Here is a 115343-nt window from a genome sequence, read left to right on the forward strand (position 1 = left end):
CGCAGCCTCAAAGAGTTTCACCTTGCTTTAATCGGTATCGCTAACGAACCTCAGACATCGTATTGAGGGGATAATCAAGAAAAGTAAAACCTAACGAATCTCAGTAACGTTATTGCTTCAAAAATACGGCTTCTGGTCTCGAAAATCGACCTATTGGACGAAATAAGGTCTCTCTGATTCGTTAGGCATTTAACCCAGGTATAATGAAGCGAATAAGGTGTGCTGGGTTCGTTAGGATATGAGGTATAAGATACAGAAGAGGCTGTCCTTGGTCGTAAATATGACCTGGAGGACAGCCTCTTTGAAGTTATTTTCCCTTGTTAGCTGTATTTATCTCAGGCCTCAGCTGGCTGTTTAACCTCAAGTTGCATCAGGGAGAATCCGTATGCTTCCAGATCGAGGGTCAGTTTGTTTTGCCGAGCTTCCACGGTGTTTGATGTGAACAGATTTCGCCAGATGTTACGATCTCCCAAGGGGAGTTCAAGGGTGCATGGTTCATCACCCGCATTAAGAACAAGAAGCATGCGCTCTCCCGTATGCGAATCCAATCGTTCGATGGCAAGACAAGGGTCTCCGGCTTTTGCATATACAATCTTCAGTTCCGTGCTGCGCAGGGCAGGGTGCTGTTTGCGAAGGGAAATCGTACGGGTGAAGAATTCCAGAAGCTCGCGATTCTGCTTGCTCTCATCCCACTCCATACACTTGCGGCAACCCGGATCATATACCCCATCAAGTCCCACTTCGTCTCCATAATAGATACATGGGACACCTGGATACGTAAGCAGCAACGTAACGGCAAGTTTCATCTTGCGTTCGTCTCCATCACACAAGGTCAGCAGTCTGGGTGTATCATGACTTCCGAGCAGATTGAAGGCCGCTTCGGTCACAGGTTGTGAATAGGCTGCGAGCAGTTTGCCGATCTCATTTGCGAATCCAAGTCCATCGAGCTTGCCATGCACCGTATAGTCCAATACCGAGTTGGTAAACGGATAATTCATCACGGCATCGAACTGGTCTCCCTGAAGCCACATGAGCGAATCATGCCAGATCTCACCGAGCAGATAGGCGTCAGGTTTAATGGCTTTTACCGTCTGACGGAATTCGCGCCAGAACTGATGATCCACCTCGTTGGCTACATCAAGCCTCCATCCGTCAATGTCCATCTCCTCAATCCAGAAACGTCCTACCTCTAATAGGTATGCCTTCACTTCAGGGTGTTCCGTGTTCAGTTTCGGCATGAGCGGTTCAAAGGCAAAGGTGTCATAAGTCGGTATGCCATCCTCCACACGCGGTGGCCAGTCCTTGATATAGAACCAATCTGCGTAGGGGGAAGAGGGACCATTCTTCATGACATCGACAAAAGGAGGGAACTCTCTGCCGGAATGATTGAATACCGCATCCAGAACAACGCGTATGCCGCGCTGATGACAGGCGTCCACGAACGCCTTGAACTGTTCATTGGTTCCAAAGTGAGGATCAACCTTCATGTAATCGCCTGTATTGTATTTGTGATTCGTCGTGGCTTCGAACAGCGGACAGAAGTAAATGGCATTGATGCCAAGCTGACTTATATGATCCAGATGATCCAGCACACCTTGGAGATCGCCGCCAAAGAAGTTCACTGGTGTAGGCTCTCCTCCCCAGGGTTCAGCATTTTTGGGACTGAGGGATGGATCGCCATTGGCATAACGTTCAGGGAAAATCTGATAAAACACAGCGTCCTTAACCCAGGCAGGCGGTTCAAAAATGTCGACCGGATTCATAAATGGAAAATCAAAGAATTCGAGTGGATGATCAGGCAGCGCCTGCTCGAATCCGCGCTCCGTCATCCAGACCGATTCCTCTCCTTGAATCAGTTGGAAACCATACCGTAATCGGCGATAGGGAGGTGAAGTCTCAGCTTCCCAATAATCGAACATTTCATCCCGGGCAAAGATTTGCATAGGGATGTGTGTGATCGTCCGATCCCAGGCATATTTGTCTCCCGTAATCGCAATCACCGCATCCAGGTCCCCACGTTTGGACCGAAGTCGGAGGTGCATGGTCGAGCGGTCATACGCATAGGACCAATTGAGTTTGGGGCGATGGTAAACGGCTTCAAGAATCATGTAAATCACTCCTCGTCAGATGATGAAATTCAGATAAAAGTGGCCATTAAACGCAAAAAAAGGCACAACCTCAATTGTTCACGAGGTTGTACCTTTCGGCAGCATAGCCTTTTGATTATAGTGCTATTATACGAACTAACGCAGCAAAAGAAAACACTTTTTTTCCTTAAATTTCAAATTGTTTTATTCGAAATGTAGGACGCATATCTGCAATTACTGTTTTTTATAAATCAAATCCAAGTTTATTGGCGTATGCAGAGAATTCTTTGTGAAATTTCTCGATATTTTTCTTGCCGGTAGCAATTTTGGCATTGGCTTGTTTCAGGACAGCGCTGTTTACCGTTGTTTTGGAGACAGATTTTTTAGCGAGTTGGAATCCTTCCAGCTGTGTATAGCTACCTTTGATCAAGTTGGCATGGATTTTTTGCAATTCCGCATTTTGCGGTTTGATCATCTTCAGCTTGGATACATATTTGGTGTAGTTAGGAATCGCTGTATTGGTCAGTTTCAGGAAAACGGACTTGCGATTGGATGATGTGATGTAAAATCCACCTCCCAAAGCATTGAAGGCTCTCTCCTCATATACCGATGCCATATCCAACTGATCAAGGTAGCCCAGGAAATCTTCTTCTTCGACTGTAGGGATCGGTTCTTGTTCTGACGTGTCAATTTCTTCATAGTATTCGTCTTCCGAATATGTAGTGGTTGAGTCATCCGCAGCAGCGGCATAGGACCCTACAGGTGCGAACACCCCGCCGAGCAAGACAAAACTCATAATGATTGATAGTACCCATGATTTCTTCACGTGTTAATATCCCCTATCTATAGATGTGATTTTATTCCAATGGATAATCTAACATAGTACAACAAGAAATTACAGGAATTGTTTTACAGTAAATTCATCAGTCAAACGCATATGAATGAATAATGAGTCACTAGCAAAAAGGACATGTATTAGATGAAACTAAAAGTAAAAAGAGAGATTTGTATATTTCGTAGGTAAGAAAAAAATTACATATATGGTTTGTGTGGAGGCGTATTGTATCGATATATATTGTATTGGTTTAGTTAATTTATCTTTATTTAATGTTGTTTTATGAAGTTACAGAGTTCGACAGGAAGTGAGAAGTTTTTCCAAATAAAATGCTTGTATAATGATTTCATCTCCATTACAATACAATTGATAATGAGATTCAATATCAATTAGATAAAAAAGGGGAGACGGATTTCATGTATAAAGTAAAGAAAAAGCTATACATTTATGCAGCACTTATTCTGATGATTTCATTACTTGCTGGTTGTGCTTCGGGTGGAAGTGCCGAGACAACGAATACGTCCAGCCAAGCTGCAAGCAGCAATGAGAGCAATAATGAAAGTGATACAACTGCCAGTGCGACTGAAGATCAGACCCGAGTGATCAAACATGCCATGGGCGAAACCACTATCAAGGGAACCCCGCAAAAGATCGTGACACTGTTCCAGGGTGCGAATGATGTCGTTGTTGCACTTGGCGTGAAACCGACAGGCGTGGTGGAATCCTGGGTTCAGCAGCCAGTCTATGAATATCTGAGAGCAGATCTGGACGGAGTTCCACAAGTAGGACAGGAATCGCAACCCAATCTGGAAGAGATCAACAAGTTGAAACCCGACTTGATTATTGCTACGAAGATCAGACATGAAGAGATCTATGAGCAACTGTCGCAGATCGCACCAACGGTAGTGACGGAGACGCTTTTTGACTGGAAAGAAACGGTGAAAACTGTTGGGGAAGCGATGAATAGGGTTGAGCAATCGGATAAATTGTTGTCTGATTGGGATGGCCGTGTAGCTGATTTTAAAGAGAAAATGGGGGATCGTCTGCCAATTGAAGCAACCATCACGAACTTTAGAGCTGATCAAGTTCGTATTTTCTACATGGGATATGCAGGTAAGATTCTGAATGAACTTGGGTTCACCAGACCTGCCGGACATGACGCAGACACATGGGGAGTTGAATTGACTTCCAAAGAAAACATTCCAGATATGAATGCAGACATGATCTTCAACTTCAATTCAGGCACAGAAACAGATGCCATTCAGAAAAATTATGATGATTGGACCAGCAGTCCACTGTGGAAAAACCTTGATGCAGTCAAGAACAACCAACTGGTTCAGGTCGATGAAGTGGCCTGGAACATGGCAGGTGGATACACATCGGCCAACATGATGCTGGACGATCTATATAAGCAGTTCAACCTGAACTAACTAACAGGAGCAGGACCTGCCATGCACCAGAACATTCGTTAACGAAGTGTATGGGCTGGCAGGTCTTTTATCATTTTACAGATGAAAGAGTGAGAGTATGTTTCCCCTTTTTACAAAGGCAAGCGCCAAGATCTATGGACTGGTTGGTTTATTCATATTACTTCTACTTGCTTGCCTAGCCAGTATGATTCTGGGACGTACGCATATCACGTTTCAGATGGCATGGGAAGCACTGCAATTCTATGACGAGAGTTCTGTGGAACATGTGGTTCTGCTGACGGAACGGTTGCCACGTACAGTTATTGCTGCTGTTGTAGGAGCAAGTTTGGCCGTGGCGGGTGGGCTGATGCAGGCATTGACACGTAACCCGCTGGCATCACCGAGTGTGTTCGGAATTAATTCTGGTGCGATCTTTTTTATTGTTATTGCCATTGTTGTATTGTCCGTATCTTCGCTCACCACCATGATGTGGTTTGGTTTTGCAGGGGCTGCTGTAGCCGCGGCAATTGTATATGGGCTAGGTTCCCTCGGTCGTGATGGCCTGACACCGATCAAGATTGTACTGGCGGGGACGGCAATCTCCGCGTTATTTGCCTCGTTCACACAGGCCATTCTGGTGCTGGATGGAACCGGATTGCAGGATGTACTGTTCTGGCTTGCCGGTTCAGTAAGTGGTCGGACATTGGATATGTTATATCCTGTTCTGCCGTACATGACAGCCGCAGCTATTGTCTCTTTGTTCATGGGCAGAGCCATCAATCTGCTGTTGACGGGTGACGATATCGCCAAAGGCATGGGACAGAATGTACTTCTAGTTAAGGTGCTCATGGGAATTGTTACGGTATTGCTGGCGGGTGGTTCGGTTGCCGTAGCCGGTTCGATCGGTCTTGTCGGACTGGTTGTCCCGCATATCATGCGTGCACTGGTGGGAAATGATTACCGCTGGCTCGTTCCTTACTCTATTGTAGGGGGAGCGATTCTGCTGCTGTCCGCGGATGTGGTGGCAAGGTTGGTGATCATGCCGCAGGAAGTTCCACTCGGTGTCATGACTGCACTGATTGGCGGACCCTTCTTCGTGTATATTGCCCGCAAGGGGGTGACGAAGATATGAGGAAGGTGTTGACTTTTCGCAACAAAAAAGACACTGTCTCAGTGCAAATGGAACGCAAATCATTACTTGTCATCGGTATATGTATCCTCTTGTTCCTGATGGCAGGAGTGGTCGGTACCAGTGTAGGCAGTGACTTTATTTCTCCGCTGGATGTGCTCAGAACGATATTTGGTCTGAATGCAGGAGAGCATGACTTCGTCGTGCTGACCTTAAGACTGCCACGGGTGTTATTATCTCTGCTCGTAGGAGCAGCCCTCGGTATGTCAGGCGCACTTCTGCAAGGCATTATCCGTAATCCGCTGGCCTCACCGGATGTCATCGGCATCACCGGCGGCGCGGCCGTTGCAGCTGTAGGTTTTGTTACATTGCTGGGCGGAGCGGTGAGCATCAAGTTGTTACCACTGTTCGCCATTGTCGGTGCGCTTTTGACGGCGTTGATAATCTACGTGCTTGCCTGGAAAAAGGGAGTCAGTCCGATCCGTCTGGTGCTGATCGGGATTGGAGTGTCAGCCATTACCGGAGCTGGAACGACCTTTATGCTGATCCTGAGTCCGTTCTACACGGCAGGTCAAGCCTATATCTGGCTGACAGGAAGTATATACGGAGCATCGTGGACCGATGTCCAAACGATTTTGCCAGTTATCGTAATTGTTATACCGCTGGCGATCTGGTTCGCCCGTAGCCTGAATGCACAGGAGTTCGGGGATGATCTGGCCACAGGGCTGGGTGTAACTGTACAGCGACATCGTTCAGCGTTGTTGTTATGCAGTGTACTGCTGGCGGGAATCGCCGTTGCGGTTGCCGGAACCATTGGTTTTGTAGGCCTGATCGCTCCACATATTGCCCGAAAGCTGGTTGGACGGATGTTTGGCAGTATGCTGATTGTGTCTGGACTGGTTGGTGCTCTGCTTGTATTTGCGGCAGATCTGATTGCCCGAACTGCCTTTCTACCGCTGGATGTTCCCGCAGGGGTATTCACCGCAGGCGTAGGCGCACCGTTTTTCCTGTATCTATTGTTCAAGAATAGAAATCAGTTTTGAGGAGGAGAGAGCTGTGAGTATTCTGGAAGCCAAGGAGCTTACGATCTCCTATGGAGCAGATCCCATTATTGAAAATTTGAACCTGACCATTCCCAAGGGACAGATTACCGTCCTGATTGGCAGCAACGGCTGTGGTAAATCTACGCTGCTGCGTACGATGGCCCGGTTGCTGAAATCCAGCTCCGGTTCGGTGCTTCTGGATGGCGAAGAGATTGCAAAGCTGCCAACCAAGGAAATTTCAAGACGCATGTCCATCCTGCCACAGGGCCCGACCGCTCCGGAAGGCTTGACGGTGAAACAACTGGTTAAGCAAGGACGTTATCCACATCAAACATGGCTGAAGCAATGGTCTCGTGAGGATGAGCGTATGGTCAAGCTGGCACTGGAATCCACACATCTGACAGAACTCGCGGATCGACCTGTGGATGCATTGTCCGGTGGACAGCGTCAGCGTGCCTGGATTGCGATGACACTTGCGCAGGGTACCGAAACGCTGCTATTGGATGAACCTACAACCTATCTGGATATGACACATCAGATTGATATCCTCGATCTGTTGTTTGAGTTGAACGAACGGGAAGGACGCACGATTGTTATGGTACTTCATGATCTGAATCTGGCATGTCGGTATGCGCATCACATTGTGGCTGTTCACAACAAGTCGATCTACGCAGAAGGTAAACCGGAAGATATTGTTACACAGGAGTTGGTCCGTAAAGTCTTCCAGATGGAGTGTGAGATTGTGGTTGATCCACTGTTTGGCACACCAACCTGTATCCCACATGGACGGGGAAGGAAGCTGAATGGAGAACAGCGTTATACACAACTGGCTTGAGGATCAAAAAGTCCGTTTTTGATTCGTTTAATAGTTATTCAAAACTCCACATCAACTCCATTGTATGATCATGCAGATGACAAATTAGGCAAGCCGTTGGTAAAACCATGTCCCAGGCTTGCCCGGTTTGTTGTGCCTATTATTCGATAAAAGCATACCTGCATAGACTCAAACCTACACTGAATTAAATCTTATTTTTCCTTAAAAGTTTATTATTGACAATATAACTCGAATTGCCATAAAATAGATTTTATATGATATTGATAATCATTATCAATATTGAATTACAATAAAAATTGATGAAGGTATGAGCAATATAAGTTGAATTCAAATTTCACACGTTAACGGAGGGGGTAGAACAGATCTGAAGAAGCGGAGCTACAAGCTTTCTGCAAGAAAGCTGCTTCGTAAGCATAAGCTTCGCCTTTATCACCGGATTTCCCCTTTGTAAAGGGATTCAAAAAAATCTGGGGATAACAGCGATCGGAAGATGGTTCTGACCGCGCAGTGATTTCGTGTAAAAACAGTATTCAACTTATATAGGAGCGAGTACCTTCATTCGATCGAGGAGGATTTTCAGTGTTTCCGAAAGGGATTCATAATCTGCAAAACCGACTCATTATAAGCAAAGCGAGAGAAATGGGCATCACCTGTGAGCCACTTCTTGAGGGATGCGAAGATTTCCTGAAGCTGTCTGTAGGGGACCAAGAGATCATCATTAACAAAACCAGATCTCATCGTCTGCCGTTAATCGCTGGACTGCTCGCGAAGAACAAGCAGGCATGTAATATGTTGTTGCATGAACAGGGCATGCCTGTACCATCATTTATCGTGATCCCGGAGATGGGAAGTGAAGCAGTAGCTTTTCTGAATAGATACGGCTCTATTGTAGTGAAACCGCTGGATGCGAGCAGCAGCATGGGCGTGACGCTGGATGTGCGTACTGAAGAAGAACTGGAGACAGCCATTCATCTTGCGAGTGTCCACGGCAGCAGCATTATGTTGCAGCAATATGTGACCGGGATCGATTACAGAGTGCTGATCATTAACGGTGAAGTGGCGGCTGTGAACCAGTATCGGCCTGTCTATGTTGAGGGAGACGGAACTTCAACCGTTCGGGCGTTAATTGAGCAGTTGAATCAGGAACGAATCGAGATGACACCCATTGGCGAGTATGAAGCGTTTCCCGAGGTTAATGCAGAAACGGAACGACTGCTGGAGGTATTACATGCACAAGGGACAACACTGGATGAAGTTCCTGCCGCGGGAAAAGAAATCGAGTTATACAATCTCCGCAATTCTGCCGCCGGAAAAATCAGTGAATTCTACAAGGATTGTACCGAAATCATTCATCCCGAAAATGCCCGGATGATTATTCAGGCGGCAAAGACTCTTCAGATCGATGTAGCAGGAGTCGATGTTCGTTGTCGTGATATCCGCACCCCGATCTCCAGAGATCTGGGAGGCATCCTGGAAGTGAACGCCTTGCCAGATCTGACACACCACGTCTTTCCCCATGGTGGAACAACTCGTGATGTGGTTCGGTTATACCTGGAATACCTGTGTCAGGAGCAACCTGAATATAAATAAATATAGCCTATAACAACGTATAGATGACAATATATGACGGATAACGGATACCATCATTTAATTCGGACCTCACCATGATTTTGAACCAATACCAGGTCATATGCAAAATGTAGAACAAGAATCACAGGCAGCAGGTTCAGCCTGAATCGATTATAAGGAGCGTTAGAGGGCTATGTCAGTAGAGGTGCAGACGGAATATCTGAAGATGCAAAATGAGAAGGAATCCAATGCAAGATCGTACCCGAGACATTTCCCGCTTGTCATTAACAAGGCCCATGGGGTGAAGATTACCGATACGGAAGGCCGCGTATTCTACGACTGCCTGGCTGGGGCAGGAACATTGGCGCTGGGGCATAACCATGACACGGTGGTCAACGCCATTCGCGATGTTCTCGATCAGCAGATTCCACTTCATACACTGGATCTGGCAACACCGCTGAAGCTTTCATATATGCAAGAACTATTCTCCATTCTTCCGGCAGAGATGCGAGACAAAGCCAAAATCCAGTTCTGTGGTCCAACCGGAGCGGATGCGGTAGAAGCAGCCATTAAGCTGGTCAAACATGCAACAGGTGGCAAGTCTATTCTTGCCTTTCAGGGAGGTTATCACGGTTCGACCCAAGCGACAATGTCGATGAGTGGCAACCTGAGCAAGAAACAACATCTGCAAAGCCTGCTGCCCGATGTTCATTTCCTGCCGTTTCCTTATGAATACCGTTGCCCATTTGGTGTTGGTGAAGGCATGACGGCCCGGTTAAGCGCACAGTATATCGAGAACCTGCTCGATGATTGCGAGAGCGGTATTGCGGCACCGTGTGGGGTCATTGTGGAGACGGTGCAGGGTGAAGGCGGGGCGATTCCGGCAGACATTGAATGGCTGAGGGAGCTGCGTCGAATCACAGCAGAGCGAAATATTCCGCTCATCATCGACGAAGTGCAGACAGGCATTGGACGGACAGGCCGGATGTTTTCATTTGAACATGCCGGAATCATACCCGATGTAATTGTCTGCTCCAAAGCAGTTGGCGGAAGTTTGCCGATGTCTGTTGTCATCTACAAAGAAGAGCTGGACCAATGGCAGCCTGGTGCACACACAGGCACGTTCCGTGGCAATCAGTTGGCCATGGCTGCGGGACTTGCTACACTTCGATATATTCGGGAACAGGATGTTTTACACAATGTACATCTGCGCAGTGATCAGTTCATGAATCAACTGAATGCAATGAAAGAGCGGTATGCAGAGATTGGTGACGTGCGAGGCAGAGGACTGATGATTGGTGTTGAGGTGGTTGATCCAATGGGACGCAAGGATCGTCTGGGACATTATCTGCCTAATGGTGCGCTGGCTGAGTCTATTCAGCGTGAATGTTTCAAGAATGGATTAATTGTGGAACTGGGCGGGCGTCATTCAGCTGTTGTTCGTTTTCTGCCGCCGCTGAATATTACGGAGCAAGAAACGAGTGCAATCCTTGCGATCTTTGAGAAATCGGTAGCTGAAGCGATTGCCTTAGCAACGGCCGCATGCTGAAGCTTTCTCTGATGAAGAGGCATGCAGTATTATTCGCGATTCTGATCGGTGCTTTTTCGCTGGTGCTGACCAACAGTGCATTTAACCTGCTGCTGCCTTATTTTGTGCAATACTATCAGATCTCTACGACAGCAGGCGGGTGGATTATCGCGCTGTACATGCTGGCTATGACGTTAACGATGCCGCTGGCTTCCCTGATTGTGGACCGACTGGGGCGTAAGCAGACGTATATGTTGGGGATCAGTATCTATGGACTGTTCTCGGTAGCAGGTGCGTTGTTTTATCACTCTATTGAGGTACTGTTGCTGGTTCGTTTCATGCATGGCGTTGCCGCGGGGCTGATGATTCCGTTATCACTTGTGTTGCTGTTTGATGTATACGGACCGGAGGTACGAGGGCGAATTACCGGAGCGTGGGGCTTGCTGCTTATGTTGGCTCCGGCTGCCGGGCCTACGCTGGGTGGATTCATCATTCAGTATGGACGGCTTGAAATGCTGTTCTGGCTCAATGTGCCACTGGCTATATTCTCGTTGATTGGCTGCGGTCGAGTCATTCAGACCTATATCCCTGCCCGCAGGAAAAAATGGCATCCAACCAGTGTCATGCTGCTCATCTGCGCGGTAGGTGCCCTTAGTCTGGGGGTACAGTTGTACGCAAGTCCTGTCGTGGCAGTATGGGTACCTTGGATGCTGATTGCGCTCGGTGTGGTGCTGCTCATTCGTTTTGTCCAGACAGAGAACGGTCGCAAGGAACCGCTGATCCGGTACCAGTTGCTGCGGCGTAATGCCGTCTTTCCGCTGACCGTGCTGATCTCGACCATTCAGGATTGTGTCATGTTTGGCGTGATCTTTACATTGCCACTATTGTTCCAGGACGTCTTCCACCTGTCACCGGCCCTGTCCGGTGCACTGTTCATTCCCTTATCGATCTGTACAAGTCTGTTCATGTGGATTGGCGGCAGCTTGCTGGATCGCGGTCGGTCCATACATTTTATCGCATGGGGGACGTTGCTGGTGTCGATATCGATCTTGTCGTTTGCGGTTCTGCCCCTGGGAGCATCGATCTGGATCATAGGGATGCTCATGGCATGCCGGGGAATTGGCGTTGGCCTGTCAGGTATGAGCATCTCTGCGATTGGTCTGCAAGCATTAGCAGACGAAGACATGCACGAAGGGTCGGTGTTATCAACCACGATTGAGCGTCTGGCTTCTTCGTTTGCGGTGATGGGCTTGACCCTGTATTACGATATGCGTTGGCAATGGCTTGCCGGGGCAGGAACGTCCATGGAGATGGCAAAATGGGGAGCACTCAAAGAGATCTGTATCGGACTTGGCTGCGCCATACTGCTTACACTTCCCCTGGTCTTACTTATAACCCGAAAGAAGGTTGGCATCATTGTTCGAGATGGAAAACAAGCTCCGGTCTGAGGCTGAGCAGCAGGCCCATGAACATTCGTGCAAACTGCTGTTGAACTGTTACATCCGTGAGCTTGCGCTAGAGAAGGAAAGCGATATTCGGATCAATCCGAACACGCTGTCGTACACTGTTACTTTTCAAGCTAGTAGGGTGAAGGTGACAGGACGCTTGTCTTATTACTCTGCCATGGGGGAGCATGAATACCTCAGCATGGAATCTGGCGGGGAAACCGTTCATTATCGCGACCTGGTTCGCTGGATCACATCTGAGCTAAGCGGGAATGGGGAACAGGGAGCGAGTTCGGATCAACATGGAATGATGAAAAGTGTGATGGAAATGAAGCGTTCACTTGAGCTGGAGAATGTACATCCATTGGGTGAGAATATGAATCGTGTAGAGCTGGCGTATGCCAGAGATTTTGCACAAAAGGTTGATAACAGTGTGGGCAACCTTACGTTGTATATCGAACAAGCAGCCGGTCTCGACATCCACGATTATCGCACATCGGAACAGTCACTGTTGTATGGTCATCCGTTCCATCCGTTTCCGAAGAACTCCAAAGGCTTCAGCGAGCAGGATGTGCAGAAGTACAGTCCGGAGTTACGGACATCATTTCAACTCTGTTATATCGCCGTGAGGCAGGATGTCTACGTGCAGGAATGGGTCGATGACGAGGCGGCAATGGATTTGCAAGACTTACTGTGGAGCCATGTGGAGCCTATTTTAAAAGAAAAGAGTGAAATGTATGGGCTGCTGCCTGTCCATCCATGGCAATACGCGTACATATCACGATTGTCCGGGGTACAGTCCTATTTTCGAGATGAAAAATTAATTCTACTCGGTAGTGCGGGGCCTATCGTCTATCCAACTTCTTCGGTCCGTACAGTTTATGTTCCCGAATGGAACTGCAATATCAAGCTGTCACTGAACATGCAGATCACCAACATGATTCGCACTAACAGTGCTGAGCAGATGCGCAGAACACTGGATGCCTCCAAGTACGTCAGGCAGCATGACTGCTTCGGTGCTGAACCGAACACACATATTGCGTATGAGACAGGCGTAGCGACTTGTGCTTTTGAAGATGAAGAGTTAACCAGTCTGTTTACGATAGCTTATCGGCCCATTGAGTTTGATGTCGAGAATACGTATGTCTTATCCAGTCTGGTTGAAGCGCCGCTTCCTGGGATGCGGTCGAGACTGATGACGATGCTGGGTGGTGGACGTGACATTGCCGAGCGTTGGCTGGAACGTTATCTGAAATGTTCTCTGCTACCGATTGTACAGGCGGCGGGAGAGAAAGGCATTCATTTTGAAGCCCATTTGCAGAATACCCTTGTGACCTTAAAGGATGGGTTGCCTGTTGAGTTTATCGTCCGCGATCTGGAAGGGGTCAGTGTGGATGAGGAACTTATAAGTGAGCAGGATCGTGCAACGTCCGATTTATTATTTTATTCGCGAGAGAAAGCTTGGGCGCGGACATCGTACTATTTTATCGTCAATCATCTGGGGTCTCTGATTCATGCCATGGCGCGAGATGTGAACGTCCCGGAGGAGCATTTCTGGAAACAGGTACGTGAGGTCCTTGTGGAGGAACTGGAACGAACGGGCAATGCATATGTGCAATATCTGCTGACAACGGATGCATTTCTGGCCAAACAAAATTTGGTGAGTTGTCTAAGGGGGATCAGCCAGACCCCGGCCTACGTGCCGGTGAGCAATGTAATGAAACGAATGGGGAGTGAAGTGCGTGGGAGTCGTGGGATACAGGGCTGAAGCAGGCGGCAGGACAGAAGCAGTATACGTGGGTGTACAGGAACGGATCATGCGGCAGACACTGGAGGCAATGTGGTTCGAAGGCATTCTGGACAGTCATGTAAGTGGGAGCGAATGGCGAACCGAGGGACTTACATCTTCCGGCGATTCTGTGGCGTACACGTGTGAAGCCGAACGGAAGTTTTCATTTGGCCGGGTGAAGGTGAAGAAGGGTTCGATTCAAAGGGAAGGTGTACCCTGCACCGATCTGGATCTGTTTCTGGAGGAAATTGTGCTGAACGCGTTGAAGGGTGCAAATGTGACGGCTTTTATCCAGGAACTACTCGAAACGATGGCAAAGGACAGCCAGTGCCAAGCTATATTGCTCTTGAACATTCCGAATGAAGATCGGCATTATGATGCGCTTGAAAGTCACATGACCGACGGTCATCTGTACCATCCGAGTTATAAGTCGAGGTTGGGATTTTCTTTGAAAGACAATCTGGCCTATGGCCCTGAATTTAACTCGGAGGTTTCATTAGTCTGGGTTGCTGTGAAAAAAGATTTGGCTCAGACCGCTGTATCCGCAGGATATAGCTCTGAAGAACTGGTAGGGCAACATCTGACCGCAGAGGATATGCAGCGATTTCAACAGATCCTGCAACAACAAGTTCGAACGGACATGGGCGAGAACGTCAACGTATATGCGGCGAGTGTAGATCAGCTTGGGAGCAGTGCCGAGGTTGGTGAAATAACAGCTGTTCAAGATAGCTTAATAGGCTCTAGCGTTGGTAGCAATGACAGCAAGGTTGATGGGAAAATAGGTTCTAAGTCGGGTGATCGATATGTATTCATTCCGGTTCATCCATGGCAGTGGGAGCATCAGTTGGAGTCGGTATATGCCCGTCAGCTGATGGATGGGGACATCGTGTACCTCGGCCCATCGTCTTCGCCTTATCGCGCGCAGCAGTCGATTCGTTCACTCTCGAACCGGATGAATCCAGAAGCCCCTTACATCAAACTGGCCCTCAGCATCACCAATACGTCGAGCACACGTATTCTGGCACAGCATACGACCCAGAACGCACCGCTGATCAGCGATTGGCTGGATGAACTTGTTCGTGAAGATGAGCTGTTGCAGCGGGTGCAGTTTGGCATTTTAAAAGAAATCATGGGACTGTCGTTCCGTTATGAGCAGTTGCCTGCAACGCAGTATGGACGGGCCTACGGTACACTCGGAGCCATCTGGCGAGAGAATGTATCGGTTCATCTGAAGCAAGGTGAGACGGCGTGGCCGCTGAATGCGCTGATGTTGGTGCAGCCGGATGGTGTTCCATTTATCCAAGATGCTGTAGAGCGACATGGTGTGGAAAAGTGGAGTGAGGCCCTTGTTCGCACAGTTACATTGCCGATTATCCATCTGCTCTATGCACACGGGATTGCGCTGGAATCTCATGCCCAGAATATCATTTTGGTACTGGAAGATGATCTGCCCAAACGAATCATTATCAAGGATCTGCATGATGGTGTCCGCTACGTACCGGATCAACTGATGTATCCGGAACGGGCACCGAAGCTGAACCCCGAGCCTGAAACCCATCGCAAGTTCAATCGGTATTCCTTCATCTATGCGGGAGATGTGTCGGAAGTTCGTGACTATACGTATGACGCATTCTTTTTTATCTGTATGACAGATATTGCGCTGGCTTTGGAGAAGTTTGGTCTGTCGGAGGAAGCGCTCTGGCAGCTGTGCGCAGGTGTAATTGTGGATTATCAGCGAGAGCACCCGGAGTACACGGATCGATTCGCTGCATTTGACCTTTTTGCCGAAGATGCACTGATCGAAGAGATGACCAAGCGCCGTCTGTATGGGGATGGAGAGTTATATTTCCGCAAGGCGAGCAATCCGCTCAAGATATCAAGGGATGCACTTGAATCACAGGGAACACCCGAATTAAAAGGAATCGCCAAATGAGAATTAACACGCTGAAGGAAAAAATTGCACGTAAACAGCCGGTTTATGGCCTTTTTGTATCGATTCCTCACCCGGTTATCATCGAGATGATCGGACATGCGGAATATGATTTTGTCATTATTGATTTGGAACATGCCGCAACATCGATGGAATCGGTGGAAGAGTTGATCAGGGCGGCGGAACTGGTCGGCCTAACCCCGTTGGTACGTATCTCGAAGGTGGAGCGAGCGGAGATTCTTAAAGTGCTGGACTGTGGCGCACAAGGCATCGTCATTCCGCATGTCGAGCAACTGGAGCAGGTGGAGGAAGCGGTTCGTTACGCCTACTATCATCCGGTTGGTATGCGGAGCTTGAATAGCGGTCGTCCCGGTGTGTTTGGGAAATATCCGCTCACTGGATACATTGAGGAAGCGAACGAACAAGTGATGGTTGTACCCATGATCGAAAGTGTGGAGGGCGTGCGGCAAAGTACACAGATTCTGTCTCACCCTCAGGTGAGTTTTGTATTGGAAGGGGCAGCGGATCTGTCGCAATCCCTCGGTGTGCCATGGCAGACAGAGCACCCGGATGTGAGACGTGCACTGGATGAATTGCATACTACCGCTCGGCAGTGCGAAGTACCTTATGCAACGGTCACCAGAGGTGTGGAGGATATGTCGCTCTGGACTGAGCGGGGAGTACATATATACGTGCTTGGTGATGATCGGAATACGGCGTTTCGGGCGTATGCCCAAAAACGGAATGACTACAGGAATGCGGGTGGGCAGATATGAAACCTGGTGTATGGCATGCAATAGATGAACTGCAACGAGGGATGGAAGAACCGGTATGTGCGTATGTATACGATCTGGCTGGCATTCAGGAACAGATACGTCAGATGTTGGACAGCATGCCTGGAAACACAGAATTGTTCTACGCCATCAAGGCGAATCCTGATCCGCGAATCATTGAGGCATTGCTTCCATTGGTGAAGGGTTTTGAAGTGGCTTCAATTGGAGAGCTGCTGAAGGTTAGAGCGGTAAGTCTCGAGGTTCCAATTCTGTTTGGAGGTCCGGGTAAAAAGGAGAGCGAACTGAGGCTGGCGATCGAGCAGGGCGTGAGCTACATCCATGTGGAGAGTCTGTTGGAACTTCGGCGCATCATTGCGATTGCGAAAGAGAGGGCGATGGAGCAGGAGCAGGAGAGCAGGCAGAAGCAAGAATGGGAGCAGTACCCGGAGCAGAGATATACGCAAGCATACGGCGAGGAACTGATGCAAGGCCTGAATCAAGAACATGAGCCGAAACACAAACAACAACAGGGTCAAGCGCAGGAGGTTCGCATTCTGCTCCGAATCAATCTGCGAAGCAGTACGTTACCCCGGACGAAGATTGTCATGGGCGGTGGGCCTAGTCCATTTGGAATCGATGAAGAGGCGGTGGAAGAAGCCATTGAGCTCATTCGTGTGGAAGGCGCGGGTGTGGTTCGGTTAAGCGGGTTCCATTTTCACTCCTTGTCCAACAATATGGATGCAAGGCTGCACGCCGAGATGATCGAGCTGTATTTGCAAAAGGTGGAGCAGTGGCAGCAGCAGTATGATCTTCCTGTGGAAGTGGTGAATGCAGGAGGCGGGTTCGGCGTGACTTACGACGGCAGCCCCGGATTCGACTGGCCATTGTTCACTTCCCTGCTGGAGCAAAGTGAAGCCAGACAGCGCCTTATTTCACACGGAGGTCAGCTGTATTTTGAATCGGGTCGACTACTGGTGGCAGACCACGGGTATTACGCTGCAGAGGTTACGGACATCAAAACCTCTCATGATCAGTATTTTGCCGTGTTAAGGGGAGGTACGCACCACAATCGTCTGCCTGCTTCATGGGGGCATAACCACCCGTTCCAGATTATGGCGACGGACCGTTGGAAACACTCGTTTGTCCGTCCAGAGGTAAGAGGTCGTCGAGTCCATATCGTAGGTGAGCTATGCACACCCAAGGATCGCATGCATTCCGATGCGGAGGTAGCGCTGCTACGGGTAGGAGATATTGTTTTGTTTGAAAAGTCTGGGGCTTATTGCTGGACCATCTCGCATCATGATTTTCTGGGGCATCCGCACCCGGCATTCCATTATCTAACGGAGGACAATAATCATGTCAACACTGATGAAACGTTCCAGTCTGCAAGCCGCTGAACGCCGGATTATGGCGGATCTGATGAATTCATTTTTGTCGGAGCAATTATTCCCACTGGAGGATCACCCATTCATTGATTTTGCCGAAGCACCTGCACCGTTCCGTCGATTGTACAAGGGATATGACAGCGAAGAGCATAATCAGAATGTAGCTTCTCGCTATAGATTGCACACTCAAGGTATACTCTGTCTGGTTGAAACAGGAGTAAGACAGGGGACTCAGTGGGTTCAGGGTTCACCGATCTACGAGGAGAAAACTGATGGAAGCTGGGTTCTCCTTGATACTCCGGCAGAAGTTGGACGTGCGGTGTTACAGAGGGCTTTGTCGGATAAGGCCTATGCGCAGCCTGGGGTGGCGGAATTCCTGGTTAGTCTGGACATTGCTGTGGAGCAGTATGCTCTGGGCTGGGAACAAGTCCAGTATCTGTCGGCCAACGTCCCGGCGTCTGCTTATGAATGGTTTATCAAAGGTGAGCGGGTTGCTGCATTGCGGGATCGTCCATTTCACCCATCGTCCAAAGCCAAGGTGGGATTCAGCGCAGAAGATGTAACACGGTATGCAGCAGAATTCGGGAAGGCGATTTCGCTGCGCTGGGTGGCTATACGGCTGGATGCCGTGCAGCAAGGGTGTGGAGAGGGATTGTCCATTTTGGATGTGTTAGATGATGTTCAGCGCGGAGTGATGGAAGCCGAGTTTGCTCGAAAAGGGATTACGTTGTACGAATATCTGCCGATGCCTGTTCATCCATGGCAATTGCAGCATGTGATTCTGCCTCGCTTCACGGGAGAGATCGAAGAAGGCAGCATTGTCGTATTGGACGTAGAAGTGGGCGACGTACAGGCAACATCCTCTCTACGCTCGATGGCTCCATCAACTGAATCCACCTTAATGCTCAAGCTACCGGTTAGCGTCCTGTCTCTGGGGGCTGCTCGCTATCTTCCGGTGGTCAAGCTTCTGAATGGTCTTGCTGGTGAACGGATGCTACGACAGGCCGTTGCTTGTGACGAGACGTTGAAGGACAAGGTGTATATGTGTGAAGAGCAGAACTGGTGGGGCTTTATGCCAGAATCCATGGGACTGTTCGATGATCATCCCCGCCATCTGGCTGCACAGATTCGTGTGTATCCCACTGAGTTGTTGGGTGATGCTTACAAAGTAATCCCAATGGCCACACTGGGTGTGAATCTGGAAGGGCATCATCTATTAACGGAGATTCTGGGGGATAACCTGAGTAGCACGGATGTCCTCTACTTTTATACCAGCATAGTTACAACGTTTTATGATATCGTGATGCGCCTGTTCAAGGTGGGTGTTGTACCTGAGATTCATGGTCAGAACTGCTGTCTGGTGTTACGGGATAATGAGGTAAAAGGTCTCTTGTTCCGCGATCATGATTCGGTGCGTTTGCATCAGCCTTATCTGGACAAACATGGCATTGCAGACCCTGCCTACCATATTCGACCTGGCTACTCGAACAGCCTGTATAACGAGACGATCCAGAAGCTGATCTTTTATGTGCAGTCTTTGGGGACGCAGGTGAATCTGGCTGCGATCATGGAGGCACTTAGCGAGGTGTATCACATCCCGGAAACGAAGTTATGGGAGATCACGGAGCAGGCTTGGAAGGAAGCGCTGCAACATGTGCAGCTTCCCGAATCCGACCGGGCCGCGCTTGCTCATGCGATATTCGAGAGCAAGGAGTGGCCCGTGAAGTTAGTTGTCCGTCCGCTGCTTGAAGCGGAGGGGGTGCCTGGCGCGATGCCATCGGGCAAAGGCATAGGGTGGAACCCTTTTTACAAGGGATAGAGGTTAAGTATTGTTGGTGCAGGAGTGTATAGAGAAGAAGTAGCTTACTAAAGGACAGAACAGAGAAGGTGACTCGGCTGACGGGTTGCCTTTTTGGTATGTTGACATCGAAAGTTACAATGCTTGGAGGGAGTAAAACGTTCATCATTATGGCTAAAAAATCTTATGAAAAGGAGTTACAGGAAAGAGACTGATGGTATAATCGGGTTATGTGTTATAGTCATACTTGTGTATTACCGAAAAGGTTTTCGGAAAAAGAGACATCTACTGTTGTAACCGCAATCATAATTTACTTCAAGAAAGTGAGAAACTAACATGAATCAGAAGAGACTATTTAATGATGGATGGCAATTTGCGAAAAGTAAGCTGGATGTTACGGAACCTGAGGGTCTGGTGTATGAACCTGTGGAGCTTCCCCATGATTGGCTGATATATAATACGCTTGAACTGTATGAGGACAGCATTGGATGGTACCGCAAGACGTTCCATTACACGAAGGATGAGCAGCAACTTTTGCTTTGTTTTGATGGCGTATACATGGACTCTTCGGTGTATGTGAACGGGCAGCTGGTTGGGGAGTGGAAGTATGGATATTCTGCTTTTGAACATGAGATCACGAATGCAATGGTGGAAGGCGACAATGAGATTGTGGTCAAAGTAGTGCATCAGAGTCCGAACAGCAGATGGTATTCCGGGGCCGGAATCTATCGCCATGTGTGGCTGAAGACGAGAGACCGCAACCATATTGTTACGGATGGGATCTATGTATCCATTAATCAGCAGCCGAATGGCTGGCAGGTGGAAGTAGATACGGAGCTGAACCTGGAACAGAATCAGCAAGCAGAGCTGGTGCATACGATCCGGTATGAAGGTCAGATGGTGGCATCGACGAAGGCGAATGTTACGGCTTCTTTGGGTGAGAATGCGGTCGCATCGGCAGATAGCCAACAGATCATTGTGGAGAATCCAAACCTGTGGAGCCCGGATGCACCGCATCTGTATGAACTGGTGACAGAGCTGCGATTGACCTCAGATGATCAGGAACAACGGACAGTTGAATCGGTGTCACAGCGCATTGGATTCCGGGATATCAAGCTGGATGCCAATGAAGGGTTCCACCTGAATGGAGTCAAGATGAAGCTGAACGGTGTGTGTGAACACCATGATCTTGGGGCGCTGGGAGCGGCGTTTAACCTGACGGCACTGCGCAGAAGATTCGTTTTGCTCAAAGAAATGGGCGTTAACGCCATCCGTACCGCGCATAATATGCCTGCCAAAGAGTTCATGGAACTCGCGGATGAGACGGGTATGCTGGTTGTGTCTGAAGCCTTTGATATGTGGGAACGTGCCAAAACGCCATACGATTATGCGAGATTTTTCCCGGAGTGGGTGCATACCGATGTGAAGAGTTGGGTGAAGCGTGACCGTAACCATGCCAGTCTGATCATGTGGAGTATCGGGAACGAAATCTATGATACCCATGCGGATGAGCGTGGACAGGAAGTAACTCGGATGCTGATGGATTATGTGCTGGAATTTGATCCAAAAGGTAATGCTGGCGTGACGATTGGTTCGAACTACATGCCTTGGGAAAATGCACAAAAATGCGCGGATATCGTGAAGCTGGCAGGCTACAACTACGCGGAAAAATATTACGACAAACATCATGAAGAGCATCCGGACTGGATTATCTATGGTAGTGAAACGTCTTCTGTGGTGCAGAGTCGGGGCATTTATCACTTCCCGTTCGAACAGCCGATTCTGGCAGATGATGACGAGCAGTGCTCGGCTTTGGGTAACAGTACGACGAGCTGGGGCGCGAAGTCGGCAGAATACTGCATCTTGGCAGAGCGGGATACACCGTATTCGCTGGGTCAGTTCCTGTGGACCGGATTCGATTATATCGGAGAGCCGACACCATACCATACGAAGAATTCGTATTTTGGACAGCTGGATACAGCAACGTTCCCGAAAGACTCTTATTACATCTACCAAGCGGCTTGGACGGATTATAAGAAAAGTCCGATGGTTCACCTGTTCCCGTATTGGGATTTCAGCCCGGGTCAGATCATTGATGTACGCGTGTGCAGCAACGCACCGAAGATTGAGCTGCAACTCAACGACAAAACCATTGGCACGTACGATATCGATCATGCCAATGGAACACAGCTGTCAGGCTGGTGGAAAGTGCCGTACGAAGAGGGCGAGCTGAAAGCGATAGCTTACGATGAGAACGGTCAGATCATTGCAACTGATGTGCAAAGATCCTATACGGATGCGAAGAAGATTCGTCTGCAAGCGGATCGGGAGCAGTTGCAAGCCAGTGGCACAGACCTGATTTTTGTAGAAATTGATGTTGAAGATGAAGCGGGTAATCCGGTTCACAATGCAAACAACCGTGTGCAAGTTCAGGTGAGTGGTGCAGGACGATTGCTGGGTCTGGATAACGGGGACAGCACGGACTACGATCCATACAAAGGGTTGAGCAGAAGACTGTTCAGTGGCAAACTGATGGCCATCATCGGAGCGACAAATGAACCTGGAACGGTGCGGATTGAAGTTTCTTCTGAAGGGTTGGATGGAGCTACAGCTGAATTTGAATCTCTAATTGTGGCAGCTGAACTTAATGATGAGAAACAAGTGCAATCTGTCTTCATGAACAATGAAGAACGTCCGGTGCTAACGGGGAATGCTCAGGAGATTCCTTTGCGGAAGATTGAGATCATCAGTACTGCAGGACAGTTGCTCGATCCGTCCAACCCAGAGCTTACTGTAACCGCCAAGCTGTATCCAGAGAACACCTCCTACCGCGACATAGAGTGGGCTGTTGTGAACGATGCAGGAATTGAATCCAACATTGCCAAAGTGGAAGCTGTTCAAGCAGAAACGGGCGATAACGGTGGGCATCAACATGCGGTGAAGGTATCGGCTATAGGTGACGGGGAGTTCAGACTTCGTGCAACCAGTACCAACGGTACGGATAAAACGAAACTCATCTCTCAGCTGGAGTTTAAGGCGGACGGTCTCGGCACAGCCTACAAAGATCCATACGGTTTCATCACGGGCGGACTGTACGATTACACCAAAGGTGAGGTAGGTAACGGCAATGAGCGCGGGGTAGCGACAAGTCGGGATGGAGAGACGCACGTAGGTTTCCGTAATATTGACTTCGGACCGTACGGCTCTGATACCATAACGATTCCTATTTTCACGCTATCCACTGAGGATTACTTCATTCAGATCTGGGAAGGTATGCCGGATGAAGAAGGAAGTACGATGATCGCAGATGTGGTGTATGACAAAGAGTCCATCTGGAATGTATACCAGGAGGAGACGTATCAATTGTCCAAACGCCTTAGCGGGATTACGTCGATCTGTTTTGTACTGAAACAGAAGATTCATATTAAAGGATTTTCTTTCGAACGTCAGAGTCGGGCCTTCGAGCAGAATGCGGCTGCATCCTGTGACCATCTCTATGGAGATACGTTTAAAATTGAGGGTGACCGTGTTGAAGGTATCGGGAACAACGTGTCGCTGGAGTTTGAAAATATGGACTTTACGGCAGAAGGCACGTCCAAGCTCGTGATCTACGGCCATTCACCGATTGATAAGAATACGATTCATATTCGCTTCGCAGGTGCGGACGGACAGAGCAACCAGCTGGTTGAGTTCACACAGTCGAGTGGATATGAGGAGCGGGTGTTTGAGCTTGAGCAAGTGACAGGTGTGCAGAAAGTAAGCTTTATTTTCCTGCCAGGCAGTCAGTTTGACTTTGGCTGGTTCCGATTCGAGAAATAAATGTGATCGAAATATAAAACCCCTTCAAGCAGGCATCGGTTCATGGGAACGTGGATCTGAATCGCTTGCGTGAAGGGTTTTTCTTGTATGTAGGTGTGAGAGAAAACATCAATGAAACTGCTCTGCTTCAACTGAGAGATCTAAGTGATGACCTATTCTGCTATAAATGTACAACTTAATATCCGTGTCTTGTAATGCAAGCAGATTGATCGTTTTATCACTATTTCCGTTGATAGATGTTTCCATAGGTTCACTTACTTCATCTACATACATCTTCACATATACCATGTGGTTGCTGTTGTTTTCAATCGATATGTTGGCATGTGTCCCATTCGAAGCAACCATTGTGAAGCTGCCGTTGTATGCGGAACGACCTTCATGTTGAGTTGGGGCAATGAGTAGAACAGGTGTAGATGTTGGAAAGGATTGCTCCATTTCATGGGCAAAACCGGTTGACTGCCGTTCGTTTATTAAAGCTAGAGTAGCTGTATTGGCCGAATGGGTGGATATGAGTACAGATAGAGCCAGTGCTACACCGAGCATTGTTTTTAACGTCATTAAATTAACCCCCCTGCTGAATGATAAAATACTAAAATTTCCGTTGTTGTTAACTATACATTTCTATGATTCTAAACGTTTAGGACAACGAGGGAGTTACAGATAAATTACAAATTAAGCATAATCATGCAACAAAGGATAGTATTGAACCGTTTCATACATGAGGTGATGGAATGAGAAAAAGTATGCTTATCCTATCGTTAGCTTTAATGCTGTTAACTGCCTGTGAAGCAAATGATCCAACAACGAATGCTTCCGGAATTACGCAAGCTTTTCCAGAAATTATCGAGCCCCATAATCCAGAGCAAGCGGAGCAAAGCGGGGATGTGGTTGTGCTTCATGGAGGCATACGGAACGAAGATAAGTGGAACACTTTTATGAAGAATGTGGAGAAAAAACAGCAGGATCAGGTTCGTGTAACGATGTATACCATTGAAGGTGGGCCCATTATTCAGGAATTGATCTATGATGGTACAGCTATTCAATCGACTTACGATAACTCAAGGGATGCCTATGGCTCCAAACAGGGAATGAAGACTGACACCTGCAAAGGGATCGGGACAATGAAGAGTGAGCAGGGACATATTTTTTACGTGTTAACCGGGTGTGAGAAGGAAGAGAACCCCTTTTGGATGCCTAAGTTGTAAATGAGATGTATCCACATGCAAATTCTTAATAAAAACTGTGAAGCCGAGGCTGGTATGCAGGTTTTTGTTTCTATTTGAAAGGTGAAAAATCGAAATTTTATCTGTACAAAGCATTTACTGTCCATCGCCCTGAATCTCATAATCCAACTGCACTTCATGATCTGTATAGGTTGCATTATGCATTGTGATGGTAAGCTCATCTACTGTTTTGGTTTGAAATGGGATGTTTGAATCGGGAAGTTCGGATTCTTCTTTATTAGTTACAGAAAAATAAAGCACAAGTTGAAGTATCAATATGATAAGAGCAATAATGATAAAGATGATGATATTCCTTTTGCTCAATGTGCATCTTCCTTTCAGCGAATAGATTTTTAATGAAGTGAATTTAGTGATTAATAACCAATTATATCATATTTTGGGTGGTGATATAAATGAAGAGGCTTTGGGTGTTATGTATTTTGATACTTTTAGTGACAGGGTGTGGTCAGAACAATAGAGAGAAAGCCATTGATTATCTAACGCAAAATCAAAGAAATGATGCATCACTCATTGTATTTACCGACCGACCTTCGGAGCGACTATTTATTGTTGAGTTACAGACGCAATTAAATGAAGTGAATAACGAGAATTTGAGGGCAGAAGGCCCAATAACTAACGTAACCTTTTATAATGTCCGTGATGAAAATAAGTTTAATTATGAGAAGATTTTTGGTCTGAAATCATATCCGTACATGATCCTGTTCGAGAAAGGCGAGATTACACTGGAGACGCATGAACCGGAAGAGATCGTTCAGCATTTTAAGAAGAGGTGAGAGTCTACTAAAAAGAAGTTTGATCCCGATGGATCGTCTGAGTTAAACATACAGTGAGGTCCTACTGGGGAAACAATGAAGCCATGCTGGCAAAACAAAGGACAACTATAGCAGGACTCTTGTCTTTTTTATTGGGCTTCCCTCATAGTTATTCGCACACTCTCCGAATGTGCTAAGGACATAGTATAGGGCATATATACTGTGTGCCTTGGCCTAAGGAGATGACCATTTTGAAGTATCCGAACAAGAGGACAGCCACCCTCAACAAATTAAGGCCCAGTCGTTCTACGTCGAAATGCAGAAACAAACACTTGGGAAAGCGAAAGAGATGCCATATTATCCGTAGGTCTTATCGGAGAAAGCGCTGCTCACCGAAGCGTCCATTAAGATCACAGAAAATGGCCCGTGACAAAAAAGTCATTGCATTACCGAGAGGGGGAGGCAGCAACCCGGTATGTTGTGAGCCCGGCCCTCTGCTCGCTCCGTTGAGACAACATGAATTGGAGACTGTGAGTCTCCCTGGAACGCAAGGTGTGGCAGGTGCCCAAGGCCCCGCAGGCCCTCACGGCGGGCCGGGTCAACAAGGGGTTCCCGGAGCGCAGGGTCCCGCAGGCCCTCACGGCGGACCGGGTCAACAAGGGGTTCCCGGAGCGCAGGGTCCTGTTGGTCCTCACGGCGGGCTGGGTCAACCGGGAGTTCCCGGAGCGCAGGGTCCGGCAGGTCCTCAGGGTGAATCGGGTCAACGGGGAGTTCCCGGAGCGCAAGGCCCCGCAGGCCCTCAAGGTGAATCGGGTCAACCCGGAGTTCCCGGGCAAGGTCCCGCAGGGCCTCAAGGTGAACCGGGTCAAGCAGGACTTCCCGGAGCGCAGGGTCCGGCAGGTCCTCAGGGTGAGCCAGGTCAACCGGGAACTCCCGGAGTCCAAGGACCAACGGGTCCCCCAGGTGAGCAAGGTCCGCCGGGCACCGTACCCGGAATTGAAATCATTCCTACGGCAAACCGCTACTTCTATTTTCCGGACACCGATCTGGATTTGTCGGCATCGGTTGTAATTCCTGCCACAGAATTCACAAATGACGATGGCGACAGCATAACCGAATTTGCCGGGGGTGGACTTACTAGTTTCAACAATCTTTATATAAACGGGATTGTCCAACCAGGAAACTCATACAGTGTAAGTGCGGAGAGGTTGTTTTTTTCGTCACAAAACGGTGTGATCTTTGCAGGGACACCTATCACTATCGAGATAATTATAATAACAGTCAATATCACAAATGGTTAAAATTGGTTTTAGTTGCTGGTTCCTTTGCCTTCACTACTCCCAAACCTACCACATATACTATGTTAGGTAGGAGGTGAGAAACATGCCACTTGTGACACCCTTTCAGAACAGTTTAAGATTTGTTGCAACCATTGGTGATGGGACCGGCACTGGGGCAACGTTTGCTATTGCTGCGACTGCTTTTACAAACGACGCTGGTGTAGCTGCAACCGCATTTCCAGGCACCTACAACTACTACAATCTTTATATTAATGGCCTTATGCAAACAGCAGATACCTCCTCGGCTACGACGACTACAATTACAATTCCCGGTGGAGATGCATTAAATGATGGAACTCCAATTGTTGTACAATTTGTAGTGTCTTAAAGAAGGTTTAATCCTACTGTATCGTTATCTTGTGCGACTTCTATCTGTGATAGAAGTCGTTCTTTTTGTACAAGATACCCAGTCGACTCAACGGCATTCATCTATGCATTAATGTGCAAATATATTTACCCAAGGATGTTGCCCAACTACCGGATAACCTCTGAGGAAATGATCCTTCCGTTTGATTCCAATCTTCCTTCTTACTTGTTAAAATTTAGGTACATAAACTATGGTCAGGTTGGCGGTGAAGATAGGATGCAACGTATTCAGGTACATCCCGATGTGTTAGACGATAAAACTCGATTGGTCCAGCAGAAGAAACAGGAACTGGAGCGAATGGTCTGGGAACTAGAGAAATCCATCTATATGTTGCAATCCGATTGGTCGGGTGTGACCGGAGAGCGTTTCTTCTGGGATTTTATGCAGGCAAAAGAAGTGTTCCCGACTACACTCGGGCTGTTGGACGAAATCCAGAAAGAGTTTACGTTTATCGCAAAGAACTTTAGAACAACGGACGGCTCAGGCGAGGTGGCGTTGTACATCCCAGAAGAGCTGAAGCGCAATTTCGCTGTAGGGCTGCTTGATAAATCAGTAGGAGAAACAATAACGGGAATGGGGCAGACGGCAGAAGCTTTCTTCGATAACCCGTTCAGTACAATAGGCAGTGTGGCATATGCCATGACAGTGGGCAAAGTTGTAGACGTTGGGCGTGGTATTCAATTTGCATGGGATACCGCTTGGGGTACAGGAACAGCGAGGTCAGATATAGAGCAATTTGTAGAAGAGCAGAAGAAACAGATCGATGAGAGTGGTGCAGGGTATTACGGTGGAGCGATGACTGGGCAGGCTTTGGCGTATGTTTTGTTTGGCAAAGCTTTACGTTCGAAGGACGACATTGGGTCGGGCGGAGGAAAGCCGGAGTCGGAGAAGGGGAAAGGCGGGACAGGTAATAGAGATATGACTGAGCCTACCCTACCCTCGGGAAGCAAACCAACGGGAAATTATGGAGTAGGTGATTCTCATGGGATAAAGAAACAAAATGAAACTGCTGACTTCTTAGCTGAACAAGGTTATGAAATCAAAATGTTAGACGAAATAAATGGCGGAAATGGCTATGGAATCAAGGCAACTTCTAATCCTGACTTTTTAATTCACGGTAAGGTTTTTGACTGTTACTCGCCTAAGGAAGATGCAAACGTAGATAATATTCTTCGAAACATAGCAACGAAAACTAAAACGCAAGCGGAAAGAATCGTTGTTAACCTAGATGAATTTCCCACTGAAAAAGTTAGTGAACTTAGTCAAGGAATTATCAGAAAAGCAAATCCAACCGGAGATTTGAAAAATCTGAAAGAGATTTTATTCGTTAAGGATGGTAACATAACACGGGTGTTTGGGGAGGATTAATAGATGGACTATGAAATATTTTTACAAAGTAAGCTCGATCGTAATTCTTTGGGGAAACTGATCGAGCAATATGTCACTGAATCGGTTGTTGAGAAAGCTTCATTCCAAAGTAATGCAGAGGAAATAGTAATTGGCAGTAGATTTTTTACGTTGCATCTTGAAATTGAGGATATTTCTGATATCACTTTTGTTCGACAGCATTATAACTTAGATGTGAATGTATGCATTAGAACTCAATTGTTTGGCAGTACTTTTTCTGAAGGTATAGAGCATATTTTCAGCATTATTAGTAAGCTAATAAAACATACTGAGGGAAATCTTTTATTCCTAGAAGATGGTTCTACTCAACTACTTAGAATGGAGAATGGTCTGTTGGTGGTTAATAATCGGTTGGATGAATATCAAACTAAATACCTAACTCCAAGCCTTCTTCTTTTACTTGACCGTCCTTATATTGAAAAGGAATTATCAAGTTAAAAAAAGCAGCAGGTAATGAAATAATGATACTACTCAAAGGCACTTCTACCAGGCAAACGTAGAGGTGCTTCTTACTATAAAATCCTAGGAGAACGGTTCGCTATGATACTAAAAAAACGAACTTTAATAATCGGATGCTGCATTGGCTTTGTATTTTTACTTGTTCTAACCTATAGCTTTTATAAAGAAAAAAGAATGTATGAACAGTATCTAACGATGAATGTACGACAAGATATGGTTGATATGAAAAGTGCGATTATAAATAATGATATTTTATTTGACCAAATACTTAAGAATGAGAAAATAACAAACGAGATGGTTGAGGATGGAGAACAAGCAAGCCAGCTCTATCACAACTTTACAAATATGACGCAGATTATAGATAAGTATAACTTGATGAATCTAAATTTCAGTGAAGAAGCTAACTGGCTGGTAAAACCCGCATCTTTTTTCACAAACGATCTAGGTCAAGAGGATGTAATGCCACCTACACTTTACCGCATGCAAAAGACGTTCGAGAGACTGGACTTAACCAGTTATCCTGTAACAGCTGAACTTAAAGCCAAGGTCGAGGAGTATCAGCAGTTAAATCATCGATGGCTCAACATTGTTGGGGATTTTGAATCCAAGGAAACTAACGAGAAGGATTGGCCCCAAATCTTGAATGATTTGGAGTTAAAGACCCGAAATTATTTTCAAGAGATTAATGTGGATTTTGTTGGTGATGACGTTTGGAGAGACGCATTAAATCCAAGGTACCAATGATAATTATGAGTGTGATTGATGTCTAATAAATTTAAGAGGTTCTTTGGTATGAAAGGAGATGAGGAGCATAGCCATCCTAGAAATATTTAATGAATTAGCAGTGGTTCTTTTACTCATTGGTACCTTCTTTTACTTTCTAGAGTTACGTAAAATCAAAAGGCAAAGGAAACTAACGGTTATAGAATACATCATGTACGTCACGATTCAAGTTGGGTACTTACTTTGGGCAGGAAGCCGATTGATCATGTTAATTTCATAATAGCTCTATTAAAAGTGGAGTACTCCCGCCGTTCAGAGGCAATAGAGAGTGCTCCTTTCTCTTATATTCGAACAACTAATGAAAATATCCCCATACTGGACGATAATAGATTAGAGAACATTCTACCTATTCCAAATCATTAGCTGAATCCCTTACATATCCACAACCATCCTACACCCACAAGAGGTATATTCATGAAACAAGGTATATATGAACAGCTTATCAACACCATCACCAGACAGGAGATTTCGGCGCTGGACCCGGATGTGTATAACATTGGGACCGAGAAGTTGGATGCAGAGGAAGCGCGCAAGCTAATGTCCACATATTTGGCGGCGGTGACGCGGCGAGCGCTCAAGATTGTGCGGGAACAGACGGAAGATAAGACGGCAGTGTTGGCGCAGATCCGAACGTGTAATGAGATTATTGCTACCCTGAAAGGCACACTGGGGGAAGAAGAATACAACGAATTGCAACTGGATGAGCAGGGGGAAGTCTTGACTCATGTGTATTCCAAACTGAACAGCATTCGTGCGGTCCGGGATACCAAAATCGTTCGTCCAGATACGCCGATCTCCCAAAGCTCTTTGTTCACAGGTGCCAAGTCCGAGCCGAGTATGTTATTGGAGTTGCAAAAGGAGATCGTGACAGCCGATCGGATCGATTGGCTGGTATCGTTTATCAAATTCAGCGGGCTTCGCCTACTTCTGGAACAGCTTCAACAATTCACGGCGAGCGGTGGCAAGCTGCGTATCATCACAACTACATACATGGAAGCAACCGACCTGAAGGCCATTACTGAACTCAGCAAATTACCTAACACAGAAATCCAGATTTCGTATGATACCAAAGTGACACGGCTGCACGCCAAAACGTACATTTTCCACCGTGATACTGGATTCACCACAGCCTATGTCGGCTCCTCTAACCTATCCAACCCAGCGCTGACCAGTGGTATGGAGTGGAACCTCAAGGTGACGGAGAAGGATTCACTCGACGTGCTGCGCAAGATTGAAGCGACCTTCGAGAGTTACTGGAATGACCGTGAATTCACGCGATATGTAGCTGAGGATGAAGGGCATGAGGCACAGTTGAAGGCGGCTCTGAATCGTAAAAAAGATCAGTCCAACCACTTTCACCTCGACATCCAGCCTTACGATTATCAAAAGGAAGTGCTGGAACAGCTGGACGCCGAGCGTACGCTGTATGGACGAACCCGCAACCTGATCGTCGCCGCCACAGGCGTTGGCAAAACAGTCATCTCTGCCTTCGACTACAAGCGATTCCGGGCAAGCCATGCGGGAGCTAAGCTTCTTTTTGTCGCCCATCGGGAAGAAATCTTGAAGCAAAGTCGGGACACGTTCCGGTATATCCTGAAGGATATGAACTTTGGTGAGCTGCATGTCGGGAATTACCGAGCAGAGACGCTGGATCACTTGTTTGTTAGTATTCAGAGTCTTAACTCCATGAAGCTGACGGAGATCACCAGCCCAGACTATTACGATTACATCATTGTGGATGAATTCCATCATGCGGCTGCACCTTCATACCAGAAGCTGTTGTCCCATTACGAACCGAAGATTTTGCTGGGACTCACCGCGACGCCTGAACGGATGGATGGCAAAGACATTACCGCCTACTTCGATCATACGATTGCCGCCGAGATCCGTCTGACCGATGCGATTGATCGGAAGTTATTGAGTCCTTTTCAATATTTTGGCGTCACCGATACTGTCGATCTATCTCAGGTGAAGTGGTCGCGTAAAGGCTACGATCTGAACGAGCTGGAAAAGCTCTACACTCATAACAAAATCCGTGCCAACCAGATCATCCAAAGTCTGAACAAATACGTAACCGATCTGGACGAGGTGAAGGGACTTGGTTTCTGCGTAGGGGTGGATCATGCGATGTATATGGCAAAAATATTTAACGAAGTCGGCATTCCATCCATAGCCCTGCATGGCGGGTCGAGCGAACAGGAACGTCATTCTGCGAAAGGACAGCTGGTGAACGGGGAACTGCGCATGATCTTTGTCGTGGATCTGTACAATGAGGGCGTGGATATCCCTGAGGTGAACACCATTCTGTTCCTGCGTCCTACCGAAAGTCTGACCGTATTCCTGCAACAGTTGGGACGTGGACTACGGATGGCGGAAGGCAAAGAGTGCCTGACCGTGCTCGACTTCATCGGGCAAGCGCACCAGGAGTACAGGTTCCAGGATAAATTCCGCGCCCTGATCGGCGCTACCAAACATTCCATCTCGTACTACGTCGAGAATGGCTTCTCGAACCTACCTCGTGGGACGTTCATTCAATTGGAAAAACAAGCGAAGGAATACGTCATGCGCAACCTCAAGCAGATGAGTCGTAATCGCAGAGCGTTGATCCAGAAGCTTCAAACCTTCCAACAAGACACTGGACTGCCACTGACCTTGGCTCATTTTGTAGAGCATCACGGGATGACACTATATGAATTGTATGGTGGACGCACGGGCAAAAGGTATTTCCGTGGCATGTTGGCCGAAGCCGGATTAACAGCACCTATAGAAGATGAACACGAAGAGTACATCCGCAGATTGCCATCTGTGTTAACGATCAACTCCCGAAGCTGGCTGACGTTCCTGATCGACTTTGTTGAAAAAGGCAAAGAAGCAACCACCGCCGATGAACGGCGAATGTTGATCATGTTCTATTACACCTTCCATCGGGCTGCGCCCGAGAAGCTAGGACTGAGCAGCATCGAAGAGGGTGTGCAGCGTGTGCTTTCTTCTGAGGCATTCCGAGCAGAGCTTGTGGATATTTTCAAATATAATCTGGCTCATCTACGATTTGTGGATAAAAGAAATTCGTTTCCGTACACTTGTCCACTGGATATCCACTGTATGTACTCAATAGACCAAGTGCTTGCCGCCTTTGGCTACTGGAACGCTGAGCAATCACCCGCCTTCCGTGAAGGCGTGAAGTATTTTGCCAATGAGCAGACTGATATTTTCTTCATTACGTTGAACAAATCGGACAAAGACTTCTCACCCTCCACACTGTACGAGGACTATGCGATTAACGAGCGCTTATTCCACTGGCAGACTCAGAGCCGGGTGTCAGAGCATACGGCTACCGCGCAGCGGTATATTCATCATCGAGAGACAGGTAACCGGATCGTGCTGTTCGTGAGGGAATATAAAGAGGAACATAACTATACGTCTCCATTTGTATTTCTGGGTGAAGCCGATTATGTGAGTCATGAAGGGAACAAACCTATGAGCTTTGTATGGCGACTGCGGGAAGAGATGCCTGCGAAAATGATAGCGGTAGCAAATAAGTGTATTGTTTGAAATATGGGTATCTGCAGCAAAATATTTTTTGCTTTTATTAAAATTCCAAAGACAATATAATGTAAGAGAACTGGTATATTATATTGTCATAAAATTACTAAATTATATGTTAGTGATAAATAGTTCTTTTCCTTTATTATCTTTTTTTTTCGAATTTACAGTATAGTACCAAGTTTCTGGAATAATATTAGCCCAACTGTAAAGTTCTCGTACTTCAGGACAATCATCTATAGTTAGGAAAAATTTATGCTCAGTATTTTGGAGCAGATATGCTAAATAGCTATGTTCTTCAGGTGTCATACTAACAGGGTATAACTTACTCCCCTTAACGTAGTATGGGGGATCTAGCATTAATAGGACATTATTTCCTGGAGCCGTAATAACTTCGCTGTAATCAATTGATGTAATCAAAGTTTTTTGAAGTCTGTTTGAGCATTCTATAATTCTTTTGCAAAGCATCTCCTTGCTCCATCTACAATCAATTTTCCAAGCAGAAAGTTGTTTAAGTCCTCCAATAGGATTTGCATTGTAAATACCTGAATAGTTTGTCCTGTTAAAAAACAAAAACCTAAATGCTCTTATTAACCTACTTTCGCTAAGTTCTTGAGATCGATAATAGTGCCATAATTCAAGAGTAGGCTGAATATTCCATATCATTTCACACAGTTGAATTGGATTATCTCTAACAGAAAGTAAAAAACTTTCAATATTTATGTCTTTATCGTTGAGCCAACTGTTCTCCACCAATTGTTTCTTTCCAAAAAAAATAGCCCCTCCTCCAACAAAGGGCTCACGATACTCGCTGTGTTCAATGTTAAGGTAAGTTTCAAACTTTTTTAATACTTTACTTTTAGACCCTGGGAATCTTAAAGGTGATTTTGTAGGCTTAGAATATCCACTTGATTGCATTGATTCTCACATCCTCACAGCAATTTTATCACATATAAATTATTTTGGCCATAAAAATTAGGAGTCGGTGATTATTATGAATAGTTCAAATCTGAATATAAAGAAAATTGCAGAATTACTTCTTAATAAAAAAAATAGAACTGGGACTGGTATTGTTTTTGTACTTGGCGCTGGTTTTTCAATGAGAGATAAAGATGACCCTAGCTCCAAAGGATTAGGAAGTGGTTGGGAATTATCTAAATATTTAGGAGATGAACTTTGTATGAGTGAGCTAGAAACATTGCAAAGAACATCTGAATATTATGAAGTGGTTAATGGAAAGGCGGAACTTATAGATTCGGTTAAAAGGTATATAAAATCTAACCTTGTAGTACAAGATAGCCATAGACACATGGCAAGATTGATAAATGAAGTAGGAGAATTGAATGAACTGATTTTTACTGTTAACTATGACAATTTATTAGAGTCTTGCTACAGAGATGAATTTGGAACAGATCTAGAAGTTTGGAAGAGAGGAGAGCCATATAATTCTAAAAAAAATCTTTATAAAATTCATGGTTGTATCTCCTCGGAGAGTCAATTTGTGCTCACTTCAGAGGACTATTATAATGTGAAATCTGATGAAAATTTAATGAAGACTTTATATACAGTTTTTCGCTCACATAGTTGTGTATTTATAGGTTTTAGTATGGAAGATCAAGATTTAATAGATATATTATTTAATATAAGAAAATTAAATGATGATAATACTTTTTTAAAACATTATTTAGTTATACCAGAAGAAGGATTAAATGAATGGCGTATTGAATACTTGAGCAAAAAAATAAATATACAGCATATTGCTTTGAAAAGTAGTGTTTTTTTAGAGGAGTTAGTAGATGAATTTAAAAAAAAAAACAAAGATGACCAAATAAATGGATATTTGCAAGATTCAATAAATAACTTGCTAGGTAAAAACAAAGAATATCCTAATGAATTAGTAACAATACAAATGATTGAAAGATCTAATTTGATACAATATGACGTTGAACGATATAGTTATCTTATATTATTCTCTCAATTTCATCATAAAAACTATTGGTATATTTTTAATAATATTTCTTTCGTACAAGGAGTTGAGTTATGTAGATATTATGAGCAAGTTTTTATGCCTAATAGAGATTTTAAAAAAAGTATAACCAATAATATAATTTCAATATTTATGAAGGGAATAATTGAGAGAGAAAAAGAAATATCGATTGAAAAAGTTGATATTTTAATTAATTTGTTAATTGAGACTGAATTGCCCATTGAAGATTCGAAAGATGCAATACATAGGTTATTTGATTTTGCGAATGATTACCAAAAACTAAGAATGTTCAGTTTGATTTTACAGCATGATGTAATTGATATGGAGTTTTTTGAATCGAATTTTTTTACTATATATGTAAATAAAGATGCTGAGGATTTTGAATATTATATAACAAAATCTATTGTAAGCTGTTCTAACAAAAACAAACTTGCTACTCTATCAAAATTCTTCGAAACAGGCTTTATAAGAGACATTTTAAATCTAAAGATATGTATATTAACATTTGATGTGAATAATATGGATCTACTTGACTCCAAATTATTTAAACCAGAGTTAAGTCATTTTATCGAACAAATAAATCAAGAAGCAATAATTATTAAAGATAAAATGGCATCATTGTGGACAAGCCCTCTGTATGATGGTTCTAATTCTGTTAACAGCATATATCCTTTAAGCGAAGAAGTTAGCACTCCAGAGATACTTAATAAAGGAGATTATATTAACTCAAGGCTGATAATAGGAAAGGAATATGGATGTATTCTATCAGCAGACAGAAAACTCATGACTATCAATTTAGAAAGTGGATCGCCAAAAATTATTGATAGTGTTAACAATGTAAATATGGGCCCCATTATAGCAACAGATCACGTAGGTTGTGCAACAAATGATGAAATTTGCTTGTATGATCTGAAAGGTGAGTTATTACAAACTGAATTTTTAATTGGTGAGAGAGTTGTATCTATGAAAACAGATACTAATGAAATATGGGGTTTAACAAATTTGGGTAATTTTATAACTTTAAATGAGAAGTACTCTTTTTGTTCTGAGATACCCTCTACTAGGAAGCATCAGTATAAAGATTTTTTAATATTTGATTCATATTTTGTTTTTGTGACAGAACAAAGTCTAATAATTTTCAAAAAACTTGACAATCAAATGGGAGATTTCATAGAAGAAATTGATACTACTGATATTTTAAAAGTTATAGGAATAAATAATATATGTTATATAATCACATCTCGCTCTATATCGAGATTGGATTTAACAAAAGGGAGCAACTATGTTGTTACCTACGATTTAACAGATAATATTAAGAGTAAACCCATTGTAGTTGAGTCAGTCAACACTCTTATATTTGCATCTAATGAAAGAATGTTAAGAGTCATATTTAATGATTCTGCAGCATTTCATAGAGTTGTATACCAAGGTGAGTCAGATGAGTCTATTGAAGAATTAATAAGCTGTAATGGTCTTTTGGCGATGATAACAAAAAATAATAAATTTGTTATATTGAAGAGTTTTGGTGAACAGTTTAAGGCCACTACTGAAATAAATCTAGATTATAATTCTGAAGGATATAATTTGAGTTGCGGCTACGGTGCCCTTTATATTACATCAAATGATGTAATTTATGTGATAAAGAATAGAGAGGCGGTAATAAACGATGAGCACGTGGCATGATGAGAACGTCATACTAAATAAAGAATTGATTGAGGAGATAAAAAATCACTTTACAGTTTCTAGTATTTCCAACGAATATACCATGAAAATATTTCAGGAAAATGACCAGCAGAGGTTCAAATATATAAACAAACTTTCCCTTGTTAACTTAAGTATTAATAACATTGAGAATAGGGAAGGAATAACTCTAACAACCGATTCCAAAGGAAAAGTATTCGAGGTCACTGGAACTAATCAAAGATTTAAAACAACTTCATTAATATTAGTTGCTCTGATGCTAGGGTATAATTTTATTGATGCAACGGACGTAATATCATCTAATCAAATTCAGACTCAGGTTGGTAAACTTACGTCCACTCTTTTCAGTAAAAATGAAACAAAAGTGCTGTTTGAGATTAATAATGAAGAGAATCATTATGTTTTCGAAAAAACTGAAAGTGAGATAAACATAAGGTTTAATGAATGGGTTACTACAATCAGTCTACATGAAACCGAATTTGATAGTGCCTATAAAACGTTCATATCGTTTATTTCTCCAATGAATATAGCTGAACCTCAGTTTATTTCAAAGGGAAGAAATTTTGTAGGGAATGTCCACAAAGAGATAAGGGAAGAATTTTTAAATACTTTAAAATCAATTGAGAGCAGACTATCTGAGGTTGTCATAAAAGCTCTAAATACTACAAGCGAGAAAAATAGAATAAAAACTGAGGCTGAGGTTACCAGTCATTTAGTATATGTAAAAAAAGCTGTGCAAATTCTAAATAAAATATACATTCCACTTAATGTTATTTATTTTATGCAACATCAGATTATTCCTGAAATGTATAATAATTTTACAGTAGGTTTCTTGAGAAAGAGTATTATAAAAAATGAAATTAGTTTAGTTGATCTTAGAGAGAAATATAAAAAATACGAAATTTCAAAATTAGATGCTAGTGAAAAGATTGTGTCAATAATTGAAATAATTAATAAATCCGCCGAAGATCTCCCAATGAAATTTTCTATTAATGGTATAAAGCAACAAATACAATTATTTGAAGTAGAATGGGATGAGCTAACTCCAGAATCGAACTTGGGGCTTTCTAACGTATACCCTGGTGATTTTCAAGGTAGAATAGTTCCGTTTAATGTATCTAGTACCTTTTTTTCTAATATAAGCGTTACAACAGTGCAGAATTATATTAATACAATGGAAATTTTATCTTCAATTCATAGTAAAATTATTGATTTGAAAAGAGTAATTATGTTCTATAAAGAAGAGCTGTTCGCTAATGTTGAATATTTGAATATCAATGGAAAGTATATTTCTACAACTTTAAATGAGATTAAAGAAATAGAAAAAGATAAAAAAGATCAAGAAAAAATATTAGCTCTTTTGGATTATGTAGATATAAGTTCTGAAGAAGAGTTATTAAAAGATATATTTGAGAAGTTTTATAAACATGAACAATTTATTTTATCCCAACATTTATTTAAATGCTTAAGCAAGATTGATCTAGATTATGAAAATAGTGACAAAGAAAATCTTATGAAAGATATAATAATGTATGAACAGGAATTGATTAAGTCTAAGCAAATGGGGAAAAATGTACTTCTTTTTCCAAAGAAATTTCAAGATACCAAGGAAATGTCTAAGATTTTACAAGATTTAAGAGCAGTATATAATTATCTATCATTAGATTCTTTAATAGAAAAAAAAGAGAAAGTATCTGTTGTGAAAGCTTCGAAAGAAACTGGATTGCATGCATCCGTTATAAAATTATTCAACAATTATATGGCTAAACGATGTAAATATTACTTTGAAGTGATTACTCAGAACAATATAAGAAAAATTCCTCTAATAGATTATGACTACGAGGAAAAAGAGTTTGATATTGGAACAACAAAAGTAAGTACCAGAGAGGGCATTAGTGGAGGTACGGATTCGGCTATGACAGTAGTCAGCTTTGCATCGAAAAGTAGTTTATCTAAATTTGGAATAATTCTATTAGTTGATGAATGGGGGGATGTTGGGGAGGGTCTTGCCAAAAAAACATATGAAACTTTAGAAGAAGTAGATTGTTTTGGAATGGGCATATTTGTTAAAGTGGATCATGAGAAAGATAAAATAAGTATCAATTCCATAATGTAAATGAGGGGATCAAATGGGAACTATACTAGATACATTAGAAGAAATTTATAGTGTGAACAGTACTTATATTGGGAAAATAAAGCCTAGTACTTTTGATAATTTGGAAAATTTCGGAAATTGGATGAGTGCGTTTGTTGTTAGACGAGTTAAAAAAGATATGTTTAATGATGATATGAAAATTATTAACATTATCCAAAAAAGTTCTTCTTACGATGCTAATAGAGATATCGAACAATTAAAAGAGAAAAAGCTAGTTCTGGATTCTCAGAGTTTCTTGATCGTTACAGAATTAGGGATAATTGTACACCACTTATCTTTAAGGGACAAAGGGTATTTCAAAGATATAAATAATTACATTTTAGAAGCATATTCTTTTATTGGTCAAGGTAACTTGAGAGTAGCTCAAAATAAGATAGATAAACTTTTTCCCCATGGGTTGTCGACTAAAGAAATGACTTTTGTAATTTTTTTATTACTCAATGGAGCGTATTCAAAGGAAACTGCATTTGTTGTTATGGAAAATACAAGTGGCTTCGAATATCAAATTAATTCTATAGTTGGTTCCCTTCATTATATAGGAGTTAAGTTTTTTGATGAATCATTTGATTTTACAATGGAAGACAAGGAATTCTCAAATTTCCTGAGACGAAACACTGCAAATGGTACCATAGGGAGAATATTCAATAATTATTTCTTTTCACAATACGAAAAATTAGAAAATAAAAGAACAATCTATTTTGACTTGGTTCCTAGTAGTGAACTTCTATATGATGAAGACCAATTAAATAATTCAATAGATGATATCGTTAGTACCCTCCTTGAATCCACCTCAAGTATCATTGAAAATGAGATGCTATTATACAAATTTAGAGAGATAGTCGTTGAATATTTAATAAAAAATAGATTTGATGCGCATCAGCTTTTGATTTTTTTCAATAATGTAAATTACAGAGATTCGTTATACTCACTGCTGACAGTCATTGATAAGCGAGTTTCCCAATTGAAAAAAGGAGTTCATACAGATGAATAAAATAGAATTAATGTCTTTTTTTGAAGAATCTAAAATAGAATATGAAGTACTTAATGGTATCAGTTCAAGTGTAGTTAAGCTCACAGGAATTATTAATATAGTAGTATACGTTAAAGAATCAAACAATTTGAAAGAGCCTTTTTGGGGAATTACAGAGAATGTACTAAAAAATTTGGAAGAAGAGGTATTACCTTGGTACGTTGTTTTTATAGACACATCCAAAAATCAAACATTCGTGTTAACTGAAAAAATGATAAGAAGTATAACAAGAGAAAAAAAAATATATTCGGGTGATTATAAAATACATGAAATTGATGTGAGTAACTATAAAGTTAACCTCAATACTATTCTTGAATATTTAAAATAATAAAAGAAGAATGATTTTAATTTAGTTGAGAAAACATCAGGTTCTCCTGATGTTTTTTATCTTTGTGCGTTATATTTAATTATCTCCTGCAGTATGTTCTTATACATGGAGATTTCATTCTCTTCCGATTCTCTCAGCATACATAGGACTTCATGTATAATAACTTCTTTATTTATAAACTCTGGGGCCTTATTAACATAAGTAAACAACTGCGATATATTAACTTCCAAGGCCTCAGCAATCTTAGCGAGATTAACCAAAGACACATTCTTCTCTCCACGTTCAACTTGTCCAATGTATGTAAAATGAAATCCACCTTTTTCTCCAAGTGCCTCCTGGGATAGTCCTTTCTCTTTCCTTAAAACCTTGATTCGAGCGCCGACTAAATTTAAAATTTCTCTGTCTTCCACTTTATGCACCCCCTCTATGTAAAAGTGTAGACAAGATTCTGGGGGCTAAACATGACTATTTAAATCGTATAATAACAAATGAATTATATCTTTAAGTATGTATTTGCTGTATAATACTGGTATTACTCTTTGGAGGGATGACAATGGCAAGAAATTGGTCCATAATCGAAGCACATTGTAATCACCAAGTAGAACTTACCCCACGTTTGCAAGACCATGATATCTCCACACAACCTAGGTCCAAACACACTCCTGCTTATCATATGCTACGTACCACAATAATGGCCTATCACCAACATGCTAAATATCATCTCAAACTTGCCGCCATCATGTGTAATCACAATCAGTTCAAAACCTGCCTGATTCTCTGCGATTGGGCTCTAGCCTCCATGATTAAGGCGCTTTATATCCATAAGTATCATTCAGTTCATCCACCCAAGGAACTCACCATGAACGAAATCTTGCCTTTAGTGCATACGGACACTGAACCCGGATTGGATATCGCTTTGTTCATCGGCACGATGCAACATATGTCATCTTTAGAGGAACGCCAAGAGGATCAATATTTAGACCTTGATAACATCGAAAAGCTTCTTCAACGAACGGAAGACATTTTGGAGGAGTTAGCCCCTCGAATGAATGATAATTCATCAAAATTTTTCTGATATAAGGCATGCCATGATGATCTGGAGGTTCCTTTCACAGGAATGGGACTGGAGGATTATAAGTACTGAAAGGTACTCATTTGAAGAAAGGGGAAATCAGGATAATAGGTGGATGTATTTGCAACAAACTTCTGCTAACATTGTAAAATCCTAATTCTAACGGCGGAGAATGATATGAGTACAATTAAAGTAACACCAGAGCAACTGTTGCATGTATCTAAACAGATTGAGCAGGGCAGGCAGCAGTTGGAAGGTATACGTAATGACCTGACTGCTAGGATCGGATTCATCCATTCTCAGTGGGCGGGAGCAACGCAGGAACGATTTTTTTATGATTTTCAGCAGTCACGTTTTATACTGGATCGAGCACTGGAAAGTATGGTGAAGTCCTCTCAGGATCTAATGTCGATTGCCGAGAGATTCGAACAAGCGGATCAGGAACAGGTGAGCTTGGGGGCCATTGCCGGGCAGGTTGCTGCCCATAAAATGATGAACCACAATACAGGTAACATAGAGAACGAAATACGAATGGTATACAATCCTTTGTTTAGAGTTAACATGCCTGCCAGTGAAGCGGAGGATGGGATGCCAGGGCAAAAAGAGTTTGTTAAGTATTGGGAAAATGGTGGCAGTTATGAAGAAATGAGAGCTGGACCGAAGCAACCTGTGTCAAGTGGTGGGGATATATATGATGAACAGATCAGCGCATTTAAGGAAGGTCATCATCCCGTAACTGGAGAATCCATACCAGCATGGCAAGCAGCAGTTTCTATAGGAGGTCTACAGACTGCTAAGCTCGTATTGGCTTTTACTGGAATGTATAATAGGGGTTATAAGGTTCCGAAAGAAGGATTAGGATTCCCAAAAGGTATGATCGGTGGAAGAATTACAGTAAGTAATGAGAGAATTCACCATGCTTCACTTGGAGATTTTAATTCTAAAAATAGATTGATCAATGGTGGTCACGGTCAAGATAATATTAATTACTTACTTAAAAATAAGATCGCATTTAACATTACTAAAGAATATGAAAACGGTGTACGAGTTGGTAATATACCTAATCACAAAAATAAAGCAAAGCGAAGTGGAGAGGGCCAAGCATGGTTCCCTAAGGAATGGACATCGGAAGATATCAAAAAGTCAGGTGAGCATGTAGCAAATCTGCCTGAGAATAGAGTTAAGGGTGACGGTGAATGGATGTTTGGAAACTATAATAACGTTAGAGTAGGAGTGATCAAGAACGATGGACAGATCGGAACGATTACTCCAGATAACTCAAGACAACCGTGAGGAGAGTAAAACTTGGTAGACTACAGTGAAAAAGTTATCTCATTAGTAAAGAAGAGAAAAGATTTACACCCCGACGATCCAGCTATTCAAACGATATGGAATGAGATGGTAGACATTCTAAAAGAGAATGAGCAGAGCGCCATATCATTTCTAAATCAATGCGGAGAAGAAAATTTATATTGGCTGAGTGAGATATTTGAAGATCTATCTTCTGAATTCCAAAGTCCAGCATTTATAGATTGTCTCATTCAACTGCAAAAGAAGTATCCTGATCTGGATATGGAGCAGGATATAGAATATGCGATTCAATCCATTGAAGAATAATGTTAAAAACATAAGCCTATTTCAACTCCTATACGGAGTAGTCATGGGCTATTTTTATCTCCTCAATCCAATCGACTACTTTACAAAATCACCCCATCCCTTCAGTTGAAAGTATCCAAGCCCAAGAAGCTTAGGGCAGACGAAGATGATTTGTATTGGATCATAGATATAGATGGTGACTTTAACATAATTGGAGTGAGATGATGAGAGTTCAGCTTAAAGATACATTAGCATTACAAACCAATTTATCATTTGATCAAAAATATATCGTATTTGAAATAGAGTCTGCTCCTTCAGGAGATACGTATTACAGGATTGAAAATGATGCTATGCGGGTTGTTCCTTATGATTCGTCACTATTTAATGTAGTTTCAGATAAGTTAAATGGTGACTGGACTATCTTAGATAAGCCTAATCAATCATCAGCCAGATTGCCAAGAGAGATTGCATACATGACATTTTGGGAAGAGTTTTACAATGATGAACCCAAGGCTCTACGGGCGTTTAATCAATCTAAGGCTAGATTATATCTTGAAGAGTTAGATGATACCGAAATCAAAGATATTCTGGAGAGTAACAAAGAGGAAGAGATTTACTTTGTCTTAAATACGTTAATCAGGACGAAGTGTGACACGTTTACGAACGACATGATCCAGGTTGCCAAAAAGAGGCTGGAAGAAAATCGTTACTCACAGGACGACATGTTATTGGCTGCATTTCAATATTTGAGTTTGTTTCAAGAAGAACATATCAATGAATTCTTTATATACTACTTGACCAACATCGAGCTTGGAAATGATGAATTAACAGAGATCGTGAGTAATTACTTTGCCTCATAACAGATATGGTGAGTGGATATGGGGCAGACCTTAAAGAATATCATCTTTGTTTTTAAGAAGAAACTTTTTGAGATGGTTACTTTTTCAGATGTAACAGGAATTTTTTTTATTGTTAATCATGATGGAGAATAAAAATGTGCTGGCAGGTAAGCAAGAATAAGATCATTGAAAGTAATCAGGAAAACATAGTTTTCAACAAATGAATAAATGGACTCTCAAGTGGGTGGCATGATGTCAAAAAGTATTTATATGAAGAACAAAGAAGAGGTGCTTGCACCGGAACTTATGGCTTATACCTTGGCCAAATTAGGTTCGTATGAATGGAATAGAACAGAGATGTATAATCCGAATAGGATCTATGAGAATCCTGCAGGTTTTTATTTTAGATTCCACAACTCTGATCAGCTTTACGAGCAATTAAAGCCTTGTATTCAGCACTTTAAGGGCAACCTTGAGTGGATGATCCATGTTAGTCCGTCAACCAATAACCAAAATTACGTTATTGAGCCGGCGGATGTACACTATGCTAAACAAACTGAGGCATATCAGGTGAATTTGGAACTTGAAGAAGTGCTTCAAGATTCATATAAAGAAATCTGTGAGCAAGCCATCCAGGACATTCCATTGTTATATAATCATATTGAGCAATGGTTCGACTTGAAACATAAACAACAATATCAACCTACAATACCGAATTAAAAACATTAGGATAGAATGAAAGAATTATATGATGTAAGAAGGTTTGGCTATGGAAAGTTTAGAAATTATTTTAATTGATTTTAACAAAAACAATCTAGATCGATTCATTAAAAATGATTTGAACATTCAGGTGGATCGGATCAAAAGTTCTCACTTTTATGATAACCGTAGTGAAAACGATATTGAATTTCAGCAAATAGAGAGCCTTGAAGAGATTCTTTCTCCTAAGGGAACGGGGAATATATTATTTTCTCAGCTTAACCTAGGTCATACCTATAACGACGTGATGATTGTATTTTCATTCGATGAGGAATTTGGAGATATCGTTATGAATTTTCCTGAAGAGGAGTTGTTCAGCGGAGAAAATTCAGAGACAACGTTAAATGCTCAGAAGTTAATAGAGTATATTCTTGATATTAAGAAGAAGTATGCAATTGAAAAAGTTAGAATCGGTTATGAACCAGCTATGGATGATGACACTTGCTTGGTCGAGATTGATAAAGAAATGATGGATACGAATGTTATTGTCTCGAAACTGTTGGCTTAAAACCCTTCTGAACCAGAGTTTGATGCAGAAAAATAGACATTAATAATGGCAGAAAGCCCATTTCAATCCAATTGCTTTGTAAAATCAACCCATCCCTCCCAATAGCAAGTGGTATGATGGCAAAAAGGGAGATTCTGGCGCGAGGCTCGAAGGCTCTCACAGCAGAAAGGATGTTATGCCACATGCCTACATATAACAAATTGGTACGGGACAAGATTCCGCATATTATCACATCCAGCGGTAAGGAATGCCGCACACGCATTCTGGACCCGGAGGAGTATAAGCAAGAGTTAAGAACGAAGCTGCAAGAAGAATCGGATGAGTATGTAAAAGCAGCAAGCGATCAGGAAGCGCTGGAAGAATTGGCAGACATGCTCGAAGTGATTCGGGCGCTGGCGGAGGTGCATGGTGCGAATGCGGGGCAGCTGGATAAGCTACGGGCAGACAAAGCCGAGGCGCGCGGTGGATTCCAGGAACGGGTGTATCTGATCGATGTCGACGAAGCTTAACGTTAAACTCATTATAGATAACTTGGCAGACGAACTGATTGCCCGGATGCAGCATGCATCCGGGATCTATATTATGACGTCCTTTATCATGCAGTCCGGGGTGCGGATGCTCGCGGGAGATTATTTGTATATCACTCAGCCGGAAGGACTACGGGCGCTCTGTGAGGTTGATCCACGAATTGAGACACGTTTGTGGCGAAGTATGGGTACTTCTTTTCACCCGAAAGCTTATCTGTTCGATGCCGATTGTATAAAAACCATAATCGCTTGATACAAAAACCTCAAAAAATTCTCATCGCCAAACTGATCGAAATAACCCGCATAGCGACGATCCGTCGTATAGGCTTCCGCAATACATCTCAAAATCTCAGCATCACAACTCATAAATTGCTCCAGACAACTCTTCCATTCACGCAATAGCGCCTGCACCTCACCAGAAGCAGGAGATAGATCCTGATGTTTCGCCAACTCCCGAAATACCTGCTCCATATTGACCGAGAACTGCTGGTAGGCTTGTTCTTGCTCTTCCGCAGACAGCTCGCTCACATTAGCTTCGAATTCCTGATATTTCTCGGTATTTCCGTAGATGAACTTTGCCTCGGATTCATATTGCTCTTGAATGGACAGAATGGGGGAATCGTCAAACAGATGAAGATGAGAGATATCCGTCCCATCTACATACTCGTCCAACTGGTCGATGATGGTTTCAAGCTTTTGTTTGCGTTGAACGAGTGTACTGCGGTGCTCTCTTAGGATATCTTTTTGTTCTTCTTTGGAAAGTTGCATCATGGCTGCAATGTCTTTTAATGAGAAATTCATTTCTTTGAACAACAGAATTATTTGCAGATTCCCCAGTGCCTCTTGATCATAATACCGATAGCCGTTGTCCTCGACTTTGCTCGGTTTCAATAGATCCGTTTTATCATAATAATGTAATGCGCGTTTGGTGATGCCTGTAATCTGAATGATATCTTTAACGGTGAAATAGGGTGTCTTCATTCCAAAAGTCCTTTGTTTCAGCAAGAATGACACTTGCCGGAGTGATGGTTGCTTGGGTAATCGGTGTACCTGTTTTGTTCAGATAATATTGGATTAAGTGATAACCGCAAGAATAGCCAGCCGCATAGGGCATACCTACGGGCGTGAAGTTTTGCATGATGGCAAGTTCATCGCCGTATAGATACGGATTAATTTGGTCAAAACCGGTGACATGCAACTGGTCTTTTATCTTTGGTTTAATTACTTTATTCAAAGTCTCCATATCCGTTTTAGCTACCCAGGGGCCTAACAATTCTTCTCCATACAGGGATGTGGCAAAGCTCTCGGCCAACCCCTCGCTAACAACCATCTCGCCAAGCGTAATCTGTGGATTCCACTGGATATATTGATATCTCACATTATGATTGCATTCATGGGCTAACACGGATTGGATACGAGGTAGAGTATATCTACTCGGGATCAGGTTCGCAATAATATAACCGGGGATTCCACCATCTCCGCTGATACCTTCGTTCATGGTGAGTGAAGGGCTATTCTTATCGCCTAGTAAAATCGTATATAGATATTCGGAGACCGATAGCTCAATTCCGTGCTCTATAAAGGTGGATAGACTTGTACAAACAGCTTCATGACACTGTTGCCAAAATGCTTCAGACGAGATCGCTGCTAACGATTCGTTAATCTCAGGTGTGATATCTGCGGGAGCGATATTCATAAAGTTATTCATCATAATCACATCGAAGCCGTGAGGCTCATGAGAACGAAACGGGATCTGTTGAATGTTCCATTTGTTCATAAAAGGACCCATCATTCGCTCGCGGTATAACTCTAATTTCTCATCGGGTCCAGCCTGGATGATCTCCTCATAGATTTGATCTGAGCGTAAAGCGGTAATTTTCATCCTTAATCTCTCCTTCATGTAAGCTTGAGATCATTATCAAGTATGACCTAACGTAACAGTCAAGCGTTGATGTCACGCTGCTGGCTCTCTGAATGATTCTGCATCTTCATTGCGAATATCAGAGCAGACAGGATATAGATCAGGCTTAACAAGAGATAAGGGAGTTGAAGCGAGAATACGCGATCGAAAGTCGTTTCACTAACCCGCACCAATAATCCGCCGAGAAGCGTACCGATGGCACTAATTCCAAAGGACAAAAAGCGAAACACACTTCCGACCCGGCCGAGCATCTCATTAGGAACGGAACGTTGCAGGATGGAGGAACGGGTAACATTGTAGAAAATAATGAAAAATGCAGCACAGAAGTACAGTCCACCTACCATATAAGCATTCGTGGTTAACCCCACCACACCGTAGATGATTCCCATGCACAAAATGGAGGAGATAATCAATTGTTTTGTACTCCATCTCTTACGCATATAAGCCACAGCCTGGCTCCCTACAATGCTGCCGATTGTTGCAATGGAGATGAGAATACCGAATGCAAAAGCATCCAACTGAAGCACATCGCGTACAAAAAAGATCTGAGTAGCCAGAATGATCGAATACATCAGCGTAATGGTGACAGACAGAATGGCTAGTCCGCGGAGAAAACGATCACGATAGACATATTGAATACCGGACCACATCTCGCGTTTCCAATTCTTCATCGGGCGAACTTCCTTCTTGGTTGTTTCCGTATCCCCCGGGTAGAAGTTTCCCTTTAAACTAATTAAAAAAAGCAGAGCTATAACAGCTGTTACAGCGTCTATGGCAAAAGGAAAAACGATATGCAGGGTTATGATGAACCCTCCCAGAGCAACGCCCAGAATATCACTCGTGATTAACTGTCCTGCGGTAAACTGCCCGTTGGCTTTTTCCAATTTACTTTCATCTACCAGTTGAGGGATGACCGTCTGCACTGTACTGTCGAATACAACTCGGCTCAGGCCAATCCCAAACATGAACAGAGCCAGAATCGGAATGCTCACCCATCCACCCCAGATACATAACGTTAGGACAAGCAGAAGGATCATTCGCGTAAAGCCTGCCCCAATCAGCATATGTTTGCGTGAGTAACGGTCGATGAGGACACCTACTGGCAGACTGAATAGTAGCCAGGGTAAACGAAGTGCCGTCATGGTGACGGAGGCATACAACGTATCGCTCGTTAGTGTTGATATGAGCCAAGGAACCGCAGCAAGTGTAAGTCCATCACCCAAAAATGTAAGCGAAAATGCGCCAAATAACTTGGTATAATTCGACTTGATTTTCATCGTTCCCTCCACCAATAAGATGTTAAGCATAGCAACTTTGAGGTTGGAAAATAATGTGTTTTCACTTAAACCAAATTTAAGTTATTCTAAAATAGTTTTCAATGCTATTTTTACATTAAATAACTTCACAAAACGCTTACAAACTTTCAATTCTACCCTACCTTTTCCGCTACGAAGCTGAGATAATGGGAGAGGAATAAGGCATGAAACAGACACAACAACCATGTTCACCAACAGTCTAAAAATAAAAGCTGCATATCCATAGGAGGATTATTAATGACGACACAACCATTGAATCTGATCCAATCCACGGAGGGCCAAGCGTTGCTTGCCCAAATGTATGGACAATCACAAGTAGAGGAACAGACTGCACGTTACACAAAGCTGAACGCAACGTTTGAAGAGTACTTCGGCCCGCAAGAGGGAAGCAAGTTGTTCAGCGCAGCAGGACGCAGCGAGATTGGCGGCAATCATACGGATCATAACCATGGTAAAGTGCTGGCGGGCAGCATTACGCTGGATACACTTGCGGTGGCTGCGCCAACGGCAGAATCGGTTATTACCTTTTATTCAGAAGGTTATGACAAGAAATATGTAATCGATCTCACGGATCTCACGCCAAATACGGAAGACGATGGCACAATAGCATTGATTCGCGGTATGGCTGCGGGATTCGGAGAGTTTGGACACCAGGTTGGCGGCTTCCAAGCGTACATCTCCAGTAACGTATTCTCGGCATCAGGACTCAGTTCATCGGCGTCATTTGAGATGCTGATCTGTACGATTTTGAATCACTTCTATAATGATGGAGCACTGGATGTTGTGACCTTGGCCAAAATAGGTCAGTATGCGGAGAATCACTATTGGAACAAACCTTCCGGTCTGCTGGATCAGATGGCTTGTGCGTACGGCGGACTGATTGCCATTGATTTTGAGAATCCTGCACAGCCGGTTATCGAGCCTGTTCAATGGGATTTCCAACAGAACGGTTACTCATTGGTCATTGTGAATACAGGTGGTAACCACGCCGATCTGACGGAAGATTACGCTGCTGTGCCATATGAGATGAGAGCGGTTGCTCAGGCGCTGGGTAGTGAGTATGTTCGGGAAATTACAGCTGACGCAATCTACGCCAACCTCAAGAAGGTTCGTGAAGCTGCTGGGGATCGTGCCGTGCTGCGTGCGCTTCATTTCCTGGAGGAAAACAATCGTGTCGATGGTCAGGTTCAGGCGTTGCGTGATGGACGTTTTGCTGATTTCTTGAAACTGATTACGGCGTCCGGTAACTCATCATGGAAGTGGCTGCAGAATGTATATCAGAGTGGTGCTGTGAAGGAACAGGAGATTGGCATCGCGCTGGCACTGACCGAGAATTATCTGCAAAACCTGGGTGATGGCGCTTGTCGTATTCATGGTGGTGGATTCGCAGGGGTTATTCTGACGATCCTTCCGAACGAAAAAGTAGAAGAGTATATGTCCTGGATGCACGACATGCTGGAAACGCCGATTATTGTCGTTAATGTGCGCGCACAGGGTGCAGTATGCCTGAATACATTGATTGCTAACGCGAGCTAAAAATCACTTAAATAAATAGTTCTAGCATAATTCAACGAAGTCCGGGCTATGCCCGGGCTTTTGGGGTTGTCCATTTTTTTAAAAAACTTCAAACCTTGAAGGTCTGTAATGTGTTATTTAAGTAGTGGTTAGTTAGGTTGGTAGTGACTAGAATACAGGCGTATTAATGATGGTTCGATTAGGTGAGAGGCTGTATCTCAATAATGTTCTCATGGGAGGAAGGATCAGATGATTACACCTACAGTGGCTGGGCAGGAAGAGGCTCAATTATACGAGGAGTTGCGGCGTGCGATCGATGAATTCGAAGAGGGCGAGCAGCGGCAAATAGTTCTGAGTCGGATGATCAAACAGCTCAGGTTCGCCAAGTGGCGCAAAGATCGGATGCGCAAGGTTGATGCATACTGCCAAAGGATCAAGCCCGCGACACTTTGGATCATATTAGCCACAGGCGCACTGGCACCAGTTTTGTTATTTAGCATGTTCATCTGGGTATCGTTGTGGGTGGAATGAAGCTGTAGTAGAGGGATAACAATATGAAGTTAATAAAAAGAACCGTTAACCATCGGATTTTCGTATTCCGACTGTAACGATTCTCTGAACTATCTTTAGGGTTAGTGGGACATTTGTGTAGACTTACCGTCTAAAGATTGCACTTGTCCCTGGATATACTGGTGGTAATCGCGGAAGCTGCTGATGTGATGCAAAGAATCAGAATTCTCGGACTGGATCTTAATTTTACCGTCCTGAGGCAGATTTTTCATCTCAGCAATGACGGATTTGGAACCTTGGATATCGCCGGACATGTCCTGGATTCGTTGTAATAATGCCGGATGTCCTTCATGTTGGAGCATTTCGGCGAGCGGTCGCATTTCCTCCAACTTTTGGCTCGACCGTTCAAGTGTGGTCATCACTTTGTCTCCATCTGTACTTGCGCTAAGCGAGACCATTCGGTGAATATGGTCTTTCTCCATACGTTCAAGCGCCTCAAGATGGGAAGCTTCCAGTCGTTTGGGATCGCTCCAACTCTCCGATCGAACGGTGTTATTCTTTTGCTGTGATGCATTATTCGCAGTGCCATTGCCACAGCCCCATAACAGAGATGAGCAGGTTAACACGGCTCCAACGGCGATGATACTTTTTAACCTCATGCTGTCACTCCTTCGATAATTTCCTGAAGGTAGTATGAGCAATAATATCCAAAATCATGCTTCTTCTTTTCATTTCATTCCCAGTATGTAGTTGAATAACCTTTTAAAATCGAGAGTACATATCTTCGCAAATTTTTGTAGCCTGTATTTTCACGTGAAATTGCAACGGTACGTAGCGAGGTGGAAAATAATGAATCTGTATACTAATAACATATGGCGCTGGACCATCAATCTTCTATATCCTGCCATTATCTTTGTCTTCCAGAGCTGGGGACCGATATTGGATTCTTGGACAGGTCCTATTTTGTTCGTCGCGGTGTTCTGCTTTCTGTGGAGCGATGTGAAAGACTTGTTCCTCTCGACAGGATTGACATGGATTATTGCCATCCCGTGTTGGTGGTATTGGATTGAACGTCCGAAACCATCGTTCGGTGCAGAACATTTTGCGGCACATCTATGGTTAATTGTACTTATGTATATTGTCTTTGTGCTCATTCCTCAGACCTTAATCCTGACTACTCGGTTGCGGGTGATGCATTATTATAAGAAGTGAAAGTTAGTAGAGAATAGGCGGCCGTTGGCCGTTTTTTTAAAATAAAATGAACGCATGGGAGAGAGTTCAATTGTTGAGCAAAGATATAACAAGAAGTAAAGAAAGAAGTTTTTTATATATCATGATTTTCACCTTAATATATGGTCTGACATTACTGATCTGGCCGTTGATCGCATTTGCCATGGGAATGTCGCTCGCTGCACCCACTCCTTCTGAGTATCAGGTGGCAAGTCGTTTGGAGGGCAATATACTGATGTCATACCCACTCTGTGTTATTGCGGCCTTGGTTTCGGGATGGGTTTCTTACCATGAGAAAAGATACATCTTTCCTTACTGGATCATGCAGTTGCCATTGTTATGGATCGCTGCATGGATGCTGGTAAATTACTTCGGGGCAGCACTATCTGCCATACCATTTCTACGATAATTAATTGTTTATAGAGATTCAATTTTAAGGAGAGGTTAATCTATGCCCAAGACAAGCAACCGTAAACGCGTAGCGTACGTGTTGTTCTTTGTATTGGTCGCTCTGTTTTTGATCCGCTCTTGTGGTCCTCAGGACATCGATTCAGTGCTCAGCCAAAATGGTATTGATTCCGAACAGGTGAAGCTAATTACAACTATTGAACCGCGAACACAATTGGTTTTATATCAAGATCTCACTACGAATAACCTGACTCCTGCTTTGATCCAGCAAAAGATGTGGTTCCCCGAACTGGCCAGAATAGGCGGTGGTCTGCAAGATAATGCGGTCGAGCCGCTTTCTTCTCATATATCAGGATACGAGGAGTCTAAAGGCAAAATGATCTATATTATATACGGGTATCTCCATGATGCTGACATTACCCAGGTACATATTCGTTACGAACCAAATCTGGCATCTTCGCGGTTGGAAGCGGAAATCGTGAAATCATCTTCCGATCAATCCAGCGGCAGGTTGTGGTATGCGGTAATCCAGCAGCCGATTCACGAGATGATATGGGACATAAAAGGACTGAACGACGAAGGTCACGTCATCTACTCATCTCTCGATAGTGAGGATTAGGAAGCAGGCTGGCTAATGGAATGGAAACTTCGCAGTAACAGATCCGCATGATTCGAATTGCAAACGAACGACATCATAAATTTAACACCCTTTATCCGGCTCCAGACGGACAAGGGGTGTTTTACGCGTTTCCTACACTTTCCGTTTATATTTCCCTGTATACGGAATCGTGAGATGGATTTTCAGATCCTGAATCGAGTCTTCGGTAAGCATCATCTTGCTGCCATTGTTTGATAACTTACGCCAGAGCTTTGGATTTTTGCGATACAGCTTCTCCTGAAGGCCGTAAATATCGACACCACGCTCAAGGCCATGACGATAGGTCTGCATGATCTGCTCACGTAACTTCACTTCACTGATCTGGATCATCTCTTCATAAGAGGTGGGCACCAGGTATTCGTACAGGGCAGTGAGGTAGTGGGCGTCAATGTTGAACGTAACGTCTTCACCCTGAATGACAGGTTTAATTTTGATCTTTGGTAATCCTACACTGAGCGCCCCGTAGATCGTTCCATCCTTCTGCACAAGCAAGGGAGCACGCCGCATGTCCTTGATTAGCCAGTGATAACCGGGAAGCTGACTGCGTGGAAAGTATTCAAAGTCATAGCCAGTCTTTTCAAAAAAGGCCCCTTCCACCAGAAACAAATCATGTTTCTTCTCATTCTCAGCCCACTGAGTATCGTTCAATGCAATACTTGGCAGATACGTCGTGGTAGCGGGATCATTATGTGTTGCAATGAGCTTAAAGCTAAGCACAGGCGGGTACAACGATTCTTCCATGTACGTGGGAAGTGGATTGTGAAGAATGCTGTCCAGTGGCGACATATTATAGATGGACGTTGCACTTAGAATTTTCTCCAGAGGCTCTCGTGTTCCATACACCCAGGTTGTATAACGGGATTCTGGAAATCGTCCCAGCATGTCGAACACTTCTTTGATATGTTTGCTAGTCAGCACACCTTCGGCCATAACGATGGCTGTCACATGCCCCCAAGCCATGTGTAATTGAGCCGTGCGGAACAGCTCGTTCAGCGCCAGACTCATGGTTTTCCCTTCGGCATGTCCGACCCATACAGGCGGTGTATCTGCACTTTTGGTCGAACTTTCACTTTTGGCGACACTGGCAAAATCCAGCGTTTGTACATACAGGTGGTACATGCCGTCCTTATAATCAATCCCAAAGGCTTTGGCGTAGTCCACCTGTTGAATCTCAAAGGCACTCCAGCATCCACTTGTCATCACGCACATGGATAGGCTTAACAGACCCAGCAAACATCGCTGTAACAAGTGTTTCATCGTCCGTTTCCTTTCTTACGCGGTTCTTGAGTCTCAAGATAGACGGGTCTTCGTTTACCTAACCCCTTTGGCAGTTTGAATAATGAAGCTATCGCTTGTTTGAAATGAAGCGGTGTTAACGGCGTGAGATACGGAATGCCAAATGATTTGAGATCGGTCAGGTAGATGAGGAACAGAATCAACGACAGGATGAACCCATAGATGCCGAGGGATGCCCCCAGGACAAAACAAAGGAACCGCAGGATCAGCACAGAACTGGTCATGACCTGATTCACAATGGTTGCACCAGCTACGACGGTAACTGCAATGATGACAATCATGAGGGGAGAGACCATGCCGGCTCGAATGGCGGAATCCCCGATGATCAAACCGCCAACGACCGTTAATGTCTGGCCGATGGCACTTGGTAAACGTACCCCCGCCTCTCGGAACAGCTCCATTAGCAGCATAATGAGAAACATCTCCACTCCCGATTCCATTGGAAGTCCCATGCGTCCAACCGAGATCGTCGCGACTAGAGGAAAGGGGATCTGATCCATATGAAAGGATGTCAGCGCAATATAAAAGCCAGGCAGGAACACGGTGATCATCAGGCCAAGAAAGCGCAGCATCCGTCCTACGTTCACAGGCAAGAAGGGAAAGCTGGCATCCTCCGGTGATTTGAGCAAAAGAAACAGATTGACTGGCCCAATAATGGCGCTGGGATTACCGTCTACAATGAGGATAAAACGTCCATTCAGGAGACATTCTGCAGCAAAGTCAGGCCTGCCCGTATAATGGGTGACGGGAAACAAAGTGATTTTCGAAGGCGACAGCAATTCTTCCAGTTCATTGGCGGTCAAGATGCGTTCCGTCTCAATCTTACGCAACCGATCCTGGACGTCTTCGATCAGCTCCGGATTGGCGATATTTTTGATATACATCAATGCCACCTTGGTTGCAGAACGTGTACCGATCAGTTCGATATTGCAGGCCAGTTGGTTCGTACGCAGACGGGTGCGTATCAAGGCAACATTGACGGCAAGTGGTTCAATGAACCCATCTCTTGCCCCGCGGATCGAAACTTCGGTGGTCGATTCCTCCGGTGTTCGAGTAGGGATGTTAGATATATCAATACTCCACATGGTTTGCAGGGAAGGAATACAGATCAACATATGGCCTTCAAAAACACGGAGAGACATCAGTTCAGTTCCAAATGCAGGATCTTGCAGATCCATTAGGGTCCAATCCAGGCTGATGCACTTTTCAATGTCGGATGTACGGATAAAGTGTGTATTTTCATATGTTCGTTTGAGTTCCGGGAGAATAATATCGTAGATCGCTTCACTATCTACCATACCGCTGCAATAGGTCATAAGGAGTTGCATCGGAGGTTCTCCGATCATATGACTATTGATGATGACATCATCAGATCCGGCAAAAAAGGTGTTCAGGTTATGCTCGTTCATTCGGAACGGTTCAACGTCAGGATTATTCTTGGGTTGGGTTGAGATCGGCACGTTTGGGAGCCTCCTTGTCCTTTTTGTGGATTAATGCGGCAATGGTCAATATTACGGTAACGATGGATACATAAGCGAGCATGACCGGGAACTGAATATGGTCCACATAATAATCCACGTAATCAATGCGCCACCATTGCATCGCCATGAAGCTCATGATGACGGTAATGGTAAGGATGGCGATATATCGTTTCTTCGGTCTGCGGAAATTCAGCAGATCTACGATGAGATACATGGATATGGCCACCCTTGCAAAGGAACCACTAAGCCACTGATAGATGGACAAAAAATCAACGTGCTGCAGCAGCTTGCCGATATTCACAAGTTTCCATTGCTCATAGGGACTGTTTCGTTGTTTGGCTGCTTCTTCGGGACCAAACTCCACGATGGCTCCGATCGTGGGACCGATCGCCATACTGAGCATAAACACGCCAAGGATCAGAACATGCCACCAACGAATTTTGCCTTTGACTTCATGTTGGAACAACATAAGAATCCAAATTTCCATAAGCCCGGCAAGAGAGTAGATCATGCCCCGCCACACGGGACCCATGCCGTTCTCCATAATCGGGAACAATAGACTGTAGTCTTTGTATTTCATATTGGCGGACATTACAAAATAACCAAGCAAAATGACAAAGGGCAGCAGCAGACTGGAAGTCATCGCAATGGAGCGTATGCCTTTAGCCGCTGCCCACGCAGCAACCAGTGCTCCGCCACCTGCCAGAACATAAGGAGGTGTGAATTGAAGATACGTGGATACGGTCCAGTTGGTTGTCTCATACAGCGTATGCGTGCCAAGCGTGAATAGCAGAATGGAAGCGGAGATCCGGAAGATCCAGGAAGGTACCGCCCCGAATTCTCGGGTAATCCAATCTGTTAATCGTTGTCCACGTACACGGCGAATAATGATGTACATCATACATAGAAACAACATGAAAAAAGGGCCAGCCGCCACGACAGACAACCATCCGTCTCTGCCGCCAGCTTCGAGAATTGCTGGGATGGACAAGACATGGCAGACCAGTCCGGCACTTAATAAAATGATGGAAAAGGATAACCAGATGGTAATTTGACCTTTTTCACGACTCATGCGAATCCTCCTTTCCAATGAAGGAAGTTTCCGTTAGGTTGTACAGCATACAGGAAGTTGATTCCTTTTTCAGATTTTTTCACAGAAAGAGGCAAACGAGATGGACGAGCCAGACAGAAAGCTTTAACATACAGATATAGCATGTCGAAGACAAGCACTGAGCGAAGCATAGAGAAATAGGGAGGAAACCTGCGATGACAAATACAACGAAGGCACCTGGAGAGACAAAAGTTGGCTTTATTGGTACAGGCGTGATGGGTAAAAGCATGGCTGGGCACATCCAGCAAGCGGGATATCCGCTGCATGTGTACACGCGAACTGCTGCCAAAGCAGAAGCATTGGTGAAGGAAGGTGCCATATGGCATGACACACCAGGCAAACTGGCTGCTGCGTGTGATGTCATCATCACAATGGTGGGGTATCCGAAGGATGTGGAGGAGATTTATCTCGGTGAGGATGGGCTTGTAGCCAATGCGAAACCGGGTTCATATCTGATTGATATGACGACCTCAAGTCCGTTACTGGCTGCACGAATCTTTGAAGCTGCGGAAGCTAAAGGACTGCATGCACTGGACGCGCCTGTGTCGGGCGGTGATATCGGAGCGCAGAACGCGAAGCTGTCCATTATGGTTGGTGGTAGTTCGGAGGCCTTTGAAGCCGTGCGTCCGCTCTTTGAGCAGATGGGCAGCAACATTGTGCTGCAAGGCAAGGCGGGAGCCGGACAGCATACCAAAATGTGCAACCAAATTGCCATTGCCTCTGGCATGATGGGCGTATGCGAAGCACTAGCCTATGCCAAGACGTCTGGTCTGGACGCGGAGACCGTGCTGAAGAGCATTGCTACCGGTGCAGCCGGAAGCTGGTCACTCAGCAATCTCGGTCCGCGCATGATCGCAGGCGATTATGAGCCTGGATTCTATGTGAAACATTTTATCAAAGACATGGGAATTGCACTGGAGTCTGCAAAAGCGATGGGCATGAAAACGCCCGGGCTGGCTCTGGCCGAATCTCTGTATCAGGAAATAGCGAATAATGGTCTGGAAGAGAAGGGTACACAGGTGCTCTACACCTATTATCTTCAGGCTTAACAACCAAGAGAACAGCAGCGTATTCTTTTTCTATTCAGGAAAGGGTTGCGCTGTTTTTTTTCAATTTTGCGGTTTGTTTATGCGTCTAAAGTCACGGAATTGGTTAAATGTTCATATGTACTTTGCGTTTTAGAGAGATTTTGATCGTTTTCCCTTTATTTTTACCCCTCTTTATCCGACATAAGTAATAGAAGTTTACATAATGAATGTGTCAAAGGATGTTATTCCTCCTGTAATGGTCACCCGTAACCCACACTATAATAGAACGGAGCTTGCCCATGTTCAAGAAAATCCTGTCTCTGTTCAAGACACAACCAGAGCTTGCGAACCAGATTACAGCCTCCGCTTCAGCGTTACCATCAACGACAACCATTCCCCCGCGTATGGTCCGTAGTAAGCGCAAGAAAAAAGCGGAAGGGGATTGGACACGCCAGCCGGAGGAGCCTAGCACAGCAGATCAGCTGATAGGTCTTCCAAGTCAATATAAAGTGCTGAACGACCTGCTCGTTACCAATCCAAAGTCACGCTCCGGTTATTCGCAGATTGATCATGTCGTGATCGGCCCTCGGGCAATCTTTGTGATCGAAACCCGAAATCTGACGACAGGTGAGATTCGCGGCGGACGAAGAGAGGCTAATTGGTCAGTCAGCAGCAGCCGGGTCAAAATGTACAATCCACTCATGCAGCATCGTGCCCATGTTGAAGCCATTCATGCACACCTCGGAGACTACAAAAGAGTACGTCTCGTCTCCATGGTGACCTTCACCAACCGTTGCCGCATCAGTGTTGATCCTGCTGTGAGGTATGTGAATTCGGATGAACTGATCATCTACGATCATGAATTGGTGGAAACGATTCAGCGCAAGACGGAACGACTTGAGACAGAGGTTCCCGAAACCGTATTTCAAGAGAAGGATATCCAGGCGATCTACGCTCTGTTATCATCGGTCAATTCCACCGATCCTCAGATTCGGTCAGAGCATATGGAGAAGGCTAAAGGTATCAAATAATTACGCTCCACGAACACTGTTGTCCATACGGGCGGCAGTGTTTTTGTGTTGCGGTGGTAGTTAATTCGCGCATAGTAAAAGGCTTTAGACACAGGTATATCGTCGTATACAACCGATTTTTAACTTATGATAGAATGTAGACCATGTCCAATTGTGTGAATCAAGCATGTTATATGAAAGGATATTTTTGTAAGTAGGTGTTCAAGTCTTGGAGCCAGAGGTTAATGGTTCTCAGGAATATACATACGATAGGGGAAGATTATACGATGAAATGGAATTATACGATAAAGACGTTCACAGTTATGCTTGGTTTGGCAGCGATTCTGACAGCTTGTGGTGGCGGAGCTAAAGAGACGTCATTGCCGGAGTCTGCTTCCGGTACAGAAGTTGCTTCATCAGAAACAAGCAGCTCGAATGCTGCTGTAACAGAAACCGCAGCAACCGGTTCGAAGGGGAGTGAGGAGACAGGTTCAACTACAGAAGAATCTTCTTCAACGGACGACGGCAAGATTGGAAAGGACTCCACACTGGAAGAGTTGAAGCAGCAGTATGCCGATAAACTTGGTTATATCCGTATCCCGCTTACGGATCATCCGGTGCGTCGAGTCAGTGAGGAAGGTTCCAAAAATATTAATGTGGCCAACTATAGTGATGCCGTTGTGGACATGAATGCAGAGGTTCCAATTCATTCCGATTCGCAGCGGTTAATTGATGATGCCTTTCCATTTTTCACAACCGTACAAGCACCTGATGAATCTTATATAAATTGGGAAGAAGCAACCAATCTGGAGCGTGCCATGGTGAAAACACTGTTTATCGCCCGTGAAGGTCTGCTAATTACTGAGGATGCGATGAAAAATAAGGATTATAGCAGTACATCATTCCAGGATTCGATGGATTTCTTCAGGGTCACAGCGAAATTTGAATCCATGGCACCTGTTGCACAGCATCCGCGTGACATTACGTTGAGTACGCTATACGACAAAGCACGCACGTCATGGGGCAAGCTTGCTGCGATGGACCCGGAGCAGGATGAAGCGGCGTTTGCCGAGATGTACAAGACGACGAGAACCGATGCCAATAATGCCATGGGGTTGCTTAATGTTCTCTTGTCTACCAATGAAGAAGAACGGGTCAAAGAGATTTACGGGGAATAAAAATGCCGTGATCCAGAGTTAATCTGGAACATCCCGGTAACATGTCTGGATCACATGCCTTCAAACTCTGACTACCGCTTGAAGCGGGGTCAGGGTTTTTCTGGTTTTTTCCAATAGGTGTATGATATGTTTTTAGGAGTAAGACATGTACGGAATATAGGTGAGGTGTGTGAAAGATGTGGTGGATGAACTTTTGTAAACGCTTTAAATTTAAAACGAAGCTAATCTTGTTTTTATCTACCGCAACGGTCTTAATCTCCGGAATCACAGGGTTGATCACCTATCGCATCCATATCGACCTGTTCAATGAAGAGGTCAGTCGCCAGTATAGTCTTACCGCAGAACAGATTCTTGCACGTCTGGATTCCAGGGTACACGACATGTATAAAGTCACCGATTATATCACACTGAATCCCTCCGTAAAAAATGCCATCAAAGCACAGACCTCTGGCATCTCGTCCTATGATCAGATGAAGCTAGAAGATGAACTGGATGATCAGTTGTATCAGGTAAGGCTGGATGCACCGGAGATCATGGGGCTCCGCATATATGACCTGAAGGATAACATATTTAATCTCGGCGCCTTTGCTGGCTCATTTCAACAGATGGATCCTTCCTATCTGGCAGAGATGGTTCATAGACTGGAAGGAACGGGCGGCGAATATGGTTGGAATCGTTTGGGGCCGGATGCCTTCTTGCAGGAGGAACAATCCAATTGGATTCTGGCGGGACGATTAATGCGGTCTGTTGATCTGGAGACCTATGGCGTCATGCTAATTCTGTTTAACACCTCGTTGTTCGAATCGTATCTCAAAGATCTGCGACTGAATGAGGAAGTTGCTGTCTACTTGTTTGACGCAGATGGTGAGCTTCTATATGCCTTTCATAATCAGGATGCGGATCCACCCCCACTTACCGAGCTAAGCCTAGGGGCGACTGAGATCAGGGACGAGCAGGGAACAACCCAATTGTATACGAAGCAAACGTCAGACAAAGCGGGCTTCACCCTGGTCAGCAAGGTCTCACTGGCTCAGATTCAGAACAAGGGAAAGATTATTGTAAAAGTTGCTGTGTTCTCTGCGGTAGCCAGCATATTATGCTCCTGGTTCATCATTACCGTAATTAGCGGCAGACTGTTGCGTCCACTTGCGAGTCTAGTCAACGCGATGAAAAGAGTGCGTGATGGACAGTTCGATACACGGGTACGGATCGAGACACGGGATGAGCTCGGTTTCATCGGTGAACGATTCAATGCAATGGCTTCCCGGATTGATACGCTTATACATGAAGTGTACGAGCGCGAACTCAGTCAAAAAGAAGCTGAACTCAAAGCTATTCAGGCCCAGCTGAATCCCCATTTTCTGTATAACACCTTGAGCATGTTTTTCTGGAAGTTCTATATGCTTGGCGATGAGAAATCGGCTCGCCTGGTCACTGCCTTGTCCGAGATGCTGCAGTATACGCTGGAACCCGTGCAGCAACTGACGACCGTACAGGATGAGATGAAGCAAATAGATCACTACCTGCAGATTCAGCAGGCCCGGTATCAGGAAGCCTTGTCGATTGAAATTGCCGTTCCTGCTGAATTGTTTCGCTGTCAGGTGATCCGGCTGTTGCTTCAGCCCATCGTGGAGAATGTTTTTGTTCATGCCTTCTCGGACAAAAGGAACAACCGCCATCTGGAGATTCGTGGCTCGCGGCAAAACGGGCATGAAGGAGAGCCGGATCTGCTCATCATTGAAATTTCAGATAACGGCTGCGGCATGCACGCATCGGTCATTGAACGCATTATGACGCCAGTGGCACATGCCGATGAGGAACGTCAGCACATTGGCATGCGGAGTGTACTTCGAAGAATTGAGTTGATTCACGGTGAACCCTACGGTGTACAGATCGAGTCGACTGTGGGAGAGGGTACGCTAGTACGTCTTCGTTTGCCTTATCAGATCGGTGAGGACTTATGCCGGGAAATTCAGGTGACTGAGAGGAGTGAGTTCTGTTGAATGGACGTATGCTCGTAGTGGATGATGAAGCATTATTTCGTCAGGGTCTGATTCATCTGGTTCGCAATAACCCCCTCGGGTGGGAGGTCGTTGGGGAAGCGGCCGATGGAGAAGAAGCGATACAGGCTGTACACAGTTGCACACCTGATCTGATCATTACGGATATCAACATGCCTGTGATGGATGGTCTAGATTTGGCCGAACGCATACACGAGAGTGGACTGGACATTATGATTATCATTTTGACAGGTTATCGTGAGTTCGAATATGCACAGCGTGCCATCCGGTATGGGGCAATTGAATTTTTGTTAAAGCCGTTCTCGCTCGATGAAGCATGTCAGGTGTTACAAAAGGCACATGAACGATATCGCCGAAAACAGTCTGACATTCGGATCAGGGAACAATACAGCCAGGTGGACCGTACCGAGAGACTGCGAGAGGAACTGACTTTGTTGCTGCTCCACCATCAATTCGGATCGATAATGAATCGGATCGAGATGTTGCTAGAAGAAGCGTCCGGGATGAGCTTGTCACAAGGCAAAGCGGAGATTCATATGCTTATGAAGGTCATGACGGACTTACTGGTACAACAGCTTCAGCCTCAGGAATCCAGTGGTATGGACTCAACTGCCCCAGATCCACTGCTCTGGATTCATACCATACCTGAAGTCATCGCTTGGGCCAGATGCAAGAGCGAAGAGTGGGTGGATATGCTGATGCGGCTAACTCAGGAACAGCAGGATCATGTCGTTACACGAGTTATACAGTATATTGAAATGAACTATTCCAGCACATGTACGTTGCAGGCCGTGGCTGCCCATGTTCATGTGACACCCAACTACTTGAGCCATTTGTTCAAAAAAGAGACAGGACAAGGCTTCAGCCAATATGTCAGCAAGCGCCGAATTGATAAGGCGAAGCTGCTGCTGCACAGCACTCGGCAGAGTATGGCAGATATCGCGGAACTGACCGGGTTCGATAACTCCAGTTATTTTACAACCGTATTCAAACAGATGACGGGGGTAACGCCCCGCGAATATCGCAAGCAAGTAGCCAAGTGAAGTGCCCGGTAGCAATCCCCCTCGAACTGCTGCAGGGTCACAATTAAAGAGAAGCCTCCTCTTAATATCTGTTCGTTTCCAAGGTCAACCCCACCATGTGGGGTTATTTTTGCGTAGAAAATTATAAAAGGATCGTTAAATAACAAATGTTTACGCTTACATTTTTATCTAAAATACAACTATAGTACATCAACAGCAGAGAGGAGTGATGGATGTGAAGGGAGAACTGACCGCAGGTCCGCCGTCTGGATTACAACCGCCGGACAGTGAAATGAAGCATCGGATTCGGCAGCAGCGGCTTCGACGATTCAAGATGAATATACCGTTAATCTTGATGTTTGTTCCGGTGATTATGTTCTACCTTACCTTTCGTTATGCACCCATCGGAGGGCTGGTCATGGCCTTTAAGGATTACAACTTCTATGATGGACTGTGGAACAGTCCATGGGTGGGCTTTCAGCATTTTCAGACGCTGTTCAGTGATCCGCGCACGGTGGAGATTATTCGCAACACCTTGTTCCTCAGTCTGTTAAGCATCATTATCGGGTTTCCCATTCCGATTATTCTGGCCATTATGCTGAATGAAGTGCGAAACATGGCCTTTAAGCGAACGGTGCAGACGGTGGTCTATATGCCACACTTCTTTTCCTGGGTCATCATTGCGATGATGATCATGACGGTGTTCTCTTTGGAAAATGGGATCGTCAACCGCTGGGTCGAGGCCTGGACGGGAGCACCTTATCCGTTCATGTACAACAAGGGTTCGTGGGTTGCGGTGTTTGTTGGCTCAGGGATCTGGAAGGACATGGGCTTCAATGCCATCATTTTTCTCGCGGCACTAACGACCATTGATCCGAGCCAATACGAGGCTGCACAGATGGATGGGGCCAGCAAAATGCGCCAGATCTGGCATGTCACCCTTCCGGGTATACGCTCCACCATTATTCTCCTGCTGATTCTGTCGATGGGGCGGGTGATGGAGGTCGGATTCGACCAGGTGTATATGCTTCAGAATTCCAATGTCAATGAGATAGCGGATGTAATCAGTACCTATATCTACCGCACCGGTCTTCAGGGAGCACAGTTCAGCCTGACAACAGCGATGGGATTGTTCGAATCACTGGTTGCATTTATCCTCATTTTCAGTGCAAATTATATCGCGCGTCGATTCAACGAAGGTTTGTGGTAGGGAGGGAGAACAGCATGAGAAAAACCAAAGGAGAAAAAGTCTTTTATCTAATCAATTATGTATTGTTGTCATTGGTTGCCGTCAGCTGTATCCTGCCCTTACTCAACATTGTTGCCTTGTCATTTAGTGATGCGAGAGCGGTTGTTTCAGGTCAAGTGGGGTTATGGCCCGTCGATTTCACCTGGTTCTCCTATCACAGCCTAATTACGGGAACGCCGATTCTGAATGCATTCTGGAACAGTGTGGAGATCACATTGATCGGTACAGGGCTCAGCATGGCGGTGACGATTATGGCGGCATATCCGCTGTCACGCAGACATTTTTATCACCGGCGCTTCTTTACGATGGCGATGGTGTTCACGATGATTTTTAACGGTGGACTCATCCCGACTTATTTGGTTGTGCAAAATCTCGGTCTTGTGAACAGTTACGGCGCGCTTTGGCTACCGGGTCTGGTAAGCACGTACAACATGCTGATTATGCGATCTTATTTTGAAAATCTGCCGGGGGAAGTGGACGAGGCTGCGCGCATCGATGGTTGTGGTGAACTGGGGCTTTTGTTTCGAATCGTGTTGCCATTATCCAAACCTTTGCTGGCGACTATTGCTCTCTTTTACGGCGTGGGTTACTGGAATTCGTTCATGAGTGTGATGATTTATATCAATGATACGTCCAAATACAACATGACCGTGCTTGTCCAAAATATGATTATGTCCAATCTGAATGTACAGGATTTTACTGATCCAACGATGATATCGAATCTGACCCCGGAAGGCATCCGGGCAGCAGCTGTCATTGTGATGGTCATACCCATTTTGGCAGTGTATCCGTTCTTGCAGAAGTACTTCGTTAAAGGGGTCATGCTTGGATCAATTAAAGGTTAAAGCAGGCTGTGGGTTAACCCGCATGGGTTCATATTACAGGAGAGAAAGAGGGTCTTATCTATGGCGTTAACGATGAAGGCATGGATGAAGTCGGGTCTCGTTCTGGGCTTGATCGGTGGTTTGCTGGCGGGATGTACAGGAGGTAACGGTAGCGAACAGGCGGAAGGCGAAGGCAACAGGGGGAACATTACGTCAACGATCTATGATCGTGGCGCGGTCCCAAGCGGCATGGGTACGATCGAAGATAATATGTGGTCCAAGTGGATTAACGAGAATGGCCCGGCAAATGTAAAATATACAGCAGTTCCCCGCTGGGAATCTCAGTCGAAACTTAACGTATTATTCGCTTCTGGCAGTGCACCGGATATCATTTTTGAATTCGGTACGCCGATCCGTAACACTCTGTTTAATCAAAAACAGCTGATGCCACTGGATGAGTTGATCGAGAACTCGAGTGTGGAATACAAAGCCTTGATGGAGAAATATCCCCAGCTCAAGAAGGCCGGCATCAAAAGCGATGGTAAGCTCTATGAAGTGGGACGTATGAACGAGGTGTTTCCACTAACGAGCTTTTTCATTCGGGAAGACTGGCTGGAAAAGTTGAATCTGGAGGTACCGACCAATGAAGAAGAGATGCTGGCGGTAGCCAAGGCCTTCACGGAGAATGATCCCGATGGAAACGGAGCTAAGGATACATACGGCATCGGTGGATTTCAGTTCGGCGATACAGCGGGTCTATTCCGCTATATGTACAACGCCAACTGGGTGAATGTGGAGGACGGGGAGATGGTGGTTGGTCCCAACAACATGAAAGAAGCCACGGCATTCAAACGTGCATTATATGAAGCAGGTGTGGTCGATAAGGACTTATTGACCGACAAGGACGGGGCTAAGGCGAAGCAGGATTTCCTGAATGGCAAAATCGGTATGTACGCGGCCATGACTTCGGATTATACCGGGTTTGCAGCGAAGGAACTGGATACACTTATGCAGAATGTTCCTGAGGCCAAATTAAAGGTCATCGCTCTGCCAACCACGTCCGTAGGACAGCACACGATGGTGTGGAATAACCCGGTTCAGATGACTGCAGCTGTGAATGCACGAGCCAAAAATCCGGAAGCAGTTATGCAATATATCGATTTTCTGACCAAAATAGAGTCAGGCCGAACCTTCAAAAATGGATTTGAAAACACGCATTATACGCTGAACGATCAAGGTTGTCCGCGCATCTCGGATCAGGAGAAATACAAACAGGAGATCAGCTGGGCAGGCGATTACGCCATGTTGTACAGCCGTCTGGAGGAAGGCAAATGCGGGTACACAGAAATGCTGTTCAGCGAAGAGATTCCGTCGCAGAAGGAAGGACTTCGACTATTCAAGGAAGCGCGTGAGGTATACATGACGGATCTTCCGGTAGGAGAGGGTGTTACCCATTCAGAACATATGCCGCAGCTACCCAAGGAGCTTCAGGTCAAGTTGACCAATGTGACAACAGCGATCAACGATATCTTTACCCGTTCCATCATTGGCGGAAGCAAATATACAGTCGAACAGGCTGCAACGGAAGCACAGCAGAAGTGGGAGCAAGGCGGGGGCCCGGAGATTGAAGCATGGTACAAAGACTGGTGGAGCAAGGAAAAGGATAATGTACTAGTCTGGGACGACTTCTATGAAATCTATGAACAACAACAGGCTGATTTTGAAAAATCGGAATAAATTCACGGATTCAAATCATTCATGAAATTTATAATTTTGGTGTTGGTAGAAATAAGCGCTCTGATCCCCTGATCAGAGCCTTTTTATGTTTGGGCTTCAAATAGGGGAATATTTGCCTGAAAAATGAAGTGAATAGAAAGTTCTCGCATCTTGCTTGAAACTATATCCAGAACGATGCGTATCATAAGGTATTAATTGTTTTTTAATGTAGAAAATTGCCGTATTTCAGAGTATAGTTAAGGAATAATTTAACTTATATTCAACATGATGTAGACATGAAAGTTACTGAAAAATCTTGAAAAGAATGTACGGAACATCAGGTTGAAACTATTGGAGGTTGAGTATGAGTTCATTTAAAAGCTGGTTAAATTCAACAAAACAAGGACTTGAAGAGCAAGTCAAAAAGTTTAAAAATAAAGATTTTATGGATGCCGTGGTTGCAGGTTGTGCACTGGTTGCTTTTGCAGATGGTTCCATTGATGAAGCGGAAAAGAACAAGATGGCCGGTTATATCAACCTGAGTCAGGAATTGAAAGTATTTGATATGGCTGAAGTGATTACACGCTTTAATCATTATGTCGCGAACTTTGAGTTCTCTCCAGAGATCGGGAAGCAGGAAGCGCTAAAAGCTATTGGGAAATTCAAAGCCAAGCCGGATGTAGGACGCGTTATTGTGGGTGTATGCAGTGCGATTGGTTCAGCTGACGGCAACTTTGATGATCAGGAGAAAAGAGTCGTTGCTGAGATATGCATCGTACTTGGACTGAACCCGAGTGAATTCAATCTCTAAGTAGCTATTTTACATATGAAGGGAGGTGAAAATCAGTGGCAAGCATTAATTTGGTCAAAGGACAGAAGATTGATTTAACCAAAGGCAATGCAGGACTTACTGAGGTGATTGCTGGTCTCGGTTGGGACCCGGTAACTGCCAAAGGTTTCTTTGGAAGAAAAAAACAAGCGGATATCGATTGTGATGCATCGGCGATCATGTTGAATGAGGAAGGCAAGTTGGTCAAGGACTCCAACCTGGTTTGCTTCCACAACAAGCAAAGTGCATGTCGTTCGGTTATCCATTCAGGTGACAATCTAACAGGACAGGGAGACGGCGACGATGAACAGATCAAAATGGATCTGTCCCGTATTCCTGCTGATGTTCATAAAGTATTAATCGTTGTTAATATCTACGATTGTGTCAATCGCAAGCAAGATTTTGGCATGATTGAGAAGGCTTATATTCGTATTCTGGATGGTAAAAATTCCAGTGAGCTCGTGAAGTTCAATCTATCCGAAAACTACACAGGTTCAACGGCGTTGATCTGTGGTGAATTGTATCGTCATGGAGGCGAATGGAAATTCTCGGCAATTGGAGAGGGTTCCCATGCGGTACATATCAACGAACTCGCTCGCAGGTACTCCTAAGTACAAGATTTAACCTAAATCGACAATAATCCTGATATTCATATGTCACGATAACTACAATACACTTAAATAAGCGAGGATGATCATACGATGGCAATTAATCTCTCTAAAGGTCAAAAAATCGATCTGACTAAAACGAACCCAGGTTTGACAAAAATCACAGTAGGCCTGGGATGGGATACCAATAAGTATGATGGCGGAAAAGACTTTGACCTGGATGTATCGGTATTCTGTGCCAATGCAAACGGTAAAGTAGAAGGCGAGAAAAACTTCATCTTCTTCAACAATCCACAAAATGAAAATGGTTCTGTTGTTCACACCGGTGACAACCGTACAGGAGATGGCGATGGTGATGATGAGCAGATCAATATCGACCTGCCTAACGTACCCGCGAATGTAGAGAAAATTGCATTCTCCATTACAATCTACGAAGCTACAGAACGTAGCCAGAACTTCGGACAAGTCTCCCGTGCTTATGTGCGAATCGTCAACGAAGCAAACAGCGAAGAACTGATTCGTTTCGACCTGGGAGAAGACTTCTCCATCGAAACAGGTGTAGTTGTTGGTGAATTGTATCGTCATAGCGGCGAGTGGAAGTTCAGTGCCATCGGTAGTGGTTACCAAGATGGATTGGTTGGATTGACACGCGACTACGGTTTGCAATAGGACGTACAGTACGACTTACAGGATGGGAAGAACCGTCTCCTGGACGGTTCTCCTTTTCATTTAATCACATATTTGGAAAGGTGGAAAAACAAATGACGATCAGTCTTGCCAAAGGACAACGTATCGACCTGACTAAAACGAATCCGGGCCTTACCCGTGTGGTGGTTGGTTTGGGTTGGGACACAAACAAATATAGTGGTGGAGTCGACTTTGACCTGGACGCTTCGGCTTTTTTGTTGTACGAAGATGGAAAAGCCAAAGGTACGGATGACTTTGTTTTTTACAACAATCCAAGCGGCGGTGCGGGTTCAGTAACACATACTGGTGATAACCGTACAGGTGAAGGTGACGGCGATGATGAGCAAGTTGTCGTTGATTTCAGCAAAATCCCTGCGCACATTCACCGGATCGGTATTACGGTAACCATCTATGATGGAGATGGACGAGGGCAGAATTTTGGACAAGTCTCCAATGCTTTTGTTCGTGTTGTAGATGCTGCAAGTGATCGGGAAGTGCTTCGGTTCGACCTCGGAGAAGACTACTCTACAGAAACAGCTGTGGTATTCTGTGAGTTTTACCGTGCAGGTGCGGACTGGAAATTCCAGGCGGTAGGCAGTGGCTTCACAGGTGGACTATCTGCTTTATGCAAAAATTACGGACTGGATGCACAATAACATAACTTGGCATAGAAAGGTGATTCTGCTATGGCGATTTCTGTCGTGAAAGGCCAGAAGAGTGATCTGACCAAAACCAATCCGGGCTTGTCCCGGCTAACGGTAGGCATTGGTTGGGAGGCAGCCTCGGGTGTAGAGCTGGACACATCAGCATTCCTTCTGGGTTCAGACAATAAAGTGGCTGGAGATGAGGATTTTATCTTTTATAATCAACCCTCTACCTCGTTCATCACGTATATGGATGGTGGACAGGTTGGTGGCGAGAAGAAACAATTCGCCATTGATCTTGGCAAAATCCCTGCCCGAATTGAGAAAATCGCCTTCAGCCTGACGATTCATGACGGTGAAGCACGACGCCATCATTTTGGACAGGTTCAGCATGGCTTTCTACGGTTTGCCAATGCAGCTACAGGTCAAGAAGTAATGAGATATGATCTGGGAAGCGGTTTTACAGTGGAGACCGCGATTGTCATCGGTGAATTGTACCGTCATAACGGAGAATGGAAGTTCAATGCAGTAGGGTCGGGTTTTGCAGGTGGTTTGAATGCACTCTGCGCTAACTTTGGTGTGGATGTGGATGGTGGATCAGACCCCGCACCAACGACTTCAACCGTTCCTCCGACAGCTGTACCGACTCCGCCACCCCCGGTGCCCGCACCAGAACCGACGCCTGCTCCTGTGAATTCGATCAATTTCAGCAAAATTGAATTGAAGAAGAAGGGGGACACCATTAACCTCAAGAAAAATGCGGGGGGACTTGGGGAAATCCTGATTAACCTGAACTGGAATCAACAGGGTAGCAAAGGGTTATTTGGTCGCAGCAAGAGTGTGGATCTGGACTTGGGCTGCCTGTTCGAGATGAAGGATGGTACACGAGATGTGATTCAGGCATTGGGACAGACGTTTGGTTCACTGAATCGTTTCCCTTATATTGCACTGGATGGGGATGACCGGACGGGATCGGTTAAGACGGGAGAGAATCTGCGGATTAATGGTGCCCGTATCTCGGAAATTGAGCGCATCTTGGTATTCACCTATATTTATGGTGGTGTGGCCAACTGGTCTCAAGTAGACGGTGTGGTAACCATTCAGCAGAAGGACGGTCCCGATATCATCGTTCGAATGAATGAATACGGGAGCCCGCTTGGCATGTGTGGCATCGCGATGTTACGCAATGTGAACAATGAGACATTCAGTATTGAACGAATCGTGCAGTTCTATAATGGGCATCAGGCGTTGGACGAGGCTCATGATTGGGGAATGCAGTGGGTTGCGGGAAGAAAGTAATCATTTGTATTTATTCAATATATAAACGCTGTATCGGTCAGCGCCATTGCAAGGATACTGTTGACCAACGTTATCCTCGATAATAGACCATCAATCCCTCCAGACTAAGGAGGGATTGGTTTTTATGCCCCGACAGCTGGAATCAACTATTGCAGATTGGCTATTGCCAAAGGTGCGAGGAGGAGACACCCCTGAAATATTTTAACTTTTTGAGTCTGGAAGAAGAAGATACTTTATTTTTCTCTTCACCCGTCTCGTTCAATCACCGGACTTCCAAAGATCTACTGGCATATGCTGTTGGGGCTGCTCTATATATGCCCGCGACGCGCACACATATCGCGGACGACATTATGAATGGTAAACATGAAGGTCTGACGACCATTATTATTGATCTGGAGGACGCTGTGGGTGACGACCAAGTAGAGTTTGCCGAGCAGTGTCTGGTACAGCATCTAACTCAACTGATGACTTATATGGAGACAGGCATGCTGAGTCAGGATCAAATGCCTCTTCTGTTTGCTCGTGTACGTTCACCACAACAGTTGGAACGTCTCATTGATACGTTGGGAGAACTGGTGTCCATGCTGACAGGCGTGGCTTTGCCCAAGTTTTGCGTGGGGAATGGAAGAGCCTATTTTGACCAGATCCGCAAGTATAATCAACGGAAACCGGAACATTATCCTGTTCTCTATGGAATGCCTATATTGGAAACGGCTTCAATTATATATCGGGAGACACGTTGGGAGACCTTACTGGGCCTTCGTAACATCCTCGATGAAAATGTTGAATATGTGCTCAATGTACGCATAGGTGCGACCGATTTCTCCAGCCTGTTTGGACTACGCCGAAGCCCGGAATTGACCATATACGATATCGCCACGATCCGTGACTGCATCTCGGATATTATCAATCTGTTTGGACGGATGGACAAGCCGTATGTGATCTCAGGTCCTGTCTGGGAATATTTCAGTCAGCGGGAGCGCGTGTTCAAACCTCAATTACGACAGACTCCATTCGAAGAAACCCTTGGCAAGTCAGGGCTGCATCTGAGAATGAAATATATTACGAACACAATGGATGGATTGATGCGTGAAGTCATGATGGACAAGGAAAATGGAATTGTAGGCAAAACGATCATTCATCCTTCTCATATTAAGCCCGTACAAGCGATGTACGTTGTTACACATGAGGAATATTCCGATGCCCAAGACATCATCGCCCGTAATGACGGTAGCCTGGGTGTGTTCAAAAGTAATTACTATAACAAAATGAATGAGATTAAACCACACTTGAGCTGGGCGAATCGAATTCTAATCCGATCACAAATATATGGGGTGTTACATGAACAGCAGCATTTTGTCGGGCTCTTGCCCAAGCACGAACAACAACATAACTACGTTCCCAATTCTTGATCAATTCAGTCTGAACGTTCAGGTTACACATAACCCGCTGCAACTTCCACTAGAATCTCTATTTTCCATGGCTGCACGCATCAATAAGAAACGTTCATTTCTGTTTGTAAGCAAACTGCTGGGCAAGCACATCCCGGTTAACCCGTATACCTCGCTTCTGAGTGGCGCGGCATTGGCTGTTCTGTTATATGAGCACCTGACTGAAAAGACGGAAGAGACGAAAGTTCAGATCACCGAGTGGAAACGGGAAATGGTCGAGGGGCTGATTGATCCCCAACAAGCCCGGCAAGTGTACAACATGCTGTTGCAAGAAAGCTTGAGTTTGCCGGAAACGATTCGTTTTGTTGGTTTTGCCGAGACCGCTACAGCGTTGGGTCACAGCATGTACGAGATGTTTGCTGATCAAGCTTCCTATATTCACACCACTCGCGAATATGTTCCAGCGATGCATCCAGATATTCAATTTGAAGAAGAACATTCCCATGCGATGGCTCATCGTTGTTATGCGTTGGATCATGAAGCCTTTGCAGGAGAGGGTCCGATTGTTCTGGTGGACGACGAGATTACGACGGGCAAAACGACGTTGAATATCATTCGGGATATTCAGGCCAGATATCCTAGGAAGCAATATGTGATTGCTTCGCTGTTAGACTGGCGTACGGAAGCGGACGAGAATCGATTTGCCGAGCTGGAAGCTGAACTTGGAATTACTATTACACCGTTAAGCCTGTTGAAGGGCCGTATTGAAGTAGTGGGTACTCCAAAGTTGGAAGCAACACAGCAAGATGAGCAGCTATCCCGTCCTGCCGTAACGCTTCAGACTTCTACCGTTGCCGATGACTTCGAACAGCTACATGCCACTTCGGAGGATGGTGAAGGTAAACGCAGCACAGCGAGCTATGTCCAGCATACGGGCAGGTTTGGTATGCAATCCCGTCATAATGGCGAATTGCGCCAGGAGATTAGTCGGATTGCAGAACGGCTTCGGACGCAGCGTACGGGAGAACGGACTTTGGTGATGGGAACAGGGGAGTTCATGTACATTCCAATGCGTGTTGCTGCCGAGATGGGAGAAGGCGTGTTGTATCAATCGACTACCCGCAGTCCAATCCATACACATCCGGCTCCAGCATATGCTGTTCGTAGTGGTGCCGGATATGCCTCACCGGAAGACGCATCTGTTCGTAACTTTATCTATAACATCGCTCCAGGACAATATGATGAGATTTTTGTTCTGCTGGAGAGACAGATGTCCGAAGAACGAATGGAACCGATGTTGAAGGTACTGGGGCAGTTGGGATGCGGATACATTCATATCGTATATTGCGGCTTGCCAGAGAAGACAGGGGACAACGAGCAATGAACTTAACTACACTGGAGCTAATCAGACAACGTGAGATTCCGTCTCCCGAACCGATGGGCAGTTATGCTGCATCGGACGTTGTTTTCCTACTGAAGGATATCAGCCATGTGGATCTGGAAAAGGGAACGGGTGAACGGGAGCATGCGATCCAATCCGGGGTTCATTATTCGGAGATGCTGCCTGTGGAATATCAGCCTACAGCAGAATACATCGAGCTGTTCCATCAGACGCTGGAACAATCCGCTGCAAGAATCGCACGTCATACCGCCATTGTGGCTGAGAAGATTGTAGAGCGCAGGGGACTGAATCTGGTGCTGGTATCTCTGGCTCGAGCCGGAACACCTGTGGGCATCCTGATCAAACGTTATATTGAATTGAAATACAAGGTGACGATTCCGCATTATAGCATTTCGATTATTCGTGGCAAGGGTATGGACGAGAACGCAATTTTATATATTTTACAGCAGCATGGTCTGGAAACAGCCATTCAGTTTGTAGATGGTTGGACAGGAAAAGGGGCTATTCGCAAAGTGCTGAATGAATCCTGTGACCAAATGGAACGGACTTATGGCATAAGTCTCGATGATGATCTTGCCGTGTTGGCCGATCCGGGGCAATGCTCAGGCACCTTTGGGACAAGGGAAGATTATCTCATTCCTAGCGCTTGTCTGAATTCCACGGTATCGGGACTCGTGAGCCGTACAGTACTTCGCGATGATCTGATTGGGCCGGAAGATTTTCACGGGGCCAAATGGTATCGTGAATGGTCCTCTGCGGATGTGTCGACCCAATACGTGGATACTATTGCTCAGCATTTTCCGCAAATGATAGATCTGGCGGAGATTCAAACGGAGGACAATGCTACTGGTACTTCGGAAATTACCTGGAAAGGTTGGCAGGATATCGAGTCCATCCAGCAATCCTTTGGCATTGCGAACATCAATCTGATCAAACCTGGAATCGGAGAAACAACCCGAGTGTTATTGCGACGGGTCCCCTGGAAGATTCTTGTGGACCGTCTGGATAATCCGGATTTGCAACATATCATGATGCTCGCCAGAGACAGAAATGTGCCGGTTGAGGTATATCCGGGATTAACCTATTCCTGTTGCGGCATTATTCAATCCCTGGGAGGTGGCGGAGAATGATGATCTACGCAAGTGATCTGGACCAGACGCTGGTGTACTCCCGTCGTGCGCTCCGTATTCCCGAAGATACACCGGGACTTGTTCCCGCAGAGTGGATTAACGGCAAGTTGTCCGCTTTTATGTCGGCATATGCACTGGAGCGGTTGCAGTCTTTGCCACAAGACATTGTATTTATGCCGGTGACGACACGTACCGTGGAGCAGTACCGGCGCATTCATATTTTTCAGAGCGAATGTATTCCGAAATATGCGGTGACGAGTAATGGTGGCAACATCATTGTTGACGGTCAGGTAGACGATGAATGGAATCTGCATATTCGTTCTTTACTTCGTCAGCAGGCAGCTACTCCCGAAGAGATCCTGAATTTATTTGACGATGTGCTGAGCCCGGAGTGGGTAATTAATCAGCGATTGTGTGATGAGCTGTTCTTTGCATTGCTAATCGAACGTGACAAGCTTCCAATGGAGCATATTGCGGAAAAGATTCGGGTGTTAGAGACGCTGGGATGGGAGAGTTCGATTCAGGGGCGGAAGCTCTATCTGGTGCCTTCGGCCGTGAACAAACGAGCTGCAGTGGAGCATATTAGGCAACGCATTGGCGATGTGCCTGTGATTGCTTCGGGTGATTCCTTGCTGGATCGTTGTTTGCTGGACTTTGCGCACTACGCCATTGCTCCGTCTCACGGAGAGTTACATGTGGAGAGACAGCGTGTACCTGAGCAGGTACCGTATCAATTTACGGAACAATTCGGTGCTTTTGCAGCAGATGAGATTCTCGATTACGTTCACCGTATTCATAACGATCAACAGACCCAGATAGACCATGCCGAGATAAGGGAGACCGTATAAATGAAAAAAATGAAGATTTACTTCAACCGTTGGTTCTCTGTAACGTATCATTATATGAATGCGATTCGGGACAATGAGGACGGTATGGAATTTGAGATCTACGGTACTCATCCTGATCCTGGACATATGGCATTACAGGGCTGTGATGTTGCAGAAGTTGAACCGCGTCTAACGGGCCGGGAGTATGTTGATTTTTGCCTCGACTTTTGCCGTCGTCATCAGATTGATGTGTTTATTCCACGCTGGAACATGCTGGACATCAGCAGACATATCTCCCTGTTCGAAGAGATCGGTACACGGGTTATCGTATGCTCGGACACGGAATTGCTGGAACAATTGATGGAGAAAGACCGGTTCTATGAATCGGTGCGTGAGAAAGGCATTATGGAGATTCCGGATTATTTCACGGTCAGTAATGCTGCACAATTCCAGCAAGCCTATGAGGCGCTGCGTGCGCGTGGACACGATGTATGTTTCAAACCATGTAATGGTGAGGGCGGCATGGGATTCCGGGTGATCAACAATGAACGTGATCCGTTGCAGGAGTTGTTCGGATACGCGCTTAACTCCATTTCGTATGAAGATGCCCTGCGTGCGTTCTCTTCTGCTCCGTCCTTTCCCAACGTCATGGTGATGGAGGTACTGGAAGGATATGAATACAGCATTGATTGTCTTTCGGACCGCAATGGGAAACTATTAACGGCTATTCCGCGTAGAAAAGAAAGAGGACGTTTGCGTTTGCTTGAAGAAAACGAGGAATTGCTGGCGATTGCCCGCAATGTGGCAGAGGTATATCGGATTCCTTATAATTTTAATATACAGATGAAATATCGCAAGGATACACCGAAGCTGCTGGAGATCAATCCGCGTATGTCGGGTGGGTTGCACATGTCTTGTCTGTCCGGCGTGAACTTCCCGTATCTGGCGGTCAAGTCTGCACTTGGCCATGATATTGGACCACTTCATCCGAAGTTTGGCATACTGGGAAGTCATATCGAACAGCCATTTATAATCGACGTTCAGAAGGTAAGCGGAGTACACCACGTCTAGCTGAGAATTTTCCTCAACATTGACACCTTCTGGATGGTTTTTTTACAATACGGATGAGAGGTTATTCAAAAAGTCCATCTTCTCGGTACTGAAAATCAGACTTTTTGAATATGCACTTTATGTGTTGTTAAGGCAGGAGGATAAGTAATGTTACGGAAAACGAAGATAGGTATAGGCGCATTGGTCGGTTATGGTCTCGCGGCAATCTCGAGTCCTTTTCTACCGGATGTCATCACGTGGGCAATTCCGGCACTGGCAACTGTGGTCGGGGGATTGATTCCTTCACGTTCCACGCCACGCACACAGGTGGATGGTTCGTCATCTGCCCCTGTACCAATCACAGATATCGGGAATGAACCATCTCGCTTGAATGGGGGACAAGCGCCGAGCGCAGTGCCAACAGGGGCAAGAGATGCTTCTCCAGCACAGCCCCATTCGAGTTCTACTCCCGCACAACATGCGGGCTCAGAACAAGCGAAGTCTTCCCGGACTGAACCAGATCCTGTATTTGATCCGGTGATTGAATACCTGGAAGTTCTGGAGGACATGATCATCTCCGAAGGTCAGAAGAACGAGCTGGATAATGAGATCGTGGAGAAATCACTGGCGTTGTTTGCCCGTTTGCAGCGTGTGATTCCTTCCCTTCAGGAGCTAAACAACGGGGATATCAACCATACGGTGCGCAGACTTATTTTGAAAGACCTGAACGGTTTTATTAATCCATTTCTGCGTTTAAGCGGAGAAGCCAAACGCAATAATCGGCGTATGCTGCTGAATGGTCTTCGCGACGTAGATTCCAAGATATCGGATATTGTATCAACGATTGAACATAAAGACTTAATGGAGCTTCAGAACAAAGCGGAACTAATACATCAACGGTATAACAGCTCTGAATTATAGGAGGGATTGGCATGGCAACGGAATGGGCTCAGTTGAAGCAGGAAGATGAGCAACGGATTAACCAGGAAGCAACGCAGCTTATTCAGAAAGTGTCCCAAAGTGATCCTGCTCACCTGGATACCTTAATGGATGATATCGGCAAGTTGGGCGTGAAAACACAAGAGAGAGCAGGACAGACCCTCAAGTTGCTTGATCGTCCAGTCAATGAACTGATGTCCGGGAATCGGGCAGAGGTATCCAACATGATCCTGAAGCTCCGTGATGAATGTGAGAGTTTGCAGCAGAGTAAAAATGTGAGTTTTGTCGGGAAGTTGTTACGTAAAAGCCCGCTGAAAAACTATGTATACCGTTATCAATCTGTTCGTACGAACATTGATGCCATCATTAACGGGTTGCGGGACGGCAAGGACAACCTGGAAGAAAGCATCGTGAATATGCGCCAATTGAAACGTTCTTCCATTCAGGAGATCTACAATCTGCAGACCAAAATTTCTTTTGGTAATCAATTGAAAGCATTGTTTGAAACCGAGATCGCCAAGCCTGAGAACGAGAATCGCAAAGCACATCTGGAGCGTGGGTTGCGCAAAGTGGTAACACGTACCCAATCCATGACAGAGATGATCATGCTTTACAATCAGGCAATCGCAGCTACCGACATCATTAATGATAACAATGACAAGCTGATTGATTCCGTTAATAACGCTATTGATAAAACAGCGAATCTGATCACAGTTTCGGCCATGATTGCTATGGCTCTTAATGATCAGGAGAAGGTCATTTCCGCTGTGGAAGCTACGAATAAGACGATTGAAGATCAATTCAAGGAGAACGCCAGATTGTTGAAGACAACAACAGAGAAAACGAATGAACTGTTGTCCAAACCGGCTATGTCCCTTGAAGCGGTCAATCAAGCGATGGGTGATCTGATGTCTGCGCTGGATCTGTCCGAGCAGTCCAATCGCCGGATCATCGAGAGCTGTAACGACTATACCAACAAGATGACAACCCTTAACGCCAAAATGAGTGATCGACTGGGTCTGGAAGGGCCGAAGGCTGCTGCCATTCCGGAGAAAAACAAACCGGATTCCAGTGCATTAGGATCTTTCCTGGATTAGGGTAAGACTCGCTGCATATGGCATGGACATCACTACATGGTTTTATTTTCTACGAGGGACGCCGAGTGCGTCTCTTTGTTTCATTTATTTGATAGAATATAGCTAAAATCTGGGGTTATACGAAGGAGCTTGCTGAACATGCTGGACTTTTCATTTGAGATTATTGATGAGACCAAGATTAATATTCAATACAAATATGGCAGTGAGTTCTTTAACTTTAACCTGTATTATGCAAACGGGGAGTGGACGCTGCATCCATTTGACGGCATACTGATCCAAAATCGTGAAATGTGCAGTCTGATTGTATCGGAACTGCTCCGTAACAAAGATTTTCATGTCATGTTGGCTAAAGAGAAAATCATCTTATCCCAATTACGCACCAGTGTTAACCTCCAGTCCGATGAGCCAGATGAATGGGTAGCAGATCGGAGAAACGCAGATTATTCCAGTCCTGATGATGAGTTGATGGATTACATAGGGAACCACAGTTTCGAAGACATATTACAGCTTGAGCAAGAACAGATTGAGGCCAGAGTGCAATTCTTCCAACAGATCATTCAGAGAATGTTTATGGAGGGGCTTGGACCGGAAGATACTGATTTTATCAAAGTTCAGGCCGTGATTCGGATATATAAGGAGACATACGATCGTCTTGGTGAGTTGAATGATGACTACCGGGGTGACCGTGGACGCAGAAGATGGTAGTAAGTGTAAAGGTGAAAAAAGGTTCATCAGCCATAGGCAGATGAACCTTTGTGTTCTTCTGATACTCAAGGGAGATGAATGGTTTGGATATGATCGGTATGCATAATTAAAGAAGTCCCATCTGCTTCTACCAATGCAAGCAAGTGGTTGTCTGCATTTTTCAATAACCCTGCTCGGTAAGGCTTGCAACCGAGGTTGAGTACAACAAGTTCACCTATCATTTTATGAAGTTGCTGATCGAGTGTACGGGAGAGTGACATGGACGAAGGTTGCATAGGGAAATGTTGCTTACTAAGAGAATAGGGTGTGCTGTTAGTAGGGGAAGGAACAATATACTTCAGATGATTAATGGAAACATAGATAGAATGATATAACGGAGAGTAGAACATAAAGTAGTCATTCATAATATTTGTAATATAACCATGCAATGTTTTCCCTCCGATGGAGATTTCACTGAAACGTCCACGGGCGTTCATCAGCATTTTGCGGTAAGAGATGTTGGTGTGATCCATCTCGGGGTCAGGTGTTGGCAAAACTATACTTGAATCATCTGCTGTGCCGACATGCATGGATTGAACATGATGAAGTGGAATATAAACAAATCGCTGGTTTCCGTAGACTACAATCAGATCCTGGCCTACATCAATGATCTCACCCTGGATCGGTAGTTTACAGCCAGATAGCTCCAATTCGACGGATTTACCCAGCCAATGCGTAAGAAGTTCCACAGTATTCCTCCTCTCAATAGAGAATAGATGTCCAAATATATAGTGAAATTAGGCTAACAATTAGACTGATTGGTATCACAATAAAGGTAACTTTCATATACTGTTTCCAGGAGATTCGAATATGATGGGTCTTTAATATATACATCCAAATTAACGTTGCCAAGGTGCCAATAGGCGTCAGCAAGGCTCCGATATCACTTCCCAGAATGTTCGCAAGATATGCAAGATGCATTTGAGATTCACTTAGTGGAAGATCTGTAACAGCAAAGGTCCCAATCATGACGGAGGGCAAATTGTTGAATAGATTGGAAAGCAGAGTGAGCATTAACCCTGACACAGCAATGATGCTGGCATTTCCTCCTTCTATTATAGGTTTCATCCACTGAATGATCGATGCGGTCATGCCTGCGCGGTGAAGACTATCTACAATAACATAAATGCTGAAAGCAAAGAGTAGAATGTGCCAAGGCGTTTGTGTTATCACATCTTTGAGTCCAGTCCGAGTGCGATACCAACGCACAGCGAGCATGAGAATAACACCAGTGATTGCAACTACCTCCATGCGTATACCGACTTGCTCAGCTAGAAAATATCCTGCACGGATAAAGACAACGATACCAATACAGACACGGAACAACCACCAGTCTACTTTATTCTCGGATTCAGTTGTCTGTAGCGGATGATATCCTGAACCTGATGAAGGCTGCAGGGATACAGGGAAATGATGAATAACTTTGGGAATACTTCTGCGAAAATAATAGAATAGCAGTACGGTCATCACCATAATCGCAAGCATGGATGGCACAAACATCATCTGAGTATAAGTATTCAGATTTAAGCCAACCATTTGCAAAGCAATCAGGTTAGCCAGATTACTAAGTCCAATTGGCGCACTGGAAGCCGTAGCGATGAGGGCACCGGAGATCAGGTAGGGCAACTGTTGATGCATTTTCAGACGAAGTATAGAACAGATTCGAATAATTATCGGAGTTGTGATCAGAATACTGCCATCATTGTTGAAGAAGATGGTCATGAGAAAACAAAGTAATAGAATTAGCCAGAACAATCGAAAGCCGGAACCTCTTGCTTTCTCAATCATATTCAAAGCGATCCAGCGAAAAAAACCGATGCTATCTAAAATAATCGACATGACAATGGTAGAGAGGATTGTTACGGCTGCACCAGATACGATCCCGAAGATTCCAACAATGTGAGCATAGCTGCTCACTCCAGTTAAAATAAGAAGAAGGGCGCCAAGCGAGGTGGGTATAGATTCATTCAATCCGCCAGGACGCCACATCAGGAAAATGACAGTGATGATAAAGACCCCGAAGGTTAACCACAACTGGTAGTCAGGCATTTACTGTGATTCACCTCCCAGGGGGAGAAGTCCTGACGAAGCCTGAAGCAGATGTTCATGGGATGGAGTGGGCCTTCCGGGTGCAACGATCCAGTAAAAAGGCACACCAATCAAGACTAATGCGACGAAGATCAACATGATAATTCCCCCCTTTAAGCTGGTAGATAACTTAAGTTGTCAGTTTATTTCAGTTACTTCTTTTTACCGCCGGATTTGTTGCCACGGGACTGGTTGCCTTGATTGCCTCGCGACTTGTTACCACCAGATTTATTTCCTTGGGATTGGTTGCCTTGAACTCGTTGCCCCTGAGAACGATTGCCTTGGTTGTTCCGTGACTTGTTGCCGCCGGACTTATTACCCTGGGATTGGTTCCCTTGAGCTGCTTGGTTCCCTTGAGAACGGTTGCCACGAGACTGGTTGCCTTGAGCCGCCTGATTACCTTGGGCTGCTTGGTTCCCTTGACTTGTATTACTACTGTTGTTGTTGTTGTTCCCACCACCACGTACGAGGGATACAGATTTCACATGTTGCATCGGAATACGAACAATCTCCTGATTTTTCAAAGTCATGATCAATTGGTTCTGGTTGGCATCGGCCAGGATGCCTTCCACTTTTTCAGGTCCTCCCCGGTTAATCTGAACACGGCGGAAGCGGAGTGCTTGCATAACGCCCAAAAACGTGTTGGAAGGAATAGGATTCCCCATGGCTGCATTTCGGTTACCACCGGAACGGCCTGTATCTGTTATGCTTTTGACATGTGATTCATTAACGTAGACAATCCCTTCTTTGCAGTTCATCGCCATATAGTCCCAGCGTACGTCCGTGAGTGTACCTTGTACTGAATCAGGCCCTCCCCGGTTAATCTTAATCTCTCTTCCCAACAAACCTCTCATTCCTTGACCATTCATAGACATTGTGTTTGACCCCTTCCATGATATAAGTTCAGATGGACAAAAATGGTGGATGTAATTATGATCCCTTCCATTCGTCATTCGTGTCTGTCTGTAGTTTAAGCATATGTGACATGCCTCTTGGAGGGACTAGCCAGTTAACTATATTTATACCATTTCAGCTATAATCTATGAAAATGATGTAAATTTATAGATTAATAACCCGGTTATTCCGCATTATGACAAGTAAATTGGGATGTGATAAGTATCAGGACTGTGCATTCGCCCGTACGACTTTCTGTGCATCTGCATAGGATGGTGTAAGAGCCTACGGGCGAATCTTACAGGTATTCGAAAGGCGGATGGAAATGGCTCTACCTGTCTACCATATCAGCTTGTCTCCAACCGAATATCAACAGTTAACGTCCAATATATGGTCAGAGACGTTTGTGAACAGCACGATGCAGATGGACGGCAAGCCGTTTCCGATCCGGCTTCGATACCGTGGAGGACATACACGCGGTTATCCCAAAAAATCATTTGAGATTCGTACATCCAGCCGGACGTATCATTTTAATGCGGAGTATGATGATCCTTCGTTGTTGCGTAATGCACTTTCTTTTCGTTTTTTTGAGTCGATTCGTGTACCCGCACCGTCTACACAACACTGCGTACTCTATCTGAACGGGCAGCTTCTGGGTGTATACCTGCGGATCGAAGGGGTGAAATCCTTCTTTTTTCGCCAAAGGAAAATCCCTGTGCGAAGTATCTTCTATGCGGTGAATGATCATGCTGGTTTTACGATGAATTCGGATTCCTCTTCAACAAGTACCGATCTATTGTCCGGGTACAGCTTAATTCGTGGCAAAGATGTGGATCGCACAAGACTACGTAACTTTATTCAGCAGTTGAACATAAAGTCCAGGCTGGAATTGTTTCGTTTTTTACAGTCGAGGGTGGATACAGACAATTATTTACGCTGGTTAAGTGGAGCTGTGCTTACAGGGAACTTCGACGGATTTCATCAGAATTACACATGGTATGAGAAAATCAAAAGCGGTAAATATGGCATCCTGCCTTGGGATTATGAGGGTACTTGGGGGAGGAACTGTTATGGAACACGAGTTGATCCCAATCTTGTTCGTATTCAGGGGTATAACAGACTTACCGGACGATTGCTGGCATTTCGTAGTTTCCGTCAACAATATAAAAAGCTGATGCGGCAGCATCTGATGAATGCTTTTACAGAGAAGCGAATTATGCCTCTAGTCCATCGATTGCACAATGGGATTCGTGAAGATGTCAACAAAGATCCTTACATGAAATGGCCTATGGACGTATTTGCAGGTGAACCGGAAAGAATTCGCGAATATGTGCTGAAACGTCGGGAGTATCTAAGTGAAAAACTACGTCAGCTGTAAGCACTTAACTAGTGTGAGGAAGGGAGACCTTCCTTTTTTTACTGCCAAAATGAAGAGAAGTTTATTGTATTGGGAAAAGTAGGGTAATAAGAATAGAAGCGGCATTGTAAAATACGCTATAATAACCATATGTGTACATAGAAATGATTACATATTGGACGCTGTGGAGAAAACAACATGTCTAATGGAGGCTCTGAGCTGGAACATGTTATCGGTTTAGGGTGCTCCGAGCCGGAGGAATGCTTATGATCAAGCTGTTGTACTACTTGAAGAAGTACCGAGTTGCCGCGATTGCAGCCCTGGTCATGATGTTAATTGAGCTTGCGGTGGAGCTGGCTCAGCCTTATCTGATCTCCAAGATCATCGATAACGGGATTCAGCAGGGAGACTTATCTGTCGTCTGGTTGTGGGGCGGTGTGCTAGTTGCTAGTGCTGTTGTGGCTTTTGCTGCCGGAATTGCGAGTTCGTTCTTTGCATCCCATGCAAGTCTGGGGTTTGGATACGATCTGCGGGAGAAGCTGTATGAGAAAGTGCAAACGTTCTCTTATGCCGTCTTTAACCGGTTCGCGACATCGTCCCTGATTACCCGATTAACGGGGGATGTGACCCAGGTTCAGGACACCGTCTTCATGAGTCTGCGCTTCATGACACGTGTGCCCCTGGTGGTGATTGGTAGCATGATTATGGCAGTAATCGTGAACCCGAGGTTGGGTCTGCTACTGGTTGTCATGGTGCCTGTACTGCTCATTGTTGTGGTGTGGATGATCAAAAAGGCAGCGCTGCTGTTCCGCAATGTGCAGCGCAGACTGGATGCCGTCAATGGAGTCATCCAGGAGAATCTGACAGGCATTCGGCTGATCCGTGTCTTCGTACGGATGGGCCATGAGATCGAACGCTTTGCCGGATTCAGCGGCAAGCTGATGAAAGGCACAATCTCCGCGCTGCGCTTGACGGAGACCACGATGCCGTTCATGTTGCTGATGATGAACGTTTGTATCATCGCCGTGTTATGGTTTGGACGAGTCGACATTGCCTCCGGTAATGCAACCGTGGGTGAAGTGGTCGCCGTCATTAACTACTTGCTTCGCACAATTGGTGCCATGTCTGCGTTGTCATGGATTCTGGTAACCTTCTCCAGAGCAAGCGCTTCGGCGCAACGGCTGAATGAAGTGTTTAATACAGAGGACACGTCGGAGACTGAACAGACGATATCAACGTCTGCACCATCTGCTGGATCTATGAAATCTTCGCATTTTCCGCAATCTGTATACCGGGCGAAGAAACAGCGCGCTGTTCAGGGAGCGGTTGAATTCCGCAGTGTAGGCTTCAGTTATCCGAATAGTGAAATTACAGTACTGGATAACATCACATTCACGGCAAAAGCGGGGGAGCGCATTGCCATTATGGGAGCAACAGGCTCAGGCAAATCTTCGCTGGTACAGCTTATTCCGCGGTTATACACAGAAGATCAAGGAAAGGTACGGATTGATGGTGCCGATGCATCAGAGCTGGATCTGTCCATGTTGCGTGGTGCGATTGGTTATGTGCCTCAGGAGGTTGTCCTGTTTACCGGTTCCATCCGGGAGAATATTGCCTGGGGTCAGGAAGATGCTACCTTGGATGAGATCGTGGAAGCCGCAAAGCGCGCGCAGATCCATGAAACAATTGAGAATTTACCAAACGGTTATGATACATTGCTGGGTCAACGGGGAGTGAATCTCTCCGGTGGACAAAAGCAGCGACTTTCCATTGCACGAGCACTGGTACGTAGACCAAGAATTTTGATTCTGGACGATAGCACAAGTGCGCTGGATGTGGCTACAGAAGGCAGACTGCTCGATGCGCTGGAGGAATTGTCGTGTACCACGTTTATCATCACCCAGAAGATCAGTTCAACCACTTCGGCTGACCTGATTCTGCTGCTTGATGATGGACAACTCATTGGACAGGGAAAACATGAAGACCTGATGGAATCGTCAGAGCTGTATCGTCGAATCCATGAATCACAATACGGGGAGGGTGCACAGCATGTTCAAAGCATTCATTGAGCCTTTCCGTCAGCCGCCACCGCCGATTGATCCGGAGACGTTACGATCAGGTGTTGGTCGTAAACCCAAGGCACGGGCGAAGAATTGGTCAGGTACGCTAGGTCGTATCTGGGCCTATCTGGCACGTCGCAAGGTTAAGCTGTCCATGGTACTGTTGATGGTGTTTGCCAGTTCCGCACTCGCTTTGCTTGGCCCCTACATGGTGGGGGTGGCCGTGGATGATTTCATCGCGGGCGAAGCCGGCGCAAGCTGGACTCGGTTTCTGATTGGATTAACCGCAGTGTATGTTTTGTTCTCTCTTACATCCTGGTTACAAAATATATGGATGATCGAAATTGCACAGGAAACCGTGTTCCGCATGCGGTATGATCTGTTCTCCCATCTGCACAAATTACCGATTCCATTCTTCGGTAAACGCCAGCAGGGGGAGATTATGAGCCGGGTGACCAATGATATCGAGAATGTCAGCGGTACGTTGAACAGCTCGGCGATCCAGATTTTTTCGAGTGTATTAACACTGCTCGGAACGTTTGGGGTTATGCTCTGGCTCAGCCCGTTACTGACCCTGCTTACCTTTATCGTTGTGCCTCTGATGGCCATCGGTATGCGTTGGATTACGCGCAGAACGGGACCGCTCTTCAAGGAGCGGCAGCGCAATCTCGGTGAACTTAACGGTTACATCGAAGAGACTTTATCCGGGCAGCGGATCATTAAGGCATTCTCCCAAGAGGAGCGAGTGATTCGCGGTTTTGAGGAACGAAATACCCGCATCCGGATCTCCGGTTTCTGGGCACAGACGATCTCTGGTTTTATCCCGAAACTGATGAATGGATTGAATAACCTGAGCTTTGCGATTGTGGCGGGCATCGGTGGTATTCTGGCGATTCAGGGTTCGGTTACGGTCGGGGTGATTATTATCTTTGTGGAATATGCCCGTCAATTCACTCGTCCGCTGAATGATCTGGCGAACCAGTGGAATACGTTATTGTCCGCGATTGCGGGGGCTGAGCGCGTATTCGAGGTGCTAGACGAAGATGAGGAAGCGAAGGATGAAGGGGCAGCGGTATCTCTGGACAAGGTAGAGGGAGCCGTTTGCTTTGACAAAGTATCCTTTGGATACGATGAAGGGCGTAACATTTTGCATGAGATCAGCTTTGAAGCCAAACCGGGGGAGATGATTGCCCTTGTGGGTCCGACCGGAGCGGGGAAAACAACATTAATTCAGCTGTTATCCCGTTTCTATGATCCAACAGGTGGCACATTAACGGTAGATGGACGCGATATGACCACCATTCGGCGTGAGAATCTGCGGTCACATATGGCATTTGTACTACAAGATTCATTTCTGTTTCAGGGCACGATTCGGGAAAATATTCGGTTTGGCCGTCTGGACGCAACGGATGAAGAGGTGGAAGCAGCCTCCCGGCTGGCGAATGCCCATTCCTTCATTGTGAGAATGAAGGATGGATACGACAAAGTGCTCCAAGCTGACGGGAGTGGCATTAGTCAGGGGCAGAAGCAATTACTCGCCATTGCCCGGGCAATCTTGGCAGATCCATCCATACTTGTACTGGACGAAGCGACGAGCAGTATTGATACCGTCACGGAGATTAAAATCCAGGAAGGGCTCCAACGCCTGATGCAAGGCCGTACCAGCTTTGTTATTGCCCACAGGCTGAACACGATCCGTCAGGCCGACCGGATTCTGGTGCTGAAGGATGGGCATCTGTTGGAGCAAGGCTCGCATGATGCCCTGCTGGAACAAGGCGGTTTCTACAGCGAGCTGTATTACAGTCAGCTACGTAAAAAGGCGCAGTAGTCATTTTGGATAATAAGTGACATGTATTAGAAAACTTGTAGGTATGTAAAAAGAGCAGGGATGAGGGCACGATGCTCCTCAATTCTGCTCTTTTTGCATATTTTATTGAATAAACGTGGGAAATTGAATTGTGATTGTATGTTAAAATAAGGATATATTGGAATAGGTCCGTTTTTGGACGGTTGCCAGCGGTTTTGAAGCATGAGAATGAATTTTTACACGTATGCCTGTAGTCAGTCATGTGATGCATTAAAAGAGAGGAGGGCAATGCGGAATGGAATTCAAATTTGGGATTGCTGCTCTTCTTTTTCCCCCTTTACACATTACGATTATCGCAATCATTATTATTTTCATTCTAGTAAGGTGGAGCAAGCAATTAGAAACAAGACGTTTTACGGTTTTCTTTTACTTTTTGATTAGTACGTTCATTACGCCAATTTATTCTCAAAGTACAACAAAAGGTGTCTTTGAGCTATGGATCCCTGCAGGATTTATAGTGATTTTCTTTTATTTGATTCGCAGCGAAAGAAATCATCCATCTAAAATGAAAGCGAGTATCTTAGGATTTTCAATAGCGTTATATCAGTTAATCCTTCAATATAACGGATAACGGGACAGTACAGGACAGGATAATTCAACAAGAACAAGTAAGCAATAGGTTGAAAACAAAAGAGCAGATCCTGATCACAGGACCTGCTCTTTCTCATTTAACTTCCAATAACTTTCCAGTTATCCGCCTGCTCCACCGTTAACGGTTGATGTCTGCGGATGTAATCTTCCACCAGTGCGGCCATGTCCGTGGCACCCTCGTGCAGTACCTTTTTGCCCGGGTACATTGCATAATCCCCGCCGCCAGCAGCGCGGTAGCTGTTCATCACCACAGAGTACATGCCATTCATGTCCATTGGCTTGCCTTCACGTTCCAACTTCACAACTCGACTGCCCACAGGTTGGGAGATATCCAACTCGTATTCCATGCCAGCCCACATATCGTAATTATAATGTTGTGGCTTGGGCTGCATATAAGCCGGATTAACTGCCACCTCGCCAGAAGCATTCACTTCAAAGTAACGTGCCGTTTGTTCCAGTGCCTCCCGGATATCCTGACCACTCAACTCCAGTACCGTCAGAGTATTAGGATAGATGAAGTTGGATAATACGTCCCGAACGGTGATGTGACTCCCGAAACCGCGAGCTTCTTCACTCAGCATGGCGGTATTGGAGAGCTGCGCTCCAGTCGCTTCCATCTGCACTTGATGTACAAAAGCAATGAATGGATGTGCCTTGAGTCGCAGAGCCGTAGCGTTGGTGATAGATAAATCCCCAGTCACCTCGCCAATGGGTTGATCAAGCCATGCTTGTGCCTCAGTTTCCAGCTCTTCCGTCAGTTTCAAGACGCTTGCATTAGGTTCAACCTCATGATGTTCATCCAGAAGTAACAACCGAGCCTGCTTATCTGTAATCTGCCACTTGCCGCCCGATGATTGTTCCAACTGAAGGGATACATGCCCCGCACCATTTCCACTGAAGCCTGGCTGAATGACGGTTACACCATGAATATTAGCGGTAAGCTGACGATGCTGATGTCCGGTAAGCAACACATCGATGCCTTCGATGTCCCGACAGATGGCATAGCCTTGATTTTCCCCAGTTAACCGTTCGGTGGGATCGCCTGTCTCCAGATCACTCTCAAATCCGCCGTGATAACTGACAACCATTACATCTGGTTGTTCATGCTCGCGTATATAGCTAACCCATGCACGAATCGTCTCCAAGGCATCAAGGAACTGTAACCCCTCAATATTTTTTGGATGCTCCCAGTTCGGTATGTAGTGCGTAGTTGCGCCCAACAGGGCTACTTTGACACCCGTAGATAAGGTTTTGATTAGATACGGAGGACCGAAGGCAGGTACGTCTGGTTGCTCATCTTTTACAATATTGGCAGACAGCCAGGGGAAATTGGAAGCTTCAACTGCTCCGCGCAACAGATTCTGACCATAGTTAAACTCGTGATTGCCCATCACCGCAGCATCATAACCCAGTTTATTCAGTACTGTTATGAATGGATGCACTTCGTTTTTGGAAACCTGTGAAGCTGCATAGGAGGCCAAGGGTGATCCTTGCAGCAGATCCCCGTTATCCACCAGCATCAATTCTGGTGAACGTTCACGTTCCTTACGAATCAGGGAAGCCAGCAGGGCAAGCCCAGCTGGGCGGTAGGCATTGGTATTGTAATGAATGGGACGGATGGCCCCGTGCAGATCACTGGTGAACAGAATGTCGAAGCTTGCCGTATGGTTTGTGGATGTCATTTTACAATCTCCTCTAATATATAAGTTCAGATATATGGAATTACTATAAAACGGAGAAGACTGAATAGGCTCAAGAACCGAAGTATATGCCGTTATCTCCGATGTTCTTCCTATATCTTCAACCATAATGAGCCTATTCTAACAGATACAAGTCCCGCTGACAGCCTGACAGGAAACTTTACAAAACTCCAAATTTCGTTTCACATCGCGCTAATATTTGGCAACTATAGTAGATAAGTACTGAAAAATAGAAACTCTTTGGAGGGTGTTCGTTTGAAGAAGTCTGCTTTATTTTTACCATTGTTGATTTTGGTTCTGTTTCTGAGTGCTTGTGGGTCTAGTAGTAGTACAACAGGTTCGGCTAACGGGGATAATTCGAGTTCTAATGCATCCGGTACGTCTACGGCAGAGACAGAGAAAGTTGTCGAAGGTTATGTGCCAACTGAATTGACGGTTCAATTTGTTCCTTCCCAGAATGCAGATACACTTGAAGCCAAAGCGAAACCGCTGGAGAAGCTGCTTGGTGACAAACTGGGCATTCCGGTAAAAGTCAGCGTATCCACGGATTACAACACTATTATTGAAGCAATGGCTTCCAACAAAGTAGACGTAGGTTTCTTGCCTCCGACAGCTTATGTACTGGCTAAAGAAAAAGGCGCTGCGCAGGTTATTTTGCAAGCACAACGTTTCGGTGTAAATGATGAGACAGGTGCTCCAACCGAAGAGTTGGCGGATTCCTATAAATCCATGTTCATTGTAAAAAAAGATTCTCCGATTCAATCCATCGAGGACCTTAAAGGTAAAAAAGTGGCTTACCAAAACGTAACGTCTTCCGCAGGTTATGTATGGCCAGCAGGTCTGTTGCTGGACAGAGGCATTGATCCATTAAAAGATGTAACACCTGTAACGTTGAAAGGTCATGACCAAGGTGTTATCGCTGTATTAAACGGTGACGTTGATGCAGCAGCTATTTTCCAAGATGCCCGCAACACGGTAGCTAAAGACTATCCGACTGTATTTGAAGATACACGAGTACTGGCGTTCACTGAGCCTATTCCTAACGATACCATTGCCGTTCGTACAGACATGAATGCAGATTGGACTGCGAAGATCAAACAAGCCTTCATCGATATCGGTAAAGATACTGAAGGTCACCAGATCATCAAAGAAATCTATACGCATGAAGGTTATGTAGAGTCCGATGATAGCAAGTTTGAGATCGTTCGTCAGTATGGCGAAAAAGTGAAAGGTGAATAATTTTGATCCAAAAGTAGTTCGGGATCTGTTCACATTGTAGTAGCTTTCTTGGATGGGAACAGCTTAATCGTAGCAATGGACAGGCCAGTTCAGCGTGATCTACGCTGCGCTGGCTTGTGCCATTATAACAAGGACTCATGTATGGTTGATCATTATGAATGAAAGAAGGATATTGTCATGATTGAGCTTCATAACGTTACCAAAACTTACGCTAACGGCACCAAGGGCCTGGATAATATTAATCTGAAATTTGAGCAGGGTGAATTCATTGCTGTAGTGGGTCTGTCCGGTGCGGGTAAATCAACGCTCTTACGCTCCATTAACCGACTGCACGACATTAGTGAGGGCGAGATTCTGATTAATGGAAGTTCCATCACGAAGGCACAAGGCAAACGGCTACGCATGATCAGACGTGACATCGGCATGATTTTCCAGAGTTTTAATCTGGTAAAACGGTCCAGTGTACTACGTAACGTACTCGCTGGACGGGTTGGATATCATTCCACCATGCGCACCATTATGGGTCGTTTTCCAAAAGAGGATATTGAACTGGCATTCACTGCGCTGGATCGTGTGAATATTTCGGAGAAAGCTTATTCCCGTGCAGATCAGTTGTCTGGTGGACAGCAACAGCGTGTCGCTATTGCTCGTGTACTGGCACAGGAAGCAAAAATCATTCTGGCCGACGAACCGGTTGCTTCACTTGACCCGCTTACAACAAAACAGGTCATGGATGACCTGAAACGCATCAATCAAGACCTTGGGATTACGACCATCGTCAACCTTCACTTTATTGATCTGGCGAGAGAGTATGCGACCCGTATTGTCGGATTGCGAGCAGGTGAGGTGGTATTCGATGGTCCAGTGGAAGAGGCAACGGATGAGCGCTTTGCAGAAATATACGGCAGACCAATTCTGGCTGACGAATTGCTGGACAAGCAGGCTGTGCATGAGCAGGGAGAAGTTGTGGTATGAAGGGGCAGTCCAACGTTCCACTTCAGAATTCAGGCGGAGTGGGGAAGGAACCTGGTTCCAGCCCGGCTCAGGTTGTGAATCGCCCGAAACCGCCTGGGCGTACGAAACATTTGCTCACCTTAGTGATCATTCTGCTCCTTCTGTGGGCCAGTGCCAAACAGACCGATGCCAGCTTTACGGAGTTGTTTGAAGGTTTTCCCAACATGCTGGATCTGCTGAAGGAGATGTTTCCGCCCCGGTGGAGTTACTTTGATAATATCGTGCAAGGCATGCTGGAAACGATCCGAATGGCCCTAATTGGAACAACCATTGGTGCCATTATTGCGATTCCGGTCTCGATCATCTGTGCCGGTAATCTGATGCCAAGTCGCTGGATCTACTATCCGGCGCGCTTTCTGCTGAACCTGATTCGGACCGTGCCGGATCTGTTGCTTGCTGCTTTGTTTGTTGCTGTGTTTGGTCTGGGGCCAATCCCCGGAATTTTGGCACTGGCTGTGTTCTCGGTAGGTCTGATTGCGAAGTTGACGTATGAGACGCTGGAAACCATTGATCAGGGGCCGCTGGAAGCGATGACGGCTGTTGGTATGAACCGGATTCAACTCATTGTATATGGCGTGGTGCCGCAACTGGCTGCCCAGTTCACATCCTATGTGCTGTATGCCTTCGAAATTAATATACGTGCCGCTGCCATTCTGGGACTGGTGGGAGCCGGAGGAATTGGACTCTACTATGAGGCAACACTTGGATTCCTGGAGTATGACAAGACCAGTGTAATCATTCTGTTTACCCTCGTCATTGTCTTGGTCATTGATTATGTAAGTACTAAGCTGCGGGAGAAATTGCTATGATGAAAAATGAAACAAGCCGCATCCGGCCAAAACCACGGAAGAATCCGCTACGCTGGGTCATTGTGTTACTGCTGATCCTTGTGTATGTCTGGGCGCTTGCCGGTGTACCGTTTACTGGGTTTAAGGAAACTGCCGCTCAGATTATGAAAGCCATTGTAGCCGGAATTTTCTCACCGGACTGGGAGTTTGTATATTTGCCTGAGGGAGAAGACCTGCTGCGAGGATTGTTGGATACACTGGCGATTTCCGTGCTGGGTACTGTGATCTCGGCTGTGCTCTGTATTCCGTTTGCATTCTGGTCTGCCCGTAACATGAGTGGGCATCGTTCCATCTCGGGTGCAGGTAAAATGGTACTCAGCTTTATCCGCACGTTCCCTGAGATTATCATGGCCTTGTTGTTCATTAAGGCAGTAGGTCCCGGATCATTTGCAGGGGTACTCGCCCTTGGATTGCACTCCATCGGCATGTTAGGCAAATTATACGCGGATGAAGTTGAAAATATCGACTATGGCCCATCTGAGGCGTTGCTTGCCTCCGGAGCCAATCGCATGCAGCAGTTGTGGTTTGCCATCCTGCCGCAGGTTATGCCTGGTTTCCTGAACTATACGTTGTATCGGTTCGAGATTAATGTACGTTCCGCGACCATACTGGGTGTAATTGGAGCAGGGGGGATTGGTACACCGCTGATCTTTGCATTAAGTACCCGAAACTGGCCGCGAGTAGGTATTATCCTGCTGGGTATTATCGTGATGATCACGATTATTGACCTGATCTCGGGTTATATTCGTAAGAAGCTGGTGTAGTGTTAATGTGGAGTTACGAATATATTAGATGATAAAGTAAGATTAGATGATAGCGGAAGAAGAGAGGGCTATTCGGTGCCAGAATATTGGCAGGGATAGTCTTTTTTTGTGTCTGCCAATAAACAAAGTAGCGTTTTGTTGCTCGGCTAACCGCTCAGGAATCAGAGTATTCCAAGAATATGCATAACGAAGATTGAATTATTTTCCAAATACATGTAAGATTAATAGGTTTCTATATAAAGGGAATTAAGGATATTAATCAATACTCCTCTTAGATACCGATACAAGAAGTGAGCTTTAAAAGGAAGGTGACCTATGGAAGTATTTTATTTTATATGGATTGGGTTTATGGTACTCCTATTACTCTACAGAATGTTCTTTCAGAAGTTTAAAAAGCATAACATAGAGAATATTGGACTCAGTGCAATCCAGATCGTTTTCACGGGGAGAAGTTATCCGTATCCCCACATAAACTGGATTTTTGTCATCAGTGTTATCGCCGTGGCTGTTTATGCTGCTGTATGGAACAGTATTCTAGGTTGGAAGAAATGGAATGAGCTGGAACGTTTGAAATGAACCTAAAAAACCGAAACCATGTTACCCTGTGAATCAGGCAATGTTGGTTTCGGTTTTTTAGTTGCTTGGTTAAACGTTAGACTTCTTTACAATCTTCTTAGCTAGCCAAAGGCAATGCTTTAGTAACTTGAACCGTAATTGTCTCGGTGCTGGTTACGCCTGCGGCGTTGATCAGCTCAGCACGGTACGTATACGTTCCGTTAGCGCGACCGGACAATTCAGTTGTAGCACTTTGGGAAGCTGGTGTTGCCGCGTTCAACGCTTGTGTATCAATCAATACATCATTCTCATAGAGACGGTATTCGGTTGCATTTGTACCCCACCAGAGGTTCATGGATACGTTATAGTTGCCGTCACCATCCCAGTTGTTTTGGGACAACGTAGCTTTGCCTGGAGCGGCATTGGTTACTTGTACCGTCAGCACGTCACTGCGTGTTGTGCCTTTGTCATTGGTCAGCTCGGCTACATAGGTATACGTGCCGTTGGCTTTACCTGTAATAGCTGTTTTGGAAGACTGAGCCGATGGTGAAGCTGCAGTCAACTTCTGTGTATCAATCAGAACGCCGTTCTCATACAGTTTGTACTCAGAACCATTTTCACCCCACCAGAGGTTCATGCTTACGTTGTACGAACCTTCGAACAGGCCAGTGGTATATCCATTATCAGAAGAAAGCACCGGTTTACCCGGTGCTCCTGCAGCTGGAGTGGAAGGCACTTCGCCGCCACCTTGCTCTTCAGCAGGTACAAAATCATTCAAGCTTCTAGGTTTCAATTGATATACATCTTTGAAAATAGCGGAAACGCCTGTGATATCGATTTTGTCACCAGCAGCATAAGGGAAGGCAGTCTCCGTCACACCTGTACGGGTGTCTACACGGATGTGTGTGCTCGTTCCATCTGCTGCTACCGCGTCGAATTCAAAAGATCCAACGGGTGTAGCACTGATGATATTCTCAATCGTTACATTTTTCAATTGAACCAGTTGACCTTGGTTCGCATCTGTAATTGCAGTAATCTCGATTGGAGCAGGTACGGAAGCCGTACCTGTTTTCTCAATCGCAACGATATCGGTAAGCTCGAACTCGCTGTTATAGATGGTTGTTGCTGCTGTTACTTTCACCTTGTCACCAGCATGGAAGCCGCTAGTGTGCTGGAATACGTAGATTCCGGCAGTTTCATCTTGAAGATAGAAGGCTTGTCCACCAAATGCACCTGGCTCTGTCGTCACAACACCTTCGATGGTTACGGTAGTGCCAGCAGCTTTGGTACGTGCTTCAGCAACGGTGATAGCCGCTGGAATCGGTCCTTCTTCTTCCGGAAGCTGTTCTGCTGGCACATTGCCAACAGTCACGGCATTGGTGATCAGGTTGCTGCCATTCAGACGCAGACGCAAGCTGGCAGCGCCAGTTGTACCTGGTTTGATCCGGACGTTCAGATCTTTGATCCCGCGACCTTGGCTGTCCGAGGTTACACTGAATGTGGAGCTATACCCGTACGAAGTTGGCCAAGTACCACTTTCATTCTGGATCATGGCGACCTGTGTTCCGCCAGTCAGATAGATACCGGCACTATAACCGGATACGGTTGTGTTTGGAGCCATATTCTCCACAACTACACGAATCTGGAAGTCTTCTGCATTTGGAAGTGTATCCTGCTTCACGAAGCTGTAAGCAGCGTTTGCACTGGATGCAGGGCCACCATAAGAACCAGCCTTGAACGTGGAACGATCGTACCACTTATATCCGGCAGCAGGTGCGGACCAAGGTTCAGCCTGTGGTTCTGTGGAAGCAGCCGGCTCTTCGAATGGCAACAGCGCTGTAGCTGTGTCCAGTTCAAGTCCGTTCACTTCAGTTAGGCTTGTGTAGTTCTCTTGTGTAGCAAGCCAGTTTACGGTGTTCACGAGCAACACGGCATCATCGGCTTCTTTAAAACCGTCATAAGTTGTTTTGCGTGTGCCTGTCTCTTCACGCAAGTATTTTGGTGATGCATCTTCTACTGGAGAGGAGTCACCGATGAAGGCAGCTTTACCTGCGCCCAGCTTGGATACAGCCACGTAAGGACCTTCTTCAATCCCGCCGCCGTTGTAGACACCTTGGTCTACCGCGTTATTCCATTTTGCGTTGGTTTTTGGCAGGTACACAATACCTTTTGCCTTTTCCGGATCGGTGATTGCAAGTGTTGAACCGGCGTGCATGGCTACAGCCGATACGCCTTCTGTGATGCCGAAGGCTTGATCTGCCGGTACAACGATATTGGCGTTGATATCGCCAAGTGCGTTATAGCGGAATCGTACGCCAAAGTTATCGGACAACCAGTCCGAGCCGGTTACATTTTGCATCGCTTCAGAATTACGCTCATCGGTGCTCATACCTTTGGCCGGATCTTCGAATGCTCCCCGACGATAGCCGTTGATGACTTCAGAGCCATCCCAGCGGTTTTTATTACGGTCTGCATTATAGTGATCTCCAACAAAGAAGATGCTGCCGCCCGTTTCAACATATTGTTTCAGTGCTGCTTGTTCGGATGTTTTGAAAGGAATTTGAGGCTCTGCAATAACGAATACGTTATACTCTTTCAGATCATCATAGGTAAATGGAGTTGTCTTGCGAAGTTCTTTGACATAGTAACCATCATTGGCGAGTGCATTCCCGAAGTCGGAGAAACCTCCATCAATGACCCAGTCTGCAGCTCCAGCCGTCTGGCCGTGAGAGTTGTCGAACAATACTTTTTTACCTGCATTTTGGTTCACAACCTTTGCCTGGATGAACGGTGCCGGGTCTGTCGGTCCTTCCGCATGAACCGATGCATCTCCGTTCCATAATCCGATCTGAAGCGGCAAAGCCATGGACAATGCCAGGAGTGATTTTAAAACTACTCCTCGCATACCTGTTAATTTACCCAACCAAATCCCTCCCAAATATTAGTTGATTCATGAGTTCGTCCATATTCTACCACATGAAAATCTCACATAGTCATAACAATTTGTAAAAATTAACTCGATATTTGTAAAATTGGGTCTTTTGACATATCCATAGGTATTTCGGTCCCGTCATAATCCATTCATTTCTGCGTGCATATTGATTTTACGCAAATAAAAAGCCATCTCTTATGAGATGACTTTGGCCCGAATTCGATTGACGGCATGGAAGACAGAGGATTTAATCATGCCTTCACTGCGATTCACCAGCTCTGCCGTTTCCTTAATGGAGTATCCATGGATGAGGCGAAGTTCTAATATTTTACGATGTTCGGTGTTGTTAATATGGGAAACAAGATCATGAACACCTTCGCTAATTTCAAGGTGGGATGTATCGACGTGATGGGTAGGTACCTCCAGACGACTGTCTCGTCTGAGTGTACGGGTTCGCCTGCGGAAGCTGTCCATCGCCAGGTTACGGGCAATGCGTTTGAGATAATAGAGAATGCGATCTTCAGGGATATCCACGGTAACGTTCATTAGTCGAATGAAACAATCCTGTGCCAAATCTTCTGCATCTTGCGGTTGTTTGACGATATGGGATAGATACCTTGTGATTTCTGATTTATAGTTGATATAAGCATCATTAATTTGTGTGCTGTTCATATGATGTGAATCCCCCTTGGATACAGATCAGGCTTGGGTCCGGTCTGGTATGAGTCTCTTTATGATCCAAGTATATCGGGTGGTTGTTTCCAAAAGGTTCAGAGTTGTATCGGAGTTGTAACATTTCGTGCTTCCCTCTATTCAAGCATACGGCTTGGGATACAAAATAAAGGCAGATGAAGGAAATTCATAGAGCAGGGAGATTACGAAAGTATCATGAGACAAAAAGAGATTTTAATCATTGAGGACGAGGAGTCCATTCGCGATATTTTGTCCTATTCGTTACGTAAGGAAGGATTTGAGATCAAGGAAGCAGCTACGGGAAAAGAGGGTCTGGATCTGCTTCGGGATTCGAAGCCGGATCTGATCCTGCTGGATCTGATGCTGCCGGATATGAGCGGTTTTGATGTGTGCAGGCAACTATCTGTGAACTCCAAGATACCTGTCATCATGATCACTGCGAAGTCGGACATGCTGGACAAGGTACTTGGCATGGAGCTTGGGGCGGATGATTATATCACGAAGCCTTTTGATATCCGTGAGGTGGTTGCGCGCATTCGGGCGATTTTTCGCCGGATTGATCTGATCAGCGAGACACTGGAGAATCAGTCCTATGAGGTGGTAAGGCTAGGCAAGCATATTGAGATCCGCAAGGATGAACGGGAAGTGTGGAAAGACGGGGAACGGGCAGGACTCACGAATAAAGAATATGATCTGTTGTTATTTCTCGTGACCCATCATCGTAAGGTGCATACACGTTCTGAACTACTGGACAAGGTATGGGGATTTGATTTTGCAGGGGACACTCGAACGGTGGATATTCACGTGCAACGGATTCGCAAGAAACTGGATAGTGGTGTGCAAGGCATTTCGATGATTGAAACGGTATTCGGTGTGGGGTACAAGCTGAATATTCAGGTACAGACATGAAGTGGACGATCCAGTTCAAAATGGTGGTGCTATTCTCGGTCATTGTCTTTATCGGATTCTCCGTCCTGCTGATTCTGTCCAATAAGGTAGCTCAGGAGAATATGTACCGGGAAGTGCATGAGGATATGGTGCAATCCAAAAGAAATCTGGACATCGCGCTGAATCAGTACTTTCTGATACATAACAAACGCATGAGCAGAGACTCGCTCGAAGCAGGGAGTCGCGAGCTCGCGGAGCAGATTGGATCAGCCGTTGGTGGGGAGATTATAGTATATCGCCCCGATGCTTCGCCATACGAATCTGTTGGCAGCGAGGTTAACGTTGCTAAGCGGTCTGACCATCCTGATGTGGAGGAAGCCGTACATTCCCGAATTGCTTACACCACAGTTGTGGATAAGGGTCGGGTCACAGCCAGTCTGTCCTTCCCTCTCCAGATGGATCAACAATTGATTGGAATCGTACAGATGAAGAAGGATTACACCGACTTGTACAAACGCAATCTCCGGTTCCAGAATACGATCAAGCTGTTTGCAGCGGTTATTTTCGTATTTGTATTTATCGCATCCATCTTTATTTCCCGGAAAATTACACAACCCATCCGTGTACTCACGAAACGTTCTGCGGAAGTGGCCCAAGGAAGTCTGAATGCGGACATTCAGATTACAACCAAGGATGAGATCGGTGAACTGGCTTCAAGCTTCACCGTCATGATTAATCGGGTTCGGGAGCAGATTGATGTGATTGAGCGAGAGCGGGACGAAGTGAAGCAAGTACAGGCCAGAAGCAAAGTCTTTTTTGACAATGTGACACATGAATTGAAGACACCCTTAACGACGATTCTGGGATACGCCCAGATTTTACGGGATAACGGATTTACCGACCAGGACTTTTTTGACAAGGGCATGAATTATATCATCAAGGAAAGCCAGCGTCTCAACACGATGGTTGCGGATATTCTGGAGGTCTCGGTCTCCTCTGCGGTCATTCAGGCATACCGGTTCGAACGTATCGATATATCAGATATTATTCGCGAAGCTTGTGAGGACATGTCGATTAAGGCGAGCAAGTACAATATAGGTATTCACTATGAGCTGGAGGAACATCAGTATTTACAGGGAGATCGGGATAAGTTGAAAGAGGTCTTCCTCAACATCCTGGATAATTCGGTCAAGTACAGTGATGTGAACTCCATTATCGAAGTACAATCCTTCCGGTTAGGTGATTCTATCGCTATTGTGATCCGTGATCAGGGGGAAGGAATCGGTGCTGAAGCGCTCCAACATGTATTTGAACCCTTTTACCAGGATAAAGGAATCAACAGGGCCGAGAAAGGCAGTGCCGGGCTGGGGCTGTCTATTGTGAAGAACATCGTTGAGCGTCATGGAGGAACAGTGGAGATGAAGAGCATCATGCGGGAAGGGACACAAGTGAATATCAGTCTTCCGGGGGAAATGAACGCATGAGACATTCTGGATTTTGGCGTAAAAACCGTGATAGATTGATGCTGTCAGGGTTGTTGATCGCATTTGTCAGCGGGATTTTTGGGATTGGGAGCCTGTTCAGTCTCGGAAATCTCAAACCAAGAACGGTGATTTTGCCAAGTGAGCAGTTCAACAGCCGTCTGGCACCACCACCGAGCAGTACGATTCAGATCGAGTCGGCTACCAAGATTCCAAATGACTTTGCGATCTTTGATTTTGAAGTGTTAGACCGGAATACGATTATATTTAATCAGCCGGAATTTTCCTATTCAGGGCTCAAGTTGTCTCTCCTGCATCTGGATGATAAGGAAGTGAAAAACATTGCGGCTAATACGGATTACGGTGTAACGATCAGCCCGGATCACAAGAAAATCATTTACTCCCAGTATCGGGCAGGTCAGACGCAGAAGACAACGTATGAGTATATAATACAGAGCGGGGAACGTCGCAAGCTTCCGTACGACAACTCGTATTATCGAGTGTTTGTAGGGAACGAATCCTACATCGGTCAGGATGATCTGTTATTTAAACAAGTTGATCTGAGCCAGGGGACGAGTCATGTCATCTACACGTATGAAGAGCTGATGAGCATGTTCACAGGACCAAAACAAGGGAAAGGTTCGAGTGATACGTTTATCGTTATGGATGTGTTGCAGGTCAGTGAGGATCACCAACAGTTTTATATACTGGTGATGCTGAAAGACAAGTATGCTATCTATCGTGTATCGCTTGAGGATGAGCATGAAGTGAAGGCGTATGCTGCAATGGAAGACATCCAACAGTACAAGTTGCTGAAAAATGGTGACATGCTCATCCAGGGAACGATGAATAAGGTACAGGGGCTGTATCGGTATCACGCAGCAGAGGAGCAGTATGATCTGTTATTACAAGGTTCGATCTGGAGCTTCGATCTGGATGCAGATGAATCCCGAATAGCTTACTTTTTCCCGATGGACAGTCAGAATCAGAAGAATGAGTTGCATGTTGCCTACCTGAATGACAGCAAGATTTCGTCGGATACGGTGATCTATCGCAATATTGATAACTTCATCAGTCTGAAATGGAATGACGATGAATTATTTGCTGTAAGCAGCTCAGTGGATAAAAGTGAAATGTACCGCTTTAGTTTCAGAGCCTGGTAAGCTGCGGAAAGTATACGAATATAAGACCTTGGTCTGATGGAGCGATAGCTGCTCTGTGGACAAGGTTTTTTTTTGTTATGACATGTTACAAGTTGGATACAACTCGGGCCAGCCCGGATACATCTCCACCCTATAATGAAGAGGGAATGTGCTACGCGAATCTTTTTGAACAACCTCTGTACATATTTAGCAAGTAGAAGGGAAGACATGTAGCAATGCTTCAAGTTGAACAATTATCCCATTCGTTCCGCAATGGCCAGGGAACCGTGCCGGTGCTTCAGGATATCAACCTGACGATTGGAGAAGGTAAGATGGTAGCCCTGCTGGGCAGTTCTGGTTCGGGTAAATCCACACTGCTGAATCTGATGGCGGGGCTGATGAAACCCGATCAGGGCAAGATTCTAATTGCGGGACAAGATATTGTACGTTTCAGTGAAAATCGCCTGGCTGAGTTCAGGCGCAGTCATATCGGGTTTATTTTTCAATCCTATGAACTGCTGTCCAATCTTACGATCCGGGAAAATGTAGAATTACCCTTGGTGTTTATGGGGATAAGTCCTTCGAAACGCAAAGCAAAAGCATTGAAGCTGCTGGAACAGGTTGGACTGGGTGAAAAGGCAAGCTTGTTCCCGTCACAGTTGTCGGGCGGTCAACAACAACGTGTCAGTATTGCACGTTCGCTCATTACAGAGCCCTCGGTGATCTTTGCAGATGAGCCTACCGGGAATCTGGATACCGAGACGGAGGAAGAGATCATTGCGATTTTGCAGCAGCTTAACCGGGATATGAATACAACCTTTGTCATTGTGACACATGAAGCAGAGGTCGCGGAGCAGATGCAAGTTGTGCTTACCCTGCAACATGGAATATTGGTTGAAGAGGCTGTAAGGGAAGTTTGAGGCAAAAGGAGAGGAAATGTGAGAATACGGGATGTAGCACGTATGGCCTGGGGACAGATCATTCGCAGAAAAATGGTCACACTGCTGTGTATGATGGGGCTGTCCATCGGCTCTGCCGCCATGATCATTGCTCTTAGCGTGGGGCAGTCCGTACAGACCTATAGCGAGAAAACATTGAACGACAATTACAAGATGGATGAAATTACGATTACGCCTAATGAGGGCATTCGTACCGGCAACGGCAAGGGGAATGGTCAGACATCGAAGTTTGAACGGGGAGCATTGACGTTGGAAAAGATTCAGATTATCCAAAGACTTCCCCATGTGGTTGCCGTGGCTCCCATGTTAAAGCTGGATTCGCTGGAAATGGTGCTTTCGGATGGTCGCAGCACGTATGTTGAGGTCATTGGTACCCAGCTGGAGACCCTGGGCGGGTTTGGATACAAGTATGCTGAGGGACGTGGGGCAGAGGATGGTCGTATGGCGGTAACCAGTTATGGGGCTGCATTTGGACTCGTGGACCCCAAAGTAACTCAGAAGTTATTCGAGCAGTTGAATGCTGATCCATATAACAATGAGCTTTTGGAGCAGTTTACGGAAATGTCTGCGAAGCAGGATCAGCTGGTTCAGCAGCTGGTTCAGTTCCGATATGAAGATTATGCGAATGCGAGTAAAACCAAAATGAGTGGTTCTATACGCGTGTCTGGAGAGTTGACGAAGCCTTCCAACATGGATGAGATGAGCGCTCAAAACGATAAAAAAGTATATCTGCCGCTCGATACAGCTCGTGCATTGCAGGATGAGCTTGGATTACAGCAGGCCGACAGCAGTGCGGCCAAGCATCTTAACTCGGCTCTGGTCAAGGTTGAGGACAAACGTTATGTATCCCAGGTGGAAGAACAGATTAAAAAGCTGACGTTAAACACACAGAGTAATCTGTTCCAGGAGGAAGCGATGGCAGGTCAATTGGCGATGTACCAAAAAGCGGCATTGGGGATCGGTGGTTTTATCATGCTGCTGGCCTCATTATCCATTATTGTAGCGATGATTATGTCTACGCATCAGCGTCGTAAACAGATCGGTGTGATGAAGGTGCTGGGCGCAAATCTGTGGCAGATCCGTCAGATGTTTATTACGGAAGCAGCGATGCTTGGATTAATGGGCGGCGTGGCTGGTGTGGGGATTGCCTTTGCTGCCCTCGGCGGGGTGAACAGTCTGCTGGCGAGTCAGATGGCAGATCAGATGAATGGTCCGATGACCGTCGTTATTCAGCAGTCGGCTCTGCCACTTGGCATCGTTTTTGCTATTCTGGTTGGCATTGTATCAGGTATATATCCGGCAATCAGCGCATCTCGGACCAATGCATTAACTGTGATCAAATCAATGTAATTTTATCAGCGAAAGGGAAATTGGGCACATGAAGAAATGGATTAAAATCATCATCACTGTTGTACTTTTGGCAGGTGCAGGATACTGGCTGTATGAAAAGTACAAGCCAAAACCGGAGGCACCTATAGAGATTCCGCCCCCGATTACCTTTGATGTGACACAGGAAACGATGACGCAAACGATACAGGTGAAGGGGAAATCCGTATACACCGATCAGACGGATATCTTTGCTCCGTATGCTTCCAACATCAAGCAGTGGCATGTGAAAAGTGGTGAGCAGGTGAGCAAAGGTGATATCCTGTTTACCCTCGATACTTCCACGTTACAAACGGAAGTAGAACAGTTGCAGAGTGATCTGGAGAAAGCTCAGCTGGAAAACAAGATGAATCAGGTTACCCTGGATCAGGCGAATATGAGTGAGTCCCTTGGCGTGACGGAAGAGGAGCGCAAGAAGGCATTTGCAGATCGGGAAGGTAAACGCCTGACGAATGAATTGAATCAAAAAGCGCTGGTCCTCAAGGAGAAGGAGATACAGAAAAAGCAGGCAGTTATAAGTAAGTCTGTTGTGTATGCTTCCGCTTCCGGTATATTTCAGATGAATGAAGAGGATAGCAAGACACGTGCGGTGACGGAAGGACAGCTGATCGGGTCCATTACAAACATCAGCAAACTGAAATTTATGACGATTGTTGGTGAGGAAGAAATGTTCAGGCTCAAGGTGGGCATGCCGGTTAAGGTGCGAATGACAGCGCAGAAAGACCTGCAATTTACCGGGAAGGTAAGTAAGGTGTCCAAATTCGCCCGCAAGAGTACCGATACGGACCTCAAGCAAGCTTCACAGTTTGACGTGGTCATTGATCTGAAGCCGGACGCCAGAATGTATGGAGGCGTGAGTCTGGAAGGCGATATCGAGACGATGCGGAAGGATAAAGTGACGGTAGTGTCCAGTCTCGCGATCATGCGGGATCAGACCGAGCCTTACGTACTGTTAGACAAGGGCAATGGACAAACAGAGCCGCTGACGATCCAGGCTGGAATGGAATCGGGGGACAAGACGGAAGTGGTTAGTGGCTTGAAACCGGGAGATATTGTCGTTTTGCCTTAGATGTAGGAATATAAGAACAAGGCATATATGTAATGATTAGCTAGACGAACGGTTAATTCGGCATTGAAAAACACGAGGTTCATTGTGGCAGATTGCCACGATGGACCTCGTGTGTCTTTTGGAGCAAGGGATGTCCAGATTCCTGCCTGAATTATGGAAAAAAATATAATTAAATTTATATAATTCAATTTACAGTAAAATTTACATGTCGTATAATCAGAACATAAGGAGGTGACACCGAACATCATGTTTGTAGATGGATAGGCGAAGGCCTTTTTTTTAACCGTTTGAAGAAAGCGCTTACCCAATTTAGGATTCAGACATCCCATAAGTCATTGTTCACACTTCTTCATGTCTAACACACGTTCAACCACACCCACCATATTATACTCATTCACATGATTCGCCCTCACACACCATTTGTTTGCTCAAGATTCCAGTGATACAACCATTTCTTTTGGAGGTGATACAACCAACTCATCCGAACGTTCTCTTCGTGCTAAGCATCATAATGACACAGAGGATCAGACATGAGTACAACCCAATCTAACTAAAGGAAAGGTGGAACTATGAAGACTAAATTGAAAACCAAATCGAGAGGTAAGAAGATCCTGCGCAAAGGTGTAAAACAAATGCTTGCAGCAACGCTGCTCGCGGCGGGGATTTTCCCTGGACTGTCTCCAGGCTTGACTCAGGCGGCTGAAGCACATGTGGATAATCCATTTGTAGGGGCAACCGCGTATCTGAACGAGGACTATTCAGCTCTCGTGGATACGTCCATTGCATTGACCAACGATGCGTCGTTGAAGGCCAAGATGGAGACGGTCAAATCGTATCCAACCGCAGTATGGGTTGACCGGATTGCTGCAATCTATGGCGGGACGGACAACGCTGGTCGCAAAAGTGTAGAGCAACATCTTGATGCCGTTCTCGCTCAAAAGAAACCGGGTACGCCTATAACGGCTTCATTTGTTATCTATAACTTGCCTGGACGGGATTGTCATGCACTCGCATCGAATGGTGAACTTCCACTAACACAGGCAGCACTGCAGACATATAAAACGGATTATATTGATGTGCTCGCAGATATCTTCGCAGATCCGAAGTATCAGGATATTCGTATTATTGCTGTCATTGAACCGGACAGTCTGCCTAACCTCGTGACCAACCTGAGTACCCCAGCTTGTGGTCAAGCCAGCTCAACAGGTATCTATGAGGCGGGTGTGAAGTATGCATTGGACAAGCTGCACGCCATTCCAAATGTGTACAACTATCTGGATATCGGCCACTCCGGCTGGCTTGGATGGGATAACAACCGTTCTGCAGCAGTTGCGCTGTATACAAGTGTTGTGCAAGGGACAGCCGCAGGTCTGAGCAGTGCAGATGGCTTCATTACAAATACAGCGAACACTACACCGCTGGGGGAGCCGAACCTCTCTAACCCTGATCTCAATATCGGTGGACAACCGATTAAATCTGCCAAGTTTTATGAGTGGAATCCTTATTTTGACGAAACCGATTTCACCGCTGCGCTGTATGCCGATTTCGTACAAGCTGGCTGGCCAAGCAGCACAGGTTTCTTGATTGATACTAGCCGGAATGGGTGGGGCGGGGTAGACCGTCCAGCATCTGCTACGGGCAGCAACATCAACGATTATGTGAATTCCGGACGTGTAGATCGCCGGGAGCATCGGGGGAACTGGTGTAATGCCAGTGGCGCAGGTATTGGTGAAGCACCTAAGGCTGCACCAGGACCAGCGCATCTGGATGCTTATGTATGGGTGAAACCTCCGGGTGAATCCGATGGCTCCAGCTCCGAAATTCCGAATAACGAAGGCAAAGGTTTTGACCGGATGTGTGATCCAACCTTCACAACTCGGGATGGTGTATTAACAGGTGCATTGCCTAATGCTCCGGTATCGGGTCACTGGTTCCATGATCAATTCGTGGCACTGGTGAAAAACGCATTCCCTGTACTTCCTGCAAGTAACGGTGGAGGCAACCCTCCGGGCGGAACAACAGCTCCGGCAGCACCAGCAGCATTGACAGCTTCTGCCGGTAACGCTCAAGTCTCCTTGACGTGGACTGCTTCTACAGGGGCTACAAGTTATAGTGTGAAGCGGGCACTGAGTGCATCAGGTCCATTCACAACAGTTGCAGCTAATGTAAGTGGAACATCTTACAGCAACACCGGCCTGATCAATGGTACAACCTATTATTATGTGGTAACGGCAACAAATGCAGTAGGTGAAAGTGTTAACTCTGCAACAGCAACAGCTACACCTGTTGCAGGTGTAACGGCGCCAGCTGCACCGACTGCTCTCACAGCAACTGCAGGCAATGCGCAGGTGAGCCTGACGTGGACAGCTTCTACAGGTGCAACAAGTTATGATGTGAAACGCGCACTGAGTGCAACAGGTCCCTTCACAACGATCGCGGCGAATGTGAGTGGTACGTCCTACACCAACACTGCCCTGACGAACGGCACAACGTATCATTATGTGGTAAGTGCAGTGAATGCAGCAGGGCAAAGTGCCAATTCTGCTGTAGCTTCTGCGACACCTCAAAGTGTCGTTGTACCAACGAGTGATCTTGTCGTGCAATATCGTGCTGGAGATACCAATGCTCAAGATAGCCAGATCAAACCGTATTTCAACATCAAAAATCTGGGCAGTACTGCTGTGAATCTGAGTGATCTGAAGATCCGGTATTACTTCTCCAAAGAAGGCTCGGCTGCGATGGATTCTGCCATCGATTACGCTCAAGTTGGTGGAGCCAATATCCAGCGGACCTTCACAGACTCGTATGTAGAGCTGAGCTTCACATCTGCCGCTGGCAGCATTCAGGCTGGTGGACAGACTGGAGACATCCAGCTTCGCATGTACAAAACAGACTGGTCCAACTTTGACGAGACGAATGACTACTCCTTCGATCCAACGAAAACATCCTACCAGGATTGGAACAAGGTAACACTCCACCAAGGTGGAAACCTGGTATGGGGCATGGAGCCTTAAACTTTATTTGTAACTGTCTTAACCGCGATCCTCTGTGTGTTAGAGGATTGCGGTTTTTTGCTATGCATTACAAGAGTCATTCTAGATTGAAGTTCTTGATCAACTGAGAAACGTAGTGGAGGGGAAGAATTCGATTCTGGAGAAGCGAAGCTGAAAGCTTTCTGTAAGAAAGCTACTTCGTAAGCATCATCTCGCCTTTATCAACGGATTTTTTCCCTTGGAAAGGGGATGGAAGAAAATCCGGGGATAACAGCGATCATAAGAACGATTCGTAACCGGAACGGATAACCCTCAGAGTTGCAAGTACTTATTTCCTAAATGACTCCTAAAAACACTGATTATTAATCGTTTTGGACGGATATTTGCCTAGGGTCTGGCAGACAGGATGTCTATAATAGAACCCGATGGGCGGGATCACCTCGCTCGGATTGGAAAGAGAATGGAAGGGGGACTGAACTCTGGTAGTCGGGCAAGCTGATTTCTCTTTTTTAATTTTGTAAGCGTAATCATTTCGGGTTGAAACCTTCTTTCGAAGAAGGCCTCTATGAATTATCGAACGTCTAATCATCATCGATGTGTACAAGCGTTACCCATTCTGTCTCAAGGAGCGTGAAGGTGGATGAACTCAGGAACAACAGCGCCGGTACATAAGGGATCGGTGTCAGGTCGGCAATCAGGTCGCAGGAAGGCTCGTATGCCACTTGCAGCCAAGGTGCTCTCTTCGGCACTTAGCGTAGCTTTGCTCATTGGAGGAACGGCTGGCGTTACGGGAGCGGAAGCTTCGAACGGTAATGGGGCGACGGAGGCTGGCCTGCAATCACATAAGGGGGGCAGTCACGTGAAAGAGATTCAACTGGAATATCTGAATCGGGGTTTGGTGGCTGCATCGACATCTGAAGGTGTTTTTCTCAGTTGGAGATTGCTTGGTGACGAGGCCACAGGGTATAGCGACAAAGGGCTGACAGGTACGGACTTTAACGTCTATCGTGATGGCAAAAAGATCGCTACCGTCACCGACAGCACCAACTATGTAGATACCGCGGGCAAATCGTCTTCCCGTTATGAAGTGGCAGCGGTGAACAAGAAGGGCAAGGAGAGCAAACGCAGTGCATCAGTCAAACCTTGGGCGAACGGGTATGTGGACATTGCACTGCAAAAACCCGCCGATGGTGTGACGCCTGCGGGAGAAGCTTATACGTATTCCGCCAATGACATGAGTGTGGGTGATGTGGACGGGGATGGCCAGTATGAGTTTTTCGTGAAGTGGGACCCTTCCAACGCCAAGGATGTATCGCAAAAAGGGTACACCGGTAAAACTTACATTGATGCTTACACCCTGGACGGTCAGTTGCTGTACCGAATTGATCTTGGGGTCAACATTCGTGCAGGTGCTCATTATACACAGATGCTCGTTTACGATTTTGACGGGGATGGCAAGGCAGAGATGATGTTCAAGACCGCGCCGGGCACGAAGATTATCAAATATAACAAAAAAGGAAAAGTAACATCCGAGAAGTACATCACGCTTCCGAAGCAGGATCGCAAGGCAGGGTACTCGAACGAAGATGATTATCGTTTAAGTGCGGATGGTTACTATGATCACGTGGTGGATATGTTCAAAAACTGGCATAAACACGATGAGGTTGTGAAGGGGAACTGGCCTGCGACATTGGAAGAGGCTTTTGGAATGGAGAAAAAATATAACTACCCATTATCTCAGCAAGATGCCGAGAGCCTGGCCGACTATTTCATTGATGTGTACGCAGTAGAACGCAGTAACCGAAATGAGCTGCGCAAGTTTGAAGGTTTTATCGTGGATGGACCGGAGTATGTTACGGTATTTGAAGGTAAATCAGGCAAAGAGCTGGAAACCATTCCATATGAACCTGAGCGTCATGATGATGGCCTGATGTGGGGCGATTATGCGATGGCACGGATCGAACCCGGGAATCGGGTGGATCGTTTCCTAGCCGGAGTGGCTTATCTGGACGGCAAGAAGCCGTCTGCAATCTTTGCACGCGGATACTACACACGTTCGACGATGGTTGCCTACAATTGGGACGGCAAGAAACTGAAAAAGGAATGGAAAGTGGACAGCGGTTGGACGCCGATGAAGAACCCATTCAATGACGGACCGCACGGCGTAGATGGTACAGATCCGCAGTATGGTTCCATCACCACTCAAGGTGCACACTATTTCAGTGTGGCGGATGTGGATGGCGACGGCAAACAGGAGATTATCTATGGCTCCGCTACAATTGATCATGACGGCAGCGTGCTGTACAGCTCCACAGACCTGATGCCAGCCGAGAGTGCTGCACCGGGAACGATTGCCCGTCTGGGTCATGGGGACGCACTTCATGTGGCAGATATTGACCCGGATCGTCCGGGACTTGAGATTTTCATGGTACACGAGGGTGGTCCGTGGGCGCCATACGGCTATTCCCTGCGTGATGCGAAGACCGGAGAAGTAATCTATGGTGGGTACACGGGGAAAGATACCGGTCGCGGCATGGTGGGTGATGTTGATCCGACTCGCCGTGGGCTGGAGACATGGGCTGTAGGTTTGTGGACAGCTAAGGGTGAGAAAATCAGTGATCAGATGCCGGGAACGAATATGAATATCCGTTGGTCTGCCGATATGACGACACAGATCGTAGATGGTGCGATTGATGTTACCCCAACCATTAAGGATTGGAGTCGTGGCACGTTGCTGACCGCAACAGGCACATTGACCAACAATCACACGAAAGGTACGCCGTCTCTCGTAGCTGATATCTTCGGGGATTGGAGAGAAGAGATGCTGGTGAGAACCACCGACAGTTCAGCGATTCGTATCTATCTGAGTACCGAGAAGACAGACCGCAAGCTGTACACGCTGATGCATGATGCGATGTATCGCGTGGGCATTGCCGGACAGAACAGTGGATACAACCAGCCGTCCTATCCGTCCTTCTACATGGCATCGGATATGGACTGGTCCAAAGTAACGCTGCCTAAGTTCTACACGCCAGGTAAGGGCGGAAAGTAAGCAGGCCGGAGTAATAATAGCTAACAATAGCAACATAATATGTGTTCATGATCAGGATGTAACGTAACGCAGCGTCGTTAGTTTTAAGCGTTGGCATCGAAGCTTGGAAGCTCTGGAATTCCCATGTGTCTCGTCACATGGAGGTTTCAGAGCTTTTTTTACATTAGGATCTGCGGGTAGAGGTTGGCATGATTCAATCCATCCGTGTTACATCATTCTTTTTCATATGTTAAGTCTAAATAAGTTGAACTAATCATTTACACGATAACGGAGAGGACAGAAAAAACCTGAAAAAGCGAAGCGTTCGCCTTTATCCCCGGATTTTCCCTTTAGTAAAAGAATCAATAAATCTGGGGATAACAGCGATTGGAAGGTTGTTCTGTCATCGTAGTGTCAGTGTAAATAATCTTTATTTCAACTTATATAGATGCACGGTAGAAGCGAACGCTCCAATCGTGTAGTTACCTTGATCATGGATCAAGGTGGTGATGGAGCACTCGGGAATAAGTTGGTTCTGCATAGTTATAAAATCGGAATGCCAGACGTTAAGCTCGCCCTCGGTAAAGGTTTGCACCAGAAAATCAGTAATGAGTCCACCATGTGCAACCACAATAATGTTACTGTTCTCTGGCTCTTCATTAGCTAATTCGGTTAGGAGGGAGGCCAGCCGTTCACCAGCCTGTTTGGCCGAGTCACCCACGGGTGGAATGTAATCTGGGTCAGACGTACATCGATCCCACATCGCAATGAATTCTTCGAATGACTGATCCGGGCAATCGCCCCAATTGGCACGTTCGCGCAGGCGAGGATCTTCGGTTGTATGGGAATGGGTGTGGCGGGCAATCATGTTGGCGGTTTCTTGGGCTCGTCGAAGTGGGCTGGTAAGGATTTTAGTAACGGGAAAGGTAGCTCTGGCAAAATGAAGTGCTGTGGCTTCGGCTTGTAAAACCCCTTCGGAAGTGAGGGAGACATCACCGATTCTTCGTTCTTTGAGACCATGTCTCACCAAATGAAAGGTGGTACTCATGATTGGAAACCTCCTTAGTTATAGACAGTTCACATAAATGATTAGATAATAAACTAATTATATATTCATCTAATTAAATATTGCAATGAGGCTTTTAAGCAAGACAGTTTATATTCAACCTATAGAATTGCTACAATGGAGAAAAGTGAGGATCGATCGTTGAAGGAATGGAGGTATCGACATGAGCATCACAAAGCCTTGGACAGGAAGCCTGTATCAGGAGGGTTTGCGAACAGAGGATTGCGGGCCGCGATTTTACGCGTACTACTACAAGCAATGGGACAACTATCGTATGTCCTATCACCATCATGATTCCACAGAGATTATGTATATTATTTCGGGAATGTGCCGGGTGGATGTGCAGATGCCGGATGGGGGCTCGGAGCAGGCTGTTTTGAAAAAAGGACAGTTCATTATGCTCGATGCCGGTGTCCCGCACCGTTTGCTGGTGGAAGATGGTGTCCCTTGCCGGATGCTCAATGTGGAGTTTGGATTCTCAGGCTCACCTCCCGGACAGTTATCCATCCGTCAGCTAGCGCTGGAGGAGGAAGAAGTTCACACTCTACTTACTAATGCTTCGCCATATCTGGTATTGCCTGATCCGGAAGAGGTGTACCATATTATGAAAAGTCTGGTGCTGGAACTCGATCAGCGTGGTCTGCTGGAGCAAGGAAGATCGAACGTGCCGATGAAGATCATTCCGCCAGAAGAAAGGTTGCATCACCGCGAGGCCCGAAATCTAACGTCTCCAGAACAGGGCATGCTGGTGCGTACATTGTTCATCCAGTTGCTGGTCCGTGTTGCACGTCTGCGTGGAGAAATGAGCCGGAGTGCGCCAGATCAGGCGGAACTGTACGTCAAACGAACCATTGAATTCATGCATCACAATATGGATCGCAACATTCAGATGAAGGATATTGCGGCAGCAGTTAATCTGCATCCAGGCTATTTACATCGTATTTTTCGTCAGCACACGCAGCGCACACCGACCGACTACCTGACGATGCTTCGCATGGAGAAGGCCAAGATGCTGCTTCAGCAGACGAATATTCCTATTTCGGAAATCTCCGACTATGTTGGAGTAGGCAGTCGTCAGTATTTTCATATGTTATTCAAGAAGACGACGGGCATGACTCCGGTCGAATTTCGCTCCTCTATGGAACGACATGTTAGTCAGTACCCGTCGGATGAATGAGCCGATTGCATTTATTTTCGAAGACATATCGATCAGTGGGACTGGCGCGTAAAAGTTAGGATTTTTGACAACAAGATCTTGAACAGGTCATGATTTTGATAACGCTTCCCTATTTGCGGTTGGTACAATGATTTCATGAAGAGGGTCATTAACCGAAGCGAAAGATTCGGATTTAGGGGAGGACATAGGCATGTCGTTTAAAGTGGCGTTTATCGGGGCAGGAAGTATCGGATTTACACGGGGTTTGTTAAGGGATTTGCTGACGGTACCAGAGTTTAACAACATCGAGATTGCGTTCTGCGATATTAACCAGCACAATCTGGACATGGTGACTGAGCTGTGTCAGCGGGATATCCGTGAGAATGGATTGAATATTCAGATTCAGCCAACAACGGATCGGAAAGAAGCGTTGAAAGATGCGAAGTATGTACTGTGTACGATTCGTGTTGGGGGACTGGAAGCATTTGCAACGGATGTGGATATTCCACTGAAATATGGTGTTGATCAATGTGTCGGCGATACGCTGTGTGCAGGCGGCATTATGTATGGACAACGCGGAATCGCCGAGATGCTGGACATCTGTAAGGATATTCGTGAACAGAGTGCACCCGACGTACTGCTCTTGAACTATTCCAATCCGATGGCGATGCTGACATGGGCTTGCAACAAGTACGGCGGTGTGCGGACGATCGGACTGTGTCATGGTGTACAGCATGGTCATCATCAGATTGCGGAAGCTTTTGGATTGAAAAAGAGTGAAGTGGATATTGTCTGTGCCGGCATCAACCATCAGACCTGGTATATCCAGGCTTCTCATGAAGGTAAGGATCTTACAGGTGATCTGCTCGAAGCCTTCGAAAAACATCCCGAGTACAGCCGCACCGAGAAAGTGCGGATCGATATGCTGCGCCGCTTCGGTTACTACAGCACGGAATCAAATGGTCATCTGAGTGAATATGTGCCGTGGTACCGCAAACGTCCGGAAGAGATTAACGAATGGATCGACCTGGGCAACTGGATCAACGGAGAGACGGGTGGATATTTGCGGGTGTGTACCGAGGGGCGCAACTGGTTTGAGACTGATTTTCCTAACTGGATGAAGGACGAACCGATGCAATTCATTCCGGAAAAACGGGGCGAGGAGCACGGTTCGTACATTATTGAAGGGCTTGAGACGGGACGTGTCTATCGTGGACATTTCAATACCGTTAATAATGGAGTCATCTCCAACCTGCCGGATGATGCGATTATTGAGGCACCGGGATATGTGGATCGTAACGGTATCTCCATGCCGCATGTAGGGGATCTGCCACTTGGCCCAGCTGCGGTATGTAATGTGAGCATTTCCGTGCAACGGCTCGCGGTTGAAGCCGCGGTGAACGGAGACGACAAGTTACTTCGTCAGGCGTTCATGATGGATCCGCTGGTGGGTGCCGTGTGTAATCCAAAAGAAATTTGGCAGATGGTCGACGAGATGCTCGTTGCACAGGCCGAGTGGTTGCCGCAGTACGGAGATGCGATTGCAGCTGCAGAAGCAAGACTTGCTGCAGGTGACTTGATTCCAACAAAGGAATATGAAGGTGCAGCACGTCTTAAGGTGAAAACGGTGGAAGAAATGAAACAGGATCGCGATGCTG

At 45.6% G+C, this 115343-nt stretch carries 98 protein-coding genes (1 of these 98 cut by a window edge); 77 read left to right on the plus strand and 21 right to left on the minus strand.

What is annotated here, in order from left to right; genetic code table 11:
* Window positions 1-335 precede the first annotated feature (335 nt).
* Both EL84_RS11210 and EL84_RS11215 read right to left on the minus strand, forming a co-directional pair.
* Window positions 336-2108, minus strand: a complete 1773-nt coding sequence (locus EL84_RS11210) for an alpha-glycosidase (protein WP_047841756.1) — start codon at window positions 2106-2108, stop codon at window positions 336-338.
* Between the two features lie 223 nt (window positions 2109-2331).
* Entirely contained in the window at window positions 2332-2913 is a 582-nt protein-coding gene (locus tag EL84_RS11215) for a hypothetical protein (protein WP_047841757.1), read from the minus strand.
* A 425-nt stretch (window positions 2914-3338) separates the two neighbouring features.
* On the opposite strand from EL84_RS11215, the gene EL84_RS11220 reads away from it, so the two are divergent.
* The 13 genes from EL84_RS11220 to EL84_RS11280 all read left to right on the plus strand — a co-directional run bounded on the left by EL84_RS11220 (window position 3339) and on the right by EL84_RS11280 (window position 23374).
* Window positions 3339-4352, plus strand: a complete 1014-nt coding sequence (locus tag EL84_RS11220; RefSeq protein ID WP_047841758.1) for an ABC transporter substrate-binding protein — start codon at window positions 3339-3341, stop codon at window positions 4350-4352.
* A gap of 97 nt (window positions 4353-4449) precedes the next feature.
* Window positions 4450-5463, plus strand: coding sequence for a FecCD family ABC transporter permease (locus EL84_RS11225; RefSeq protein ID WP_036606207.1), 1014 nt, complete (start codon window positions 4450-4452; stop codon window positions 5461-5463).
* On the plus strand, window positions 5460-6503 hold the full coding sequence (locus EL84_RS11230; protein WP_047841759.1) for a FecCD family ABC transporter permease: 1044 nt from the start codon (window positions 5460-5462) through the stop codon (window positions 6501-6503). The genes EL84_RS11225 and EL84_RS11230 overlap by 4 nt, the downstream gene beginning before the upstream one ends.
* A 13-nt stretch (window positions 6504-6516) precedes the next feature.
* Window positions 6517-7338, plus strand: a complete 822-nt coding sequence (locus EL84_RS11235; protein ID WP_047841760.1) for an ABC transporter ATP-binding protein — start codon at window positions 6517-6519, stop codon at window positions 7336-7338.
* Window positions 7339-7917: 579 nt separating this feature from the next.
* Entirely contained in the window at window positions 7918-8928 is a 1011-nt protein-coding gene (locus EL84_RS11240; protein WP_036606210.1) for a hypothetical protein, read from the plus strand.
* Window positions 8929-9100: 172 nt separating this feature from the next.
* On the plus strand, window positions 9101-10456 hold the full coding sequence (locus EL84_RS11245) for a diaminobutyrate--2-oxoglutarate transaminase (protein ID WP_047841761.1): 1356 nt from the start codon (window positions 9101-9103) through the stop codon (window positions 10454-10456).
* An 11-nt stretch (window positions 10457-10467) separates the two neighbouring features.
* On the plus strand, window positions 10468-11883 hold the full coding sequence (locus EL84_RS11250) for an MFS transporter (protein WP_047841762.1): 1416 nt from the start codon (window positions 10468-10470) through the stop codon (window positions 11881-11883).
* Window positions 11861-13648: an IucA/IucC family protein gene (locus tag EL84_RS11255; protein WP_235431608.1), complete on the plus strand. Its 1788-nt coding sequence runs from the start codon at window positions 11861-11863 to the stop codon at window positions 13646-13648. The genes EL84_RS11250 and EL84_RS11255 overlap by 23 nt, the downstream gene beginning before the upstream one ends.
* The gene (locus EL84_RS11260; protein ID WP_047841764.1) at window positions 13623-15602 is read left to right on the plus strand and encodes an IucA/IucC family protein; all 1980 of its coding nucleotides are present in this window, start codon (window positions 13623-13625) and stop codon (window positions 15600-15602) included. The genes EL84_RS11255 and EL84_RS11260 overlap by 26 nt, the downstream gene beginning before the upstream one ends.
* A complete protein-coding gene (locus EL84_RS11265) occupies window positions 15599-16375 on the plus strand; it encodes an HpcH/HpaI aldolase family protein (protein ID WP_047841765.1) in 777 nt (258 codons plus the stop codon). Before EL84_RS11260 ends, EL84_RS11265 begins: the two co-directional genes overlap by 4 nt.
* Window positions 16372-17769, plus strand: coding sequence for a type III PLP-dependent enzyme (locus EL84_RS11270; protein WP_047841766.1), 1398 nt, complete (start codon window positions 16372-16374; stop codon window positions 17767-17769). The genes EL84_RS11265 and EL84_RS11270 overlap by 4 nt, the downstream gene beginning before the upstream one ends.
* A complete protein-coding gene (locus EL84_RS11275; protein ID WP_047841767.1) occupies window positions 17729-19576 on the plus strand; it encodes an IucA/IucC family protein in 1848 nt (615 codons plus the stop codon). Before EL84_RS11270 ends, EL84_RS11275 begins: the two co-directional genes overlap by 41 nt.
* 315 nt (window positions 19577-19891) lie before the next feature.
* The gene (locus tag EL84_RS11280; protein WP_047841768.1) at window positions 19892-23374 is read left to right on the plus strand and encodes a glycoside hydrolase family 2 TIM barrel-domain containing protein; all 3483 of its coding nucleotides are present in this window, start codon (window positions 19892-19894) and stop codon (window positions 23372-23374) included.
* 108 nt (window positions 23375-23482) lie between these two features.
* On the opposite strand, the gene EL84_RS11285 is transcribed toward EL84_RS11280, so the two are convergent.
* Window positions 23483-23932, minus strand: coding sequence for a hypothetical protein (locus tag EL84_RS11285; protein WP_047841769.1), 450 nt, complete (start codon window positions 23930-23932; stop codon window positions 23483-23485).
* A gap of 173 nt (window positions 23933-24105) precedes the next feature.
* Here EL84_RS11285 and EL84_RS11290 point away from each other — a divergent pair, with 173 nt between their 5' ends.
* The gene (locus tag EL84_RS11290; protein WP_053061452.1) at window positions 24106-24579 is read left to right on the plus strand and encodes a DUF4362 domain-containing protein; all 474 of its coding nucleotides are present in this window, start codon (window positions 24106-24108) and stop codon (window positions 24577-24579) included.
* 114 nt (window positions 24580-24693) lie between these two features.
* Here the strand turns inward: EL84_RS11290 and EL84_RS11295 are convergent, their stop codons facing one another.
* A complete protein-coding gene (locus EL84_RS11295) occupies window positions 24694-24921 on the minus strand; it encodes a hypothetical protein (RefSeq protein ID WP_047841770.1) in 228 nt (75 codons plus the stop codon).
* Window positions 24922-25010: 89 nt separating this feature from the next.
* On the opposite strand from EL84_RS11295, the gene EL84_RS11300 reads away from it, so the two are divergent.
* From EL84_RS11300 to EL84_RS11335, 7 genes are all read left to right on the plus strand, one after another.
* Window positions 25011-25391 (plus strand): hypothetical protein, encoded by a 381-nt coding sequence (locus tag EL84_RS11300; protein ID WP_047841771.1) that lies wholly within the window; start codon window positions 25011-25013, stop codon window positions 25389-25391.
* A 398-nt stretch (window positions 25392-25789) separates the two neighbouring features.
* A complete protein-coding gene (locus tag EL84_RS30805; RefSeq protein WP_053061453.1) occupies window positions 25790-26671 on the plus strand; it encodes a DUF4183 domain-containing protein in 882 nt (293 codons plus the stop codon).
* Window positions 26672-26753: 82 nt separating this feature from the next.
* Entirely contained in the window at window positions 26754-27038 is a 285-nt protein-coding gene (locus EL84_RS11310) for a DUF4183 domain-containing protein (RefSeq protein WP_036606220.1), read from the plus strand.
* Between the two features lie 255 nt (window positions 27039-27293).
* Window positions 27294-28445, plus strand: coding sequence for a WXG100 family type VII secretion target (locus EL84_RS30810; RefSeq protein WP_161799417.1), 1152 nt, complete (start codon window positions 27294-27296; stop codon window positions 28443-28445).
* A gap of 3 nt (window positions 28446-28448) precedes the next feature.
* Window positions 28449-28922, plus strand: coding sequence for a hypothetical protein (locus tag EL84_RS11320; protein ID WP_047841772.1), 474 nt, complete (start codon window positions 28449-28451; stop codon window positions 28920-28922).
* A gap of 102 nt (window positions 28923-29024) precedes the next feature.
* Window positions 29025-29687, plus strand: coding sequence for a hypothetical protein (locus tag EL84_RS11325; RefSeq protein ID WP_047841773.1), 663 nt, complete (start codon window positions 29025-29027; stop codon window positions 29685-29687).
* Between the two features lie 453 nt (window positions 29688-30140).
* Window positions 30141-33278 (plus strand): DUF3427 domain-containing protein, encoded by a 3138-nt coding sequence (locus EL84_RS11335; RefSeq protein WP_047841774.1) that lies wholly within the window; start codon window positions 30141-30143, stop codon window positions 33276-33278.
* A gap of 102 nt (window positions 33279-33380) precedes the next feature.
* Here EL84_RS11335 and EL84_RS11340 read toward each other — a convergent pair whose 3' ends face one another.
* Window positions 33381-34187, minus strand: a complete 807-nt coding sequence (locus EL84_RS11340; protein WP_047841775.1) for a DNA adenine methylase — start codon at window positions 34185-34187, stop codon at window positions 33381-33383.
* A gap of 76 nt (window positions 34188-34263) precedes the next feature.
* Here EL84_RS11340 and EL84_RS11345 point away from each other — a divergent pair, with 76 nt between their 5' ends.
* Genes EL84_RS11345 through EL84_RS11360 form a run of 4 tightly spaced genes read left to right on the plus strand, consistent with a single transcriptional unit; the run spans window position 34264 to window position 40470 of the window.
* Window positions 34264-36939 carry an SIR2 family NAD-dependent protein deacylase gene (locus tag EL84_RS11345; RefSeq protein ID WP_047841776.1) on the plus strand — a complete coding sequence of 892 codons (2676 nt, stop codon included), beginning with the start codon at window positions 34264-34266 and terminating at the stop codon, window positions 36937-36939.
* The gene (locus EL84_RS11350; protein WP_047841777.1) at window positions 36923-39073 is read left to right on the plus strand and encodes a hypothetical protein; all 2151 of its coding nucleotides are present in this window, start codon (window positions 36923-36925) and stop codon (window positions 39071-39073) included. Before EL84_RS11345 ends, EL84_RS11350 begins: the two co-directional genes overlap by 17 nt.
* Window positions 39074-39086: 13 nt before the next feature.
* A complete protein-coding gene (locus EL84_RS11355; protein WP_047841778.1) occupies window positions 39087-40103 on the plus strand; it encodes a hypothetical protein in 1017 nt (338 codons plus the stop codon).
* Window positions 40096-40470, plus strand: a complete 375-nt coding sequence (locus EL84_RS11360; protein WP_047841779.1) for a hypothetical protein — start codon at window positions 40096-40098, stop codon at window positions 40468-40470. The genes EL84_RS11355 and EL84_RS11360 overlap by 8 nt, the downstream gene beginning before the upstream one ends.
* 56 nt (window positions 40471-40526) lie before the next feature.
* Here the strand turns inward: EL84_RS11360 and EL84_RS11365 are convergent, their stop codons facing one another.
* Complete coding sequence (locus EL84_RS11365) at window positions 40527-40880, minus strand: helix-turn-helix domain-containing protein (RefSeq protein WP_047841780.1); 354 nt, start codon at window positions 40878-40880, stop codon at window positions 40527-40529.
* A gap of 143 nt (window positions 40881-41023) precedes the next feature.
* Between EL84_RS11365 and EL84_RS11370 the strand changes: the two genes are divergently transcribed.
* The 8 genes from EL84_RS11370 to EL84_RS11405 all read left to right on the plus strand — a co-directional run bounded on the left by EL84_RS11370 (window position 41024) and on the right by EL84_RS11405 (window position 46024).
* Window positions 41024-41545, plus strand: a complete 522-nt coding sequence (locus tag EL84_RS11370; protein ID WP_082218975.1) for a hypothetical protein — start codon at window positions 41024-41026, stop codon at window positions 41543-41545.
* A gap of 174 nt (window positions 41546-41719) precedes the next feature.
* The gene (locus tag EL84_RS30815; RefSeq protein WP_053061455.1) at window positions 41720-42835 is read left to right on the plus strand and encodes a WXG100 family type VII secretion target; all 1116 of its coding nucleotides are present in this window, start codon (window positions 41720-41722) and stop codon (window positions 42833-42835) included.
* A gap of 12 nt (window positions 42836-42847) precedes the next feature.
* On the plus strand, window positions 42848-43159 hold the full coding sequence (locus EL84_RS11380) for a hypothetical protein (protein WP_047841781.1): 312 nt from the start codon (window positions 42848-42850) through the stop codon (window positions 43157-43159).
* Between the two features lie 200 nt (window positions 43160-43359).
* Window positions 43360-43998 (plus strand): hypothetical protein, encoded by a 639-nt coding sequence (locus tag EL84_RS11385; protein WP_161799418.1) that lies wholly within the window; start codon window positions 43360-43362, stop codon window positions 43996-43998.
* Window positions 43999-44226: 228 nt separating this feature from the next.
* Window positions 44227-44697, plus strand: a complete 471-nt coding sequence (locus EL84_RS11390; RefSeq protein WP_161799419.1) for a hypothetical protein — start codon at window positions 44227-44229, stop codon at window positions 44695-44697.
* A 49-nt stretch (window positions 44698-44746) separates the two neighbouring features.
* Window positions 44747-45244, plus strand: a complete 498-nt coding sequence (locus EL84_RS11395) for a hypothetical protein (protein WP_047841784.1) — start codon at window positions 44747-44749, stop codon at window positions 45242-45244.
* 182 nt (window positions 45245-45426) lie between these two features.
* Window positions 45427-45753: a nucleoside triphosphate pyrophosphohydrolase gene (locus EL84_RS11400; protein ID WP_047841785.1), complete on the plus strand. Its 327-nt coding sequence runs from the start codon at window positions 45427-45429 to the stop codon at window positions 45751-45753.
* A complete protein-coding gene (locus EL84_RS11405; protein ID WP_047841786.1) occupies window positions 45737-46024 on the plus strand; it encodes a hypothetical protein in 288 nt (95 codons plus the stop codon). The genes EL84_RS11400 and EL84_RS11405 overlap by 17 nt, the downstream gene beginning before the upstream one ends.
* Here EL84_RS11405 and EL84_RS11410 read toward each other — a convergent pair.
* From EL84_RS11410 to EL84_RS11420, 3 genes are read right to left on the minus strand one after another with little or no spacing between them, the layout of a single operon-like run.
* Window positions 45982-46752 (minus strand): MerR family transcriptional regulator, encoded by a 771-nt coding sequence (locus tag EL84_RS11410; RefSeq protein WP_047841787.1) that lies wholly within the window; start codon window positions 46750-46752, stop codon window positions 45982-45984. The genes EL84_RS11405 and EL84_RS11410 overlap by 43 nt on opposite strands.
* Complete coding sequence (locus tag EL84_RS11415; RefSeq protein ID WP_047841788.1) at window positions 46727-47653, minus strand: DUF2268 domain-containing protein; 927 nt, start codon at window positions 47651-47653, stop codon at window positions 46727-46729. Before EL84_RS11415 ends, EL84_RS11410 begins: the two co-directional genes overlap by 26 nt.
* A 59-nt stretch (window positions 47654-47712) precedes the next feature.
* The gene (locus tag EL84_RS11420; protein WP_047841789.1) at window positions 47713-48969 is read right to left on the minus strand and encodes an MFS transporter; all 1257 of its coding nucleotides are present in this window, start codon (window positions 48967-48969) and stop codon (window positions 47713-47715) included.
* A 276-nt stretch (window positions 48970-49245) separates the two neighbouring features.
* Here EL84_RS11420 and EL84_RS11425 point away from each other — a divergent pair, with 276 nt between their 5' ends.
* Both EL84_RS11425 and EL84_RS11430 read left to right on the plus strand, forming a co-directional pair.
* Window positions 49246-50544, plus strand: coding sequence for a galactokinase (locus EL84_RS11425; RefSeq protein ID WP_047841790.1), 1299 nt, complete (start codon window positions 49246-49248; stop codon window positions 50542-50544).
* 228 nt (window positions 50545-50772) lie between these two features.
* Window positions 50773-51054, plus strand: a complete 282-nt coding sequence (locus tag EL84_RS11430) for a hypothetical protein (protein WP_047841791.1) — start codon at window positions 50773-50775, stop codon at window positions 51052-51054.
* Window positions 51055-51155: 101 nt separating this feature from the next.
* Here the strand turns inward: EL84_RS11430 and EL84_RS11435 are convergent, their stop codons facing one another.
* Window positions 51156-51692 (minus strand): hypothetical protein, encoded by a 537-nt coding sequence (locus EL84_RS11435; protein ID WP_047841792.1) that lies wholly within the window; start codon window positions 51690-51692, stop codon window positions 51156-51158.
* 190 nt (window positions 51693-51882) lie between these two features.
* On the opposite strand from EL84_RS11435, the gene EL84_RS11440 reads away from it, so the two are divergent.
* The 3 genes from EL84_RS11440 to EL84_RS11450 all read left to right on the plus strand — a co-directional run bounded on the left by EL84_RS11440 (window position 51883) and on the right by EL84_RS11450 (window position 53290).
* Window positions 51883-52245 (plus strand): hypothetical protein, encoded by a 363-nt coding sequence (locus tag EL84_RS11440; RefSeq protein ID WP_047841793.1) that lies wholly within the window; start codon window positions 51883-51885, stop codon window positions 52243-52245.
* 73 nt (window positions 52246-52318) lie between these two features.
* Entirely contained in the window at window positions 52319-52672 is a 354-nt protein-coding gene (locus EL84_RS11445; protein WP_161799420.1) for a hypothetical protein, read from the plus strand.
* 42 nt (window positions 52673-52714) lie between these two features.
* The gene (locus tag EL84_RS11450) at window positions 52715-53290 is read left to right on the plus strand and encodes a hypothetical protein (RefSeq protein WP_047841795.1); all 576 of its coding nucleotides are present in this window, start codon (window positions 52715-52717) and stop codon (window positions 53288-53290) included.
* Between the two features lie 132 nt (window positions 53291-53422).
* Here the strand turns inward: EL84_RS11450 and EL84_RS11455 are convergent, their stop codons facing one another.
* The 3 genes from EL84_RS11455 to EL84_RS11465 are packed head-to-tail and all read right to left on the minus strand — an operon-like array spanning window position 53423 to window position 57178.
* Complete coding sequence (locus EL84_RS11455; protein WP_036606248.1) at window positions 53423-54586, minus strand: Ger(x)C family spore germination protein; 1164 nt, start codon at window positions 54584-54586, stop codon at window positions 53423-53425.
* Window positions 54583-56085: a spore germination protein gene (locus EL84_RS11460; RefSeq protein ID WP_235431520.1), complete on the minus strand. Its 1503-nt coding sequence runs from the start codon at window positions 56083-56085 to the stop codon at window positions 54583-54585. The genes EL84_RS11455 and EL84_RS11460 overlap by 4 nt, the downstream gene beginning before the upstream one ends.
* Window positions 56057-57178, minus strand: a complete 1122-nt coding sequence (locus EL84_RS11465; protein WP_047841796.1) for a GerAB/ArcD/ProY family transporter — start codon at window positions 57176-57178, stop codon at window positions 56057-56059. Before EL84_RS11465 ends, EL84_RS11460 begins: the two co-directional genes overlap by 29 nt.
* A gap of 194 nt (window positions 57179-57372) precedes the next feature.
* On the opposite strand from EL84_RS11465, the gene EL84_RS11470 reads away from it, so the two are divergent.
* The 21 genes from EL84_RS11470 (at window position 57373) to EL84_RS11570 (ending at window position 79873) form a co-directional block, all read left to right on the plus strand.
* The gene (locus EL84_RS11470; protein ID WP_047841797.1) at window positions 57373-58266 is read left to right on the plus strand and encodes an NAD(P)-dependent oxidoreductase; all 894 of its coding nucleotides are present in this window, start codon (window positions 57373-57375) and stop codon (window positions 58264-58266) included.
* Window positions 58267-58544: 278 nt separating this feature from the next.
* The gene (locus EL84_RS11475; RefSeq protein ID WP_017690394.1) at window positions 58545-59276 is read left to right on the plus strand and encodes a nuclease-related domain-containing protein; all 732 of its coding nucleotides are present in this window, start codon (window positions 58545-58547) and stop codon (window positions 59274-59276) included.
* A 266-nt stretch (window positions 59277-59542) separates the two neighbouring features.
* Window positions 59543-60433, plus strand: a complete 891-nt coding sequence (locus EL84_RS11480; RefSeq protein ID WP_047841798.1) for a hypothetical protein — start codon at window positions 59543-59545, stop codon at window positions 60431-60433.
* 227 nt (window positions 60434-60660) lie between these two features.
* Window positions 60661-62436, plus strand: coding sequence for a sensor histidine kinase (locus EL84_RS11485; RefSeq protein WP_161799421.1), 1776 nt, complete (start codon window positions 60661-60663; stop codon window positions 62434-62436).
* Entirely contained in the window at window positions 62433-63497 is a 1065-nt protein-coding gene (locus EL84_RS11490) for a response regulator transcription factor (protein ID WP_047841799.1), read from the plus strand. The genes EL84_RS11485 and EL84_RS11490 overlap by 4 nt, the downstream gene beginning before the upstream one ends.
* A 271-nt stretch (window positions 63498-63768) precedes the next feature.
* Window positions 63769-64686, plus strand: a complete 918-nt coding sequence (locus EL84_RS11495; protein WP_047844113.1) for an ABC transporter permease — start codon at window positions 63769-63771, stop codon at window positions 64684-64686.
* A 14-nt stretch (window positions 64687-64700) separates the two neighbouring features.
* A complete protein-coding gene (locus EL84_RS11500; RefSeq protein WP_036606256.1) occupies window positions 64701-65570 on the plus strand; it encodes a carbohydrate ABC transporter permease in 870 nt (289 codons plus the stop codon).
* 60 nt (window positions 65571-65630) lie between these two features.
* The gene (locus tag EL84_RS11505; RefSeq protein ID WP_036606257.1) at window positions 65631-67286 is read left to right on the plus strand and encodes an extracellular solute-binding protein; all 1656 of its coding nucleotides are present in this window, start codon (window positions 65631-65633) and stop codon (window positions 67284-67286) included.
* Between the two features lie 343 nt (window positions 67287-67629).
* Window positions 67630-68076 (plus strand): tellurite resistance TerB family protein, encoded by a 447-nt coding sequence (locus EL84_RS11510; RefSeq protein WP_036606259.1) that lies wholly within the window; start codon window positions 67630-67632, stop codon window positions 68074-68076.
* A gap of 35 nt (window positions 68077-68111) precedes the next feature.
* Window positions 68112-68705 carry a TerD family protein gene (locus EL84_RS11515; RefSeq protein ID WP_036672556.1) on the plus strand — a complete coding sequence of 198 codons (594 nt, stop codon included), beginning with the start codon at window positions 68112-68114 and terminating at the stop codon, window positions 68703-68705.
* Between the two features lie 90 nt (window positions 68706-68795).
* A complete protein-coding gene (locus tag EL84_RS11520; RefSeq protein WP_036606264.1) occupies window positions 68796-69371 on the plus strand; it encodes a TerD family protein in 576 nt (191 codons plus the stop codon).
* 92 nt (window positions 69372-69463) lie between these two features.
* Entirely contained in the window at window positions 69464-70045 is a 582-nt protein-coding gene (locus EL84_RS11525) for a TerD family protein (protein WP_036606267.1), read from the plus strand.
* A 30-nt stretch (window positions 70046-70075) separates the two neighbouring features.
* Window positions 70076-71332 (plus strand): TerD family protein, encoded by a 1257-nt coding sequence (locus EL84_RS11530; RefSeq protein ID WP_047841800.1) that lies wholly within the window; start codon window positions 70076-70078, stop codon window positions 71330-71332.
* Window positions 71333-71523: 191 nt separating this feature from the next.
* Window positions 71524-72744, plus strand: a complete 1221-nt coding sequence (locus EL84_RS11535) for an HpcH/HpaI aldolase/citrate lyase family protein (protein ID WP_082219178.1) — start codon at window positions 71524-71526, stop codon at window positions 72742-72744.
* Entirely contained in the window at window positions 72674-74107 is a 1434-nt protein-coding gene (locus EL84_RS11540) for a phosphoribosyltransferase family protein (RefSeq protein ID WP_082218979.1), read from the plus strand. The genes EL84_RS11535 and EL84_RS11540 overlap by 71 nt, the downstream gene beginning before the upstream one ends.
* Window positions 74104-75255, plus strand: a complete 1152-nt coding sequence (locus tag EL84_RS11545; protein ID WP_047841803.1) for a cysteine protease StiP family protein — start codon at window positions 74104-74106, stop codon at window positions 75253-75255. The genes EL84_RS11540 and EL84_RS11545 overlap by 4 nt, the downstream gene beginning before the upstream one ends.
* Window positions 75255-76103, plus strand: coding sequence for a hydrolase (locus EL84_RS11550; protein ID WP_047844115.1), 849 nt, complete (start codon window positions 75255-75257; stop codon window positions 76101-76103). Before EL84_RS11545 ends, EL84_RS11550 begins: the two co-directional genes overlap by 1 nt.
* Window positions 76104-77153, plus strand: coding sequence for an ATP-grasp domain-containing protein (locus tag EL84_RS11555; protein WP_047841804.1), 1050 nt, complete (start codon window positions 76104-76106; stop codon window positions 77151-77153).
* A 147-nt stretch (window positions 77154-77300) separates the two neighbouring features.
* A complete protein-coding gene (locus EL84_RS11560) occupies window positions 77301-78053 on the plus strand; it encodes a hypothetical protein (protein WP_047841805.1) in 753 nt (250 codons plus the stop codon).
* A gap of 11 nt (window positions 78054-78064) precedes the next feature.
* Window positions 78065-79168, plus strand: a complete 1104-nt coding sequence (locus tag EL84_RS11565) for a toxic anion resistance protein (RefSeq protein ID WP_036606281.1) — start codon at window positions 78065-78067, stop codon at window positions 79166-79168.
* Window positions 79169-79306: 138 nt separating this feature from the next.
* Window positions 79307-79873 (plus strand): hypothetical protein, encoded by a 567-nt coding sequence (locus EL84_RS11570; protein ID WP_047841806.1) that lies wholly within the window; start codon window positions 79307-79309, stop codon window positions 79871-79873.
* 65 nt (window positions 79874-79938) lie between these two features.
* Here the strand turns inward: EL84_RS11570 and EL84_RS11575 are convergent, their stop codons facing one another.
* From EL84_RS11575 to EL84_RS11585, 4 genes are read right to left on the minus strand one after another with little or no spacing between them, the layout of a single operon-like run.
* The gene (locus tag EL84_RS11575; protein ID WP_047841807.1) at window positions 79939-80601 is read right to left on the minus strand and encodes a hypothetical protein; all 663 of its coding nucleotides are present in this window, start codon (window positions 80599-80601) and stop codon (window positions 79939-79941) included.
* A gap of 13 nt (window positions 80602-80614) precedes the next feature.
* The gene (locus EL84_RS11580; RefSeq protein ID WP_047841808.1) at window positions 80615-81961 is read right to left on the minus strand and encodes an arsenic transporter; all 1347 of its coding nucleotides are present in this window, start codon (window positions 81959-81961) and stop codon (window positions 80615-80617) included.
* Window positions 81962-82099, minus strand: coding sequence for a hypothetical protein (locus EL84_RS31990; protein WP_161799422.1), 138 nt, complete (start codon window positions 82097-82099; stop codon window positions 81962-81964). It lies immediately after the preceding gene.
* 53 nt (window positions 82100-82152) lie between these two features.
* A complete protein-coding gene (locus EL84_RS11585; RefSeq protein WP_047841809.1) occupies window positions 82153-82875 on the minus strand; it encodes a hypothetical protein in 723 nt (240 codons plus the stop codon).
* A gap of 344 nt (window positions 82876-83219) precedes the next feature.
* On the opposite strand from EL84_RS11585, the gene EL84_RS11590 reads away from it, so the two are divergent.
* The 4 genes from EL84_RS11590 (at window position 83220) to EL84_RS11605 (ending at window position 88749) form a co-directional block, all read left to right on the plus strand.
* Window positions 83220-84272 carry a CotH kinase family protein gene (locus tag EL84_RS11590; protein WP_235431521.1) on the plus strand — a complete coding sequence of 351 codons (1053 nt, stop codon included), beginning with the start codon at window positions 83220-83222 and terminating at the stop codon, window positions 84270-84272.
* Between the two features lie 245 nt (window positions 84273-84517).
* Window positions 84518-86320 carry an ABC transporter ATP-binding protein gene (locus EL84_RS11595; RefSeq protein WP_047841811.1) on the plus strand — a complete coding sequence of 601 codons (1803 nt, stop codon included), beginning with the start codon at window positions 84518-84520 and terminating at the stop codon, window positions 86318-86320.
* Complete coding sequence (locus EL84_RS11600) at window positions 86301-88139, plus strand: ABC transporter ATP-binding protein (protein ID WP_047841812.1); 1839 nt, start codon at window positions 86301-86303, stop codon at window positions 88137-88139. Before EL84_RS11595 ends, EL84_RS11600 begins: the two co-directional genes overlap by 20 nt.
* A gap of 274 nt (window positions 88140-88413) precedes the next feature.
* Complete coding sequence (locus EL84_RS11605) at window positions 88414-88749, plus strand: hypothetical protein (protein WP_047841813.1); 336 nt, start codon at window positions 88414-88416, stop codon at window positions 88747-88749.
* A gap of 97 nt (window positions 88750-88846) precedes the next feature.
* Here the strand turns inward: EL84_RS11605 and EL84_RS11610 are convergent, their stop codons facing one another.
* Window positions 88847-90451, minus strand: coding sequence for a bifunctional metallophosphatase/5'-nucleotidase (locus tag EL84_RS11610; RefSeq protein ID WP_047841814.1), 1605 nt, complete (start codon window positions 90449-90451; stop codon window positions 88847-88849).
* Window positions 90452-90709: 258 nt separating this feature from the next.
* Here EL84_RS11610 and phnD point away from each other — a divergent pair, with 258 nt between their 5' ends.
* From phnD to phnE (EL84_RS11630), 4 genes are all read left to right on the plus strand, one after another.
* Window positions 90710-91708: a phosphate/phosphite/phosphonate ABC transporter substrate-binding protein gene (gene phnD, locus EL84_RS11615; RefSeq protein WP_413405415.1), complete on the plus strand. Its 999-nt coding sequence runs from the start codon at window positions 90710-90712 to the stop codon at window positions 91706-91708.
* A 177-nt stretch (window positions 91709-91885) separates the two neighbouring features.
* A complete protein-coding gene (gene phnC / locus EL84_RS11620; RefSeq protein ID WP_036606306.1) occupies window positions 91886-92683 on the plus strand; it encodes a phosphonate ABC transporter ATP-binding protein in 798 nt (265 codons plus the stop codon).
* Complete coding sequence (gene phnE / locus EL84_RS11625) at window positions 92680-93531, plus strand: phosphonate ABC transporter, permease protein PhnE (protein WP_082218980.1); 852 nt, start codon at window positions 92680-92682, stop codon at window positions 93529-93531. Before phnC ends, phnE (EL84_RS11625) begins: the two co-directional genes overlap by 4 nt.
* On the plus strand, window positions 93528-94334 hold the full coding sequence (phnE, locus tag EL84_RS11630; protein ID WP_100526573.1) for a phosphonate ABC transporter, permease protein PhnE: 807 nt from the start codon (window positions 93528-93530) through the stop codon (window positions 94332-94334). The genes phnE (EL84_RS11625) and phnE (EL84_RS11630) overlap by 4 nt, the downstream gene beginning before the upstream one ends.
* A 673-nt stretch (window positions 94335-95007) precedes the next feature.
* On the opposite strand, the gene EL84_RS11640 is transcribed toward phnE (EL84_RS11630), so the two are convergent.
* Window positions 95008-97794 (minus strand): DUF5689 domain-containing protein, encoded by a 2787-nt coding sequence (locus tag EL84_RS11640; protein ID WP_053061661.1) that lies wholly within the window; start codon window positions 97792-97794, stop codon window positions 95008-95010.
* A gap of 222 nt (window positions 97795-98016) precedes the next feature.
* Complete coding sequence (locus tag EL84_RS11645) at window positions 98017-98493, minus strand: RNA polymerase sigma factor (protein ID WP_036606312.1); 477 nt, start codon at window positions 98491-98493, stop codon at window positions 98017-98019.
* 216 nt (window positions 98494-98709) lie between these two features.
* On the opposite strand from EL84_RS11645, the gene EL84_RS11650 reads away from it, so the two are divergent.
* The 8 genes from EL84_RS11650 to EL84_RS11685 all read left to right on the plus strand — a co-directional run bounded on the left by EL84_RS11650 (window position 98710) and on the right by EL84_RS11685 (window position 111484).
* Window positions 98710-99423 (plus strand): response regulator transcription factor, encoded by a 714-nt coding sequence (locus tag EL84_RS11650; RefSeq protein ID WP_036606313.1) that lies wholly within the window; start codon window positions 98710-98712, stop codon window positions 99421-99423.
* Window positions 99420-100886 (plus strand): sensor histidine kinase, encoded by a 1467-nt coding sequence (locus tag EL84_RS11655; protein ID WP_047841817.1) that lies wholly within the window; start codon window positions 99420-99422, stop codon window positions 100884-100886. The genes EL84_RS11650 and EL84_RS11655 overlap by 4 nt, the downstream gene beginning before the upstream one ends.
* The gene (locus tag EL84_RS11660) at window positions 100883-102046 is read left to right on the plus strand and encodes a hypothetical protein (RefSeq protein WP_047841818.1); all 1164 of its coding nucleotides are present in this window, start codon (window positions 100883-100885) and stop codon (window positions 102044-102046) included. The genes EL84_RS11655 and EL84_RS11660 overlap by 4 nt, the downstream gene beginning before the upstream one ends.
* 215 nt (window positions 102047-102261) lie before the next feature.
* Window positions 102262-102945, plus strand: coding sequence for an ABC transporter ATP-binding protein (locus EL84_RS11665; RefSeq protein ID WP_047841819.1), 684 nt, complete (start codon window positions 102262-102264; stop codon window positions 102943-102945).
* Window positions 102946-102963: 18 nt separating this feature from the next.
* On the plus strand, window positions 102964-104334 hold the full coding sequence (locus EL84_RS11670) for an ABC transporter permease (protein WP_053061457.1): 1371 nt from the start codon (window positions 102964-102966) through the stop codon (window positions 104332-104334).
* A 28-nt stretch (window positions 104335-104362) separates the two neighbouring features.
* The gene (locus tag EL84_RS11675) at window positions 104363-105439 is read left to right on the plus strand and encodes an efflux RND transporter periplasmic adaptor subunit (RefSeq protein WP_047841820.1); all 1077 of its coding nucleotides are present in this window, start codon (window positions 104363-104365) and stop codon (window positions 105437-105439) included.
* 569 nt (window positions 105440-106008) lie between these two features.
* Window positions 106009-108453 carry a glycoside hydrolase family 6 protein gene (locus tag EL84_RS11680; protein WP_047841821.1) on the plus strand — a complete coding sequence of 815 codons (2445 nt, stop codon included), beginning with the start codon at window positions 106009-106011 and terminating at the stop codon, window positions 108451-108453.
* 694 nt (window positions 108454-109147) lie between these two features.
* Window positions 109148-111484, plus strand: a complete 2337-nt coding sequence (locus tag EL84_RS11685; RefSeq protein ID WP_047841822.1) for a rhamnogalacturonan lyase — start codon at window positions 109148-109150, stop codon at window positions 111482-111484.
* A gap of 409 nt (window positions 111485-111893) precedes the next feature.
* Here the strand turns inward: EL84_RS11685 and EL84_RS11690 are convergent, their stop codons facing one another.
* The gene (locus EL84_RS11690) at window positions 111894-112511 is read right to left on the minus strand and encodes a histidine phosphatase family protein (RefSeq protein ID WP_047841823.1); all 618 of its coding nucleotides are present in this window, start codon (window positions 112509-112511) and stop codon (window positions 111894-111896) included.
* Between the two features lie 181 nt (window positions 112512-112692).
* On the opposite strand from EL84_RS11690, the gene EL84_RS11695 reads away from it, so the two are divergent.
* Window positions 112693-113706: an AraC family transcriptional regulator gene (locus EL84_RS11695; RefSeq protein ID WP_047841824.1), complete on the plus strand. Its 1014-nt coding sequence runs from the start codon at window positions 112693-112695 to the stop codon at window positions 113704-113706.
* 190 nt (window positions 113707-113896) lie between these two features.
* Window positions 113897-115343, plus strand: the 5' portion of a protein-coding gene (locus tag EL84_RS11700) for an alpha-glucosidase/alpha-galactosidase (protein ID WP_047841825.1). It continues 59 nt past the right edge of the window; 1447 of the gene's 1506 nt are visible here — the first part of the coding sequence; the start codon lies at window positions 113897-113899; its stop codon lies off the right edge, out of view.

Source organism: Paenibacillus sp. VT-400, assembly GCF_001029205.1.
Classification (GTDB): domain Bacteria; phylum Bacillota; class Bacilli; order Paenibacillales; family Paenibacillaceae; genus Paenibacillus; species Paenibacillus amylolyticus.

Bases quoted from the DNA above. Each gene is read 5' to 3' on its own strand.
- EL84_RS11320 (WP_047841772.1), top strand. From the start codon at position 28,449: ATGGACTATGAAATATTTTTACAAAGTAAGCTCGATCGTAATTCTTTG.
- EL84_RS31990 (WP_161799422.1), bottom strand. From the start codon at position 82,099: ATGTTGATCTTCGTCGCATTAGTCTTGATTGGTGTGCCTTTTTACTGG.
- EL84_RS11645 (WP_036606312.1), bottom strand. From the start codon at position 98,493: ATGAACAGCACACAAATTAATGATGCTTATATCAACTATAAATCAGAA.
- EL84_RS11650 (WP_036606313.1), top strand. From the start codon at position 98,710: ATGAGACAAAAAGAGATTTTAATCATTGAGGACGAGGAGTCCATTCGC.
- EL84_RS11270 (WP_047841766.1), top strand. From the start codon at position 16,372: ATGAAACCTGGTGTATGGCATGCAATAGATGAACTGCAACGAGGGATG.
- EL84_RS11410 (WP_047841787.1), bottom strand. From the start codon at position 46,752: ATGAAGACACCCTATTTCACCGTTAAAGATATCATTCAGATTACAGGC.
- EL84_RS11210 (WP_047841756.1), bottom strand. From the start codon at position 2,108: ATGATTCTTGAAGCCGTTTACCATCGCCCCAAACTCAATTGGTCCTAT.
- EL84_RS11685 (WP_047841822.1), top strand. From the start codon at position 109,148: ATGCCACTTGCAGCCAAGGTGCTCTCTTCGGCACTTAGCGTAGCTTTG.
- EL84_RS11355 (WP_047841778.1), top strand. From the start codon at position 39,087: ATGGGAACTATACTAGATACATTAGAAGAAATTTATAGTGTGAACAGT.
- EL84_RS11405 (WP_047841786.1), top strand. From the start codon at position 45,737: ATGTCGACGAAGCTTAACGTTAAACTCATTATAGATAACTTGGCAGAC.
- EL84_RS11480 (WP_047841798.1), top strand. From the start codon at position 59,543: ATGAAATGGAATTATACGATAAAGACGTTCACAGTTATGCTTGGTTTG.
- EL84_RS11290 (WP_053061452.1), top strand. From the start codon at position 24,106: ATGAGAAAAAGTATGCTTATCCTATCGTTAGCTTTAATGCTGTTAACT.
- EL84_RS11595 (WP_047841811.1), top strand. From the start codon at position 84,518: ATGATCAAGCTGTTGTACTACTTGAAGAAGTACCGAGTTGCCGCGATT.
- EL84_RS11530 (WP_047841800.1), top strand. From the start codon at position 70,076: ATGGCGATTTCTGTCGTGAAAGGCCAGAAGAGTGATCTGACCAAAACC.
- EL84_RS11600 (WP_047841812.1), top strand. From the start codon at position 86,301: ATGTTCAAAGCATTCATTGAGCCTTTCCGTCAGCCGCCACCGCCGATT.
- EL84_RS11465 (WP_047841796.1), bottom strand. From the start codon at position 57,178: ATGAGTCGTGAAAAAGGTCAAATTACCATCTGGTTATCCTTTTCCATC.
- EL84_RS11545 (WP_047841803.1), top strand. From the start codon at position 74,104: ATGAACTTAACTACACTGGAGCTAATCAGACAACGTGAGATTCCGTCT.
- EL84_RS11385 (WP_161799418.1), top strand. From the start codon at position 43,360: ATGATGAGAGTTCAGCTTAAAGATACATTAGCATTACAAACCAATTTA.
- EL84_RS11550 (WP_047844115.1), top strand. From the start codon at position 75,255: ATGATCTACGCAAGTGATCTGGACCAGACGCTGGTGTACTCCCGTCGT.
- EL84_RS11245 (WP_047841761.1), top strand. From the start codon at position 9,101: ATGTCAGTAGAGGTGCAGACGGAATATCTGAAGATGCAAAATGAGAAG.
- EL84_RS11250 (WP_047841762.1), top strand. From the start codon at position 10,468: ATGAAGAGGCATGCAGTATTATTCGCGATTCTGATCGGTGCTTTTTCG.
- EL84_RS11455 (WP_036606248.1), bottom strand. From the start codon at position 54,586: ATGAAACACTTGTTACAGCGATGTTTGCTGGGTCTGTTAAGCCTATCC.
- EL84_RS11300 (WP_047841771.1), top strand. From the start codon at position 25,011: ATGAAGAGGCTTTGGGTGTTATGTATTTTGATACTTTTAGTGACAGGG.
- EL84_RS11540 (WP_082218979.1), top strand. From the start codon at position 72,674: ATGAACAGCAGCATTTTGTCGGGCTCTTGCCCAAGCACGAACAACAAC.
- EL84_RS11370 (WP_082218975.1), top strand. From the start codon at position 41,024: ATGGCAAGAAATTGGTCCATAATCGAAGCACATTGTAATCACCAAGTA.
- EL84_RS11280 (WP_047841768.1), top strand. From the start codon at position 19,892: ATGAATCAGAAGAGACTATTTAATGATGGATGGCAATTTGCGAAAAGT.
- EL84_RS11395 (WP_047841784.1), top strand. From the start codon at position 44,747: ATGGAAAGTTTAGAAATTATTTTAATTGATTTTAACAAAAACAATCTA.
- EL84_RS11585 (WP_047841809.1), bottom strand. From the start codon at position 82,875: ATGTCTATGAATGGTCAAGGAATGAGAGGTTTGTTGGGAAGAGAGATT.
- EL84_RS11325 (WP_047841773.1), top strand. From the start codon at position 29,025: ATGATACTAAAAAAACGAACTTTAATAATCGGATGCTGCATTGGCTTT.
- EL84_RS11420 (WP_047841789.1), bottom strand. From the start codon at position 48,969: ATGAAAATCAAGTCGAATTATACCAAGTTATTTGGCGCATTTTCGCTT.
- EL84_RS11475 (WP_017690394.1), top strand. From the start codon at position 58,545: ATGTTCAAGAAAATCCTGTCTCTGTTCAAGACACAACCAGAGCTTGCG.
- EL84_RS11220 (WP_047841758.1), top strand. From the start codon at position 3,339: ATGTATAAAGTAAAGAAAAAGCTATACATTTATGCAGCACTTATTCTG.
- EL84_RS11430 (WP_047841791.1), top strand. From the start codon at position 50,773: ATGATTACACCTACAGTGGCTGGGCAGGAAGAGGCTCAATTATACGAG.
- EL84_RS11660 (WP_047841818.1), top strand. From the start codon at position 100,883: ATGAGACATTCTGGATTTTGGCGTAAAAACCGTGATAGATTGATGCTG.
- EL84_RS11390 (WP_161799419.1), top strand. From the start codon at position 44,227: ATGATGTCAAAAAGTATTTATATGAAGAACAAAGAAGAGGTGCTTGCA.
- EL84_RS11690 (WP_047841823.1), bottom strand. From the start codon at position 112,511: ATGAGTACCACCTTTCATTTGGTGAGACATGGTCTCAAAGAACGAAGA.
- EL84_RS11640 (WP_053061661.1), bottom strand. From the start codon at position 97,794: ATGCGAGGAGTAGTTTTAAAATCACTCCTGGCATTGTCCATGGCTTTG.
- EL84_RS11565 (WP_036606281.1), top strand. From the start codon at position 78,065: ATGGCAACGGAATGGGCTCAGTTGAAGCAGGAAGATGAGCAACGGATT.
- EL84_RS11360 (WP_047841779.1), top strand. From the start codon at position 40,096: ATGAATAAAATAGAATTAATGTCTTTTTTTGAAGAATCTAAAATAGAA.
- EL84_RS11285 (WP_047841769.1), bottom strand. From the start codon at position 23,932: ATGACGTTAAAAACAATGCTCGGTGTAGCACTGGCTCTATCTGTACTC.
- EL84_RS30815 (WP_053061455.1), top strand. From the start codon at position 41,720: ATGAGTACAATTAAAGTAACACCAGAGCAACTGTTGCATGTATCTAAA.
- EL84_RS11580 (WP_047841808.1), bottom strand. From the start codon at position 81,961: ATGCCTGACTACCAGTTGTGGTTAACCTTCGGGGTCTTTATCATCACT.
- phnE (WP_100526573.1), top strand. From the start codon at position 93,528: ATGATGAAAAATGAAACAAGCCGCATCCGGCCAAAACCACGGAAGAAT.
- EL84_RS11525 (WP_036606267.1), top strand. From the start codon at position 69,464: ATGACGATCAGTCTTGCCAAAGGACAACGTATCGACCTGACTAAAACG.
- EL84_RS11505 (WP_036606257.1), top strand. From the start codon at position 65,631: ATGGCGTTAACGATGAAGGCATGGATGAAGTCGGGTCTCGTTCTGGGC.
- EL84_RS11425 (WP_047841790.1), top strand. From the start codon at position 49,246: ATGACGACACAACCATTGAATCTGATCCAATCCACGGAGGGCCAAGCG.
- EL84_RS11265 (WP_047841765.1), top strand. From the start codon at position 15,599: ATGAGAATTAACACGCTGAAGGAAAAAATTGCACGTAAACAGCCGGTT.
- EL84_RS11560 (WP_047841805.1), top strand. From the start codon at position 77,301: ATGTTACGGAAAACGAAGATAGGTATAGGCGCATTGGTCGGTTATGGT.
- EL84_RS11230 (WP_047841759.1), top strand. From the start codon at position 5,460: ATGAGGAAGGTGTTGACTTTTCGCAACAAAAAAGACACTGTCTCAGTG.
- EL84_RS30810 (WP_161799417.1), top strand. From the start codon at position 27,294: ATGCAACGTATTCAGGTACATCCCGATGTGTTAGACGATAAAACTCGA.
- EL84_RS11695 (WP_047841824.1), top strand. From the start codon at position 112,693: ATGAGCATCACAAAGCCTTGGACAGGAAGCCTGTATCAGGAGGGTTTG.
- EL84_RS11590 (WP_235431521.1), top strand. From the start codon at position 83,220: ATGGCTCTACCTGTCTACCATATCAGCTTGTCTCCAACCGAATATCAA.
- EL84_RS11400 (WP_047841785.1), top strand. From the start codon at position 45,427: ATGCCTACATATAACAAATTGGTACGGGACAAGATTCCGCATATTATC.
- EL84_RS11500 (WP_036606256.1), top strand. From the start codon at position 64,701: ATGAGAAAAACCAAAGGAGAAAAAGTCTTTTATCTAATCAATTATGTA.
- EL84_RS11340 (WP_047841775.1), bottom strand. From the start codon at position 34,187: ATGCAATCAAGTGGATATTCTAAGCCTACAAAATCACCTTTAAGATTC.
- EL84_RS11655 (WP_047841817.1), top strand. From the start codon at position 99,420: ATGAAGTGGACGATCCAGTTCAAAATGGTGGTGCTATTCTCGGTCATT.
- EL84_RS30805 (WP_053061453.1), top strand. From the start codon at position 25,790: ATGGCCCGTGACAAAAAAGTCATTGCATTACCGAGAGGGGGAGGCAGC.
- EL84_RS11310 (WP_036606220.1), top strand. From the start codon at position 26,754: ATGCCACTTGTGACACCCTTTCAGAACAGTTTAAGATTTGTTGCAACC.
- EL84_RS11520 (WP_036606264.1), top strand. From the start codon at position 68,796: ATGGCAATTAATCTCTCTAAAGGTCAAAAAATCGATCTGACTAAAACG.
- EL84_RS11570 (WP_047841806.1), top strand. From the start codon at position 79,307: ATGCTGGACTTTTCATTTGAGATTATTGATGAGACCAAGATTAATATT.
- EL84_RS11680 (WP_047841821.1), top strand. From the start codon at position 106,009: ATGAAGACTAAATTGAAAACCAAATCGAGAGGTAAGAAGATCCTGCGC.
- EL84_RS11510 (WP_036606259.1), top strand. From the start codon at position 67,630: ATGAGTTCATTTAAAAGCTGGTTAAATTCAACAAAACAAGGACTTGAA.
- EL84_RS11335 (WP_047841774.1), top strand. From the start codon at position 30,141: ATGAAACAAGGTATATATGAACAGCTTATCAACACCATCACCAGACAG.
- phnC (WP_036606306.1), top strand. From the start codon at position 91,886: ATGATTGAGCTTCATAACGTTACCAAAACTTACGCTAACGGCACCAAG.
- EL84_RS11275 (WP_047841767.1), top strand. From the start codon at position 17,729: ATGTCAACACTGATGAAACGTTCCAGTCTGCAAGCCGCTGAACGCCGG.
- EL84_RS11665 (WP_047841819.1), top strand. From the start codon at position 102,262: ATGCTTCAAGTTGAACAATTATCCCATTCGTTCCGCAATGGCCAGGGA.
- EL84_RS11435 (WP_047841792.1), bottom strand. From the start codon at position 51,692: ATGAGGTTAAAAAGTATCATCGCCGTTGGAGCCGTGTTAACCTGCTCA.
- EL84_RS11555 (WP_047841804.1), top strand. From the start codon at position 76,104: ATGAAAAAAATGAAGATTTACTTCAACCGTTGGTTCTCTGTAACGTAT.
- EL84_RS11470 (WP_047841797.1), top strand. From the start codon at position 57,373: ATGACAAATACAACGAAGGCACCTGGAGAGACAAAAGTTGGCTTTATT.
- EL84_RS11440 (WP_047841793.1), top strand. From the start codon at position 51,883: ATGAATCTGTATACTAATAACATATGGCGCTGGACCATCAATCTTCTA.
- EL84_RS11415 (WP_047841788.1), bottom strand. From the start codon at position 47,653: ATGAAAATTACCGCTTTACGCTCAGATCAAATCTATGAGGAGATCATC.
- EL84_RS11610 (WP_047841814.1), bottom strand. From the start codon at position 90,451: ATGACATCCACAAACCATACGGCAAGCTTCGACATTCTGTTCACCAGT.
- EL84_RS11495 (WP_047844113.1), top strand. From the start codon at position 63,769: ATGAAGCATCGGATTCGGCAGCAGCGGCTTCGACGATTCAAGATGAAT.
- EL84_RS11675 (WP_047841820.1), top strand. From the start codon at position 104,363: ATGAAGAAATGGATTAAAATCATCATCACTGTTGTACTTTTGGCAGGT.
- EL84_RS11345 (WP_047841776.1), top strand. From the start codon at position 34,264: ATGAATAGTTCAAATCTGAATATAAAGAAAATTGCAGAATTACTTCTT.
- EL84_RS11255 (WP_235431608.1), top strand. From the start codon at position 11,861: ATGGAAAACAAGCTCCGGTCTGAGGCTGAGCAGCAGGCCCATGAACAT.
- EL84_RS11225 (WP_036606207.1), top strand. From the start codon at position 4,450: ATGTTTCCCCTTTTTACAAAGGCAAGCGCCAAGATCTATGGACTGGTT.
- EL84_RS11450 (WP_047841795.1), top strand. From the start codon at position 52,715: ATGCCCAAGACAAGCAACCGTAAACGCGTAGCGTACGTGTTGTTCTTT.
- phnE (WP_082218980.1), top strand. From the start codon at position 92,680: ATGAAGGGGCAGTCCAACGTTCCACTTCAGAATTCAGGCGGAGTGGGG.
- EL84_RS11605 (WP_047841813.1), top strand. From the start codon at position 88,414: ATGGAATTCAAATTTGGGATTGCTGCTCTTCTTTTTCCCCCTTTACAC.
- EL84_RS11350 (WP_047841777.1), top strand. From the start codon at position 36,923: ATGAGCACGTGGCATGATGAGAACGTCATACTAAATAAAGAATTGATT.